The following is a 115,343-nucleotide window of genomic DNA, read 5'->3' on the forward strand; positions in this document are numbered from 1 at the left end:
AAAGTCGTCAACCAGCGCGAAGATTTTCTTCATAAATTGAGTACAGACATCATCAAAAATCACGATGTAATCTGTCTTGAGAAGTTGAATACCAAAGGTATGATGAAGAATCATAAGTTAGCGAAAAGTATTGCCGATGTATCATGGTCGAGCTTCGTTCAAAAGTTACAATACAAAGCCGATTGGTACGGCAAGACGATTGTACAAATTGATACATGGTTTCCTTCTAGTCAGCTCTGCTCGCATTGTGGGCAGAATGACGGAAAGAAAGGGCTTTCGATTCGACAATGGTCTTGTACGCATTGTGGTACACAGCATGACCGTGACATCAATGCGAGTATCAATATTCTTAATGAAGGATTACGACTTCATACGTTGGGCTAACAGCCTATACAAACCGTAGGAACTACGGGGTTAGCTCGGTCAAATAAGAGAAACCGCTGCAAGTAAAGAAATACACTTGCAAGTACGCTCTATTCCCAAGAAGCTCCCACTTCAAGCGTGAAGAACCGCAAGGTTTAGCTAAGTGGCGAGTAGTTCACGCGAGTCCGCAATTAGTAAATGGGAAAGCGGAAAAAGCTATCCTGACATCACGCTCGTTCCTGAAATTTGCAAGGCGTTGGACGTGTCCGAACATGAATTAATTCGCGGCGCAAATGATACTGAATTCCGCGAGATGAAAAAACACGCGACCTTACATCGAAAGGTGAGCGAAAGATTCTATTGGGGTTTCACAGGAACTTATATTTTAGCGCTAATCATTTGTCTCATTTGTGATATCGCCATTAATAAAGGGCTGACATTTTCACCAATCGTCTTCGGTGGCTTGCTGGTCGCATTCACATTCATCCCGACGGCAACTCGTTTTACAGAACAGCATAAATTAGCTGTCTTTACGCTATCGACTTTCGCTTCCATTAGTTTATTACTAGGTATTTGCTGCTTCATTTATGAGCAAAACTGGTGGGGCATCGCAACAATGGGTACATTACTCGGATACATCGTATTATTCTCGCCCTACTTACTTAAACGTTATGCTATTCGTAAATACAATGTAGCACTGTACTTCTTCATGACTTATAGCTCACTTTTCATTCTATTATTCATCATCGGCGTTACGAATGGCTATGATATGAAACCGGGCTATCTTATTACATTATTCACGATGATTCCATTCATCATTATGTCAATCATGCATATGACGTCCGTGAATGGATGGTTCAAAGCAAGTGTGAATACATTATTCATGTCGATTTCATTGTACTCAATTCAATACATCCTTACGCTTACGCTAGGTGAAAATGAAAACTCAAGCTACAAAGTGAATTTCTCTGATTGGCCGAATCATGTAAATGCCAATGTATTTTTACTCATACTGATCATCGGAATAATCCTATCAATCGTCTTCTTCATCGTAGGCATAAAGCAAAAACATCGACGTTAAAATCGATGTTTTTTTTCGTTCTTCAAACTAAAAAACCTCTCCTAAACATGTAGGAGAGGCTTCTTAATATCTAGATTATTTATTTAAGTTGTAGAAAGATTTGATGCCTTGGAATACAGCTGTTTTACCTAGTTCGTCTTCGATACGTAGTAATTGGTTGTATTTCGCAACGCGGTCTGTACGAGATGGAGCACCTGTTTTGATTTGACCAGCGTTTGTTGCAACTGCGATGTCAGCAATTGTCGTATCTTCTGATTCGCCTGAACGGTGAGAGATGATTGCTGTGTAACCAGCTCGTTTAGCCATTTCAATCGCATCTAAAGTTTCAGTTAAAGTACCGATTTGGTTCACTTTGATTAAGATTGAGTTGCCAACGCCTTCTTCAATACCGCGAGATAATTTTTCAGTGTTTGTTACGAATAAATCGTCACCTACTAATTGTACGCGATCGCCAATACGTTCTGTTAATAATTTGTGACCAACCCAGTCATTTTCGTCAAGGCCGTCTTCGATTGAGATGATTGGGTATTTAGAAGTCATTTCTTCGTACCAAGCGACCATTTCTTCTGAAGTTTTAACAACACCTTCACCATCTAAGTGGTATTTGCCATCTTCTTTTGAGTATAACTCAGAAGAAGCAACGTCCATTGCTAATTGAACTTCTTCGCCTGGTTTGTAACCAGCTCGTTCGATTGCAGTGATGATTGTAGAAAGAGCTTCTTCGTTAGAAGTTAAGTTTGGAGCGAAACCGCCTTCGTCACCTACAGCTGTATTGTGACCAGATTCTTTAAGAACCGCTTTTAGTGAGTGGAAGATTTCTGTACCCATTTGTAATGCTTGTTTGAAGCTTGTAGCGCCAACAGGCATAACCATGAATTCTTGAATATCAACGTTGTTATCAGCGTGTTCGCCACCGTTTAAGATGTTCATCATTGGTACTGGAAGTTGTTTTCCGTTTACGCCGCCGATGTATTTGTAAAGAGGTAGACCATGCGCTTCTGCTGCTGCACGAGCCACTGCTAAAGATACACCTAGAATAGCGTTTGCACCTAAGTTACCTTTGTTGTCAGTGCCGTCTAATTCGATCATTTTTTGGTCGATTTCAACTTGCTCAGTTACTGCATAGCTACCGATTAGAGCTGGAGCGATTACATTATTTACGTTATCTACAGCTTTTGTAACACCTTTACCAAGATAGCGGTCTTTGTCGCCGTCGCGTAATTCTACTGCTTCGTATTCACCAGTTGATGCGCCTGAAGGAACGATTGCGCGTCCGAAAGCACCTGATTCTGTTAAAACTTCTACTTCTACTGTTGGGTTACCACGTGAGTCTAGGACTTCGCGTGCATAAATATCTGTAATAATTGGCATTGTTAATAATCTCCCTACTGTTTTAAAATAATGGTTTGCCTGTCATTTCTGCAGGTTGTTCAACTTCTAATAATTTCAGCATAGTTGGTGCTAAATCACAAAGCTTGCCTGTCTTGTTCAATGTGATGCCTTGTTGCGTCACGATGACAGGAACTGGGTTCGTCGTATGTGCAGTCATTGGCTGACCGTTTAGCGTTACTACTTCATCTGAGTTACCGTGATCGGCTGTAATAATTGCTGCGCCACCTTTTGCAAGGATCGCATCGACTACTTCACCTAGACATTCATCAACCGCTTCAATCGCTTTAATCGTCGGTTCTAGCATACCGCTATGACCAACCATATCAGGATTCGCAAAGTTTAAAATAATGGCATCTGTTTTATCACCATTAATTTCAGCTACTAGCGCGTCCTTCACTTCATATGCACTCATCTCAGGTTGAAGATCATATGTCGCAACCTTCGGAGAGTTAATTAAAATGCGATTTTCACCTTCGAATGTTTCTTCACGACCGCCACTCATAAAGAAAGTGACGTGAGGGTATTTTTCAGTTTCGGCAATACGTAATTGACGAAGTCCATTTGTAGATAATACTTCCCCAATTGTATTTTTTAAATCGTCATCATTGAATGCGATGTCCCCGATTACTGTTTCACTATACTTCTTAAAGCTTACAAATTCAATATTCTTTGGATGTTTTTTACTAAGCTTAAAGCCATCGAATGCTGGATTTGTGATCGCTGTTGATAATTGAATGGCACGGTCAGGACGGAAATTGAAGAAAATAATTGCGTCATTGTCATCAATTGTTGCCACTGGTTTGCCGTCTTTTTCGATGACGAAAGGTTCTACGAATTCATCGAAAACTTTATTTGCGTAAGATGCTTCTACACCAGCGATTGCGCCTGATGCTGTTGGGCCTTCACCGTCGATGATGACATCGTAAGCTTTTTTCTCACGATCCCAACGTTTATCGCGGTCCATCGCAAAGTAACGGCCACTAATTGTCGCGAATTCACCTACGCCAATTTCTTTCATTTGGCGTTCAGTTTCGTTAATATATCCTGTCGCTGTTTTTGGACCTACGTCACGACCATCTAAGAAACCGTGTACGTAAACTTCTGAAAGACCATGTTCTTTCGCTAATTTTAATAGCGCAAAAAGATGCTCGTAATGACTGTGTACGCCGCCATCAGAAAGTAATCCAAGTAAATGTAATTTTGAGTTATTTTGTTTTGCATGGTTAATTGCTTTTAAAAGTGCTTCATTCGTGAAGAAATCACCATCTTTAATCGCTTTCCCAATACGTGTCAGACTTTGATAAACGACACGACCTGCGCCGATATTCAAATGTCCCACTTCTGAGTTCCCCATTTGACCTGCTGGCAATCCCACTTCTTCGCCTGAAGCTAAGATTTGAGTATGTGGAAATTGTGCAAAGTAACGGTCGAAATTCGGTTTATTTGCTTGTGCAACTGCGTTACCGAAAACTTCTTCTCGGCAACCGAAGCCATCAAGAATGATGAGGGCTACTGGTCTTTTAGGCATTTGCTCCCGCCTCCAATAATTGTAGGTATGATTCTGCGTCTAGACTTGCGCCTCCAACAAGAGCGCCGTCGATCTGCTCCATTGATAGAAGTTCTACGACATTCGCTGGTTTCACACTACCGCCGTACTGAATGCGAACTGCTTGTGCTACTTCTTCATTCACTGCTTGTGCAATGGCTGAACGGATTTCGCCGCAAGTTTCGTTCGCGTCAGCTGCTGTAGCTGTTTTGCCCGTGCCGATCGCCCAAATTGGTTCGTAAGCGATGACAGATGTCGCCACTTGCTCAGGCGTTAACCCTTTAATTGCTGCTGTAATTTGTGAAGATACTTTGGCAACTGTTTGACCAGCTTCACGTTCTTCAAGTGTTTCACCACAGCAAATGATTGGTGTTAAGCCATTTTCAAATGCAGCGATTGCTTTCTTGTTAACCGCTTCGTCTGTTTCGTTAAAATATTCACGACGTTCTGAATGTCCTAACACTACATATTGTACATCAATATCTGATAATTGTGACGGACTAACTTCTCCCGTATATGCTCCTTCAACTTCGAAATGCATATTTTGAGCACCGATTGCTAAATCCGTACCTTTCGCAGCTTCCACTAGTGAAGTTAAGAAAATTGATGGCGCACAAATAACTGCATCTACTTTTTCAGCTGATGGTACTTTATTCTTTAGCGCTTCGACAAATTGTGAAGCTTCTGATAATTTTTTATACATTTTCCAGTTTCCTGCGATGATTGGTTTACGCATGGTTATGCCTCCTTAAAATTGATTTATTTGTTGAAAAGACAGACGAGCGACAATGTGGAATGTTCCAGTCGCGCTGTCTGCCAAAAATGAATTACTTATCGTTTAGTGCGACTACTCCAGGAAGTTGCTTACCTTCCATGAATTCAAGTGAAGCACCGCCACCTGTAGAGATATGATTCATCTTGTCAGCCACATTGAATTTCTCAACTGCTGCAGCTGAATCTCCGCCACCGATGATTGTATAACCTTCAGTTGTTGCCATTGCATTTGCTACAGCTTTCGTACCGCCAGCAAATTTGTCCATTTCAAATACGCCCATAGGACCATTCCAAATGATTAATTTTGAATCTTTAATCGCATTTGCATAAAGTTCTGCAGTTTTCGGACCGATATCAAGACCCATCCAACCTTCCGTAATGCCATCGATGTCGACAGTTTTCGCATCTGCATCTTTAGAAAATTCAGAAGCGATCACTGTATCGATTGGCGTTAAGAAATTAACACCTTTATCTTTTGCTTTTTGCATAAATTCTTTTGCAAGCTCGATTTTATCTTCTTCAACAAGTGAATTACCTATTTCATGACCTTGTGCCTTTGCAAATGTGAAAGCAAGACCACCGCCGATAATTAAGTTGTCGACAAGATCTAATAAATGATCGATTACGCCGATTTTATCTTTTACTTTAGAACCACCGATTACAGCAGTGAATGGACGTTCTGGCGTTGAAAGAGCTTTACCTAAAACATCTAATTCCTTTTGTAAAAGTAGACCTGATACTGCTGGTAAATAAGCTGCGATTCCTGCTGTTGTCGCGTGCGCACGATGAGCCGCTCCAAATGCATCATTCACATAAACTTCAGCCAATTCTGCAAATTGTTTTGCTAATTCAGCATCATTTTTTTCTTCACCTTTATGGAAACGAACGTTTTCTAACAATACAACATCGCCATCATTCATCATTGATACGATTTTTTGTACTGTTTCGCCAACAGATTCGTCTAGTTTCATAACTGGTTTGCCTAATAATTCAGCAAGGCGAGTACCTACTGCTGTCAAACGCATTTCTTCAACAACTTCACCTTTTGGTCGACCTAAATGGCTCGCTAAAATTACTTTTGCGCCCTCATCAATTAAATGCTTGATTGTCGGAAGTGCTGCACGAATTCGAGTATCATCTGTAATGTTGCCGTCTTCCATTGGCACGTTAAAATCTACACGTACAAAAACGCGTTTACCATTCACTTCTACATCATTCATTGTTTTCTTCTCGTTCATTGAAGAAAGCCTCCTTAAAAAATTATATTCGCAAATTTCATAAAAAAAGGAGAAGTGTACAACTCCTCCTCTTTTTCCAAAATACATTATATACAATACAACACATAATGGCTAATCTTTTTTAATTATAAGCCTTGTTCCGCCATGTATTCAACTAAATCCACTACGCGAGTAGAATATCCTGCCTCATTGTCATACCATGCTAGTACTTTTACGAAGTTGCCGTCATTCACCATTGTTGAAAGCGCATCTACTGTAGAAGAAGCTTGGTTGCCATTGTAGTCGATTGATACAAGTGGTTTTTCTGTGTAGTATAGGAACCCTTTAAGTTCATTTTCTGAAGCTGCTTTTAAAGCTGCATTTACTGATTCTTTCGTAACATCTTCATTCAGCTCAACAACTAAGTCCACAAGTGACACGTTTGGAGTTGGTACTCGGATTGCCATACCGTCCAATTTGCCTTCAAGCTGTGGTAATACTTTTGATACTGCCGCTGCTGCACCAGTAGTTGTTGGAATCATCGACTCGGCAGCTGCACGCGCACGACGATAATCTGAATGTGGTAAGTCTAAGATTTTTTGGTCATTCGTATACGAGTGAATTGTTGTCATCATACCGCGTTTAATACCGAAGTTGTCGTCTAGCACTTTTGCCACTGGCGCAAGACAGTTCGTTGTACATGAAGCGTTCGATACGATGATATCTTTTGAAGCATCATAATCTGTATGGTTAACACCCATTACGAATGTTGACATATTTTTACCTGGTGCTGAAATAACGACACGTTTTGCACCTGCTGCAATATGTTTGCCTGCTGATTCAGGATCTTTGAAAATACCTGTAGATTCTACAACCACATCTACGCCAAGGTCACCCCATGGTAAGTTCGCTGGATCTTTTTCTGCATAGACACGCACTTTTTTGCCATCTACAACTAGGTAATCTCCTTCAGAAGTTACTTCATTCGGGATAATACCATGAACCGAATCATATTTTAGTAAATGTGCAAGCATTGCTGCGTCCGTTAAATCGTTTACTGCTACGAGTTCAATGTCTTTGCGTTCTAATGCGATACGAAATACTAAGCGTCCAATACGTCCAAAACCGTTAATTGCTAATTTGATTGTCATGATATTATTCCTCCAGTAAAATATGTGTTATTTTTGAATGATTTTAAACATTTGCTGCGCTGCTGCCATGTCCGTAATGAAAATGGTTTGCGAAGGCGCATTTTTGAAATATGAGAGAATCGCCTGTGCTTTGCGCGTTCCACCAGCAATCGCTAGCACAGCGGGACAGTTTTTGACCTGTTCAAGCTGTAATCCTACTGTCCGTATTCTTTGTACTGCTTTACCCTTTTCGTCAAAATAGTAACCAAATGCTTCACCAACTGCACCGAGTTCCGTTAAGCCTTGTCGCTCAGAAACGGTTGATTTTCTACGCTCTGACATCTCATCTGCCGAACCAATTCCATGGACGACAATTGATGTATTTTCGTACAGTGTCATCATCTCCTGCACGACTGGCTCTTCCTTCATCGCATTGTAGGCTGCTTCACCTAAATGCTCCGGTAAATACAGTGTGCGATATTCATTCCCCGAATTAACGGCGAAGTTAGAAGCGATTGTATTCGCCTGCATTTGAACATCGACACCCATGCCACCACGGGCTGCGATAAATGTGAGATCCTTCAATTTATTCGAAGGCTTCACTGCATTGGCAACCGCCGCGACTGTGCTACCACCTGTCACCGCTACAATATTCCCTTGATGCGCGAAATCCTCAAGCTCGATTGCGGCCTCTGCTCCCATTAATGCTTTTACGGATGGTTCTAAATCTAAGTTCCCATCGACAATAATGACTTTCTGAATGCCGAGAAGCTTTTGTAATTGAATTTCTAAATCTGAAATCCCCGACCATTCGTAAACGAGTGGCTTCAAGCGATCTAATACTTGAATACCTAAATCGGTAATCGACATACCTGAACGACTGACATCCATTAAGGATTGTTCACGTAACAAGTCGGTCTCTTTGCGGACTTCCCTTTCAGGTAGTGACAAACTATCTGCAAGGGATCTCCTCCCGATTGGCCCAAGCATTTGTACCATTTGAAGAATACGGTATCTAATTTGAAGTGATTCTGCCATTTCGGGTAGCATCTTCAATTGTGCTTCTGTTAAAGACAACATATCCATTCTCCTTATTGTAGGACTAAAAATATCCCATACATATAAATTATGTCCCACTTTGTTCAAAAAAATATTTCCTACACATATTATAACAATTGAGGGGGACTAATGCAATAACGGGCGAAATGTTATCCCACTCAATCTTTAGTAAGTTACTTTTCCAAGTCGCACCATTCACCCTTCTATTTCTTCAAGCAAGGTGATGTAATCGAGTAAGCCAGATTGAATGATCTGCCCGTTCTGTTCGACAACCGGAATTTTCATCATATACTTCTCATGAAGTTCATCATCATCTTCAATATTCACTTCTACGATATCAAATTCCTTATCTTCCTGGACGAGTAGTAAAAGGCTCATTCCCTCTTCACAAAGGCGGCAATTTGGTCGGCTATAATATGTAATCAATGCACTTCCTCCCTTCTCAAATTTATAATTGCTATTATTATAGAAGAAACTCCAATTTTTTTGAAATAATACGCATTAAAAAAGAGCCACATCCTTATAGATGTGACTCCATTTTAAACTACTATTCTTTTGTCTCTTCAACCGGTGCTTTTGTTGGCGGAACTTTGCGTCCAGTCACTTTTACACGTTTTAAGAAAAATGCTAGGAATAAAGCGAAGATTGTAATAAACATCGCGATTAAGAATGAGAAGTTAATCCCTTCAACCATTGCTTTATCAACAAGTGGTTTCGAAATTTGTGCTGCTAAATCTTTCGCGTATTTGACCATACTTGGATCTTCTGCTAATTGTTTCGCATAGTCAGCAAGCTCTTGTTTAGACATTGGCGATCCTGCTTGTGCTGCCTCTGTTGCTTTTTCAGCAACTTGATCCGAGATGCGGTCTTTCATTTTATCTGCTACTTGTGCTTTTACGTCATCTTCAATACCAGCTGATTCGCTCTTCGTACGGTTCGTCATGATTGTGATCATAACTGCCGAACCAATCGCACCCGCAATTTGTTGCAATGTATTGTTCATCGCAGTACCGTGTGGGTTCAGTTGTTGTGGTAATTGATTTAAACCGTTTGTCATGATTGGCATCATAACCATAGACATACCGAACATACGAATCGTATACGCGATCATTAAGTATGTGTAAGTAGTCGTTGTCGATAATTGTGATAGGTAGTAAGTCGAGATTGTGACGATTGTTAAACCTGTAATCGCTAAAATCTTCGGTCCAAACTTATCGAATAATTTACCAGTAATTGGCGACATGATCCCCATAAGGACTGCCCCCGGTAACATTAGTAAACCTGAATCAAGCGGCGTAAAGCCACGAATATTTTGTAAATAAACTGGTGTTAAGATCATACCAGAGAACATCGCCATTGATACGACGATTGAAATAACTGATGCTAAACCGAACATTGGGTATTTGTATACGCCGAAGTTTAACATTGGTTCTTTCATATTCAGCTGCATTGATACGAATGCGATTAATGCGATCGCACCAACTGTGATTGTACCCCATACGCCGATTGCATCCCAGCCGTCAGTACCAGCTGAACTGAATCCGTATAGTAAACCACCGAATCCGATTGTAGAAAGTGTGAGTGAGGTTATGCTCAGCTTCACTTTCTTCGTTGGCATAATATTTTCGAACTTGAAGAATGCTACGATTAATACGATGATTGCTAACGGTAGAATCATTTCGAATAATACATGCCATGTCCAAGTTTCAACAATCCAACCTGAAAGTGTTGGGCCAATTGCAGGTGCTGTGATCATTACTAGACCAAACACACCCATTACTGCTCCACGTTTTTCGATTGGGAATGAGATTAACATGATATTCATTAATAACGGTCCCATTACTGCTGAACCTACTGCTTGAATCATACGAGCAGTTAATAGTACGCCGAATGTTGGTGACCATACTGCTAGTGCAGTACCTAATGTGAAGATTGCTAATGATGTAATAAATAATGTTCTGTTTTTAATTCTTGTAATAAAAAATGCACTGGCAGGTACTAATACACCTGATACAAGCATATAACCTGTCGTTAGCCATTGCACTGTTGATGCTTCCACATCGAAGTCTTTCATAATAGAAGGAAGCGCCACATTTAATAATGTATTGTTAAGTAATGCTACAAAAGCACCGATGAACAATAGCACAATCATTGCATATGGCGGGTTCTTCTGCAATTTTTCAATATCCATTTGTCGATCCCTCTTCTGCGTTAAATATATTTCGTGTCTAAAAAAGATTACTTACAATATAATATACCGTGAGTCCAATTTTGGCAACAAAAAAATTTTATAATGCTAAAATCATTGCTATTAAAGCGTTTTCGTTTTAGAATAACGGTATAAAGACATTTCATTAAGGTGGGACTATGAACAATAGAAAAAGACAAGTGATCCTCGCATCACTCAAACTATTCGCTGACAAAGGCTTTAACAGCACGTCCATTCAGGAGATACTGGATGAGGCGCATATTTCAAAAGGGACATTTTATAATTACTTCTCTTCTAAAAAGGATTGTTTAATCGCCATTTTAGAAATTGGACGCTCTGATTCTACTTTGCGTAAAGCAGAGTTATTAATAGGAAAAGACTTAAACGACAAAAATGTACTGGCAGCCCAAATCTCCACAATCATGCAAGTGAATCGCGAAAGAAACTTGCTGCCGATTTTTGAATCAATACTGCATTCTGGGGACGCAGATTTAAAAAAAATTGTACAACAGTATCATTTGAAAGAAATGCAATGGTTGTCGAAGCGGTTAATTGATGTCTATGGCGAGAGCATCGTTCCCTATCGTTACGATGCTACAACGCTTCTTTTCGGTATGATTCATCAAACATTGCACATTGGCAATATGGTTCGTGATGAGATGATTGACCCGGTTGCTACAGTTAAATATGCGTTACGTCAACTCGACCTGATTGTTCCTTCGCTTATTAAGAATAACGACCTCTATCTAGGGCAGGATTTACAACGTTATATTTATGAAAATACAGAGCCTAAAGTTATTACATCTAATGAGGTTCTAGAACAGTTAGTCGGCTTTAAAGGAGCTCTCGAGTCTAATATACCCGCTCCTTGCATCGAGTACACTGAATGCCTAATTGAGGAGTTTTCTTCTGATACGCCACGTAACTATATTATTAATACGATTGCTTACCAATTCTACAATAGCTTCAGAAACTCAAAACATTCATTAGAATCAATCGAAATTGCCAACAATATTTGGCATTTTACTCGTGGTTTTAAAGAAGCAATTGAATCAAACTCAGCACAATAAAAAGTAGCTACACGAGTAAATTCGTGTAGCTACTTTTGGTTTATGAAATAATTTTTAGGGAAATCATTGTTTGAATCCCATTTTATATAATGCCCCAGGAGGGAATCGAACCCCCAGCCTAAGAACCGGAATCTTATGTTTTATCCATTAAACTACTGAGGCATATTCTTATTATACAAATATAAGAACTTAAACACAACACGATTTCCTATTACACACTAAACTTGCAACATTTAGTGTGATTTATTTGACCTTATTTGACTATGCAATTACAATAAAGGTAACGCTGATAAAGTCAGTAACAAGATTGAACGGAGGAGAATTAGATGAACTTAATTCCAACAGTAATCGAAACAACAAACCGCGGAGAGCGTGCTTACGACATTTACTCACGTCTTCTTAAAGACCGTATTATTATGCTAGGTAGTGCTATTGATGATAACGTAGCAAACGCGATCGTATCACAATTACTATTCTTAGAAGCTGAAGATCCAGAGAAAGATATTTTCCTATACATCAATTCTCCTGGTGGTAGCGTAACTGCTGGTATGGCAATTTACGATACAATGCAATTCATCAAACCAGATGTACAAACAATTTGTATTGGTATGGCCGCTTCAATGGGTTCATTCCTATTAACAGCTGGTGCAAAAGGTAAACGTTTTGCATTACCAAACTCAGAAATCATGATTCACCAACCACTTGGTGGCGCACAAGGTCAAGCGACTGAAATCGAAATCGCTGCTCGCCACATTTTAAAAACGCGTGAAAAATTAAACAAAATCCTTGCTGAGCGTACTGGCCAACCAGTTGAAGTGATCGAGAAAGATACAGATCGCGACAACTTTATGTCAGCTGAAGAAGCACTTGATTACGGTCTAATCGACAAAATCATGGTAAGCAACGATTCTAAATAATTCAGATGAAAAGCCATCCTTAAAGGGTGGCTTTTTTGTGTTTGTATATAGTTTTGGTTCTATTATATATTTTGGAATTTTAAAATAATTCACGTTGTAGCTTTCAGAAATAACGAATGCTTTCCGCCGACAAGTGCCGCACTATTTATTTCCACTCTGGGTGGAAATAAAGGATTGCTTCTCACTTGTTTTTCGGCAGGAGTCCTCGTTATTTCCTTCATTGATGATGCGTTCTAAAGCATACTTTAAAACGATGTGTTACCCTAGTTTATCTCTGTCTTTAGAACACAAAAAAGAGCCGCATAAGCGCGACTCTTAATTCAATATATTTATTAGCCTACTACATTTTTAAGTTCGTTCATTTCGTAGTATGATACGCCAGATTTAGAACCGATATTACCAGCTTTTAAAGCTTTACGGAAGATGATTTTTGGTGTTGTTTTTGCACCGTTTAATTCAGCAGTTGCAGTGAACACGTCCATATCTTCTGTTGGTGTTGGAGCTACATTTGTATAACCTAGTTTTCCTAGAATACTTTTAACTTGGAAATCGCGAGCAAGTTCGAAGTCGATTAGTTCTGAGATCGCTAAATCTACAATTTCCTCTTTTTGACCTTCTGTTTGCACATGCGCAATAATAGTAATTTCCATTATATATTCCTCCTAGACGGTATTTACTATTATTTTAGCACTCTGAAATTATTTATCAAAGTAAAAAAAACTTGAATTGTTTCTCATTTTGCGACAATTCAACATGGAATAGAATGATTTTATCGAAACTTAGCAGATAATTGTATAGATTTTCTCAGCAATTTACGTAGTGTAAAGCAAAAAAAATCGGTACTTCGTTTTTCAACGAGTACCGATTTCTTCTATTTATTAAGCGTGTTTACGACGGTTACGGATCACCATGAAAGCGCCTAATGCGATTACTAGTAAGCCACCTAGGCCGTATGCTAGAGAGTTTGATTCACCTGTTTGTGGTAATACGTTACCGTTTTTATCAACAATGATTGTTGTAATAACGTTTTTGTCTTTATCGACAACTTCGTATTTACCTGGTGGTAATTTTTCAATTACTACATTACCTTTACCATCTGTTTTACCTGAAGTTACTGGTTTTTTATTCTTATCAATCACTTCAACTTCAACGCCTGGTTTTTTCGTTGGTACTGTAACTGTTGGTTTTTCAACTTCTTCCGTTTCACCTTCAACTACTGGTGGAACTTTACCATTTGTAATTGTTAGTTCAGCTAGACATTCGTCTTTCTTCACTTCGAATTTCAATGGTGTTTTATTAAGTTTGTAGCCTTTCGGAGCTGTAGTTTGCGTGATTACGTATTTACCTGGGCGTAATTGATCAAGTACAATTTTGCCTTTGTTCGCTTTCACGTTTGCTACTACTGTTTTAGAACCGTCAGCATTGATTTTTTCAACTTTGTAAGTTGAGTTTTCAACGATTACGTTTCCTTTTTCATCTTTGTTAAATACTGTTACGTCACATTTGTTTGGTGTGTTGTCTACGTTTACTGAAATCGTACCGCCACATTGATCTGGAGAGATCACAAGCGTTGTTGATTTAGCAATTTTGTATCCTGGTACACCTTTCACTAACTCGATTGTGTAAGTGCCTGGACGTAATGGTTTCGTCGTAATTTTACCGTCTTTACCGAAAGTAAATTCGTTGCCTACTACTTTACCGTTTACATCTTTGATTACGAATTTAGCACCTTCAATACCTGCAGCTAGTTCTTTATCAACAAGAACGATTGTTGCTGGGCAGTAAGTCATGATGTTTTCAACTTCGAATGCTGGTGAACAATCTAATGCGTTCACTGTGAATTCTAGGTCTTTCGCTTTTTCGTAATTTTGTGGAGCTTTTGTTTGAACTAACACATAGTCGCCGCGCTCAAGAGCTGGTAATACGATCTTACCTGCTTCGTCAGCTTTAACGCCTTTAGAAACTTCAACTTTTGTGCCATCTTTATCTTTTTTATATAAAGTATACTCAGAACCAGATGTGATTACTTCTTTCGTGTCGCCATCTTTGTTGATGATTGTAACTTCACACTTGCCGAAGTCATTTACGATTGTTACTGTTGCACAATTGTCTTTTACTACGTCGAATGCTACTGGTTTATCATTTAAAACATAGTTGCCTTCGATTGATTTTTGAACTAATTCGTATTTACCTACTTCTAAAGCTGGAACTTTAACGCTACCGTCTTTAGCTGTAAGTGGATTTTCGTTTACTTTCACTTTCTTACCATCTACGATTTTGAATACATCGTAAGTTGAACCATTTTTGATTTGTTTACCATCAGTATCATTGTTGATTACTGTGATTTCACATTTCGCAATTTCGTTCACGACTGTTACTGTTGCTGAACAATCTTTTGGATCGATTGTGAATTTCACTGGTGTTGTATTTAATACATATTTGTCCGAAACTTTCGTTTGAACTAATGTGTAATCACCGTGTTTTAATGCTGGTAATACGATTTTGCCGTCTTTAGCTGTTGCTTTAGCGATCTCTTTGTCACCTTGCATTACTTTGTATTCTGAACCATCTGTGATTACTTGACCGTTGTTATCTTTATTAATAACTGTGATCTCACATTTCGCGAATTCGTTTGTAATATTGACAACTTTACAGTCATCTTTTACTACTTCGAACGCTACTGGTTTGTCATTTAATACGTAGATTGAATCTACTTTTGTTTGTACTAGCTCGTATTTACCTACTACTAATGCAGGTACTTTTACTTCGCCATCTTTTGAAACGATTGGTTCTTTATTTACTTTTACTTTTTCATCGCCGATGATTTGGTAAACGTCATATTCTGAACCATCTTTGATTTTACCGCCATCAACGTCTTTGTTGATTACTGTAATATCACATTTAGCTAAATCATTTTTAATCTCTACTACTGCGTTACATGTTTCTTTATCTACCGTGAATTTCACTGGTGTTGTGTTTAATACATATTTGTCCGAAACTTTCGTTTGAACAAGTTTATACGTACCATGTTTTAATGCTGGTAATTTGATTTCGCCATCTTTAGCTGTTGCTTTAGCGATCTCTTTGTCACCTTGCATTACTTTGTATTCTGAATCATCTGTAATTACTTCATCATTTTCATCTTTATTGATGACTGTGATCTCACATTTCGCGAATTCGTTTGTAATCTGAACAACTTTACAGTCATCTTTTACTACTTCGAATGCTACTGGTTTGTCATTTAATACGTAGATTGAATCTACTTTTGTTTGTACTAGCTCGTATTTACCTACTACTAATGCAGGTACTTTTACTTCGCCATCTTTAGAAACTAATGGTTCTTTGTTAACTTTTACTTTTTCATCACCGATGATTTGGTAAACGTCATACTCTGAACCGTCTTTGATCTTACCGCCATCAACGTCTTTGTTGATTACTGTAATATCACATTTAGCAATTTCGTTCTTAATTGTTACTGTTGCTGAACATTCATCTTTGTTGATTTTGAATTCAACTGGAGATGTATTTAATACATATTTGTCCGAAACATCTGTTTGAACAAGTTGATACGTACCGTGTTTTAATGCTGGTAATTTAATTTGACCGTCTACAGCTGTTACTGTTTCAACTACTTCTTCGTTACCTTGCATAACTTTGTAAGTTGAACCGTCAGTGATTACGTCACCGTTTTCGTCTTTGTTGATTACTGTAATTTCACATTTCGCGAATTCATTTGTAATAACAATTCCATCACAGTTTTTTGGATCTACTGTGAAATCAACGCCTGTTTCATTTAATACATACATGTCATCAGCCGTTACTTGAACTAATGTGTAATCGCCTGCTGGAAGTGGTTCAAGTGTTAATTTACCATCAACAGCTTTCACTTCTTTAACGATTACTTTGTCGCCTTGAACAACTTTGTAAGTTGAATCAGTTTTGATTACTTTTTTGTTTTCATCTTGGTTGATTACTGTAACTGCACATTTAGGAACTTCGTTTTCGAATTTCAGATCTGTAACACAGTTTTCAGCATCCACTTCGAATTCAAGTGGAGTTTCGTTTAATACATAACCTTCTGGAGCTTTAGTTTGTACTAATTCGTACTTACCGTTTTCTAGTTTACCTAGATCGATATTACCTTTGTCATCAGATTTAAATGTTTTCTCTAAATCTTTACCATCTTTAAGAACTTTGTATTCTGAGTTAGCTGTGATTTTATCACCAGTATCTTTATCTGTAGATAAGATTACTGTTTCACAAACCTTCACTAATTCAACTTCTACAGTTGTTACTTTACAGTCACCATCTGCATCTTCTTCAACTTTGATTTCAGTAAATTCATCCACCGGAGCGATTCCTTTAATGTCACCATCTTGTTTAATGAAGTAAGTGCCTGGTTTTAAGTTCACTTTAGCTTCGCCATCTTTGAACTCAACTTTTTGTTTTGTTTCTACTTTATCTTTCGTGAACACTGTGTAAGTGCCATCTTTTTCGATTTTCTCTTTATCTTTCGCATCAACGAATGATACTGTTACTTCACAAGCTTTACGCTCGTTTTTAATAACGAATGGCGTTGCTTCTTTTTGGTTTTCTAAAGCGAATTCAATTTGAACTTGGCTATCATCTTCAAGGTAGTTTTTAGGAGCTTTAGTTTCCTTAATTACATATGGAGATTTTCCGTCAGCTTTTAAACGAACGTTTTCGAATACTGCTTTTCCGTCTTTATCAGTTGTTGCTGTGCGGTAAACAGTTTCATAATCATCATATTTGTAAAGTTCGAATTCAGCACCTTCAAGAGCTTTACCTGTTGCTCCATCTACTTTTTTAATGTAGATATTTTTATACTCAACATCACCCCAGCCAAATGCTGTGCTGTTGTTATAGTAAGTTTTATCTACACTAGATGTTGTTTTAAAATCTTCAGTCATATCATCATAATTCAATTTAATTAAGTTACTTAATTCCGTACCTTTGTCACCTTCATAATAAACTTTGTAATCAAGTTTATATGATTTGTGAATTGATTTAGGGAAAATTATTTTGAATGATGTTTGATCTTCACTCACATATAGATAGTGTTTCCCATCTTCTGCTTCTTGGTTTGGATTATTTGTTTCTGTTAATTCGATATTTCCATTATCTAACTTGAATGAATTTGCAACAAATGTTCCATCAAACTTGTTTTTAGCAGTTAAACTATCTGTTACAGAAGCTTTTTTCAATACTGATTTAGATTGGTTAATATCTACAGAATAATCAAAGTGACGTGTTTGACGTAATTGTTTACCTTTTTTATCAATTAAAAGTCCACCATTTGGAACTTGTGTATGGGCAGTAAATGAACCTTCTTTACCGTCCTTACCAAAAATTGTAGATGTTGCTTTGTTTGTATAGTCTTTACTATAAACATTGTCAGTATCTTTTGTATCATATTGGATTACATATGCTTTACCTGCTGGAGTTCCATTAGGGAAAGTAACTACATAACCATTTTCATTTGTTTCTAATGTATAGTCTTTGAATTCAGTTGAAGTAACAACATTACCATGACCATTTTTATTATCTAATTCCATGATTTTGAAAGTATCTTCTTTCAATTTCATGTTTTTAGAAGTAAATTCATCGGTAATTTTAGCGCCTTGTGGAACACCTTGTAAATTAAGTCCGAATCCTACTTGCCATTTGAACGTGTATTCACCTGTTTCATTATTTAAATCTTTCGTTACGTTTTTGAAACCATTGTTTTTGATATTTGGTGTACGTTCGAATTGACTTGTTGTTTCAATTTTTTTACCGTTTTCAAACATTAATGTTGCTTTATTTTTATAAATATCCGTTGTCATTAAGTCTAGTGAAACATCAATTTTAATCGTTTGTTTTTTTGTAATATCTCCAAGGTTAAATAATAAGCCATCAGGACGTTGTTCAGGATCTTTTACTGATTTACCATTTACTGTAGCTGTACCAGGGATGTATTGCATATTTTCAGTCATGAATTTGTCTAATACATATGCATTTCTGATATTTTGATTATTTTTATTTACTGTAATTACCCAAGTAGCAGTACGCTTTTGGAAATCAAGCTTTTCGTAACCTTTTTCAAGACTTGTTTGTTTGTTCGTTACAGTAGCTGATGATTCTTGACCATCTGATGTTACTGTATTTTTAACTGTTTGATCATCTGTAACAACATGACCAGGATAAAGCTTAGTTGAGTAACTAATCATGTAACTTTTCGTTACATCTTTTTTAAATATGATATCGAAACTGTTTTCAGTACTTGATTTAGCAATATAGTACTCGTCTTTTGATAAAGGAGCATTGTCATAAACAATACTACCGTTAGTAGCTAATGTATAGCCGTAAATTGTGATTGAATCTTCATCTAAAATTTGTTCACCGTGAATTGCATCACGGATATATGCTTTACTTTGTGGAATAGTTGTTTGACCACGATTGTAATCAATAGTCCACTGAGCTCCTGTTGCAGTAGCTTCACCATATTTGTTTAGTAATTTAGCACGTTCGATATTAACTTGCTTCGTAGCAGATTTATCTAAGCCTGTAGCTTTTACGTTAGCTTTGTTTGTATACGTTGATACAGTTTCATCTAATACTTTTGTTACGTATGTGATTCTGTAAGCTTTGTTAGAACCTTCTTTAATTGACCATTCATTAGTGCCTTTTTTAGTGAAGTCACTCGTTACGTCTCCGCCTTCAGTAACATTACCTTTGCGATCAACTTTTAATTCGATTGCTTTGAATGTGCCTGGAACTAACTCTAATTTAGATGTATCAAATGTATCTTTGAATACACCATTTTTTAGCGTATTTTTCGTTTTGTTGAACTCTACAATCCATTGAATTGCATTTTGTTTAGAACCTACTTCTTTAAAAGTAGTTCCTTCAATAATTCCTGCTTTACCTTTTTTCGTTAAATCATCGTTTACGCCTTCTGGTGAGAAGTGAAGGTTATATGTTTCTTCACCTTTACTAGAGTTTACAGTAAAGCTTTGATCTAATGATGTTGTCTCTTGACTGATTACGTTAGCTTCTGCAACGAAACCTGCTGAGATAAAGCCAGGAGTTCCAGTAGAACCGTTATCATTTTCAATTTCTTTATTAAAAGTAAATGTTACAATGCCGTTATCAATTTTAAATGTACCTATTGATCCAAGTGGACCTGATTTTGGTGATGTGCCTTCCCAGTCAAAGTTACTTGGCAGTTTGTATGCAACTTGGTCACCATTTTTATAAGTCTCTACTGGAATCAAGAAATCATACTTAATTTTGAAATATGTTTGTTCTGTTACGTTTGTTACGTCGCCTGGTTTAACTGGCGTTGTTTTGTCGTTTAAATGAATTGTGATTTCTTTAATGATCGACTCTGGAGTGCCTTTTTCAGCTTTAGCTGTTTTTGCTTCTTTCTTAGAAAGTACTTTCTCCTCAGAAGTACTTTCTTCAGTTGTAGCTTCTTTATTTTCCTCCACTTCTGCTGCGTCATCGATTACTGCTTCTTGATGCCCAGCTTCTGCTTTGGAACTTGTATTTTTATCCTCTGTATTAACAACCTTGTCTGTTTTAGGGGCTTCTGCCTTATCTTTAACAGCAGGTTCATCTTTAATTAATTGATCTGATGTTTCATTTGTCGCATCAGTGTCAGATGAAACAGAAGAATTTTCAGCTACTGGTGCGTTTTCTGCTGCTATTGCATTAAGTGGCATCATAAATCCACTTGCCATTAATTGCATAACTAGCATCAAAGCCATAAGAGCTGCACTAATTTGTTTCTTCATAAATGTTCCTCCTCTTTGTAAAATTACATAAAAAATGCATCAAGAACTCTGATATGAATCAGTAACTATTGATGCTAATACATCATACCACCGCGCTTTAAAGGTGTATATCACACTTAATTATCATTTATGTAAAACGTCCTAAACCGTTGCTATATATACGTTTATAAGCGTTCACTCACTTTTTGGTAGTTAATTGCCTATATTTAACAGGTTCTTTCGGTAGAAAACGAGATTTTAAAAGTAAAATCATTTAAAAGGTCTTTAGTCATACTAGTGGTTCATTTGCTCTATATTGTTTGACAATTAACGACTGTTTTTAACAGAAAATTTTAATTTATGTAATAAAAAAATAGGTTAGTTACCCGCTTTCACGAGTGAACTAACCTACCTTATTTTACTAATTAGGTATGTTTAGATATTTATAAATCGTTATTTTCTACATATTACATCTTGAACAAACTACTTATAATATAGCTATTATCGTTTACCTATTTTAAGTGTCGTTATACTAGGAAATACCCTTGTAAACCTAATAGTTTTTTGAAGTTTGAATAAAAAAACGCAGCAACCAAGAATGGTTACTGCACTTCATCATCTATTACTTTAGTCTTCAGACTCGATCATCTTACGTAGACCTGCGATTGCTTCAGTCTCGTCTTTACCTTCAGCAAACAAGGTAATGTCAGTCCCATGGGCTACGGCTAAACTCATAATTCCCATAATACTTTTAGCATTCACCTTTCTCGTACCCTTTTGTAAAAACACGTCAGCTTGGTAACGGTTTGCTTCTTGTACAAAAAGTGCTGCTTGGCGTGCTTGAAGTCCTGATTTGAGTTTAACCTCAACCTGCTGTTCTAACATCTGCTGTTTCCCCCTTATATATTTGGCTATGTAGCCTCTTAAGATTTATGTTCTTCTACTATTATACATCATTTATCGTACTATTTAAGATTAACCTTTTCACCGGCACGTAAAGATTCGGCAATTTCATCGATTTTACGTAATCGATGGTTAATTCCCGACTTCGAAACGCTCGAAGACATCATCTCTCCTAGTTCTTTCAATGTAACATCTTGATAAGCTACTCGTAGTCTCGCGATTTCTTGTAATTTATCAGGAAGCTGTTCAATGCCAATTCGTTTATCAATATATTTAATATTTTCGACTTGGCGAATCGCCGCCCCAATTGTTTTATTCAAATTGGCTGTTTCACAATTTACAAGTCGGTTTACGCTATTACGCATATCACGGACAATACGGACATCTTCGAATTTTAGCATCGCTTGATAAGCGCCTACTAAACTAAGGAAATCCGAGATTTTCTCTGCCTCTTTCAAATACGTGACAAAGCCTTTTTTTCGTTCAATCGTTTTCGCATTAAGATCAAAGAGATTCATCAAGTTTTTCAATGCTGTGCCGTGTTCTTCATAAAGTGAATACACTTCTAAGTGATAGGCAGATGTTTCTGGATTATTGACCGAGCCGCCTGCTAAAAAAGCGCCGCGTAAATAGGCTTTACGTGATTCATCTGTTGCTAAAAGATTTTCCGAGATTTCGTGATTCATCAAGAAATTGCCTGATAAAATTTCCAAACTCTCCAGTAATTCTTTCGCACCGTCACGCACTCTACAAATGTAGACATTATTCTTTTTGAGTCTCATCTTTTTTCGGACAAGCAACTCGACTTTATAATCATACAATTTTTTCAAAATCGTATAGATTCTTCTCGCGATGGCCGCATTTTCGGTTTGCACATCTAAGCTCAGTTGACGATTAGCAAATGACAGTGAACCATTCATACGAATCATCGCTGATAGCTCAGATTTTAAACTTAAATCATCTGATTCCATCTGTGTTAATTCTTTTTTCATTTCAGAAGCAAATGACATATTCTCCGCCTCCTTTCTTAATGTGTATTCATATAATCAATGAGCCATTCTGCTACTTTTGTAGGCTGATGTCTCACAGTCCCTTTTTTACTTACATTGGCGATCGGTCTCTTCTCCACTTCAAGCCCCATTTGGACAAGTTGAGGTACATCGATTTTGACTGGTTCGGCATCTTCTTCTTCGTATGCGCGTTGCACATTCTCAGGTACTTCGGCATCATTATTAATGAGGATTGCATCGATAAAATCAGCACCAACATGGTCATGAATCGCTTGGACGTGATCGCTTGCAGTATAATTCGAAGTTTCACCATTTTGCGTCATCAAATTGCAAATATATACTTTTTTGCCTTGTGCATTCAAAACAGCATCTCGAATATCTTCTACGAGTAAATTCGGGATGATGCTCGTATATAAACTCCCCGGCCCAATTACGATAAGATCCGCATTTTTGATTGCTTGAATTGCTTCAGGTAGCGCACGGACGTGATCTGGCTTACAGAAGACTCGATTAATTCGCTTCTCATATGTAGGGATTTTAGATTCACCTTCTACGATGCGACCGTCTTCCAATTCCGCAAAAAGTGTTAATCTTTGATTGGCTGCAGGTAGAACGCGTCCATGCACATTCAATACGCGGCTCATCTCACGAATTGCGTGTGAGAAGTCACCTGTAATCTCCGTTAATGCCGTTAGCATGAGATTGCCTAGCGAATGACCGTTCAAATGTTCTTTGCCCTTTCCTTTAAATCGGTATTGGAACATCTCTTCTACTAATGGTTCAACTTCCGATAATGCAGCGATCACATTTCGCACATCTCCCGGTGGTGGGATTTGATAGTCATCACGTAATCTGCCAGAACTTCCGCCATCATCTGCGACTGTTACGATTGCAGTTAGTTCTGCATCGAATTTTTTTAGCCCTCGCAATAATGTCGATAAACCCGTTCCGCCTCCTACAATGACGATTTCTTTCTTTTTCGCCATAAGTTAGCCTTCTTTCCTTGAGATGTCGCGATGTGTCACGACAATAGGAGCTAAATTAGCAAGCGCTAGACCATAGTATTCTGCTAAAGTGACTGAGCGATGTTGACCACCTGTACATCCAAAGCCTATTACTAACTGTGTTTTTCCTTCTTCTTTATAGCGTGGCACCATAAATTCAAAGAGATCCGTTAGTTTATTAATTAAAGTTTGTGCATCATCTTGTTTCAACACGTAAGAAGACACTTCTTCATCTAGCCCTGTTTTTGGTCGTAATTCATCAATATAGTACGGATTCGGTAAAAAGCGCACATCAAAAATTAAATCCGCATCAATTGGTGTACCATGCTTGAATCCAAATGACATGACATTGATCGAGAATGAATTTTTCTTCTCGCCCGAATATCTTTCTAATAATGTATTTCGTAATTCTTTTGGCTTCATAATTGAAGTATTATAGATTTGATTCGCTCTGCCTTTCACTTCAGACAACATTTCTCTCTCTTTTTTAATCCCTTCAAGTGGACTACTTTCCGAAGCAAGTGGATGTGAACGACGTGTTTCTTTGAAACGGCGCACAAGCGTCTCATTATCTGCATCTAAGAAAATAATTTGCGGCTCAACTTCCGCATCACCTCTTAATTCATCAAGTGCATCAATTAGTGAAGCGAAGAAATCTCCACCACGTAAATCCATTACAGCAACTGTATGAGATAATTCCTTGTTCGAGTCTTTCATTAATTTAATGAAAGTCGATAGTAAAGCCGGTGGTAAATTGTCGATACAGTAGTAACCTAAATCTTCAAAAGCTCTCACTGCAACAGATTTCCCTGCTCCAGACATACCTGTAATAATGATGAGATCTTTACCTGAATCCGAATTAACCATCAAGATCTTCCCCCTCAAGTGAATGCTGAATTTTTTCGTCTAGTAATTGAAATTCTTCTGTATACGTAAACGTCCCGTATTGCATCCCTTTTTCATTAACTGCAAAAAGAAGATTCGTACGGTCTCCTTCTGCCATAGGTAATGTTTTTAATTCATCTACATGATGCCATTCTAAAATGCCTTCACGAGTTTCAGTAAAAGGTGTACCTTCTAAATCTTCCGCAAAAAACGTATAAAGCATCCATTCATTTACCATCTTCTCGCCATCCATAATGACCATTGTATAAATCCCTTTTAGATGTGGGTTCACGGCTTTCGTACCTGTCTCTTCAAAGTACTCTCTGCTCGCAGCTTCAAATATTGATTCGCCGCTTTCGATTTTCCCACCTGGTGCCACATACCAGCCACGTCTAGGCTTTTTCAGTAGTAACACTTCGTCACCTCTACGCACAATTAAATTCGCAATTCTTTGCATATGTGCCACCCCATTCTCTGTTCGTATAGTACTCAAAAAATCCTAACTTACATTATACACTGTTCCGGGTGTATCTTACAAATAACGCACGAAAAAAGGAAGAACTGTATGCGTTACAGTTCTTCCTCTGGGTCAACCAAATATTCTAAAATTTCAAAGGGTTATTACATCCTTTACTATACACTGTCAATATTTCACAAACATTACAGCAGTATGAAATTTAGATTATTTTGCTGCGATTTCTTCCATCAATGACTCAACATAATGTTGAACTGCTTGAGCAGCGATACTACCATCACCAGTTGCAGTTACGATTTGACGTAAAGTTTTTTCACGTACGTCGCCCGCTGCGTAAATACCTGGTACTGAAGTTTCCATTTCATTATTTGTAGGAATATAACCCGCTTCATTTAAAATACCTAATTCTTTAAATGGACCTGTTAATGGGTTCATACCGATGTAGATGAATACGCCATCTGCTTCCACTTCTGAAGTAGATCCGTCCACAGTGTTTGTAAGTGTTACGCTACCTACTTTACCGTTTTTCTCATTTATTTCAGTTACTGTGTTATTCCAGATGAAGTCGATTTTTTCGTTGGCAAATGCGCGATCTTGAAGAATTTTTTGAGCGCGTAATTTGTCACGACGGTGAACGATTGTTACTTTTTCAGCGAAGCGAGTTAAGTACATACCTTCCTCAACTGCTGAATCTCCACCACCAACAACGATTAAGTTTTTGTTTTTGAAGAATGCGCCATCACATACTGCACAGTAGCTGACACCACGGCCACCTAGTTCTGATTCGCCTGGGATGCCCATTTTTTTGTACTCAGCACCAGTTGTAATGATAATTGCACGAGTTTTGTATTCTTTCGAACCCGCTTTAATTGTTTTATATTCTTTGCCGTCGATTACTTCGGCAACGTCACCGTATGCATATTCTGCACCGAATTTTTTAGCGTGTTCAAACATTTTTGAAGATAGCTCAGGGCCTAAGATTGTGTCGAAACCTGGGTAGTTTTCAACTTCTTCCGTATTGGCCATTTGACCACCTGGAATCCCGCGTTCTAACATAAGAGTCGATAAATTTGCGCGTGATGTGTAAACTGCCGCTGTCATACCTGCAGGACCTGCTCCGATAATGACAACATCATAAATTTTTTCTTCTGACATAATTAACTCCTCCTAATACGATAACTTATACCCTCGTATGGTATATCATTTTGAACAACTTCATCAAGTTATTTGCCTATGAATCAAAGATTGGTAGAAATTGCATCAATTCGTCAATATATTTTGTTAAAGTTGGCGTCGAAATCTCATACAATTCCGCCACTTCTTTTTTCGTGATTTTCATGCGTGAAGATTTATACATGAACTCTACTGCCGCAGCTAGTGCGACTGGATTTTTGAATTTGTATCCTTTTTCAAAAGCGGCTTCACAAATCATGAACCACATTTGGAATTGGAATGTATCTTCAATTTCCATCGATTCTACTTGAATATAGAGTATTTCAGCAACTTCAATGGCACGTAGCATTGGTTGTAGTGATGCGTCATCTTCAAAGTCATGTCCAAGTGATAATGCTAAAAATATTTTCTCCATCGGTGAATAATCATCGACTGAAATGATCGCAGGGTTTGCTAGAATATCTTGTTTGAACGGTGTTTTCGTTAATAAATACAAGCCGAATAGTCGCTCCGAACGATATTCATGTTGCAACTTACCCACGATGTATTCTTCATCATTTAGTATCGTGTCATTTTCAAATTCTGCGTGCGTCCACGGTTCGAAACCTTCTTTAGTCGGATCAATCTCCAATAATAAGTTCCAAATCATGCGTGAAAACTTCTCATCGCCAGCGAAAAATGCTGAATGTGATAACCAGAAGTAGAAGCCTGCATCGCCTGAATAGCCTTTGACATACAGACTTTTCAGCCATTTAAACGCTTCTTCATAACATCCGATTAAAGCAAGTGTAGCACCAAGTTTGAAGCGATGCTCGAAATTGTAAGGATGTAATTTGACTAAAGTTTCTTCTAAAAGATCAAGTTCTTTCTCATCTTTTTCGTAATAAGCGATAATCGCCATATTGCAAAGCGCGTGGATATTCCCATAATTCCCTAGTAACACTTCATGTAATAGCGCTCTCGCTTGTTCATTCTCACCTTGATAGAAATAGGAAAGTGCTAAATTATTATATGCTGACCAAAAATTTGGATTTTCGGCAATGATATTTTCAAAGATTTCAATCGCTTGTTCGTGTTCGCCACTTTCCATTAACTGACGCGCGCGTTCTTGCTCACGTGACAGGACTTTATTACCTGCATCTTCAGTTCGTGGTAGTTTTCCTAGCATCGACGTCACAAAATCAATAATCTCATTGGCTTCATCAAAGTATTCGCCACTTTGATCGACCTCGATATATAGTTCCGCATAGTAAAGTGCTTCTTCTAACATACCTAAGCCTGCAGAAGTTTCCGCTAAAAACAGCAGTACTTCTGGATTATTCGCCTCTAGATCATTCGCGACTAATAGTAGTGATCTCGCATTTTCTGTATTCCCTAGTTCCAATTCGACAATGGCATATTGCAAGAAAATCATTGCGTCATCCGGGCTAAGTTCAACGGCTCTTTTTAAATATTTTGCTGCTTTTGGAAAATCACCACGGTCCATGCACGTTTGAGCTTTTGCATAATAAAAATCACCATTTGGCAAAAACGGTACGATATTCTGTTGTGGCTTGTAGTTGTCGTTGTTATTTTCCAAGTGTATTTTCCTCCGAAAAGCAAAAAGAACGCATACTCACGTTCTTTTGCATAATACGGTATATTATAACACAATTCATTATATGAAGTAGTCCAAATCTATTTTTCGTGACGTTTTTGTAGCACGCTAAGAACTTCATATAAATCAAGCTTTTGCTCTTGTAAAAGCACGAGTAAATGGTACATTAAATCGGCTGCTTCCCACTTCAATTCTTCAGCATCGCAGTTTTTTGCAGCGATGACTACTTCCGTCGCTTCTTCCCCGACTTTCTTGCCGATCTTGTCGATACCTTCCGTGAATAAGTACGTCGTATAAGCACCTTCTGGCATGTCGACTTCACGATTCGCAATGACTTCTTTTAGTGTCGATAAAATATCAAGTGAACCTATTGCCGAATCCTTCTCTTTGACGATTTCATGGAAGCAACTTTCTTCGCCTGTATGACAAGCTGGCCCATTCGGTAAAACTTCGACAACGAGTGCATCGCCATCACAGTCCAAACGCATCGCTACAACCTTTTGCGTATGACCGCTCGTCGCTCCTTTATGCCATAGCTCTTGGCGTGAACGAGAATAAAACCATGTTTCGCCCGTCTCCATTGTTTTCGTATAAGATTGTTCATTCATATAGGCAAGCGTCAGTACTTCCTTCGTTTGCGCATGTTGAACAATTGCTGGGATTAATCCTTGAGCATCAAATTTCATTGTCATCTGACTGCGACTCCTTTTGTTTTCAAATACGATTTAACCTGTTCGACACTCGTCTCCTTATAGTGGAAAATTGAAGCAGCAAGTGCCGCATCTGCATCGGCTTCTACGAGAATTTCACGGAAATGTTCTGCATTCCCTGCGCCACCGCTTGCAATAATCGGTACATTGACCACTTGTCGAATCGCTTGCATAAGTCGTTTGTCGAATCCTTTTTTCTCCCCATCACAATCCATCGATGTAATCAATAATTCTCCTGCTCCGAGCGACACCGCTTCCTTCGCCCATTCAATGGCATCTCGATCAAGTTCATTGCGTCCGCCATGCGTATAGACTTTCCATGATTGACTCGCTTCATGCCATTTCGCATCGATGGCAACTACGATGCACTGTGAACCGAAGTATGCAGCACCTTGTTGAATGATTTCTGGATTTTGTAAAGCCGCCGAGTTTAGCGATACCTTATCCGCCCCTGCGCGCAACATCTTCTTCATATCATCTAGCGTGCGAATACCACCGCCCACTGTAAAAGGAATGGACAAAGTGGAAGCCGTCTCTTTCACGACTTCAATCATCGTCTCTCGTCCTTCATGCGTAGCTGAAATATCAAGGAAGACAAGTTCATCCGCTCCTTGCTCATTATAAAATGTCGCCAGTTCAATCGGATCTCCCGCATCGCGTAAAGATACAAATTGAACACCTTTGACAACGCGCCCTTCCTTCACATCAAGGCATGGAATAATTCGTTTCGTCAGCATCTTATTCCGCCTCCTCTAACGCTTCTTCTAATGTAAATTGGTTCGTATACAACGCTTTCCCAATAATGACACCATTAATCGACGTATTTTGTGCAGCTTTTTTCACCGCTTGAATATCTTGCAAACTACTCATACCTCCCGATACAATGACTTGTGCATTCGTCTCATTTGCGAGTAGCTCATTCGCTTGAATATTCGGTCCTTGCAGCGTACCATCCGTCGCAATATCAGTAAAAATGAAATATTTCGCGCCATTTTCTACGAAGTATTTGCCCACGTCTACAGCACTTTGATCCGAAGTTTCCAACCAGCCATGTGTTGCGACCATACCATCTTTCGCATCTAAACCGATGACGATTTTCTCTGCGCCGAATTTAGCGATCATCGCCACGACTAATTCGGGTTCACGAATCGCAAGGCTTCCGATAATGACACGATCGACACCATTTTCTAAATAGTACGCAACATCTGCTTCACTTCGAATACCGCCACCAATTTGCACTTGAATCGGCAATTCTTTTGCGACACGAATAACGTCTGCCGCATGAACACGCGAGCCATCTTTCGCGCCATCTAAATCCACCATATGTACGAAAGTCGCCCCTGCATCAGCAAATGTTGTTGCCATATCAAAAGGTGACTCTCCATAAATCGTTTCCTGTGCATAATCCCCTTTATATAGACGGACGCACTTGCCCCCGCGCATATCGATTGCTGGGAAAATATTAAGCTTTGCCATATTTCGACTCCTCCTTCACTTCCGCTAACCATGCTTGTAAAAGTTGTTTGCCACATTGACCTGATTTTTCAGGGTGAAATTGCATCCCTGTCACAGAACCTTTTTTCACAATACCGGGTACTTGAATACCGTTATATTCCGCAAATGCAACCAATTGTTCAGGCGCTAATTCTGTGGCGTAATACGAGTGAACAAAGTAAACATAGCGATCTTGAATATCGTCAATCGCCAACCAATCCGGCGTATACGTAAACTGAAGTTCATTCCAGCCCATATGCGGCACGCGTACTTTTGCCTCATTAAATTTGCGCACCGTTCCTTTGAAAATACCTAATCCTTCAAATGCACCATTTTCCTCACTCGCTTGGAAAAGTAATTGCATCCCTAAACAAATGCCGAGCAATTTCTTCTGTTGTTGAACCGCTTTTAAAACGACTTCTTTCAATCCTGTATCTTCTAAACATTTAATCGCATCCTCAAATGCACCTACTCCAGGTAGAATAATGCCATCTGCTTGTAAAATCTCGGCTTCTTCCGCCGTGACAATCACTTCACAGCCCTGTCTTTTCACCGCTTGTTCGACACTGAATAAGTTCCCCATACCATAATCAATGATCGCTATTTTCATCCGAGTAACCCCTTCGTCGACGGTACACCCGTTACGCGTGGATCAAACTGGATGGCATCATCAATCGCTCGTGCTAATGCTTTGAAAATCGCCTCAATAATATGGTGTGTATTATGTCCATACGGCACGATTATGTGGACATTCATACGTGCCTCCAATGCAAACTTCCACAGAAACTCATGCACTAATTCCGTATCAAATGTGCCGACTTTTGCTGCGGGAATGTCCGCACGGAACTCAAGATGCGGTCGATCAGAACAGTCGATATACACTTGTGCCAATGCATCATCCATCGGTACGAATGCGTGGCCATAGCGTTTAATTCCCTTCTTATCGCCGAGCGCTTGGCGGATTGCTTGCCCAAGAACGATGCCTAAATCTTCCGTCGTATGGTGATCATCAATTTCGACATCACCTTTTGCGACAATTGAGCCATCATACAGCCCGTGCTTCATAAACAGATCCAACATATGATCCATAAAAGGTACGCCTGTTTCTACTTTTGAAGCGCCCGTGCCATCTAAATCTAATGAAATTTCAATTTGTGTTTCATTCGTTTGTCGTGAAATACTCGCTGTTCTATTTACCATCCTTATCCCATCCTCTCGATTCAACCGCTCGCGCGTGACCTTCCAAACCTTCAAGTCTTGCTAATCTCGCAATTTTCGGCGCATTTTCCTGCCATGTTTTTTCAGAATAATATACGACACTCGTCTTTTTCAAAAAATCATCCACATTTAAGCCTGAAGCAAATCTCGCCGTACTATTCGTCGGTAACACGTGATTCGTTCCTGCAAAGTAATCACCCACTGGTTCTGAACTGTAGCGACCAATGAAGATTGCGCCTGCATTTTTAATTTGTTCACTGACTGCTTCGGCGTTTTTTGTGACGATTTCTAAATGTTCGGGTGCTAATTGATTAATCGCTGTTACTGCTTCACTCATTGATTTTGCTATATAAATTCGTCCATAGTTTTCAATTGATTGTCGTGCGATGGATTGTCTCGGCAGTTGCTGTAATTGCTGTTCTATTTCCGCCGCCACTTCCTTCGCTAATCGCTCACTCGTAGTCACTAAAATCGCACAGGCTAACGCATCATGTTCCGCTTGTGAAAGAAGATCTGCTGCAATCTCATCTGCAAATGCTGAATCATCTGCCATGATGGCAATTTCACTCGGTCCAGCAATCATATCAATCGCCACTTCACCGAAGACTTCCTTTTTCGCTAAGGCGACAAATATATTCCCTGGCCCTGTGATTTTATCGACAGGTGAAATAGTTTCCGTACCATATGCGAGTGCGGCAATTGCTTGAGCGCCACCCATTTTATATATTTCTGAAATACCTAAAATTGAAGCAGCTACTAATACCGCATCTGGCAGTTTTCCGTCCTCACCACAAGGTGTTGCAATGACAATGCGTTCAACACCTGCAACAAGAGCTGGGATGACATTCATTAATACCGATGAAGGATACGCTGCCGAACCACCCGGCACATACAACCCAACTGCTTGAAGTGGTTGGACTTTCTGCGCTAACCACGAACCATCTTCTAAAGGTAATGTGAAGCCTTGTCGTTTTTGTTGTTCATGGTATTTCGTAATATTCGTTGCTGCTTCTTTTAAATCTTGCATAATTTGCGCATCCATTGCGTTGACGGCTTGTGCCATTTCGGCTTCCGTGACACGATTTGATGACAACTTAATGCCGTCCCATTTCTCTGTATATGTACGGACGGCTTCATCTCCGTTACTTCTCACTTGCGCGATGATTTCTCTTACTGCTTGTAACTGCACTTCATTGCCCGATTCGAGCGTTCTTTTTAATGAAAGATTTGTCGTCAAATTTAGAATTTCCATTCCATACACCTCCTTTAATTCACACAGTTTTTCAATCTTTTTACGAGATCAACAATTCGCTCATTTTTCATACGATAGCTTGCTGGATTGGCAATCAAACGAGATGAAACTTCCGTAATTTGTTCATATTCAACTAGGCCATTTTCTTTTAAAGTCTGTCCTGTTGATACAATATCGACAATGCGATCTGCAAGCCCAATCATCGGCGCTAACTCGATTGAACCATTCAGCCCGATAATTTCTACTTGTTCACCTTTTTCACGGTAATAAGCAGAAGCGACATTCGGATATTTCGTCGCAATTCTCGGTGCGATTTCATTTAATTCCGTATTCGGTAAACCTGCTGAAGCAATGCGGCATTTACTAATTTTCAAATCTAATAATTCATGCACTTTTCGATGTTGTTCTAACAAAGTGTCTTTACCCGCGATGCCAATATCCGCAACGCCATATTCCACATAGGTTGGCACATCCATCGGTTTCGATAAAATAATGCGCATATTTTCTTCTGGCATTTCCAACATTAATTTACGTGATACATCATCCATTTTCGTTGGTAAATTAAAGCCAGCTTTCAATAATAATTCATAGGCTTCATCAAAAATTCGCCCTTTTGGCATCGCAATTGTTAATGGACTACTCATATGAAGCACCTCCTTGACCGATTCGAATAACTTGTGAAAATTGCTTCTCATAGCTTGCCAAATCAGTGATTCCTTCGATTGACTGCATCGTCGTATAAATCCCTTGATTTCTTAATTTCGCCGTTTCTTTCAAAGCTTGCGCGAGTTGTGTAGACACATAGAGTACGAGTACTTTCGTTTTCTCCTCTGCATATGTCGGCATGGCTTCGAGTAATTCATCGATTTTCAATGCGAAGCCGACTGCACTCTCCGCTTGGCCAAAGTCCGCAAGTAACCCGTTGTAACGTCCACCATTGCCGATTGAATAACTACTATTTTCAGCAAATACTTCAAACAGCATGCCCGTGTAGTAATTCATATGGCTCGCCAACGTGAAATCGAATGCGATGTAATCTAATGCATTCGAAATCTCCAATACGGATGCAAGTTGTTCCATATAGATGTACGCTTTTTTGTCATATAAGTATTTTGAAATTTGGCGAATATTTTTTAGTTGCGTCGCTTCTTCCACGAATGACAGAAGTGTTGATTGTTGTTCAGTTGAAAGTTGAAAAGCGGTGACTGATTCTTCAAAACCAACATAGTTTCGATCGACTAATAGTTGATGCAATTGCTCAAACTGCTCATCTGTCGCAACATTTTTCCGAATAATCGCATCTAAAATCCCCGCATGTCCAATGGAAATTTTGAAATTTTCAATACCGATGTTTTTCAAGAAATCAATCGTCGTCAAAATGGCTTCCGCATCTGAATACACGGAATCATCGCCAATAATCTCAACACCCATTTGCTCAAATTCTGCGGGTCTACCGCCTTCTAATTCCTGCGAACGGAAGACATTTGAGTAATACGCAAGTCGCAGTGGCACTTTCTCTTTTAAAAGTTTTGAAGCGGCGATTCGGGCAATTGGTGTCGTCGCATCTGATCGCAGCACGAGCGTATTCCCTTGTGAATCGACGAGTTTGAATAACTTCGATTCTTTAATTGCGGATGATCTGCCGACTGTTTCGTAATATTCCAATGTCGGTGTTTGGATGAATTCAAATCCTCTTAAGGAGAAGAATTCCCTACCAAACTGTCGAATTGCTTCTTTCTTTTCGAATATTGCTGGCAATGTATCGCGCATGCCTAGTGGTTTTTCGAACGGTCGAATCATTGACATATGTACACTTCCTTCTACGCACTTTAATTCACTAGAGTGCTAATGTGATGATGTATAATATTTTAACTGAAAGTGAAGTTGTCGTCAAATTGCGAAAAAACAGAAAATAAAAAGCATGTTCGAAAAGTAGGTGATTTCAATCGAAATAACCGTATTTTTCTCGAACATGCTCAAATTATGATTTTTCAGTTAATTTTTGTTCTCTTTGTTCTTTCGTATAAATAATCTGCATTGGATTGCCACCGACCATTGCGCCTTCTGGTACATCACGGTGTACGAGCGTCATTGCTGAAACGACCGCATCATTGCCAATCGTCACACCTGGTAAGATTGTTGAATTTGCGCCAATCATGACGCGATCACCAATAATCACATCGCCAAGTCGGTATTCCTCGATTAAATATTCATGTGCTAAAATCGTCGTATTAAAACCGATGATCGAATCGTCACCAACTGTGATTCTTTCTGGAAACATTGTATCAGGTACGACTTTCAAAGCGAATGCTGTACGTTTTCCGACTTTCATATGAAGAAAAGTACGATACATCCAGTTTTTCACCGAGAGAAATGGCATGATTCTCGCCATCTCTATTACGATGAAACATTTTGCTACTTTCCAAAACGATACAGTTTTATAAATCTGCCATAATGAAGAAGATCCTTTCACCTTATATCGCTCTGTTTTACGCATGGGCAGGTACTCCGACAATACCGTATAAATCTTTCATCGTTTGCAGCATGAATGTTGGGTGATACGTTTCTAAAAATGCTGTGCCCTTAAGTGACCAAGCGACTCCAGCTGTATGTACACCTGCATTTTGTCCGCCCTCGATATCATGGTAGTTGTCACCAATCATAATCACTTCATTTTTCTCAAGCCCTAACCTGCTCAACGCTAGAAGCACTGGTTCAGGATGCGGCTTCGTATTTTTCACATCGTCATTGCCAATAATTGTGTCGAAAAGATCCGTAATGCCCATCAAGTTCATGCCACGTAATAATGCTTCCTGACGTTTCGTTGATACAATTGCTAATTTGATACCTGCTTTTTTCAAATCCGTTAATACTTCAACAACGAAATCGAATTCTCTTACAAGTTCATCATGGTGAAGTCTGTTCCAAGTAATATATTCATTCGTCAATTCTTCCACTCGATCTGGCGCAACCATTGTGAATGTATCACTTAAAGATGGGCCGATGAAATTCGCCATATCTTCTTTAGAATATTTCCCAGGAAATTTTGGTTCAATTACTTGATAGAAAGTTTCGATAATCAAGTTATTCGTATCTAATAGTGTGCCATCAAAGTCAAAAAGTAATCCTTTGTAATTCATAATCCATTTCCCCCTATAAAATTACCCGCATTACACAAAGTGCATTACGGGCAATGAGTCATTTATTCATCTTTATATCTTGGTAATTTCAATGATTTTCTACGACGGTAAATTAATACGATTGCAGCAACTACTAAAGCTACTAATGAAATGAGTTGAGCCATACGTAGTGGGCCGATGTATAAACTGTCTGTGCGTAAACCTTCTACGAAATAACGTCCGAATGAATACCACATAATATATACTAAGAAGATTTCGCCTCTTAATAAGTTTGCTTTACGTAATAGTAATAAGACGATTAATCCAACAACATTCCACAGTGATTCATATAGGAATGTTGGATGATGGTAAAAGCCGCCTACATTCATTTGTTCAATAATCCAGTCTGGAATATATAATGATTCCAAGAATGAGCGCTCTACGACACCGCCGTAAGCTTCTTGGTTCATAAAGTTACCCCAGCGACCAATAATTTGTCCAATAATAATAGATGGTGCTAAAATATCCGCTACTTTCCAGAAATTAACACCTCTACGTTTACAGAAGAAGTACACAGTCAATGCGCCACCAATTAATGCGCCATGGATCGCGATACCACCTTGCCAAATTTGTATAATTTGACCTGGATGCTCCTTGTAATAACCCCATTCAAAAATGACGTAGTAAATACGCGCGCAGATGATGGCGATTGGAACTGCCCAAATAAGAAGATCTGTTAAAAAATCTTCCTCGAAGCCACGTTTTTTCATCTCTCTTTGCCCGATTAAATAGGCGATAATAATACCACTGGCAATGATAATGCCGTACCAAGTGACTTTCAAAAATCCAATTTTTAATGCGATTGGATTAATATCTAATAGTAATAAATCCATATTGTTCCCCTTCCGAAGTAATTCGACTACTCAGATTTCCCTTGAATTACGTTGTCCAGTCGCTTCGTGAACTCCTCTGCTGAGTTGACACCAAGGTTTTTCAGACGGTGGTTCATCGCTGCTACTTCGATAATAACAGCTAAGTTTCGACCTGGGCGAACTGGGATCGTTAATTTTGTTAATTCCGAGTCTAAAATACTCATCATTTCTGTTTCGATACCAAGTCTATCATATGTTTTTTCAGAATCCCAAACCTCAAGGTCGACAACAAGCGAAATTCTTTTGTGACGACGAACTGCTGAAGCACCAAACATTGTCATAATGTCGATAATCCCGATTCCACGAATTTCCAACATATGAGCAATTAGTGGCGGGGCATTTCCTACTAATGTATTCTCACTCTCTTGGTAAATCTCAACACAGTCATCGGCAACTAAGCGGTGACCTTTTTTTACAAGTTCTAAAGCGGTCTCACTCTTACCGACACCACTATTTCCTGTAATAAGTACACCAATTCCATAAATATCAACGAGTACACCATGTACTGCTGTAGAGGGTGCTAGTCTGCTTTCAAGATAGTTCGTCAACTTACTTGAAAAACGAGTAGTTGATAAATTCGTCGTCAATACAGGCACATGATTTTCTTCTGATGCCATTTTCAATTCTTCTGGCACTTCCATATCATGCGAAATGATGACTGCTGGCGTATCTTCAGCACATAATTTCTTCATTCTTTCCGTTCTTTCATGTCTTGGAAGCATTAAGAAAAATGACAACTCCGTCTTTCCTAATAATTGAACACGTTCTGCAGGATAGTGAGTGAAGTAACCGGCCATCTCTAGTCCCGGTCTTGAAATATCACTCGTTAAAATATGGCGACCAATTCCTTCTTCGCCACAAACTAATTTCAATTTAAATTCTTCCATTACGTCTCTTGTACATACTTGATCCAACACGTTCACACCCTCTCATCGTAAGTTTATTTTACCATGTCGTACAAACGATTTCTTCAAAAAAATATTTCGCTGCAAATTTAATGAAAAGAAAAACAGAAACCGCTCGAAATTAGCGATTTCTGCCATAGTTCTTTATTTTTGTGTCGCTAGCCATTCAGCAACTGCTTTTGCTTCGTCACCTTTGACGATCCCAGGTGGCATACCGCCTTGACCGTCTTCAACGATTTTCAGAATTTCTTTTTCTGATTTGTCCGCACCTATTTTTGAAATATCAGGTGCATTCCCATTGTTCAATTGATCGCCGTGACAACTAATGCATTTTTGCATCGTCACTTTTTCTCCGTCTACTTGAGTTGAATCACCTGATCCAGACTCAGATTTATCTGATCCACACGCACCTAGAACAAGTGCTGAACCAAATAATACGGCTAAAAATGCCTTTTTCATGTAAATCTCCTCCTGTTGAAAAGATACTCATACTACTTCATTATACATCATTAGAAATATATAGAACTCACAAAATGGCACGAAATAAGGAACTTTTAATCCATACCCTTTTCAAAACTATACTAACTGTAAATTTGAAGTCCATTTATTTGCATTTTGAACAAATTCGAATAAATCCTCAGAAGAAAGGTCTAATTCACCTTTCAAACTTTCAACAGTTTCCCAATCTTGTTTTTCTAATGCAATTGTCATTTGTAAAATTGCCGATAATTCTGTTTTTGCTCCAGAAATTGTACCGACGATTTCATTTGAAAGTGGCAGCTGCGTTAAAATATCGTTCATTGGTTTTTCAAGTAATGCATCTATTAAAGAGAACATCCCGACTAAGAAATACTCTGAGTAGTTGCGATAACCAATGCGTTTCGCCATCAACTCACATAGTTTGGCACGACAAAGTGATGATTTCATCAATTCTTCGTAAACATCCATACCTTTTTTGCGGCCTGATTCTCTGTACGCAAGTATGTACACCCATTTTTGAAGATCCGTTAAGCCAAGTAATAGGATGGCTTGCTTAATTGAACGGATTTTTTTCTTTGTGCGTTTTGATGATGTATTAATTAATTTTAGCAATTTGAATGACAGTGCGACATCATGTTCGATTTGATTAACGAGTTCATCAATGTCTGGTTCTTCACTTTTAAGTAAAGCGATGACTTGATAGTATTGCATCAAGTTCGTTGGAATTTCAGTACCTTTAATGATTTGCGGTTGTTTGAAATAGTATCCTTGGAATAGTTGGTAACCGATAGATTTCGCTTCCATATATTGCGCTCTTGTCTCAACTTTTTCCGCCAAAAGCGTGATATGAGGATATTTAGTTAATACTTTTTGTTCAATTTCATTGCGCTCTGCTTCTGTTGAAAGCAGGAAATCTACTTTAATATAATTCATATATCTGAAAAGTCGATCATATAAATTCACATTGTCTTGAAGTACGAAGTCATCCAATGCAATTCGGAAGCCCATATTGCGAATTTCTTCAATTCTTCTTACAACTTTTTCTGTAATCGGAACATCTTCTAAAACTTCTACGACAATTTCCTTTGGTGACAAACTTTCAAAAATATCACTCATTAATAGTGTTTCTGTAAAGTTTATAAAACATGGTTTCCCACTAGCTAGTTCATCAAATCCTATCGAGAAAAAAGAGTTGATCAACACTTCAACAGTTGCCATGTCAGAGTCAACAGCAACAAATTCATTTTTTTCTGTGCCACTTCTATACAGCAGTTCATATGCGAATAGTTTTTCTTCCACATCAAAAATCGGCTGTCTACCGATGAATATTTCCATTACGTTACCCCTTCACTACAATTTGCCTTTTATTATATCATTCATCATGACTTTAGTCTGTATTGTTCTACTATTTTTTATAATAAACACTATGTAATTAGGTATTATTCTACTCATTAATTTGAATTTTTTTCATATTCCTCTGTTTTCCCCTTACTTCCATTGATACAAATTCAATTCTTTAGACCTATTTTGTGAAAAAATAAAAAAACTGACATGATTTTATAATCATGTCAGCTTTGGATTGGGCTTGAAATGGTTTTTGGGTCCTTCTCAGGTTTAGTGGTGTCTAGCAAATTCACGCTATATGCTATGGGATACTTCAGGTTTTCGGGTCCTTCTCGGGTTTTCGTGTCTAGCTTGTTCCACTACTCTCTTTGAGTCACTTCGAAAACTCGGGGAAAAGTGGTGGAGCTTTTACTTTTCCTTCGTTTCCTCCAGTGCTCTCGAGAGTCCCGAGTGGAAACGCTTTTCGTCTTTTACTTTCTCTTCAATCCTTGCAGTACCCTCGCATATGGGCTAGCGCGTTTTGCTTTTCGGTGTTCGACTCTTAACTAACCCTACTATTGCTGGGATCACCGATAATAGGATAATGATGATAAGTACTTTTGAGAAATTGTCGCGCACGATCGGGATGTTTCCGAAGAAGTGTCCTAGTAGTGTGCATGATAGTACCCATAGTGCTGCTCCGACCATATTGTAGAGTAGGAAGTAGCCGTATTTCATGCGACTTGCTCCTGCTACGAATGGGATGAATGTTCGGATGAATGGCATGAATCGTGCAATGACGATTGTTTTGCCGCCGTGTTTATTAAAGAACGCTTCTGCTTTGTCCATTTTTTCTTGGTTAATCATTTTTCCTAGTAGCGAGCCTGGTTTGATCGTCGTTCCTACTTTTTTACCGATTTCATAATTAAGGGAATCGCCTAAAACTGCTGCTACAAAGAATACAACGATTACTACTGTTAAGTTTAGTGGTGGTACGCCTGATGCGCCGCCAATTGCCGTAAATGTACCCGCTGCAAATAATAATGAGTCTCCTGGTAGGAATGGGAAAATAACTAATCCCGTCTCAATAAATACGATTGCGAATAAAATTCCATACGTCCAGTTTTTATAGTCTTTAATTATTTCCACTAGATGCTGGTCTATGTGGAGAATAAAACTAATGACATGTTCAATCATTGTAATCATCGTTTATTATTCACAATCCTTTTCTGGTTTCTGCTTACTATCATACTCTTTTTAAAGTAAAACTGTCATGTCAAAATAAACGAAAAATGGCTAAATTAGTTGCGTTTTCATCGAAATTTACAATTTCTTAACAAACCATGCTTCGATTTCTTCAAGTCTTTGCTGTCTAAGGTGTGGTAGCCCTGTTCGCGATAAGTCATGGTTCGCTTTCGGGAAACGAATAAACTCGACATCTTTCTTCTTCGCCTTCATCGCAATATACAATTGTTCAGCTTGTTCCATTGGACAGCGAATATCTTCTTCACTGTGCAAAATCATCAATGGTGTCTTCATGTCATCTACATATTTGAGCGGCGAATGCTTCCATAGTTTTTCAACGTCATCTAGATTGCCGTCAATTTGCCATTCCGTGAAATAGTAACCAATATCTGAAACGCCATACATACTAATCCAATTTGAAATTGAACGCTGTGTCAGTGCTGCTTTGAAACGATCTGTATGGCCAACAATCCAGTTCGTCATAAAGCCGCCGTAGCTACCACCCATAACACCTAATCTTGACGCATCAATCCATTTTTTTTCTTCTACAATCATATCGACTGCCGCCATTAAATCACGGTAATCTCCTCCGCCATAGTTACCTCTACAACCATTTACAAACGCTTGGCTGTAACTTTGACTACCTCTCGGATTCATATACAGCACGGCATATCCTTGAGCAGCAAGTGCCTGCATTTCATGGAAAAAAGTATTGGCATACATCATATGCGGGCCACCGTGAATGTATAAAATCATCGGATACTTTTCACCCTCCACATAATTCGTAGGTTTCATAAACCAGCCCCATACTAATTCACCTTCATTTTCAACTTGGACAATTTCTGGTTTTACAATGATATGTGTTTGTTCATATGCTTCATTGAAATGAGTCAGCTGTCTTCTCTCTCCAGTTGCAATTTCATGTAAATATAATTCACCAACTGAAGTCGTATTCGATACTGTAATTAATGCGTAAATGCCATCCTTCGTAATATCAAAGCCATAAATATGTTCTTCTTCCGGTGTTGCCACATAAATTGCACCTGATAAAGTCGCATAATACAAGCGTACATCGCCCATTGTAGACATTTGGAAGTAGAGATCATTATTTGCTGTCCATACTACTGATGGTGCTACTACTCCTTGTTGGATATCGCCTGAAGAATAATCGCCAACCGGTTGATCCATCATTTCTGTTAATGACCAAGTAAATTGTTGCTTCGTATCATAAACGTAGATTTCATTATGTGTCGCATTTTTATAGGGTTCATTCGGTGAAACTTCAAACGCCAGATATGCTTCATCTGGTGAATAAGTTGCGCCACTAATACTGCCGTCAAAGTCTAAAATCAATTGTTGTTCCTTTGTTTCTAAATCAATTGAACATAATTGCATAGAGAAATCATCGTCATCTTCTCGACTCCACTTCGTCACGATAACATGTGAGTTTTGCGCATTTGAAGTTTGAATTAAATAGTCGAAATCATCATGCGTTAAACGTTTGATTTCACCTGTCTCAAGTGAGAGAATTCCTACTTGTGCCGCCGTATCATTTGGCAATAGACCCACTCCATTTAACTGATAACGCATACCTTTTACATGATAGGCTTTTTCTCTTTTTTCTTCTTCTTCCTTCTCGCCAAATTCCATGCCTTTTTTCAATTTTGCAGAGAAAATAATGGCATCGCTTGTCGCATTCCATGTGTAGGTTTGGATTTCTCGTAATTCTGCTGAAGCTTCATATGCTTCGCCACCTGCAGTTGATAAAATATACAGCTTCGCAAAATCGTCTCGCTTCGCAATAAATGAGATTTTCTGTCCGTCTTTTGACCATTGAACACTTGAGATTCGTTCTTTGCCACGTGTCCACTGTGTCACGACTTCGGTCTCGATATTTACATGGAATAAGTGCGCGTAATATGTATTTTCTTCCTCATCCATAATTGTACGAGTGAAAACAGCTTCTTTACTATTTGGTGATAATATTGGATTTGCTACTGAGATGAGTTCAAATAAGTCTTCTTTTTTAATCAGTTCCGACATTTTAACAGCCCCTAATCGATTTTCCTCTAATTATAATATGAAATGTAAGCCTTGCCAAAAAATAGATTGAATACAGTGCATAAATGCCTTATAATACTTGTATTTTCTGAATAATTACTCAAGGATAGTATGTTTATATCAAGTAAATTGGAAAACTTTATGCTATGATAATTTAAGAAAACGAAATAAAATAACGAAGGAGTTGCAAAAATGAGCAAAAATCAACCAGAGTTACAACGAGGTTTACAATCAAGACATATCACATTAATGTCTTTAGGTGCAGCAATCGGTGTCGGTTTATTCTTAGGTTCAGCTGGCGCAATCAAAATTGCTGGTCCTGCTGTTTTACTCACTTACGCACTCGGAGGTATCGTGATTTTCTTCGTGATGCGCGCACTAGGCGAAATAGCAGTTGAACATCCAATTGCTGGTTCATTTAGTCGTTACGCCCAAGATTATTTAGGGCCACTTGCTGGTTTCATCACAGGATGGAACTATTGGTTTTTATGGATTGTAACTTGTATGGCAGAAATTACTGCAGTAGGGATTTACATGACACTATGGTTCCCAGATTCACCTAGATGGATATGGGCATTAGCTGCACTAGTGTTAATGACGTTAATCAATTTAATCGCAGCAAAAGTTTTCGGAGAATTCGAATTTTGGTTCGCATTCATTAAAGTATTTGCTATCATCGCCATGATCGTCATCGGTTTAGGTGTCATCCTATTCGGGATTGGTAATGCTGGTGAGGCGGTAGGTTTCTCTAATCTTTGGACAAATGGCGGATTCATGCCTCATGGTATATCCGGTGTCATCCAAGCGCTTCCGATTGTCATGTTCGCATACTTAGGAGTCGAAATGATCGGGGTTACAGCTGGTGAAGCGAAGGATCCGAAAAAAACGCTTCCGAAAGCAATCAATACTGTGTTACTCCGTGTATTAGTTTTCTACATAGGTGCCATTACAGTAATTCTTGCGATCTATCCTTGGGATGAAATGACTGAGGGTCAAAGTCCATTCGTTATGATGTTCGATAATGTCGGCATTCAATACGCAGCCGGGATCATTAACTTCGTCGTACTTACAGCCGCTCTTTCAAGTTGTAATAGTGGTATTTTCAGTACTGGTCGAATGATTTTCAACTTAGCAGCTCAAAAACAAGCACCGAAGATTTTCTACAATGTTGGTAAAACAGGTGTGCCAACTCTCGCCATTCTATTCTCTGCGGCAGTTTTATTAATTGGTGTATTACTGAACTATATTATTAAAGATGAACGCATATTCCTCTACATTACGAGTGTCTCCACATTCGGTGCAGTTTGGACATGGGTCATCATATTACTCGTACAAATTAAGTATCGAAAAACTTTATCTAAAGACGAAATCGGTAAATTAACATTTAAAAATATATTCCACCCGATTGGTTCTTATTTCTCTGTCGCATTCTTAGTGATGGTTGTTGTCCTAATGTTCTTCAATGATGGTACGCGTATCGCATTGATCGTCGGGCCATTATGGATCGCCATTCTAGTCGTGCTTTACTACACTGTTTATAAAAAACAATTGAAGAAAAACTAAAAAAAAAAAAATGAGGAGTGTGCCTATGATGGCACTACTCCTCATTTTTCTTATGTTCTGATTCTTGATATTTAATCTCTTGTTGTACTTTTTCTTTCGTCTGATTTAGTGGATTATGCCCATCCATGGAAGGTTTCGTACCCGTTGTAATTTCATCAAAAGGTGAATAAATATCTTCCGCTTGACGTTTTTTGAAAGCTGCTCTAAATAATACAAATAAAACGAATGCTAGAATGACGATAAAAATGATAACACCTATCATAACAATCACTCCAAATTATTTTTTATTTTTTAATAACCTCTTCATAATTTTCCCCGTTGAGTTCTTCGGTAACTGCTCCACAATCTGAATATGGGAAGGCACTTTATAATCGACCAAATTGGATTGACAATGTACAAACAATGATTGCACATCTACTTCTCCCTTTATCGTAACATACGCGACAACTCTTTCGCCATAATGAAGATCTTCTTCACCAACTACAGCTACTTCAACAATCGATCCGTGACGATACAATACCTCCTCCACCTCGCGTGGATAGACATTGTAACCACCAACAATACAAACATCTTTTTTCCGATCGACGATGAAAATATAGCCTTCTTCATCCATATAAGCTAAATCACCTGTATGTAACCAGCCGTTTTTCAAAACTTTCGCCGTTTCTTCTGCCATTTTATAATAACCACCCATAACATTCTTGCCCCGAACAACCAATTCACCGACTTCATGTACCGGCAATACGTCGCCATGATCATCAACAATACGATTTTCCACATGAATAATGCTCTGACCAATCGAACCCGCTTTTTGCTTACCAAATGGGTTGAAGCAAGTGACAGGAGAAGCTTCTGAAAGACCATAACCTTCTGAAATTTTCAGTTGGAATGTCTCTTCAAAATTTTGAAGCATCGCAGTTGGCAATGATGAACCACCCGAGATTGCTAAACGAATCGTTCCTAATGGTTGTGCATAATCTGTCGGTGTATGCAGTAAAAATGAATACATCGTTGGCACACCTGCAAATACAGTCGCTTGCTGTTCATTGGCTGCTCTAAACACTTCCTTCGGGCTAAAACTCTTTTGAAGAAGTAAAGTAGCTCCTTGGAAAAGAGGCGCGTTCACTGCAACAGTTAGTGCAAATACATGAAAAACAGGTAGTACCGTAATCATTCGATCCTCATGAAAAATCCCTAAAAAATCCGCAACATCTGATGCATTATGATAGAGATTGCCATGTGTCAGCATTGCACCTTTTGGATTTCCAGTCGTGCCGGAAGTATATAAAATAATTGCTAATTGTTCCAAAACCACTTCATTGTCGAAAGGTAAATCAATCTTCAGTTCAAAATCAATGGCGATTTCATTCGTATAATTGCCCCCCTGATTCGGATGCACAATCATTCCTTTCGAATCACTTTGTGCTAAAATATACGCGATTTCTCGCTCCGAATAATTCGGATTGATCGGTACAGCAGTTGCTCCAACTAACCAAATAGCATAGAGTGAAATGATAAATTCGGCTTCATTTCCCATGATGATGACGATTTGATCACCTTTATGAAATTCTTGGTCATGTAACTGTGCCGCAACTGACTCGACAGATTTTAATAATTGTTCATATGTATAGGTTCTTTGTTCTGTAATGATTGCAGGTTTTAAAGGATTTTTCTCGCTATTTTCATATAATGCGTGAATCAATGTCATCATAGCACCTCATAGTTGTTTTTTCTTGTAAAAAAAAGGAGGTTGGGACACAGGAATAAACTCTGTCCCAGCCTTGTTAAATTTTTAAATGCGCTAAATATCGCCAACGAATTAAGTAGAAGTAGAGCAATTGAGCCACCGTCAAAGCAATCATGACGAAGATAATTTCCCGCATAATTGATAAATCGGCAATTCCTCGCCAAAAGACTTGAAGCGATAAAAATGCGAAGGTACTATTCAACATAGCGATTCCCCACGGTAAAAAGAATTGTGGAATCAGCTGTCGATTGACGAGCTTTCGTAATTCCTTCTTTGTCACACCCATGCGATGCAATGTACTGTACTGCTTCTTCTCTTCGTCTAAATTCGTATACAATTTGAAGTAAATAAAACTACCTGCCGCTAAGAAAAATACCGCTGCCGCAAGTAAACCAATGAATAATAGTAATGCAAATGTCGAACGTATAAATGAATAATCGAGTCCTGTATTTTCAAAATAGAAAGGTAGACTACGCTCATTATCTGTAGCATATGCTGCATTCATAATGGCATCTAAATTATGCCCGATATATTTTGTTTCCTGCCATTTAGGTACATTGAAAATATATAAATGGCTTGAAGACGCAGCTCCCGCCATCCCTTGCATCGGCGCATAAATATGTGTGAAATCATCATCATCTACTATGATCTGATTCGTCCCTAATTTATCCGCCGCAAAAACGATTTTCGGATACGTTCGATCAATCGATAATTTCACATTGGATTCCTTCAAGACAGTATCCACTTTTTCTTTCGATAATTTCCGCAATGATTCTTCTGAATAGGCTAGGAACATCGCCTCTCCTCGTTTTAAGGAGATTAATGGATAGCCTAATGACATCGCTAAATTATTCAAATCCCTCTCGCTAATGATGCGTACAGTCGCTTCTGTATTCGTCGAAGTCTGTCGCTTCACAACGATGCGATCCAGTCGATAACTCAAGCCCGCATCCTGCAACTCTTCTTGCAGCTGCGTGATATGCTGACGCTCATATGGATTTTGCGATGAACTCGTATAGACGAGGCTCAAAGGATTCAATTGATGATATTTATGTGAAAAAGTCGATAATGAACTCAATGTGCCAATCGCCATAAATGCTAATACTGAAACCATTGAAGAAATGAAGAACATTCTCGCATTCGATTTCAGCATGGACGAAATTTCAGAAACGGACAGCAATCGATATTTATGCCAATAAATATTTTTATTCCGCTTAATTAATTTCAAAAATATTTGCACGGAATCGGTGAAAAACAAGTAAGTTCCGAGCGTTACAATCGGAGGCAATACACCTACTAATGTAATAAGATTCGTCTTCGTCGCATTCGCCGAAGCAAAGTAAGCAATCAGCAATAAGACGATGCCGAAAATCGCTCTAAACCAAGAGAATTTCACATCCTGCTGCGATTTTTGATACCCTTTGATCAACTTAATAATATTGTCATCTTTTATCGTAAAAATACTCACATAGGAAATGACGATGAATAATGTCGTGAATGTACCAATCGTCAATGCGAAAGGCTTCCATGAGAAATACAGCGAAAGCGATGTGATTTCAAGGATTTCTCTGACAATCATAAAGAAGAATTTTGAGAAGACGAAGCCAAATAAAATCCCTAAAATGATTGAAGTAAGCCCAATAATTAATATTTCAAATAGCACTAATTTATTTAATTGCTTCTTCTCCATACCGAGTTGAATCAGTATGCCGAACTCTTTTGACCGTGCTTCTAAAAATGCCCGCATTGAATAGAATAAGAAGAATAGCATGAATAATACTAAAATAACTTCAGCAATTAACATCCCTCTAAATGCAATTTCCGTCACGAACTCATTTTCAACTCTTGGGTGGAACATAAGCATTGAATAAATGAAGAACACCATGACAGAAGATACACTCGCCATGAAGAATGCTGCATATACTCGTCGATTCCGAATTACATTACGGAAGGCGAACTGACGTAAAGTCACCTACATTCCCCCCTAATAGGCTAAGTACATTTAATATACCTTGGAAGAAAGTCTGTCTTTGGTCATCTCGGTAAATTTCATTGAAGTACTCGCCATCTTTTATGAATAACACGCGATCACAAAAGCTCGCTGCGATCGGATCATGCGTCACCATAACGATTGTTGTATTCTCACGCTTATTAATTCGACCGAGTAATTCGAGAACATCCTTCGTCGATTTCGAATCCAAATTGCCCGTAGGTTCATCCGCTAAAATAAGTGATGGCTGGTGAATTAATGCACGACCAATCGCCGTTTTCTGCGCCTGACCACCAGAGATTTCATTCGGTCTTTTTTCTAAAATCCCTGTAATGCCAAGTTCTTTCGCAATATAATTCACACGTTTCTGCATTTCAGACACTTTCACATCTGCCAATGTTAGTGGTAGCACCATATTCTCTTCAACATTTAGCATCTGTAATAAGTTAAAATCTTGGAAAATGAAGCCGAGTTCCTTGCGACGAAAATACGCTAATTTTGTCTTATCCAATTCATGCGGATTAACACCATCCAACTCGATTGAGCCTGAAGTCGGTCGGTCAATTGTCGAAATGACATTTAATAAAGTTGTCTTTCCACTACCGGATGGCCCCATAATAGCGACAAATTCACCCTTCTCCACTTCTAAGCTAAATTGATTTAATGCGCGGTGTGTAACTTTTCCTTCATACACCTTCGTCAAATCTTCAATTTTCAATAAAGTCATTGTCATCCCTCTTTTAAGAATATTTGAAATGGATCGTCACAGTCGTCCCTTGATTCACTTCAGATTCGATTTCCATTTTATGCCCTAATTTCGCACAGATTTCTTTTGCTAAATACAGTCCCATACCTGTTGACTCTCCAGATTTACGACCGTTTTCTCCTGTGAAAAAGGCTTTTGTCACACGTTTTAAATCATTCGCTGGAATACCGATTCCTTCATCACGAATTTTCAGTGCGACACCATCATCCGATTTTTCAGCAGTCATATATACTTTTTTGCCATCATCAAATGTGTATTTCACAGCATTCGTTAAAAATTGGCCGATAATAAATTTAATCCATTTTAAGTCTGTTGGTACTTCAATCGATTCATCAACATCAATACTTGGGAATACATGATTGGAAATAAATAGCCTCTTATGTTGATTGACGACTTCAGTAATAATTTGTTTCAAAGGCATTTGCTCAATCTTCATATCTTCTTCGAAAGTATCAAGTCTAGCATTCATCAACACCATTTCTAAGCCGTGTTTTAAGCGCTCCATCTCTTCTCGCGTACTTTTCTTATCCAATGGTCCATCTTCTTGTAACATCATCTCCATGACAGATAATGGTGTCTTCATCTGATGCACCCATTGATTCATAAATTGTAAATGTCTATTTTGCTTCGCGTACAATTCCTGTGCTTCTAGCTGATAAATTCGATATAGCTCATGCATATACGTTTCTACGCGTTCATGCTCGGCTGTTTTCGCATTATTTTGAAGCGCATCATCCATCGATTTAGGTAATTGCGCGATTTTTTTGTAAAAAGATTGGCGCATGATATAACGCATGCATAAGAAGGTTAGCGTCAAAACGACCGTAATAATGAGTGTGTAAATCATCGTACTCGTATTTCGGAAGCCGTCTAACCAGTATAATAATAATATGAAACAAGCTACGAACAACTCGAAAAAGAAGAACATAACATGGTCTTTCACAAATAATTTGAATGCCTCCATGTTATACCTCCTCATCGCTTAATATAAAGCGGTAGCCTGCTCCTCGAACTGTCTCAATCGTAGACTTAATATGATAATCCGCTAATTTCTTTCGTACGCGTGTCATATTAACATTCAAAGTATTTTCATCCACAAATGCTTGATCATCCCAAAGTTCTTCCAATAAGCGTTCACGTGATACAACTTTCGGTGATTCACCCATTAATAGTTCAAGAATGACGCATTCCTTCTTCTGAAGTGGTAATGCATCTGTCTTCGTCTGTAATTCCATTCTTTCTAAATAGAGCTGCAATTGCCCTAATTTCACCGTTCTCTCCTCTTGTTTTGAGGCATATTCACCATATGTTCTTCTCAAGTGACTCTTAATTTTTGCTAAAACAATTTCATAATGGAAAGGCTTCGTAATGAAGTCATCGCCACCATTTTCAAGTGCAAAAATTTGATCCATCTCACCAGAGCGAGCAGAAATATATATGATTGGTACAGTGGTGAATTGTCGCAATTGACGACACCAGTAGTACCCATCATATGAAGGTAGATTTATGTCCAATAAAACAAGGTGAGGAGAGAAGGCATTGAATTCTTCAACAATTTGATCGAATGCCTCTACAGTTTTCACTTCATAATGATATTTACTAAGTGTATCTGCTAACATCGAAGCGATCTTCAAATCATCTTCCACAATTAGAATGCGGTGCTTATCCATTTCCTTCTCCTCCTGTTCCCTTGATTAATACATTAGTTGTACGAACTCATCCGTCGTCACGCCACCGAAGTATTTCGGTACATCAATTGTAGCGAGTGCTTCTTTGATTGCTTGTGCATCATAGCGTACACCTTTTAACGCAGACTCAACGTCTACCATATCACCTACACCGAAGAAATCCCCAAAGATATGGATATCTTCAATCATACCTTTTTTCACTTCTAAACGTAGGTCGATAAAGCCTGATTTGAATTTCTTCGAGCGCATCGTATTGAACTTAGGTGATTTACCGTAATTCCAATCCCATTGCTGGTAACGACTTTCAGAAATTTCATAGATTGCTTTCCAATCTTCATCTGTTAAGTCATAGTATTGAATATTTTCTTCGCCGCCGAAAATTGAATGAAGAATTTCTAAACGGAAATCTTCTACTGTTACAGTTTTATCTTCTAATAGTTCAATAATATTCGTCACACGTGAGCGTACTGATTTGATTCCTTTTGATTCGATTTTTTCTTTTTTAGGTCGTAAAGCATTTACAACTTCATTAATATTCGCATCAAACATCAGTGTACCATGGCTGAACATGCGACCTTTCGTAGAGAACATCGCGTTGCCAGAGAATTTCTTCCCTTCTGCAAGAATGTCGTTACGGCCTGATAATTCCGCATTCACACCCATATTGTTCAATGCATCTACTACAGGTTGAGTGAATTTCTTAAAGTTTTGGAAATTGTCTTCTTCATCCTTCGTTAAGAAGCTGAAGTTCAAGTTTCCTAAATCATGATACACCGCTCCACCACCTGAAAGACGGCGCACGACAATAATATCATTCGCTTCAACGTAGTCCGTATTAATTTCTTCTACGGTATTTTGGTTACGTCCAATAATGATTGAAGGCTGATTTATGTAAAAAAGTAATAACCCTTCTTCAACGTCTAAATGATTTAATGCATATTCCTCGATTGCTAAATTGATTCGAGGGTCTGTGATTCCTTTATTATCAATGAATAACATGGATCTTCCATCTCCTTTAAAAAGTTCTCTCTTATATTTTACTTTATTTTTCATGTTTTGTATTGACATTTCATTCTGTGTTATAATACAATACATATTAACAAATCAGTAATATAACAGATTGCTTAGGAGGCGAATTCAAATGTTAGAAAACGTTGTAGAATTTTTCAAGAACCTACCGGACAAACATTGTGCTACTTGCGGTGATAAGATCGAGGAACAAAGCGAGTGTTATTCAAACACTTGTGAGCATTGCGAATCACTTTAAACAATACTGTTGTGGCCTTGTACTAGGAATTCCCCAAAAATATTCCTAGCCAAACCACTCGTTCATATTCTATTTGAACTGTAGAATATGAACCTATATTAAGTCGCTTAACTGAATGTATATTTCGCTTCAAACTAAATATGCAAAAAACGCTTAGAGATTCTGAACCAATCTCTAAGCGTTTTTCTTTGTTTTAAGACAATAAAAATGGTGAGCGAAAAGGATTACTCCTCTTCACTCACCATTTATGCTTTACTCTTTTGCTTCTGCATCACGCGCTGCGTCACCTGAATGTCTTCTTTTGAACACAAGTTTGAAGTAACCGAATGTGATCAATGAACATACAACGATAATCGCAGTTAATATGCCGACGTTTTTCCAATAGAAGTTCATGTCGCCTGTAGAAATGGCCGCTTTGAATCCATTGATTGTATAAGTCATTGGCATGTATTGATTAATTGCTTGAAGCGGTTTTGGAATTAATTCTAGTGGGAATGTACCCGCACTCGAAGTTAATTGCATAACCATTAAAATTAAGACGATATAACGACCAACGTCATTGAAGATCGAAACGAACATTTGAATAATCGCAATGAATGTGAAACTTGCGATCAGAGCTAGGAAGAATACCGCCAGTAAATTCTCGACTTCTATTCCTAACATTAACTTAACTAAAGCGACAACGATAATCGATTGTAAGAAACCAATTACTGCTAATACACTTGTTTTACTGAAGTACCATGCTGTACCACTTGTTGGACGAGTTGCTGGATGAACGACAGAGAAAATAACTGTTAATACTAATCCACCAACTAGTAAGCCCATTGATAAGAAGTATGGCGCGAAACCTGTACCGTAGTTTTCTACTGGGTTCATCGCTTTTTTATCAACTTCAACTGGGTTACTAACCATATTATATGTTGCATTTGTTGCTTTTACTTCGCCTGCTTCATCTGAAGCGTCAGAAAGTTTGTTTTGTAATGTTTTCGTACCATCTTTCAAATCAACAGTACCATTTAACAATTTGCCAGAACCGTCAATTAACTTCACAGTACCTGTTAATAATGACTTCGTACCGTTCGATAATGTGCCTAGACCTAGAGATAAATCTTGTGAACCTGTCTCAAGTTTGCCCATACCGTTCGTTAATTTTGAAGCACCGTTTTCTAATGTACCTAGACCTGTTACAAGTTTAGAAGAACCACCTTGTAATTGTGCTAAACCTGAATCAAGTGAGCCGATCCCATTTTGCAATGCGCCAGCACCTTCATCTAATTTTTTCGCACCGGCAATTGAGTTACCCCAGTTACCTTCTAATTGATCTGTACCTGCGGCTAATTGCTTCGTACCTGGTTGTAATTCCTGTGTAACTTTTTGTTCCATTTGAGAAGCACCTGCTGCAACTTTTGCTGCACCCGCTTTTAACGTTGACAAGTCTTCTGTATTTGGTAATGCTACATTTGCTACTTTTTCATTTAGCTTCGCTGTGTTGGCACTTAATGATGCTGCACCTTCACTCGTTGCTTGCGCGCCAGCACTGATTTGTTGTGCTGATGCTAATAATGCTTGTTTTTGTTCTTCTGGAATTTCTAATCCTTCCAGTTGTTTCGCTAATGCTGCTGTTCCATTTGCTACATTTTGTGTTCCTTCAGCTACTTTACCTGCGCCGCCATTAATACCTGCAACACCTTCCTGTAGTTGAGAAACAGTTTGTGGCATAGAACCCATACCTTCTACAAGTTTAGAAACACCTGCAGAAACACTTTGAGATCCGTCTCTTAATGAACCTAGACCCGAACCAAGTGCTGATACACCGTTATTTACAGCTTGCGCACCATTGTTTAATGCTTGGATATTACCTGTATTCCCTTCAAGTCCTGAAACTAAAGTGGCTGTGCCATCTTTTAATTGTGTCGAACCTGATTGTAATTGACTTGAACCATCTTTCGCTGAAGAAATACCATTTGAAAGTTCTCCTGCGCCTGATTTAGCTGAAGTCGCACCTTCTGCTAATTGACTCGCACCACCAGCAGCTGACGTAATACCATCTGCTAATTTCACTGAACCTTCTTGTGCTGAATGCGCACCATCGTCTAACTTCGCTGTACCGTCTTTCGCTGTACCTAGACCGTCTTTCAAGTCTGTTACACCATTTTGTAATTTCTTAGAGCCGTCTTTTAATTTGCCTGCTCCATCTGCTGCTTCTCCAAAACCATCACCCATTTTAGCGATATTTTTGAATAATTGTTTTGCATAAGTTTTAGAAACTTCTGTATTTACTTCCTCACGAATTGTCTCAACAGCAGACTTACCAATTTGTCCACTTAAGAAGTTGATTCCTTCGTTCGGCGTGAATTTAATTTTCAATTTCTCTGGCTTATCTTCTAATAAAGTACCAGCATTTTTAGAGAAGTCTTTCGGAATTTTGATCGTCATATAATACTCGCGATTTTCCATCCCTTTCTTCGCTTCTTTCTCATCTACTACTACAAATTTCAACGCTTCTTTTTCGAGTAACTTATCGGTTAAGTCATCTCCAAGCGTTAATTTCTTACCATCTACTTTTGCACCAGTGTCTTGATTGACTACGGCTACTGGCATACGATCTAAGTGACCATATGGATCCCAGAATGACCATAGGAACATTCCAGCGTAAATGATTGGCACGAATAAAATCGCGATTAACGAAACTAACATCATGCGATTTTTAAATATTTTGGACCATTCGGCTTTAATCAACTTACTTCCTCCTCTAAATACGTTGTGACCATTTTTCCCACGCAGTCATTTTTGCGATTAAAAATACTCTAAGGTGTCAATCCACCAAAGAGAGTATTGTTAAATAGCTCAACGATAGCATTTTCATCTAATTCTTCATCATGTCTCTTAGGCCACTCTACTACAAATGCCAGATATGATTTGAACACTAAATAAGCGATATGTTGGGGGTTACATTGTTTAATTTCTTTTTTATCAATGGCAATTTGAATTTTGCTCGCAATATACGTCAAAACTTCATTCTCAATTTTGATGAGCATTTTCTCGACTTGAGGTGTGCGTAATGCATGACCTTCTTCAATTAATTTTGAGTAAAGCTTATGCATCTCTCTAAATTGCAAAAGATTCATTAATATTCTATGTGCATTCTCTAAAAAGCTTAACTCCGGATTGATTATTTGCTCTGTTTCATTCCTCATCTCGCAAATCATTGCTAGCACAATTTCTTCGAATAAAACGTCTTTATTATTAAAAAATGTATAAATCGTTCCTTTACCTACATTCGCCATTTGTGCAACTTGTTCCATCGTTGTCGCCTTGTAGCCGAATAAAGTAAATGACTGATTTGCCGCGACTAATATTTCATGTCGACGATCCATTCCCTCACTCCTCATTTTCTCGTGTTCGAATTTTTAATTTTAAAATGACTAGAAACCATTTTCGGTCATCTAGTCATTTATTCTATACCTACGCTAAACAAAAAGCAAATGATTTTTTACTCTTTTTTCACCTTTTTTAAATCCGGATTGCCTATGATGAACTGCTTCTTAGGCATTACATGCAGTCCCCGTGCCTCTGTATGCGCATACACATAGTACACACCTTCTTTTGCAATAGGAACAGCCGCTTCGTAAACTCCTTTACCTTTTAACTTGGCATCGTACTGTTTCCCCTGCTCTCGCTCACCCGAATTCCAAATTTCGAATTTCACAGACGTCGCATCATCCACATCTTCCTTGCCCTGTGTCACATGGACGCTTAAAGGAAGTTCTTTTTTGAAAGGTTGCTTCTCATCGACTAAATAGTCTACTTTCACTTCAATCATCGTAGAAGGTTCGGCTTGCACTTTTTCACCTTTGTCTGTACAGCCCGCTAATATAGTTGCTACTAAAAATAAAAGGATCGCCCATTTTTTCATCATTCATTCTCCTCTATTGTTGGAAAAGTTAATGTAATTACTGTGCCTTTATTTAGTTCACTTTCAATATTTAAATGTCCTGCGTGTGCCTGTACTAGTTGATTGACAATTGATAGTCCTAAACCGCTTCCGCCGTCCACACGACTTCGTGCTTTGTTCACGCGGTAGAAACGCTCTGTGACATGTGTTAAGTCTTCTTTTGGTATTCCGATTCCATGATCTTCTACTATTATATATGCCTTTTCATCTAATTGCTTACAATGAATATGAATCGCTGTATCTTTTTCTGAATAGCGAATCGCATTTTCCAATAGATTGATGAGAATTTGCTTCATCTTCACTTCATTCGCATTGATGATCACTTCATCATCCAATGTCACTGCGAGGTCAATGGAAGCTTCCTCCGCGCGTTGTGTCATCATACCGACGACATCACGAATCGTTTCAGCTAATGGTAGTGGATACAATTGAATCGGCTCTTGCTGTTCCTTCGTACGAGAAAGTTGTAATAATTCATTCGTTAATTTTTCCATGCGACCTGCTTCACGAACAATTAACTGAATCTTATCTGCCTTCTCTTCTTCTTTGATCATATTTGATAAAATCGCCTCACCATAGCCTTTAATATAACTAATTGGTGTGCGTAATTCATGTGACACATTCTCTAAAAACTGTCGCTGCTGTTGATCTTCTTGTTCAATTGATTTCGCCATCTCATTGAAAGTAGCGCCGAGTTGACCAATTTCATCTTTCGAATGGGTTTCTACGCGCGTACTATAATCCCCTTTTGCCATCTTCTGTGCCGCATTTTGTAGCTCTCTCAAAGGTTTCATAATAAAGCCGATCCCTTTGAAAATAATGAAGCCGATTATAATTAAGAAGACGATTGCGGAAATTAAGAGGAATATGACTTCTTTCGAAGCGAGTTCCGTTATTTTCTCCAATGGGAAGTAGAGATACAATATGCCTTCCAGCCTTTTTTCATCTACTAAAGGAATGACGACTGAAATGACTTGGCGATCAAAACGCTTTTCATAGCCTTGTTTTGAAATAATATTCCCTTTGATCAATTGTTGGCGTTCTTCAGGGCCGATTAATGTGTCGTAATCAATATCGAACGGCACACAGGCGCTAAGTTCTCGCGGATTTCGAACGGCAAATACATTGATATTTGAATATGAATTATATCGGTCGACATCAGCAACGAGCTTATCCGTCACCTTGCCACCTTCATACATATGCGCGAGTTTGCCGCCGATTTCTACCATCGAATTTTTAGAATCTTGAACATATAATCGTTCATATAAGTAATTCGTCATACTGTACATGAATAGCACTGTGACAGCAATTGTTGCGAGTACGAACAACCAAATTTTCGTGGAAATCCTCATTTGAGATCCTCAAATCTGTAGCCAATCCCCCAAACAGTTTGAATGATTTTGCTAAAGTCCTTCCCTAATTTCAAACGTAGGGTTTTTATATGTGTATCGACAGTTCGAGTACCTCCAGCGTAATCAAGTGACCATATCTTCTCCAATAGTTGTTCACGTGTATAAACGATATTCGGTTGCTTCATAAATAAATGCAATAGATCGAATTCCTTCAATGTAAGCGGGATTTCTTTATTCGAAACTGTGACACGACGTGCGATTTCATCAAGTGTTACTTCACCACGAATGATTAGTTGTTGCACTGGTACATTTTTAGAAGGATTGTACCGTCGTAATACCGCTTGAATTCGTGCGATTAATTCCGTCGAGCTAAATGGTTTCACGATATAATCATCGCCACCGAGTGTCAGTCCTCGTACTTTATCCTCATTGGCATCTTTTGCTGTGAGGAAGATAATTGGTAAGTCGGATGCGCGGCGAATATTCTCGCATACTGTAAAGCCATCCTCGCCCGGCATCATGACATCTAATAGGACGAGGTCGATTGGGTGTTGCTGCAAAGTACGATAAGCATCTCGCCCATTCGCTGCTTCGAAAATCTTATAATTCTCTTGTTGCAACATGAGAGCGATTAAATCTCTCATTTGTTGTTCATCATCAACGATTAAAATATTCATCTTTCTCTCTCCCTTACTAACAATTGAAATGGGCCTTTGCCTACTTTTGTTTTTTTGACGATTTTTCTATTTTCAATCCAATAAAGTGTTCGGTCATCATAGCCACCTACAATAATTTTGCCATCAAATGCTGTGATCGCAAATGGATTTGATCCGACTTCTTTTTGCCATTTTACTTTATTATTTTGAATTTCATATAAAGTACTTTCGCCATGGCTTAATACAAATTCACTTTGATGCAATTTCGCAAAGGCAATCGGCATGATTGGTAAGTCCAACTTTCCAATTGTTTCACTAGTTTTTGGATCGATTCTTAAAACAGTGGAATTTGGTTTTTCACCGTCACCATGACCACCTAGCCATAATTCTTCATTGATGAAATCCATTCCATGCGATGATTTCGGGATGGGTACTTTTTTCTCTAGCTTCAATGTTTTTTCATTGAATACTGACATGAATTTGTCTTTGAAATTCACGACAAATAGCTGGTTGTCATGCGTCAACATTGCATATGGATACAATCCTGCTTTAGCTTTGCCATTTACTTCGCCATCACTTGTATACGCAGTGACTTCGTTAAATTCACCATTTGCGATGAAAAATTGTTTCGAATCTTTCGCGTAGTAAGCGAATGTCGCACCTTTTTCCACATCGATTTTCTTCTCTACTTTACCCGTAGCCAAATTAACTAAATCCGCGTGTTTCAATTGGTTGCCATACAGTAGCATTTTTTCATCGCCTACTAATGTTGCGCCCGTGTAGGCTTCATCCAATTCCCATGTCGCGATTTTCTCTCCATTTGAACGGAAGAAATCAATGGATGGTTGCAATGTATTTACTGATGCGATAAAGTTCTCATCATCGTCGATTTTTTCATAAGTTGTTTGTCCGCATGCAGTGAGTACTGTCATAACGAGAACAATCAACGTAAGGAATATTTTCTTCATAACAGCCTCCATTTCTTCATTCTATTATACGTTCATTTTAATGTGCAATTGTGAAAAAAATATGAAGTTGCGGAAAGCTATAGTTATTTCTAGGATCAAGGAATAAAGGATAAGGGCAAGGAAAAAAGCTGAAATCAAATGATTTCAGCTTTTTGTGTGGGTTATTTGCGAGAAGGGCTTTCTGCTCGGGTTAGTTTTGTCTAGCTCCAAACGCTATATGCTTTCAGCTCTTCAAATTCTCCGGGGAAAGTGGTGGAGCTTTTACTTTTCCTTCGAATTTTCCAGATCTTCCGCATATGTTCGAGCGTTTTCCGCTTTTCGTTCTTTGTCTAGCTCCAAACGCTATATGCTTTCAGCTCTTCAAATTCTCCGGGGAAAGTGGTGGAGCTTTTACTTTTCCTTCGAATTCTCCAGATCTTCCGCATATGTTCGAGCGTTTTCCGCTTTTCGTTCTTTGTCTAGCTCCAAACGCTATATGCTTTCAGCTCTTCAAATTCTCCGGGAAAAGTGGTGGTGCGCTTACTTTTCCTTCGAATTTTCCAGATCTTCCGCATATGTTCGAGCGTTTTCCGCTTTTCGTTCTTTGTCTAGTTACAAACGCTATATACTATGGGATACTTCAGGTTTTCGGACGAAAGTGATGGAGCTTTTACTTTCGTTTCAAACCTTGCAGTACCCTCGTATATGAACGAGCGTTTTTCACTTTTCGCGCTTACTTTCGTTTCGTTTTCTGCAGTGCTCTCGAGATAAACGAGCCACCTCCACTTTTCTTTCTCTGTCTAGCAAATTCACGCTATATGCTATGGGATACTTCAGGTTTTCGGGAGAAAGTGGTGGTGCGTTTACTTTCTCTTCAAACCTTGCAGTACCCTCGCATATGGGCGAGCGTGATTTGCTTTTCATTATTCCATTTCTTTCAGTAGTTCTTCTGCACTGATTTGTGCTTGTGCGATGCATTTGGGTAAGCTAATGCCGTCATATGAATTTCCGGCTAGTCGAATCGTCGGATAGTGTTCATGAAGTTTTCGTTTTACATTTTCTACACTTTTCGTATGTCCAACAATGTATTGTGGCATCGATTTTTTATGGCGCGAAATGATGACCTTTTCAGGCATTCCTTTCAAGCCGATTAATTTATGCAAATCTTGTAAGACTACTTTTTCAATATCTCGATCCGATAATTCAACGATTGCTTCATCACCTGTTCGACCGATATATACTTTAATTAATTCTTTATCTTTTGGCGTAATATGTTCCCATTTACGGCTCATAAAAGTAGCTGAAGTAATCGATACATCACTATTTCTTGAGATGTAGAAATCCGTTCCTTTAAAATCAGGTGAAATTTGATTTACATCAAAAATCATCGAAATCGTCGCAACCGTGTTTAGTGGCATCGATTGAAGATCTTCGAAAATCTCTTTTTCAAGGAAGAATGTTTCCGCAATTTTATGCGAAGCAGCGATCATTACACCATCTACTTTTATGGAAGATTGATTATTGAGTGACAGCATGAGTTGGTCGTCCATCTTTTTAATAGAAGAAACTCTCACACCATTTTTAAGCTTAATATCTGATAATTGCTGAATAAGTGCATCTACTAAAGTACTCAAACCCCCTAAGAAAGAGAAGCTTTGTAAATAGTTATTCACAAAATCAGGTGCCCGGGTATAGGCTCTTACGCTTGACATCAAACCTTTAGAATTCGTTTTGTATTCAGGCAAAAATGGTAACACTGCTTCTAAACTAAGTTGATCAATGTCGCCATTATAAATCCCTGAAAGTAGTGGTTCTGCTATATTTTCTACAACTTCTCCACCTAATCTTTTACGCATCCAAATCCCTAAAGACTGATCGCCTTCAAGTTTCCCTTGCGGAAGTAAGAAATCGAGTGTAGCTCGTGCTTTACCGCTCCATGACACCAAGTCCGATGTCATAAAGGGTGTAATCTCTGTTGGAATACCGAATTGTACACCTTTTGGTACCGCATATAAATCTTCATTCACCGCAACATACTTACGATCGTCACGACTTTTTACAAGTTGTTCCGCTAATCCGAGTTCACTTGCTAATTGTGCAATTGTTCCCTTATGGTCCGTAAATGAATCCGGGCCTTTTTCAATTTGGTAACCATTTTCATTAACGGTTTGAATATATCCTCCAAATCGATGAGAAGCTTCTATGATGACAATTTCTATTTGCAGCCCTTGTCGTTCCACTTGTTGTTGAAGATGATATGCAGCTGCCAGTCCAGTTATTCCACCGCCGATGATTGCAACCCTACGCTTATTATCTGTCACTTAAAATCATCACTTTCTCTTAAACTTTTGCTAAAGTCTTTGTTACCACGTCTGCAAGCGCATCAATGAATAATGGATTTGCATTTGGCATTTTCGGTCTACGATAGTTCACTTGTAACTCATCGCAAACTGTTTTACATTCGAAATCATTATCATACAGAACTTCTAAATGTTCTGCAACGAAACCAACTGGTGTATATACGAATGAACGGTAACCTTTTTCATTGTATAGATCTCTCGTAAGATCTTGAACATCTGGTGCTAACCAAGGATCCTTCGTTTGACCAGCTGATTGCCAACCAAATTCGACATTTTTAACACCCGTACGTTGTTGTAAAATATCCTTCGTTTCGAAAAGTTGATCGCGGTATGGGTCGCCCATTGCGATAATTTTCTCTGGAAGTGAGTGTGCGCAAACGATTAGACATGCTGTTTCGCGTTCTTCTTCCGTCATATCAGCAAATGCTTCGTTAATTTTCTCTGTCCAGTATTGTAAGAATTTCTCCTCTTTATACCAGCTGTCGATCGTATGAATTGTTAAGTTGCTTTGTAATTCTTTTGCTTTTTCAATCGCACGAGAATGATATGCCTTCGTAGAGAATGATGAGAAATGAGGTGCTAAGACGATTGAAACTGCTTCTTCAATACCGTCATTCACCATTGCTTCTACAGCATCTTCAATGAAAGGCGCGATATGTTTTAAACCGATATATAATTTATATTCCACTTCATCTTGAATCTCATTTAATCGTGCTTCAAGCGCTTCACCTTGCTCAACAGTTGTTTTTGCAAGTGGTGAAATACCACCGATTGCTTGGTAGCGACTGCGTAAATCTTCAATTTGTTCATCTGAAGGACGATGCCCGCGACGAATATGTGTGTAATAAGGAATTAAGTCTTCTTCTTTTTGTGGTGTACCATAAGCCATCACAAGTAAGCCAATTTGTTTTTTCATGATTATCACCTCTGCGTAATTTTAAAAACGATTGCTAATTTTAGATGCACTGTATTCATGTACGAAAGCTGTTAGACGTTTTAATACATCTGGATCAACTGACGGGAATACACCATGACCTAAGTTGAAAATATGACCTGGAATTTCTAATCCTTGATCGATAATATCTTTTGCTCGTGCTTCAATTACTGACCAATCTGCTAATAAAAGCGTTGGGTCTAAGTTACCTTGAACTGGTTTTGTTACACCCATTTGACGCGCTTGCTTAATTGGTAATCGCCAATCCAAGCCAACAACATCTACAGGTAACTCATGCCAATCCATTACTAAATGAGATGCGCCTACACCGAAAATAATTGACGGTACATTTTCATCTTTTAATTCTGTAAAAATACGTGTCATCACTGGTTTAATGAAAATTTGATAATCTTCGTGGCTTAATGCGCCAACCCAAGAGTCAAAAATTTGGTAAGCCTTCGCACCAGCTTTAATTTGTGCTTTTAAATCAACGACGATCATATCCGCTAATTTATCCATCAATTTAAACCATGCTTGTGGCTCTGATACCATAAACGACTTCGTTTTCGCATAATTTTTTGAAGGTCCACCTTCAATTATGTAACTCGCTAATGTGAATGGCGCTCCTGCAAAACCAATTAGAGGTACATCCAATTGCTCTTCCGTTAATAATTTAATCGTATCTAACACGAAAGGCACATGTTCTTCTGGATTGAAAATTCGCAGCTTGTCTACGTCTGCCGCAGAACGAATTGGATTTGAAATAACTGGCCCAATACCCGCTTCAATTTTCACATCAATGCCCATTCCTGGTAGTGGTGTTACGATGTCTTTATACAAAATCGCTGCATCTACACCGTAGTTTTGTACTGGTAAATGTGTTACATACGCACATAATTCCGGTTGATGTGTAATTTCCTCTAATGAATATTTCTCTTTGATTTTACGGTATTCAGGTTGCGAACGTCCCGCTTGGCGCATATACCACACTGGTGTATGATCAACTGCCTCACCCTTCGCTGCTCTTAAAAGTGTATCGTTAAAATTTTTCAATTAACTTACCTACCCTTCCTTCAATACGTCACAGTAATTTTACTCATTCACATATAGAATCTGTTCTACTATATGTCTGCATTGCTATCCATTTCACTATAGACTTTTCCATTGTTATTGTATAGTTTACAGACATTTTTCAATAAATATTTCGTCAATTCGTGTCATTTTTTTGACAACATCTTCCGAACTCTCACTTCTACGATTCAAAAAGCTTGACCTTCTTGAAAAGTATTTATGATTCGTGCAACTTTTTAGGGGAAAGTTTATACTATTAGTAATAAATAATTGTTAGGAGGCTTTTCAAATGTATGTTTATTTAGCTACGGGGACTTCCGATTTCATGGAATTACTTCAAAAGAAATATAAAAAAGAAAATATGACGGTACTTTACGGAGGCCAACAATCTCTGCTCATGCATGTTACAGAGGGTAAAACTAAATTTGCGACGCCACAATCTTTTGAAGTGGTCGATGCTGTAGGCGAATTCCAAGAGAGTGGATACTACACGATTACTTTTATCGATATTTTCGATGATAGTCACGAGTCATTTTTAGGTCGCATCAAAAGTAAGGATCTTGCTTTTACACATGAGCCTGGTTTCATCGCTTACAAATTACTTCGCCCATTAAAATCTACCGTATGTGCCATCATTCAGCAATGGACTGGTGCGAATTCTTACCAAGCGTGGAAAAACTCATCTGCGTATTTAGCCGATTTTGATTTCATGGACGAAAACAATACAACTATTCGTAAACCTGCGACTTTAGCAGTTGAACCATATACGAAGGAATACGCGACTGCTCCTGTTGAAGTGGATGAGGAAGATGACGACCGTATTTAAGAAAAGGGGATATAACACATGGGGATTCAAGAAATTTGGGAGAAATTAGAGAGTCGATTTTCAGAAATGCAATCGATTAGACGTTATTTGCATATGCATCCAGAAGTTTCATATAAAGAATTTGAAACGGCTAAATACATTGCTGATTTTTATGAAGAAATCGGTATGCCCTACGAGAAAAACGTCGGTGGTAATGGCGTTGTCGCAACATTGACATGCGGCTTACCGGGCAAAACTGTCGCACTACGAGCCGATTTTGATGCCCTGCCAATCCAAGAAGAAACAGGTGTTAGCTACCAATCAACCGTACCCAATGTAAGCCACGCTTGTGGTCATGATGGTCATACAGCGATCTTATTAACGATTGCGAAAACACTTTTTGAACATCGCGAGCAGTTACACGGGACATTTGTATTCCTGCATCAACATGCCGAAGAAGTAACGCCCGGTGGTGCAATTGAAATGGTTGAAGCGGGTTGCCTAGATGGTGTCGATGCAGTATTCGGTACACATCTTTGGTCACCATATGAAAGTGGCTCAATCCATACATGCCCTGGCCCGATGATGGCTGGAGCCGACAGTTTCGAATTGACGATTACAGGTTCTGGCGGACATGGCGCGATGCCACATACAACTGTTGATGCTGTAGCACTTGGCGCTCAAATTGTGTCGACGCTGCAACAAGTTGTATCTCGTCGCATCAACCCGACAAGTTCCGCTGTCTTAACTGTTGGTTCATTCCATGCAGGTGATGCTTTTAATATTATTGCTGGTTCGGCAAAAATGAATGGAACCGTGCGAACTTTTGATACGGTCATTCGAGAACAGATTATTTTTGAAATGGAGCGCATCATTAAAGGGCTTTGCGATGCAGCTGGTGCAACTTTCCAACTTGATTATACGAGAGGTCATCCTCCTGTTATTAATGATGATGAAATGGCGCAATTTGTTTTGGATACAATGGAAGAAATCGACGGCATTGATTCAGCGCATATAATGGAAGCAAATATGGTCGGTGAAGATTTCTCTTATTATCTTCAAAAACGTCCTGGTACATATTTCTTCACTGGTGCTAAACCACTTGAAGGTACTGCCTATCCACATCATCATCCGAAATTTAATTTTGATGAGCAGGCGATGGTTACCGCTGCAAAAGCTTTAGCTACAGTCGGTATTCAATTTAATAAACAATAAAAAAGATAGGAGGTACTCGTCAGTTTCGGCGAATACCTCCTATTTTCTATTTATTAAAAGCGCTCATAATGATTTCATATGATTTTTGTCGTGCTTCTGGATCATAAATATGAGATGTAATCATGATTTCATCCACTTTCGTCATCTCTACGAATGCCTTCATTTGTTTCTCAACTTTTTCAGGCCCACCAATGAATGTATAACGCATACTTGCCATAACAGCACTGCGCTCATCCATCGTCCAAATATCCTTCATAGAATCGACAGGTGGTTTTAGTTTACTCGGTTTCCCTTTTACAATACCTAAGAAATATTGGTATAAACTCGTCACCATTTTTTCTGCTTCTTCATCTGTATCAGCAGCCATACCGTTCACACAAGCGATTGTGTAAGGCTCAGCTAAATATTGTGATGGTTGGAATCGTTGATGATAAATTTGTAATGCTTGTTCTAAGTAATTCGGAGCGAAATGACTTGCAAATGCATATGGTAAGCCTAGTTGTGCCGCTAGTTCTGCACTATAAAGACTTGATCCTAAAATATAGACAGGTACATTCGTATTCTCGCCTGGGAATGCGTGTACTTCTGCACCAAGATTTTCTCCTAAATACGTTAATACTTCGTCAATTTGATCAGGGAATTCTGACGGCGGAGCAAATGGATTACGCCCCAAAGCTTGCGCGGTGACGCCATCTGTTCCTGGTGCGCGACCTACACCTAAGTCAATACGATCTGGATACATTGTTTCCAATGTGCCAAACTGCTCCGCTACGATTAGAGGCTTGTGATTCGGTAACATAATTCCACCAGAACCTACGCGGATTTTCTCGGTATTTTCTGCAATTCTTCCGATTAAAATCGTCGTCGCTGAACTTGCGATACTCGCGCTATTATGATGCTCGGCGAACCAATATCTTTCATATCCTAAAGATTCTACTTTTTGCGCAAGTTTCACGCTATTTTCAATGGCTTGTTTCGCAGTATAACCTTCGCCAACTGCTACTAAATCCAAAACAGATAATTTCGTTTTCATCATAACCTACCTCTTTTCTACTTTCAGACTAACAAATCGAATGAAAAAAATGAAGTTTCCTCACTCGGCGAGCGAAAAAACTTCATCATTTTTATTTTGACATTCTTAAAGTTAGTTCTCCAACGATTAAAACAATCAAGCCATGAATGTAGAAATACGGTTGGCCAATGCCTGCAAGCGTCACAATGATTGCTTGTAAAATCAGTGTGTATCGAGCAATTTTGATAGCCGCTGCTGGACGAGCGCCTTCTTTGATTGGATATAGTAGACTCATCGTGAAATCCGATGATTTACTTAATGCTTGTTTTAATTGAATAGCTGTCGCAAATGATAGTGCCGCAGCGACTACACCCACAATGATTGGCATATTCGCAAATGCTGCAACTAATGCTGTAATTACAGTTAATCGTAACCATAAGTAGAAATGGTCATCCGTACGAAGGAAACTTCTTAATAAATAGTACTCAAATGTCGTTTTCTTCGATTTCGGGATAATTTTTAATACAAAATCTAAATATGCTCGTCTTTTAATACTGCCGTGAATCGCAGGAACATCTGTAAAATAGTTAGCAAATCGATAAATACCTAGCATACGATTTTCTTCTAATTTTACGAACGGCTCATATGGGAATGGCTGCTCCATCGTTTTCTTCTTACATATAACAGGATAAAGCGCTAGTAGGAAGATGACGATGATTGCCAAGAAACTTTCATGATGTAGCAGGCAGAATAAGAATGTACCTGATAAAATCGCGCGTCCAATGCGGTCCAACCAGACAAATCTACCTTTCGTAGCCCAGCGGAACATGAATTCCACGTGAACATTCCACCATTTTAATAAAATTGTAAAAGCTAAGCCGATTAAAATGCCGGTTACTTCAATTTCACCAACTTGTCGCATCATTGGCCACATAACGATGTAGACGACTACAGCGACAAGCATTTGACTCATCGTCGTATAGTTTAATACTTTATTGAAATACGTATTCATTTTTGATTCAAGTGGTAGTAAATACACTTCATCAGGTTTTTTGATCAATGTGACTGGTTTACTAAAAGTAAGAACAATCCCCATTATTATAGAAACAACCCAAATTGTCGGGAAGTCTTTCGGAGCATCTTTTAGCCATTCACTATATTGGTAACCGCCCGCTCCGAGTAAGAAGACGATGACGATTGCCATATGCCCTGTGAAAATATAGCGCATATATTTTTGAAGCTCATTAATATAATGTGTAAACCTTTTACGCCAAACATCATTTAAGTTATTCATGTTCTTCTTCCTTTGTCATAGCGATGTAGATGTCGTCTAGCGTTGCATCCGGCATATTGAATGACTGGCGTAGATCATCCATCGTACCAAATGCACGTACATATCCGTTATGAAGTAGAAGAATTTTATCACAATGTTTTTCCGCTGTTGCGAGAACATGTGTCGACATTAGGATTGCTGCGCCCTCTTTCTTCTTCTCATCCATTTGTTCTAATAGGAGAGAAATTGCCAGTGGATCCAATCCTAAAAACGGTTCATCAATAATATAAAGCGATGGTTCAACTAAGAACGCACACATAATCATAACCTTTTGACGCATCCCTTTTGAAAAGTGAGCAGGGAACCAATTCAGTCTTTTCTCCATTCGAAACTCTCTAAGTAGAGGTGCTGTACGCTCACGCATCGTTTGAAGATCAATTCCGTAAGCCATCGCAGTTAATTCCAAATGTTCCTTCAATGTTAATTCATCATATAAAACCGGCGTTTCTGGAATATATGAAAATGATGAGCGGTATGCATCCATATCTTCTTGCATCGTTTTGCCGTTAATACGAATCTCACCTTTTTGCTCTTGCATGATTCCGATAATATGTTTAATTGCTGTACTTTTACCAGCTCCATTTAATCCGACAAGACCTACGAGTTCCCCCGCCTCTAATTTAAAATTCAAATCATGGATTACGGGTTTTCGCGTATATCCCCCAGTAACTCCTGACAGTTCTAATATTGACATAGTTATCACTCCATTCTCAGACTTATGCCTGAACAATCCTTTTATCGTGTTTTATTATATATAGTTTATCAAAAATTCAATTATATAGCAGTTATCATATGGTAAAATGAAAGGAAAAGTATGAAAGGTGTGTGAATTAGAATGACAGATTGTTTATTTTGTAAAATTGTAGACGGCACGATCCCAAGTAAAAAGGTGTATGAGGATGACAATGTTTTTGCATTCATGGATGTTAGCCCATTATCAAAAGGCCATACATTACTTGTACCAAAGGAACATGTTGCCAATGTATTGGAGATGTCTTCTGAAACAGCAGCAAATCTATTTTCAGTAGCACCTCAAATTGCCAATGCGATCCAACGTGCATTTGAACCAGCTGGCATTAACTTATTAAATAATAATGGTGCAGCAGCAAACCAAAGCGTATTCCACTTCCACTTACATTTCATCCCTCGTTACGATGAAAATGATGGTTACCGCCCAATTTGGAATACGAAAGAATCAGAATTCACTTCTGATGTTTTAGAACAATTTTCAGCAAAAATTATCGGTGAACTGAATAAATAGTCAGATAATTCACTTAGTCGCACTTGATTTTAAAGTACGGACACTATAAAATTACGATAAGTTTCGCTAATGCTCATAGGAGACATTAGGAGACGACAAAAAATTAGATGAGCTTAGGAGAGATGAGAAATGAAAACAAAAAACTTAGTATTAATGGCGCTACTTGTAGCAGTAGGTGCAGCACTGTATTTGGTGATTCCAGGAATTAACGGAGGGATGAAGCCCGACTTCATGCTTACAATGATGTTCATCGGTATTCTATTATTCCCTAATTCAAGAGATGCCTTCTTACTAGCTGTCACTACAGGTATTTTATCAGGCTTATTTTCTACATTCCCAGGAGGATTTGTTCCAAACATTATTGATAAATTCATCGCGGCTTACTTATTCTTAATCGCAGTGAAATTATTAAAAAGCTACGCGAACAACACAGTTTCGGCTGCTGTTCTTGTAGGTTTAGGGACGCTCGTATCTGGTACCGTATTTTTAAGCGCAGCCATCCTTGTTGTAGGAGCAGAAATTCCGTTTTTACTTCTATTCACAACGGTTGTATTACCTGCCATTGCAATTAATATCGTCGCATTTGTCGTGATGTATCCAATCATCACAACACTTGTGAAACGTTCTAAGTTCGATACTTCATTATCACATGCTTAGTTAGAAAATCGGTTGTCTCTTAGTTATATCAAAATTCTTTTATAATTCCTTTTTATAAATTGAATAGATGTTGACTGTGAGGCAACCGCTTTTATTTTACTTAAATTATGTTTTAGAATAATAAAAGAAGGAAATATTATATTAAGAAAGGAGCTATTCCATTATGAATGTTAAAACATTAATTATTGGTCTTGGCACTGGGTTAGCGGTAGGAGCTGGAGCGGTACTATTTACAACTCCGAAATCAGGTAAGGAATTACAACAATCAATTAAGGATCAACAACTTTCATCGAACGAATTGAAGGAAGAGTTTAAAGCTCGTTTCCAAACAATTAAAGAGTCGATTGATACGATAAAAACTGAAGTAAAAGTAAATCTTCCAAAAACGATTGAGAGCATTAAAGGTTCTGTCGCTCAATTCCAAGAAGATTCTGCGCCAAATCAAGAGAAATTACAGACGCATATTGCAGATTTACAGCAAACTGTTGAAACAATTTCTCAAGAGATTGATTCTTTCCAAAATCGTAAAGACCCTGCTCAATAATACTTTTTCAGCATAACAGAGTGAAATTTTTAAAAATTCTATCATTTTATACATTTTCCGTTGTATATTTTTGGGAAATAATGATATAATGTAAAAAAATGCGAAAGTGGTGGTAGCATGTCTGAAGATTTATATTCGGTGAAAGAAGCCATGATTTATTCACAGCGAATTGCCCATTTATCCAAAGCGCTTTGGAAAGCCGTTGAAAAAGACTGGCAAGCCTGGATTAAACCATATGACCTTAACATCAATGAGCATCACGTACTTTGCATCGCTTCAAATTTACAAGGAGCTTCGATCTCCGATATCGCTAAATTTGGTGTGATGCACGTTTCAACAGCTTTCAACTTCTCTAAAAACTTAGAGGAGCGCGGATTACTCTCGTTTTCAAAACGTAATGATGATAAGCGTAATACATACGTGGAGATTACTGAGAAAGGGAACTTGTTGTTAAAAGATTTAAACGACAACTACGAGAAAACACAGCACACAGTTGTGGACGGTTCACTTCCGCTTAAAGAAATGTACGGGAAGTTTCCTCAATACCTTGAATTACTTGCTGTCATCCGCAATATTTACGGTGACGATTTCATGGATATTTTTGAAGAATCATTCCGCAACATGGAAAAACAACTTTAATGATCAAACGTGAATTTCTTAACGAGATTCACGTTTTTTCTATTTTCATTCATTCTCTCCTAATATTGTCCTCTCAACAATGGAAGCGTTCTCTAAAATTACGTCGAAAAATACTTCTTGCTTTTGTTATTAAAAAGCCTTATGTTATGTATCGATGAAATTATTATAGATTGGAGATGAACGTAATGCATTGTTGGAAAACATTAAATGTACAAAAACAATATGGTCATGATCGCATTTTTATTTTTTCTATTCTTTTCGTATTTGCCGTGTTTTCTTTGGTTTATATTTCGCTAAATGCATTTCGACATGAGCCTATTTCGGATAACTTATTTTCATTATTCGTTCTGGTGCTAGTATTGACTTACCCGATACACAAGCTGATTCATTTCATCCCAATAGCACGTTATCGAAAGAACATCCGTTTTTCAGTTGAAAGAAAAGCAGGTATCCTCCCTGTATTAAATATGCAAATTCGCGAACCAATCGTTAAATTCAGATATATGGTTTCTCTTGTATCACCTTTTATCGTGATTAATAGTATTTTCATTATCGGAGCAATTTCATTCCCAAGCTTCCGCCACTATTTCACTTTTTTACTCGCTTATCATAGCGGCCTTTGTTTAATCGATTTACTATATGCGAAACATTTATTCAAAACACCGAAACAAGCTTTAATAGAAGAAACAGAAAAAGGCTTCCAAATATTAATTCCTTATACAAAAGCGAGTACAGACTTGTCAGCATAAGTCCCCTTTTGATATGCTATAGAGGTATGATAGGAAGGAGGAACAGACTTGATTATTGCTACAGCCATTTTGTTTGCGGTATTTTATTTATATCAAATAAACCGTATGACATTTGCTTTATGCGAACGCAAGGAAATTCCAGAAGAGAAGCAACCTAAAGTTTACCGCACGATTAATATATTGATTACCATCCTATTGGTATCATTCTATGTGAAAATTTTATACGCAGTCTAAACCTTGTTTCTATCTCTAAAAGAATTTGCAACTATGAAAACAAAACGCATCCAATTCGATGCGTTTTTTTAAACCTAAAATCACAAACATCCTTTTTTTCGTCGAATTCCCAATTTTGTGTACAATTATTTAGGCAACCTTTTTATTTTTTTTTCGTTCTATGGTATAGTTACAAAAGTAATCGACATACTTTAAATTGAATATAATTCTGGTTGGGAGAGAAAATTAATAATGAAAAAAACAGCTCTAACTTTAACAATTGCAGCATCAGTTCTTGCACTATCTGCTTGTGGCAATTCTGGTGATGAAAAGGTATTAACTTCAAAAGTTGGTGACGTAACGAAAGATCAACTTTACTCTGAGTTAAAATCAACTGCAGGTGAGCAAGCTTTACAATTAATGATGATTGAAAAAGTACTTGAAGATAAATATAAAGTTTCTGAAAAAGAAGTAAAAGCTAAATTTGACGAGCAAAAAGCTCAAATTACAGCTGGCGGTCAAGATTTCAAAACTGCTCTTGCTTCTCAAGGGATGAATGAAGATACTTTCAAACGCTACACTAAATTGAACTTACTACAAGAAAAAGCTCAAACTGATGGCGTTAAAATTTCTGATGAAGAAATCAAAAAGAACTATGACCGTCAAAAAACTAGCCTAAAAGCTAGCCATATCCTAGTTGCAGATGAAGCTGCTGCTAAGAAAATTGAAAAACAACTAAAAGAAGATCCTAAAAAATTCGCAGCAATCGCGAAAAAAGAATCTACTGACCAAGCATCAGCTTCTAAAGGTGGAGAACTTGGTTGGTTCGGTCCAAACGAAATGGTTGAAGAATTCACTAATGCCGCTTACGACATGAAAAAAGGTGAAATTTCTAAACCAATCAAATCAAGCTTCGGTTACCACATCATTAAATTAGAAGATACTAAAAAAGTTGATGTTAAAAAATCATTCGAAGACTCTAAAGAATCAATCAAAAACGACCTACTTGTGAAAAAAGCTAAAACTGATGATCCTAACGGAGCTAAAGTTCAAGAAAAAGTAGCGAAGTTAATGAAAGATGCTAAAATCGAGATCAAAGATAAAGATTTAAAATCAGCATTAGATAGCTTCCTGAAAAAAACTGAAAGTAAGTAATAGTAAAAGCGAGTAACACTTTAAAAGTGTTACTCGCTTTTTTGGGTTCTATTACTAGAATTTATTATTCAATTGTAGGTTTATAAAATGAGCGATTATCCAGTGCAAATAGTCGTTCTGTAAATTCACCTGGCTCAGTTTTCGACAATGCTCGTTTTAATGTATTCATTTTCGCATCAATATTATCAATATAATGTAAAATCTCTGCTTCTTGAATTAATGGTTTTTTCGGACTGCCCCATTCTTCCTTACCATGATGAGATAAAACCATATGTTGTAGTAACATAACTTCTTCACAGTCTAAATCGAGCTCAGTGGCAGCTAATTCGATTTCTGAAACCATAATTGAAATATGGCCTAATAAATTCCCTTTAACTGTATAAACAGTAGATACAGGTCCTGAAAGCTCAATTACTTTACCGATATCATGGAGAATAATACCCGCATACAATAAATCACTATTTAAGGTTGGATAAAGTGTCGCAATTGATTTGCCAAGTCGTAACATAGACGTGACATGATCAATCAAACCCGATGCGTATTCATGATGATTTTTCGTCGCAGCTGGGAATGTAATAAATGCATCCTCATGTTTTTTCACAATATGACGCGTAATTCTTTGAATAGCTGGATTTCTCAATTCAAATAAATAAGATTGAAGTTCTTCATATAGTTCTTCTTTTGGTGTTTCAGAAGATTGAACTAAATCCGATACTTGAATAGTCTCATCATCACGAACTGGTCTAATCTGTTTAATACGCAACTGCATTTTCCCGCGATAGTCTTGAATTTCTCCACCGATGTAAACGATGCTACCTGCAGGATATAATTGAACTTGCTCATCACCCGCATCCCATAATTTCGCCTCAATACTCCCGCTCTTATCTTGGAAAATTAGCGTTAGGAATGGTTTACCTGCTGTTGTTACCCCTTTTACTGCCTGTTTAATTAATAAATATTGTTCGACTGTTTCTCCAACTTTTAATGTTGCGATTCCTTCCATTTGGAGATCAATCCCCTTTCGTCTGAAGTGCTTCCACTTCGATTATATTTTTCACTTCAAATGCCTGCTTCATTCTTTCCTGACAAGTGAAGAAAATTATTTGATGATTCGTTTGAAGCTTCCTTAATAATTGTACCACTTTGGCAGTTCTTAGAGTATCAAAATGAACAAAAGGATCATCCATTAATAATGGGAATGGCGCATTCACTTTTTTCTCGACAGCTAATGCGAATCGTAAAGATAAATATGCCTGTTCTCTCGTAGCCTGTGATAACTCACCAATTTTGAATTGCTGCTGCATGCTTGTTTGCGCATAAAAACCTTCTTCATCTAATGCAATTTTCTCATATCTGTCCCCTGTTAAATACTGAAAGAATTCTGTCGTTAAATCCATGACTTTCGGAAGTTTATCTTCTTTCAAATCATTTAATGTTTGCTGAATTGCCTCCTCGACTAACCGTAGTCGCATCCAATCCTTCGTTAAATCAGCCAATTCACTCTTGCGTTGCTCCTGCGCTTGAAGCATTTCGCTATATCGCTCATCCGTTACGAGATGATTCATTTCAGCATGCAGTTTCGAATGAGCTGCTTGCAATGCTTTTTGACTGGCGATTAACTGCTCTAACGCCAAAGTATTTTGTTGTAAATGGAATTCCGTATATTCAACTTCATCATTAAAATCATGCAATGTTAATTGTAGATCACTCAATCGATTTTGTAGACGAACCTTTTCCTCAAAGAAATTCGCCATTTCATAATAAGGTTCCAAATCCTCAACATTCGCTGCATTATACAATGCGACAATTTCCTGCTGTAATTCATTCAGTTCATCTGTTAATGGCATGAGCTGCTCTTCGTTAACACGTAGCTGTTCTTGAACTTGTTGCATTGAATTAAGTAACAACGTTTGATCTTGTAAATACTGTTGAATCGCCGCTGATAAATTTGATTCTGCCACTTGATGAGGTAGTAGCATCGTACCTTCTTCATAACGCTCTGCAATCCGTTGCTGTATAGAATCTAATTGTTGATCAAGCTGGCGTTGTTCAATGACATACTGTTGCAGCTCCCTCACTTGAGAAAAAACTTCCGTATACATCTCCGGCTCAATATCATTCGTAATCCCCATACGATGAAACTGTTCATTGATTTCTGTTAATTGAGCTTCGTATTGAGCTTTTAATTGTCTCAATTGACGTTTCGGACTTTCGCCATTGTTCAAATTACTCGTCGAATCATTTTTGTTTTTCTTATTGAGGATTAGAACGAGCGCAAGCATCGCGATGATCGCAAGTGCAACTCCCCATTGTTTGAAAACTAATGCTCCAATGACTGCGATTACTCCAATTATAATTATGAGTAATTCATTCGAAATGCCTTTGTTTTTCTGCACTCTACTTTTGCGATTTTCTTCATTTGTAGCTTCATTTGAAACAAGGATTTGTAAATGCTCAATTTTTTGTTTTGAAAAGTTCGCTTCATCGAGTTGTTTTCTTAATTGAGCTTCGTTTGCGATGGTACTATCCACCTTTAATGCGGAACGACTCAGCCCAAGCAACTGCTCCTTCATAGCAATTTTTGATTCAAGTGATTGTTGAGATGCTAGCATTCTCTCTCTTTGCGCTCGCCACTCTCTCCACTCCTCATCTCGCCCAATCCAGTTTTGCAATTGCTGAAGTTCCTCTTTTGAAACGGCCTCCTTCAATTGTAATTGAAGTTCTTCCCCTCGCTTGGATACTCTTTCTACTTCACGCTCGACTTGTTTAAAACGAGTGGATGCTTGCTCAATTCGTTGAATACCTTTCGCAGGAAATTGAACTTCCTCAAGCTCTTGTAAACGAGATTTAATACTACTCAACTCATTCAATAATGGTCGATTTTTTATCGATTGTTCGATTTGAACATTGTTATGATTCGCTTTTTCTAATTGTTTTTGAACGCTAATTAACTCTTGTTCAATTTGAAGTAACTCTTGTTTTTTCGGTTCATATTTAGAAAGCTTTTCACGCTCTACCTTTAATGCTAATTCTTCTTTTTGAATGTCTTTTATCATTTTATTAATGATTGGATTTTGCCCGGACTTTTTGAAAAGTGCATTCGATTCTTTCAGCAACTGTTTTTCGATCAGCGTTAATTGATCGACTCCCGTAGTCCCTGACGCAAGCAATGTTCGATTCAATTCATCTTCATTCATTTTCTCAAGTGCCTGTAATTGATGCATCGAAAAAGCAAAGATAGCTTCTAAATCCGCACGACCGTATCCGTGAAGTAGTTTTTTCAGCAGTTCTTCTTCCCCAGACTCGCCTCGATCCAACTGAACACGTACGTTTCCGCCAGCTTTTCCACCGACACGCTCAACTGTATACGCTCCGAATTCTTCATCAAAAATAGACAGCATTCCCCCATAATTACCGCCGTTTTTCGGTTCATAACTTCTTAGTAAATGATTCTTTTGAGGAAAGCCGAATAATATTTGCAGAATACATTCATAAATCGTCGTCTTTCCTGCCTCATTGTTACCAAAAAGAATATTCATTCCTTTCGAGAAATCAATGACTTCGTCGCGATGTTTCCCAAAACCATAAATCTGTAGCTTTTGAAATTGCATACTATCGCACCTTCCCCGTCAATAACCTTTGCAATTGCAGGCTTGCATCAATCTTCAATTCCTGCCAATGTTGTTCATTCATCGGTTCAATCAATTGCATATACTTCGGTTGTTTGATCAAATCTGCTGTTATCTCTTTTAATTGTTTTGAATCAAAAGCATCAATTTTCTCGATGATCGACTGCATTAATTCATGATCCTCAAACTGCAAACGATCTTGTAAAACTTGGACTTTGCTTAACCAGATAAAAGGCTCGAAAGCAGATTGTTGCTCTCGAATGATCGATTCCCATTCTTGTAGCGGTGTTTCGTGAAAATATTGAATGAACTCATGTGTACAGTTAACTAAAGTTAATTCAACCATCGTAGCACCTATTTGCTCTCGCATTGATTCGAAATGATGATCGATTAATTTCAGTAGTGCCATCGCATCTTCAACTTGCGCACAATCTAGTTGAATCGATTCGTATCGAATAACCGACGTTTTCTCAAATTCAAAAGTCGTACCGTCTGGAGCAATCGTGACATCGTAAAACCCTTTCTCCCCTTGTTCATTTTTATGCCTACCTTGAATATTCCCTGAATAAATGACGGGTGGCTGTTCATTCAAAACTTGATGTTTATGAATATGTCCTAAAGCCCAGTAATCGTACTGCTTCTTCAATAGTTGCTGTACGGTAAAAGGCGCGTACACCGCATGTTCTAAATCCGTATCGACACTACCATGCAATGTACCAATATGAATGGATTCATCATTCTTCACAGGGTAGTCTTCAATTTTAGGCTCCGAAATATGTCGTTTTTCATAACTAAAGCCATGTATTACGACTTCCTGCCCTCGGATCATTATTGACTTACTACTCACATCTTTTGAAAATTCATATACATTTTTCGGTAACGGCAATCGACTCCACGTACCGCTCAAATGATCGTGATTTCCATAACTCATAAAAACAGGGATGTCCGCATCATTTAATCGCTCCAATTGCTGAATGAACTTATATTGCGCCGTTAACGACCGATTCTCCCCATCATATAAATCTCCTACTATTAATAGGAAGTCTGGCTTTTCTTGCACTGCATATGTGACAAGCGCCTCAAACGCTTGGAAAGTACTCTCTCTTAATTGTTGTACAACATGATGCGGCAAATGATAGCTTCCTTTGAAAGGACTATCTAAATGCAAATCAGCCGTATGGAAAAAACGAACTGTCATCTTGTCACTCCTCACACGAATATTTGTTCTTATTTTAACATATTTCTCCAATCGACTATAGTTATTTCTATGAATGTACCTCGTATTCATATTATAATGAATGAAGATTCAGTAAATTATTAAAAAGGGGAGATTTTTAATGGCAGAATTCAGATTCACAGCTTTTAAAGCTACTGGGGAAGTAATCAAAGATGAAGATTGGACTTTTGCAACTGAACAAGAAGCAAAAACTAAGGGGCAACAACAAGTAGAGGAACTCGAATTAGCTGAAACTACGCATCGCTTAGTCAACTCTACTGGTAAATTAATTTTATTCCACATTTAAAGAGGTGTTGCCAAATGGCAACACCCCTTTTCTTATTTCCCTTCAAATACAGGCTTTCTCTTTTCAACGAATGCATGAATTCCTTCTTGATGATCTTTTGTTTCACGCATTTTCGGTTGTGTCGCTGTTTCTTCAGCTAAAATGCGATTCAATGTTTCTAATTTCGTACTGTGGATAATCTCCTTCGTCGCAATCATTGATTTTGTTGGTGAACTCAATACCGTTCCGACTAATTTCTTAACCGCTTCTTCCACTAATCCTTCTGCGACTATATGGTCGATTAACCCTACCTTTTCAGCTGTCGTCCCCGTCATCACTTCTCCTTGCCAGATCATTTGCTTCGCTTTTACTGATCCAACTCTCTCTTGCATAAAGAAGTGACCACCTCCATCCGGTACTAAACCGATGCCAATGAAGTTCATGGCAATTTTAGATGTTTCCTCCGCAATAACGATGTCGCAAGCTAGCGCTGTACTCAAACCTAAACCTGCTGCTGCACCATGCACTTGCGCAATTGTAATTTTCGGTAATGTATATAATAAACGTATATAGGAAGAAACTAATGTCATCGCTTCATCCATATCCAAACTTCCTTGAATCATGCCTTTAATATCTCCGCCGGAAGAAAACGCCTTACCAGCACCTTTAAAAATAACTACTTGCGTTGTTTCATCTTGATGTAACTGTTCCAAACATTGTCCAAGTTCTTTCATCATCACTAAATCAATCGCATTCATGGAATTAGGTCGATTAAATGTAATCGTCGCTAATCGATTTTCTTTTTCAAAAATAATCGTTTCGTATGTCATTTCGTACCCCTCCAATAATGAATAGTCATTCATTAGTTATATTCTATAAAAAAGTTTCAAACCCTCTTTTTTAGTCGTTACGAACATTTCTCCAAACAATTGTTTAACCCTCTATCACTTTACCTCGCTAATGTAACAGTAATTTTCCTTTTATAGAAAATGATTTTCCATTGGTACTATCAACTTGTAAGCGTTTTACAAAACTGATTCCTTTAATCTTAAAACACCATAATGTCTTCTCTGAAAGGACGTACATTAAATAAATAATAAGATTAAAACGTTCGTTTTTCATAAGAATACCGTGACTCAAACCAACTAATATTAATCTTTTTTAAAAATATCATTGACTTTCCTTAACATTCACTATAATATTGATTTAAATTCAAATAACGAAAAAATATTACGACGAAGACATACTTATGAATTTTGAAAACCCCACAGCGAGCTGGTATTTGGTGAGAATCAGCGGTTTCATGCATAAGTTCCACTTCCGAATAGGTATTCTGAACATCCAAAAGTAGGTTTACCCGGCACATGCACGTTACGCATATTGATAAGACTGTCCTCTTTGAGTGTACAGTAAATTAGGGTGGTACCGCGTTACTAAATACATACATTTAGCCTTTCGTCCCTTGCAGTTTTACTGCGAGGAATGGAAGGCTTTTTATTTTTTCAAAAACGAGAGGGGAAATTAATTATGTTAACAGACTATCAATTATTACGAATTCCAGGACCAACACCGATTCCACCGAGTGTAGAAAGAGCAATGACTAAACCGATGATCGGACATCGTGGCAACGAAACTAGTCAGATGATTCAAAATATTAAACCTAGACTGAAAAAGGTTTTTGGTACAGAACAAGATGTCATGATGATCACAGGCAGTGGTACATCAGGACTTGAGGCAGCAATTATTAATGTCGTACACCCAGGCGATAAAGTATTAGTCGTGGCAACTGGCGTATTCGGAAATCGTTTTACCAAAATTTGTGAAGCTTATGATATCAATGTTGAAGAATTCCATGTTGAATGGGGTACAGCTCTTGATCCACAAGCTGTAAAAGCTCATGTACAAGCCAATCCAGATATTAAAGCCGTATTCTCTACTTACTGCGAAACTTCTACGGGTGTTATTAACCCAGTTGGTGATTTAGCGAAAGCTGTTCACGAAGTATCTGAAGCACTTGTCATCATTGATGGTGTATCTTGCATGGGTGGCGTTGAAACGAAGATGGATGAATGGGGCTTAGATGTAGTCGTTACAGGTTCTCAAAAAGCTCTTATGCTTCCAGCTGGTTTAAACTTCATCGCTGCAAGTGAACGCGCTTGGAAAGTAATCGAAGCCAACCCGCAAAAAGGTTTCTACTTAAACTTAACGAAATACCGCGACAATATCGCAAAAGATACAACACCTTTCACACCTGCTCTTTCTTTACTATTCGGACTTGAGCAAGTACTTGAAAACCTTGAAACGGAAGGCCTTGAAAATGTTTACGCTCGTCACCAATTAATGCGTGATATGACTCGTGCAGCATTCAAAGCACTAGACCTTCCTTTATTCACTACTGATCAAGACGGTTCTCCAACTGTAACATCTGTTAAACCAACTGATTTTGATGCAGAAGCATTCCGTAAAGAAATCAAAGGCAGCTTCAACCTATCTGTAGCTGGTGGTCAAGCTGAAATGAAAGGCAAGATTTTCCGTGTCGGTCATATGGGTTACTGTGCACCAACAGACGTACTGCAATATTTAGCAGCGATGGAAATCGCATTAGTAAAAGTCGGCAAAAAAATTCAACTTGGCGCTGGTGTAGCTGCAGCTCAACAAGTTTACTTAGAAGGAGCTAAATAATCATGACTATTAATATTTTAATTAGTGATCCATTAAGCGAAGATGGCATTTACCCACTTCGCCAAGAGAAGGAATTAGACTTAAATATCGTTAGTAATACTGGCTTATCTCCTGCTGAATTAAAAGGCATCATCAAAGATTTCGACGTACTTCTAGTTCGTTCTCAAACGAAAGTAACTCGCGAAATTATTGAAGCTGCTGATAATTTAAAATTAATCGGCCGTGCTGGTGTTGGTGTTGATAACATCGATTTAGAAGCCGCTACTGAAAAAGGTATTATCGTAGTCAATGCGCCAGACGGTAACACGAACTCTGCAGCAGAACATACGACAGCGATGATTATGGCTCTAGCTCGCCATATCCCACACGCTCATATGTCTTTACAAGAAGGCCGCTGGGATCGTAAAAAATTCGTCGGTGTTGAATTAAAAAATAAAACACTTGGCGTTGTAGGTTTCGGCCGTATCGGTCAAGAAGTGGCGCATCGTGCGAAAGGTAATCGTATGAACGTCATCGCATACGACCCATTCCTAACTGCTGAGAAAGCTGAAAAAGCAGGTGTTGCCTATGGTTCTGTAGAAGATGTTGCGAAAGTTGCTGATTTCATCACAGTTCACACACCTTTATTAGACTCAACTCGACATATGATTAACGAAGATATTTTCAAAATCATGAAAGACGATGTTCGCATCATCAACTGCGCACGTGGCGGAATCATCGACGAAGATGCTTTATACGCTGCAATCGAATCAGGAAAAGTGGCAGGCGCTGCATTAGACGTAATGGAAGAAGAACCTTTCGTAGGTCATAAATTACTTGATTTACCTCAAGTAATCGCAACTCCTCACTTAGGTGCATCTACAATTGAAGCACAGGAATCAGTGGCAGTAGATGTTAGTAATGATATTTTAAGCTACTTCAAATTCGGATCAGTTCTAAATCCAGTCAATATGCCTTCTGTTCCTAAAGATATGGTCGCAAAAGTTGAGCCATTCTTCGATTTAGGCTATAAAATCGGTAATTTAGTTTCTCACCTAACGGACGAAGCGATTAACGAAATTAATATTTACTACTCTGGCGACCTAGCTAATTTCGATGTTCGTCCTTTAACGAACAACACGGTTAAAGGGATCCTTACGCGCAACTTAGGGAATCATGTCAATAATGTCAACGCTCGCTACCTTGCTGAGCGCAATGACATTAAAGTAAATGAGCATAAATCAACTCGTGCAAAAGCATTCTTAAACTCAATCACAGTTGAATTAGTGACGGATCATACAACTCATAAAATCAAAGGAACATTACTTGCAGGGCTTGGCGCTCGTATCGTTCAAGTAAATGACTATGTTGTCGACATCGTTCCAGACGGTCATATCTTAATGATTCGTCATACAGATAAGCCTGGAGCAATCGGCCTTGTCGGTACACTTTTAGCTGACCAAAATATTAATATCGCAACTATGCAAGTTGGACGTACTTCTGAGGGTGGGGATGCCATCATGGTACTTTCAGTTGACTACGCTGTTGAAAACGTAGACTTCTTGAAACAACAAAAAAATATTTTCGATGTAAAAGCAATTAACTTATAATCATTTTCACAAAGGAAAAAGGAGAACCGCATTTCAAATGCGATTCTCCTTTTTATTAGTTTTGCTTCATTTTATATATGACAACAGCTGCCGTTAATAATAACGATACAAACACTGTTCTTTTCTTTTTTGTTGTTTTTTTCATATGATTTCCTCCCTGAATATAGAACGTAGGAAGAATTTAAAAAGTTGCTAAATTGACTCTACGATACTCTTAATTTCACGTAAGTTTTGAATTTCATAAGTTGGAATGACTGTATCAGAAGGCTTTTTATCTTCACGATTGATCCAAATATTTTTCATATTAATTCTTGAAGAACCTAGAATATCCGTCATTAAATTATCGCCAACCATAATTCCTTGATCCGCAGTAATACTCGCTTTTTCTAATACATATTCAAAAATTGATGCATCTGGCTTCCCTTTTCCAAAATCACCTGAAATAATAATATGTTCGAAATAAGGTACAAGCTCTGGTGTGATTTCAAGTTTCGTATTTTGTAAACTTGGCGCACCATTCGTTAATAGAACGAGTTGGAATTCCCCTTTTAATTGGTCGAGCACTTCAAATGTTTCTTCATAAACGAATGGACTTGCTTTACGTGCTTGAATAAAGAATTCAGCTAAGTACGCTCCTAACTCCTCATCTTCAACACCTTCTAATTTCAAAGCATTTGTCCAAGCATTTTTGCGATATGAAGGCATAATCTCTTTCATTTCTTGGAATTGTGGCGTTGGATCATCAAATGTTCCCCAAATCCCTTCAAAAGGGTTAATGCCGATCATTTGTGTATAGTCATAAACTGGATAACCTTCATAAAGTGATCTCGCAGCCATGCGTACTGATTGCTCTAGCTGCACTGCATTCAAATTAGCTGATGATTTTCGAGTCGCTTCTTCGCAAGTAAGTCTGAATGCTTCAGAAATACTTTTATTGTCCCATAAAAGTGTGTCATCTAAGTCGAAAATTATTGTTGTAATTGGCATTATTCCGCTCCTATGTAGAAAATATTTACTCTCTTTATTGTACTATATTTCACTACACTAATGAGTTGAATTTCGAAAATTCGGATAAAATGAAGAAAAAAAGAGGTTGGGAAATCCCAACCTCCTTCAGTCATTATTTCGATAATTCTACTTGTTTTAAGTTAATCACACCAAGTCCATTTGGCGCCATATTTTTCACATGATCTTTTACTACCCAAATATTTGTGTAGTAGTAAATCGGTGCTACTGGATACTGCTCCATTAAGATTTTTTGGCCATCTTTAAACAATTGAAGACGCTTCGCTTCATCTAGCTCTTTCACTGATTGCTTCATTAATTCCGTATATTTCGGATCTTCCCAACCAGTGTCATTATTGCCGTTATTCGCAGCATCATAGCGCTCAAGGAATGTGTACGCGTCATTATAATCCGCTACCCAACCTAGTCGACCAACATCGTATTGAAGTGCAGTCATCTTATCTAAGAATACTTGCCATTCAGAGTTGTCGATTTTCACTTTAATGCCAAGCTCTTTCTCCCAGCCCGCTTGAATGTATTGAGCGATTGCGGCATGCGCTTCTGAAGTATTAATAGAAATACCTAGCTCGATATCAGAAGCTTTCGAAATGCCAAGCTCCTTCATACCTTCCTCTAATGCTTTCTTCGCTTCTTCTACATCATGATCCTTAATATAGGCTTCATTTTCGAATCCTTTAACCGCACTTGGCACCATTGCTAAAGCTGGCTTTTGCTCACCTTTGACAACGTTGTCGATTAAACCTTGACGATCAATCGCTAAAGTAAGTGCTTTACGGATATTTTCATTTTTCGTATATTTACCTTTCGTATTCATTTTGTACTCATAAATCGCTGCATAATCTTCTACATTTAATGATTTATCCTTTTTGTAGCCCGGTAATGCATCTAGTGGAACTGATTGGAATGGCGCGCCTAGGAAGTCTAAATCGCCATTTGTAAACATACGATTTGCTGTCGCTTCCGATTCAACCATTTTCACAGAAATAGCATCTAAACCAACACTACCTTTATCCCAATATGAATCACTCTTCTTCATCGTGATTGCAGCTGAGTGCTTCCATTCAGATAAAGTGAATGGACCATTCGTTACGTAGCCCTCTCCGCCTTCAGCATTCCATTTAGGGTTTTCCTTCGCTACCTTTTCATTGACAGGTAAGTACGTCATAAACGCCGTTAATTCCGTGAAATAAGGTGTAGGGTTTTCTAAAGTTACGATTAAAGTTTTATCGTCTTTTGCTTCAATCGCAATATCTTCTTCCTTTCCTTTTCCAGTATGGAACGCTTCTGCCCCTTTAATCGGGTATAGAATTGTCGCATATTCAGATGCTGTTTTTGGATTTAATCCATAAATCCAAGCATGTTTAAAGTCGTTTGCTGTTACGGTATCGCCGTTCGACCATTTCGTATCTTTTAAAGTGAATGTGTAAGTTAACTTATCTTTACTAATATCGATTTTTTCAGCGACTGCATTTTGAACCTTCCCATCATCGTCAACTCTCGTTAAGCCTTCAAATAATGAATTCAATAATGCACCCGATGTCGTATCATTCGCTTTTTGTGGATTCAAACTAGGTGGTTCAGACATAATCGCAAGTTTTAGGAGCTTCTCTTCCTTAACATCTTTGCCATTGCCCTTCTTACCTTCCTCAGATCCTGAATTCCCACAAGCGCTAAGAGCCAATGCCGCACTCGCTACCAATGTAACTGCTAACTTACCATATTTCATAAAAAATCCCCCTTTAAAAGATAGTTCACATCATAAAGCAGAAAATAAATCCTATCTATAATATACCAAATATTCTTAAAATTACAAACTGATAACAATAATAGAACCAAAAAAAGCCACCGTCCAAAGACGATGACTTCATTCTTAATCTAAAATATGGCCTTCTTTCGTATCGGCATGCCAACGCTTCACTTGTTCATCTGAACCGAAAACGAAGTGACCTTGTATCACTTCATGTACAGTTTGCTCTTCCTTCACTTCTTCAGGAACGTAAGGAATTCGTGTGCGCTTCGCTTCTGAAATTGGATCAGGTAGCGGAATAGCTGATAGTAAAGATTTCGTATAAGGGTGTACGGGGTGATGATAAATCATATCCGCAGTTCCTAATTCTACAATTTTGCCGTGATGCATTACTGCAATTCGATCACTAATATATTTAACCATCGATAAATCATGTGCGATGAATAAAAATGTTAGATTGCGTTCACGTTGTAGTTCTTTCAGTAAGTTTACAACTTGCGCTTGAATCGATACATCAAGTGCTGAAATCGGCTCATCCGCAATAATAAAGCTTGGATTCAAACTTAATGCGCGGGCAATCCCAATACGCTGACGTTGACCACCTGAGAACTCATGGGCATAACGGTTTGCGTGTTCACGGTTTAGTCCTACCGCTTCCAGTAGCTTGCCAATAATATCTTTTCGTTTCTTTTTATCTTTATGAAGACCATGAATATCAAATCCTTCTGCAATTACTTCGCCCGCAGTCATTCTTGGGTTAAGTGATGCGTAAGGATCTTGGAAGATCATTTGCATTTCACGATTGAACTTCATTTGTTCTGCTTTTGATTTCTTATTATGAACATCTTCGCCTTTATAAAGAACTTGGCCATCCGTAATATCGTAAAGACGGATAATCGAACGTCCAGTTGTTGATTTACCTGAACCTGATTCTCCAACGAGCCCTAGCGTTTCACCTTCGAAAACATCAAAACTAATGCCGTCTACCGCGCGAATTGAGCCAAAATGCTGATGTAGATTCTTTACTTCAAGAATTTTATTCTGCATCTGTATTTTCCCCCTTCGCTAAGTAACCATCGATTCGTTTTTGAACTTCTTCAGGTACATCAATTTTCGGTGCATCTGGATGTAATAACCATGTTTTCGCCGAGTGTGTTGGCGATATTTCAAACATTGGCGGCTCTTGTTCATAATCGATTTGCATGGCGAACTCATTACGAGCTGCGAATGCGTCCCCTTTTGGTGGGTGAATTAAATCTGGTGGTGAACCTGGAATCGTACGTAATAACTCATCTGATTTATTTTCTAAATCAGGCATTGAACCTAGTAATCCCCATGTATACGGATGTTTCGGATTATAGAAAACTTCATTTACAGAACCGTATTCAACGATTTGCCCTGCGTACATTACAGCAACATAGTCTGCCACGTTTGCTACAACACCTAAATCATGCGTAATGAAAATAATCGACGTATTACTATTACGTTGGATTTCCTTCATTAATTCGATAATTTGTGCTTGGATTGTTACGTCTAGTGCTGTTGTTGGCTCATCGGCGATTAATAGTTTTGGATCAGCTGCTAATGCAATCGCAATAACAACACGCTGTCTCATACCACCTGAAAATTCATGTGGATATTGTCCGAAACGCTTTTCAGGATATGGAATCCCAACTTGATCAAGCAATTCAATTGCACGTTTTTTCGCCATATCTTTTGTCGTACCTTTTTTATGCTTCAAGATTACTTCCATAATCTGTTTACCGATTTTCATCGTTGGATTTAGAGCTGTCATTGGATCTTGGAATATCATTGCGATTTCATTTCCTCGAACTTTCGTCATCTCTTTTTCAGTATATTTTACTAAATCTCTTCCTTCGAAAAGGATTTGACCGTCTGCGTAAATGCCAGGTGGTTGTGGAATAAGCTTCATTAAAGCATTACTCGTAACCGATTTACCCGAACCTGATTCCCCTACAATCGCAAGTGTCTTCCCTTTTTCAAGTGTGAAGTTCACTCCACGAACTGCTTGAACCGTTCCTGCATACGTTTTAAAGTTAATTTTTAAATTTTTTACTTCTAAAATTGTTTCAGCCATTTTTTCCACACCTCCTATTTACGTAATTTTGGATCTAATGCATCGCGTAAACCATCGCCTACTGCGTTAAATGCGAAAATTGTTAATGAAATAAAGATCGCTGGGAATATTAAACGCCAAGGAGCCGTGTCGAGCGCATTATTACCGTCAGATGCCATCGTACCCCAAGAAGCTTTTGGTTGTGGAACACCTAAACCGATATAACTTAAGAAAGACTCTGTGAAAATTGCGCTTGGAATTGTTAATGTCATCGTTACGATGATTGCGCCTAATGCGTTTGGAACTAAGTGACGCATAATTAGGTGACCTGTTCTAGCGCCTAGTGTACGGGCTGCTAAGACATATTCCTGATTCTTAATTGTTAATACTTCACCACGCACAATACGTGCCATGTTTACCCAACCTGTGATTGAAAGAGCGATAATCATTGGGACTAAACCTGGTTGTAAAACAACAAGTAGGATGATTACTACTAATAAATACGGTACTGCCGTAAGTACGTCAGCAATACGCATCATAATATCGTCTACTTTACCGCCTGAAAGACCTGCGATTGAGCCCCATGCTACACCGATAATTAAATCGATGAAAGCGGCTGCTAGACCGATGAATAATGAAATACGTGCACCGTACCAAACACGTGTGAATACGTCACGACCTAAATCATCTGTACCGAACCAGTTACTGCCGTTTGGCGCTTCATTGAAACGACCTAAAATTTCATCATATTTATATGGAGATAACCAAGGAACGAATATTGCCATTAAAGCGACAATGCCAATGATAATCATACCGACAACGGCAAGCTTATTATGAGAGAAGCGAACCCATACTTCCTTCCAGAAGGATACGGATTTATCGGCAAGTTGGTCGTTTTTATTGTCATCAACACCAACCACTGTAAATTTCTCAGGTGAGATTTTTTTGATGTCTGCCATTATTTTTTCGCTCCTTTCAACTTAATACGCGGATCAATGAATCCGTATAAAATATCTACAATCAGTACCCCGAAAAGTAAGATGATTGAATAGAATACTGTTGTCCCCATGATTACTGTATAATCACGGTTCGTAATTGATGTAACAAAATACTTACCTAGTCCTGGAATTGCGAAGATTTGTTCCACGATGAAACTACCTGTGATAACACCCGCAAATAATGGTCCTAAATAAGTTACTACTGGTAGAAGTGCGTTACGAAGGGTATGTTTGAAGACGGTTGTCCATTTCCCAATCCCTTTGGCTCTTGCCATTTTCACATATTCAGAATGATTTTGCTCAAGCATACTTGAACGTGTCAGTTTTGCGATGAATCCCATATGTGTTAATGCAATTGCAAGTGCTGGCATTATACTGTAGGCAAAGCCGTCCCAACCACTGATTGGTAACCAACCTGCTTGTAAACCTACGAAATATTGCAATAATCCCGCCAAAATAAAGGATGGTACGGATATACCTAATACTGCGAAGGTTGTCCCGAGATAATCTGGGAATTTGTTGTGATAAAGTGCAGTGACTACCCCGATTAATACACCGAAGCCTACTGCTAATAACATCGCTTCAATACCAAGTGTTAATGACACTGGGAAACTTTCTGCGATCATGTCGTTCGTTGAGCGGTCTTTATATTTCATTGATTGACCGAAATCAAATTGTGCTGTTGAAACTAAGTAATCTTTGTATTGGATATACCATGGATTATCCAACCCATATTCTGCATTCATTGCAGCTTCAATTTCTGGTGGTAAGTTTTTCTCACTAGCAAACGGACTACCTGGTGCGATACGCATCAAGAAGAACGTGATTGTTACGATCACAAATAATGCAACTAAAATATATGCAAGCCTTTTTAAAATATACTTAATCATTACATTACCTCCCTTATTATTATTCCAAAATAAAAGGCTACACTTATTCGATCTCTCGACTAAGTGTAGCCCTATTTTTAGTAGCTAATAGAGTTAGACGAAATGTCTAAAATGCTATTATTTTTCTAGTTTTACGTCTTTCAGGCTGATTTCACCAAGGCGACTTGGAGCCATGTTTTTAACGTAATCTTTTTCTACCCACAGGTTAGTGTAGTAGTAAACTGGAGCTACTGGGAATTCAGTCATAAGGATTTTTTCTGCATCTTTAAGGTGTTGTTCACGCTTAGCTGCATCAGTTTCTTTTACAACTTTCTCCATTAGAGCTTTGTATTCTTTGCTTTCCCAACCAGTGTCGTTGTTACCGTTCTTAGCAGTGTCATAACGCTCTAAGAATGTGTAAGCATCGTTGTAGTCAGCGATCCAACCCATACGGCCGATATCGTAATCAAGAGAAGTCATTTTGTCTAAGAATACTTGCCACTCAGAGTTATCAATTTTAACGTTGATTCCTAAGTTTTTGCTCCATCCTTCTTGGATGTATTGAGCGATTGCAGCATGTGCTTCAGATGTGTTGATTGAGATCCCTACAGAGATATCTTTCGCATCTTTAATTCCTAATTCTTTCATACCAGCTTCTAGAGCTTTTTTAGCTTCGTCGATATCGTTATCTTTCATGTAACCGCGGTCATCTTCGAATCCTGCGATTGCTTTAGGAACCATACCTACAGCTGGAGTTTGTTGACCTTTTGTAACGTTGTCAATTAGACCTTGACGGTTAATTGATAATGCTAAAGCTTTACGGATGTTAGCATTTTTCGTGAATTTACCAGTTGTGTTGAACTTGTACTCGTAAATTGCAGCGTAATCTTGAATGTTTAGAGATTTATCTTTTTTGTAACCATCGATTGCATCAAGTGGAACTGTTTGGAATGGAGAACCTAGGAAATCAATGTCACCGTTTTTGAACATACGGTTTGCAGTTGCTTCTGATTCAACCATTTGGATTTTAACAGTGTTAAGTGAAACATTGTCTTTATCCCAATATTGATCGTTCTTTTTAAGTGTAAGTGAAGCTGAGTGCTTCCACTCTGAAAGTGTGAATGGTCCGTTTGATACGTAACCTTCGCCGCCTTCAGCAGACCATTTTTTGTTTTCCTTAGCTACTTTAGCGTTTACTGGCATAGAAGTGTAGAATGCAGTAATTTCTGTGAAGTAAGGTGTTGGGTTTTCTAAGTTTACTACTAATGTTTTGTCATCTTTAACTTCGATACCTACTTCATCAACTTTAACTTTACCTTCGTTAAATGCTTGAGCATTTTTGATTGGGTATAGAATTGAAGCATATTCAGAAGCGTTTTTAGGATCTAAAGCATAAGTCCAAGCGTATTTGAAATCTTCCGCAGTTACAGCATCACCATTTGACCACTTAGAGTCACGTAGTTTGAATGTGTAAGTTTTTTGGTCTTCGCTAACATCGATTTTTTCAGCTACTGCTGGTTGTACTTTACCATCTTTATCAATGCGAGTTAAACCTTCGAAAGCTGAACGTAAAATAGCACCTGATGTACTATCTGTAGCTTTTTGTGGATTTAAGCTAGGTGGCTCTGATGGAATTACTAAATTTAAATCTTGTTTCGAATCTTTACCTTTTTCTCCGCCTTTGTCTTCTTCTTTATCTTTACCCCCGAAGCCGCAAGCTGCTAGTACTACCATAAGTGCAGAAATTAGTACTAACAAGAATGATTTTTTCTTCATGAAAATCCCCCTCTTTGAAATTATTCTTCTAAATAGAAAAACAGCTACATGTAATAGCTATTAATATAATATCAAAATGTACTGAAAATTTGAAACATTATTTTTAAATTTTTTAGAAAATTTTATATAATCATAACTTTCTGTCGTGAACGAGAGGTTTTCTACATAAAATGGTAATTTTTTATTAATGAAAACGATTCTATTTTTCGGTCTTTTCTTCCAAATACGAACAATTTTTCATAAAACACGTAACTTTAGTTTGCTAATGTAATAAATTTATCCCATTTTCCACCATTTAATCTACTAAAAAATCCTTAGATATCTAAAATTAGATACTAAGGATTTATTATTTTCGCAGTATTCTCATTTAATAATATAATTGAGAATCTACTATTTAAATATGGATAATTATGGACGCCATACTTTTACTTGCTCATCTGTACCATAAACGAAGTGTCCTGGGAATACTTCATGTGTTTTCCCGTTCTCCCCTGTTTCATCATGTACATACGGAATACGCACGCGGTTTGCTTCCGTTTTAGGATCTGGAAGCGGAATTGCAGATAGTAATGATTTTGTATAAGGATGCACTGGGTGATAGTAAATATCTTCAGCTGTACCTAACTCCAAAATCTTCCCTCTACGCATAACTGCAATACGATCACTAATGTATTTAACCATTGATAGGTCATGCGCGATGAATAAGAAAGTTAAATCACGTTCTTTTTGAATTTGCTTCAGTAGGTTTACTACTTGCGCTTGAATCGATACATCAAGTGCAGAGATTGGCTCATCCGCAATGATAAAGCTTGGATCTAAACTTAATGCACGGGCAATACCGATACGCTGACGTTGACCACCAGAGAACTCATGAGCATAACGGTTCGCGTGTTCACGGTTTAAACCTACCGCTTCTAGTAGCTGACCAATTACTTCTTTACGAGCTTTTTTATCTTTGTGCATGCCATGGATATCAAAACCTTCAGCGATAATCTCGCCAGCTGTCATACGAGGGTTTAATGATGCATATGGATCTTGGAAGATCATTTGCATCTCTTTATTAAACTCTTTTAATTCCGCTTTTGATTTCTTACCATGGATGTCTTTCCCTTTGAACTTAACTTCCCCGCCAGAAATGTCATAAAGGCGAATAATTGAACGTCCAGTTGTCGATTTACCGCAACCAGATTCTCCAACTAAACCTAATGTTTCACCTTTATACACATCAAAACTAATACCGTCGACAGCTTTGATTGAACCAAAATGCTGTTGTAGATTTTTAACTTCTAAAATTTTCTCAGACATTTTGAACTTCCTCCTTCGCTAAATAACCTTCGATTCGTTTTGCAACTGCTTCTGGAAGTGGAACTTCAGGTGCATCTGGGTGTAATAACCATGTTTTTGCGAAGTGAGATGGTGATACTTCAAACATCGGTGGCTCTTGTTCATAATCGATTTGCATGGCGAACTCATTACGAGCTGCGAATGCATCCCCTTTTGGTGGGTGAATTAAATCTGGTGGTGAACCTGGAATCGTACGTAAAAGTTCATCCGTTTTGTTTTCTAAATCAGGCATTGAGCCTAGTAATCCCCATGTGTATGGGTGTTTTGGATTGTAGAAGATTTCATTTACATCTCCGTACTCAACGATTTGGCCAGCATACATTACCGCTACACGGTCAGCAATATTTGCTACTACTCCTAAATCGTGGGTAATGAAGATAATCGAAGTATTACGTTCTTTTTGAATTTTCTTCATTAGCTCAATGATTTGCGCTTGGATTGTTACGTCCAGCGCTGTTGTTGGCTCATCGGCGATTAATAATTTTGGTTCTGCTGCTAATGCAATCGCAATAACAACGCGCTGTCTCATACCACCTGAGAATTCATGTGGATATTGAGAAAATCTTTTTTCTGGATATGGAATACCTACTTCATCTAACAGCTCAATCGCACGCTTTTTAGCTGCTGCTTTTGGCGTACCTTTTTGGTGTTTTAAAATTACTTCTGTAATCTGTTTACCGATTTTCATCGTCGGGTTTAAAGCTGTCATTGGATCTTGGAAGATCATCGCAATGTCATTGCCGCGAAGTTTCGTCATTTCCTTCTCAGTTAGAGGGATTAAATCGCGCCCTTCGAAAAGAATTTGACCGCCTGCATAAATACCAGGTGGTTGTGGAATAAGCTTCATTAAAGCATTACTCGTTACTGATTTACCTGAACCTGATTCACCTACAATCGCAAGTGTTTCCCCTTGTTTTAAATCGAAGTTCACACCTCGAACTGCGTGTACTACACCCGCATACGTTTTGAAATTAATCTGTAAGTCTTTTACTTCTAATATTGTTTCAGCCATCTTTTCCACACCTCCTATTTACGTAATTTTGGATCTAACGCATCGCGTAAGCCATCGCCTACCGCATTGAATGCGAAGATTGTTAATGAAATGAAGATTGCCGGGAAGATTAGTCGCCACGGCGCTGTATCTAAAGCGTTATTACCGTCAGATGCCATCGTACCCCAAGAAGCTTGTGGTTGTGGTACCCCTAAACCGATATAACTTAAGAATGACTCTGTGAAAATTGCACTTGGAATTGTTAATGTCATCGTTACAATGATTGCACCTAATGCGTTAGGTACTAAGTGGCGCATAATTAAGTGACCTGTTCTAGCACCTAATGTACGAGCTGCTAAGACATATTCTTGGTTCTTAATCGTTAATACTTCACCACGAACGATACGTGCCATGTTTACCCAACCTGTGATCGAAAGCGCGATGATCATTGGGATTAAACCTGGTTGTAAAACTACTAGTAAAATGATTACTACTAATAAGTATGGTACTGCAGTCAGTACGTCAGCGATACGCATCATAATATCATCTACTTTACCGCCAGCTAATCCAGCGATTGAACCCCATGCAACACCGATAATTAAATCAATGAATGCCGCAGCAAGTCCGATGAATAATGAAATACGTGCGCCGTACCAAACACGTGTGAATACGTCACGACCTAAGTCATCTGTACCGAACCAGTTACTGCCGTTAGGAGCTTCGTTGAAACGTCCTAAAATTTCATCGTATCTGTAAGGTGATAAAAATGGTACGAAGATCGCCATTAAAGCAACAAGTCCGATAACGATCATACCGATTACAGCTAATTTATTATGAGAGAAGCGAACCCATACTTCCTTCCAGAAGGATACGGATTTATCAGCAAGTTGGTCGTTTTTACTATCGTCGATTCCAACTACCTTAAATTTTTCAGGTGAGATTTTTTTGATGTCTGCCATTATTTTTTCGCTCCTTTCAACTTAATACGCGGATCAATGAATCCGTATAAAATATCTACAATTAATACTCCGAAAAGTAAAATGATTGAGTAGAATACCGTTGTACCCATGATTACTGTGTAGTCACGGTTCGTAATTGATGTTACAAAATACTTACCTAGACCTGGAATTGCGAAGATTTGTTCCACGATGAAACTACCTGTGATGACACCCGCAAATAAAGGTCCTAAATAAGTTACTACTGGTAGAAGTGCGTTACGAAGGGTATGTTTGAAGACGGTTGTCCATTTACCAATCCCTTTAGCGCGCGCCATTTTCACATATTCAGAATGATTTTGCTCAAGCATACTTGAACGTGTAAGTTTTGCAATGAAGCCCATATGTGTTAATGCAATCGCGAGTGCTGGCATTATACTGTAAGCGAAGCCGTCCCAACCACTGATTGGTAACCAACCTGCTTGTAATCCTACGAAATACTGTAGTAGCCCTGCCAATATAAAGGATGGAACAGATATACCTAATACTGCGAAGGTTGTCCCGAGATAATCTGGGAATTTATTATGATACAGTGCAGTGACTACTCCGATTAAAACCCCGAAGCCTACTGCTAATAACATTGCTTCAATACCAAGTGTTAATGACACTGGGAAACTTTCTGCGATCATGTCGTTCGTTGAGCGGTCTTTATATTTCATTGATTGACCGAAATCAAATTGTGCTGTTGAAATTAAATAATCTTTATATTGGATGTACCATGGATTGTCTAATCCATATTCTGCATTCATTGCAGCTTCAATCTCTGGCGGTAAGTTTTTCTCACTCGCAAATGGACTACCCGGTGCAATGCGCATCAAGAAGAACGTGATTGTTACGATAACAAATAATGCAATTAAAATATATCCAAGTCTTTTTAAAATGTACTTTAACATATTAATAGCCCCCTTATCCCTTTATGAAAAGATGGGCTGCCAATAAACCCTTTATGAACAAAGGATTTAAGCAGCCCCAATGTATTACTTACCGGAAGGCTAGTAGTACATCAAATTTAATTAGTTATTTGTCAATTTTGACCGCTTTAAGATTAATGTTACTTAATAAATCAGGTGCCATATTCTTAACATGATCTTTACTCACAAATAATGTTGTGTAATCGTAAATCGGTGCAGCTGGGAATTCAGACATTGCTACTGCTTCAGCAGATTGAAGAAGTTTGATACGTTTGTCAGCATCAGCTTCTTTGTTAGCTTTTGCCATGAATTCAGTGTATTTAGGATTTGACCAACCTGTGTGGTTATTACCATTTTCAGCAGATGAGTACATATCTAAGAATGTGTTGGCATCGTTATAGTCACCAGTCCATCCCATACGCCCTACTTGGTAATCAAATGTAGTCATTTTAGTTAAGAATACTTGCCATTCAGCGTTATCAATTGCAACGTTGATGCCTAAGTTTTTCTTCCATCCTTCTTGAATGAATTGAGCGATTGCCGCGTGTGATTCATCCGTATTAATTGATACTTTGATTGTTAAATCTTTCGCATCTTTAATACCTAATTCTTTCATACCTGCTTCAAGTGCTTTTTTCGCACCTTCTACATCGTTATCTTTATAGAATGTTTCTTGACCTTCCCAGCCATTAATAGCTGAAGGAACTAAGCCTTTTGCAGGTTTTTGCTCTGCTTTTAATACGTTTTTGATTAAGCTTTCACGATCGATTGCTAATGTTAATGCTTTACGAATGTTAGCATTTTTCATTACGTCATCTTTCGTATTGAATTTATAAAGATAAATTGCAGCAGTATCTTTAATGTTTAATTGTTTGCTTTCTTTATATGCATTTACAGCATCTAAAGGAACTGATTGGAAAGGAGCGCCAAGGAAATCAAGGTCACCTTTTTGGAACATACGGTTAGCAGTTGCATTTGATTCAACCATTGAAATATCAATCGTATCTACATCAACATTTGCTTTATCCCAGTAGCTATCTGATTTAGCTAAAACTACTGAATCGTTATGTTTCCATTCTTTTAATGTGAATGGACCGTTTGTTACGTATTGATCTGTAGCATCAGCAGCCCATTTTTTGTTTGCTTCAGCAACTTTTTGATTAACTGGCATGAATGTGTAGAATGCAGTTAGTTGAGTGAAGTAAGGTGTTGGGTTCGTAAGTGTTACAACTAATGTTTCATCATTAGTAGTTTTAATACCTACGCCTTCAACTTTACCTTTGCTCAAGTTGTAAGCTTCTGCGCCTTTAATAGGATAAAGAATTGAAGCATACTGAGATGCATTTTTAGGGTTTAACGCCCATTTCCATGCATATTCGAAGTCTCCAGCGACAACTTTGTCACCGTTTGACCATTTTGCGTCACGTAATGTGAATGTGTAAGTTAATTGATCTTTGCTTACTTTGATGTCTTTAGCCATCGCGTTTTCAACTTTACCTTTTGCGTCAACGCGAGTTAATCCTTCAAATAAACCATTTAAGATTGAACCTGATTGAGTATCTGTTGAAAGCTGTGGATTAAGTGTTGGTGGTTCTGAAGCAATCGCTAATTTAAGCGTTTTGCCATCTTTTGATGAATCATCTTTAGAAGAATCTCCACCAAAACCACAAGCACCTAATACTAAAGTTAAAGCAGCAAGGATTGTTAACCATAAAAAGTTCTTTTTCATGTGTAAACCTCCAAGGTGTAATAAATAGTAGCTATTCCATATAGCATGTTATTACTATATCAAAACAATTTTAAGAAAAAAAGAAATTGAAAGAATATTTTTAACTTGCACACAATTAAAGCTATTCAAAATCTACATACTTATTTATCCAATTCAAAATCGCTTTGTATTTTTATTAGAAAAAAGAGTTCAAAATCGTCTAATAAATAATATTTATACTACTTTTAGTTTTATTATACAAAACAGACTATTCAATCTATTTTTGTTAGTTCAAAAAATAGTTCGTACGCTAATGTACTAAAGTGTCGCATAAAACGTGTAATTTGTGTCTTTTGAATCAAAAATAAACTATCTCAATATTTTCAATCTTTTTATTATTGTAATTATTTGATTTTTACGTATAATCATTGTTTTTTCATGTTTTCGAGATATTTTATGTATTTTCGAAGATATTTAGTATTTCACAATATAATCCCTCTATTTATAACGACTTCCGAAATAGAAAAAGGCTTCCTACATATAGCAGGAAGCCTTTAGATTTTATCACGCTAAAGTTTTGTCAGACAATTTTTCACTTCAGTGAACAAAAGTGGATTCGTCTTCTCCAAGTCCATCTTCACGTACATCGTCATTAAGAGTTGTTTACAGTTTTTATACAAATTCCAGTATTGAAAAGGGTTCAACTTCTCCTTTTGTTTCTCTAAAAATGCTGGTACTCTCGCAAAGAAATCAATAAGTTTCTTTTCAGAGAATCCCTTCTTCAAAAGCTCCTGAATCGCATCAACAGTATGTTCCTCCTCATCAAATTGATATTGATTTTGAAAAGTGAACATTTTATTTACGAGTATTTGGAACATCTCCGTATGCAGATTCGGATCTAATCTTGTATTTTTAATCATTTCATGAATAGCGTCAATCGAGTAAGTAATGCTATTAACCCAACCTAGCTCTACATTATAGCTGCGATAATCTTGTTCGAGGTCTATGTATAAAAGCACCTCTTTTCGCACACGATCAAAAGTAAGGTTCGACATGAAGACATCATTCACATCTCTCTTGAGTAATTCTTTAAGAATTAGCATCGAAAAAGCTCTCGTAATTTTATTACTCGATTCGGTATCTCCTATATCACTATATAAATGATCTTCTTTCATACATCGTAATGCGAGGGCTTCTAATGAATCTTCATCCATCTGTTTATGGATAATATCTAAAAGAATTGGGATGACCGTTTTTTCACGTTCGGACACTTCGATCGTTTGAATGTTGTTGATTATTGAATCGACCAATTGATCTACATTCACTTCATCCCATTCGAGTTCCTCTACGTTTAATTGACGTAGTAAGTCAATTAACTTTTCTTCCGACATTTAATCCCCTCCTCATCCGACAGTCCTATTAATGCTTATACCTTTTTCGGAATTGGATTAAACGTCCACTTTTACTGTAACTTGGAATCTATTAATTGGTTTAGTAAAGAATATGAAAAAAAAATTCATTTATTGATTATTCTTCTTTATTGCGAGCTAATCCGTTCTGCATAAACTTTAATCAATATAACCTCTAGCTCACTTTCAATACATTGTAAAACAAGGTTTATTCTTTAAAAAAAGAAACCTACTTTAATAGTAAGTTTCTCTTAAACTCTATTACGATTTATACAATTTATTCAATAACTCGATTTTTTTCTCAATCGAATCTGCATACGTCATAATATATGCGGCAGGTTCTTTCGGATTATGGAATTGTTCAATTTTCCCTGTAGCTGCATCTACAAATTTACTTGATGCGCCACAGCCCAAACCGATAATAGTTTGAACCTCTTCCATAATGGCTATATTATAAATACTTTCTTCTCCTACTTTTGAATAACCGATATTCTCCAAATTACCTACAATATTTTTCTGTCTATACAGGTAATATGGAACATAATCATTTGCTTCCGTCCACTCTTTCGCACGATTCATCATCGCTTCAGCAGTTGGACGATCCGCAACTTTGTATTTATCACGGTTATGCGTCATTTCAGAAGCACGTTTGAATGAAAGTGTATGAACAGTCAGTGATTCCGGCTGCATTTTTTCAGTTTCTTGGATCGAATGCTCGAATTCTTCAATTCCTTCATTCGGTAAACCGATAATTAAATCCATATTAATATTATTCATACCTTCTTCACGCGCTAACCAAAACTTATCAATGGTCTCTTGAACCGTGTGATGGCGGCCAATCGCTTTCAGTGTTTCATCTGTATAAGATTGCGGATTCACACTAATTCGATCAATGCCCCATTTACGTAATACAGCTAGTTTTTCAGATGTAATTGTATCTGGACGACCTGCTTCTACTGTTATTTCACGAATTTCATGCGGGTTCGGGAAGAATTTATACATTGTTTCATAAAGGGCATCCATTTCTTCCGCTTCAATTGAAGTCGGTGTACCGCCACCCCAATAAACAGAAGTAATTTTCATATTATTTTCGGCAAGCCAGTTACCCATTTTCTCAATTTCGATATGAAGTCCATCGATGAATGTAGCTACTCGCCCTTTTTTACGATTACTTTGAATGGCATAAGCCGGGAATGTACAGTACGCACATTTCGTCGGACAGAATGGAATACCGATATAAATACTCACTTCTTCACCAATCGTATCTAAATCAGGAATTGTTACTAATTGTCTTTCAACGATTTTCTCCATTAAATCGATTTTTTCGTCTGAAAGTCTAAATTCCTTAATTAATTTTTCTCGAATCGCTTCAGCTGTCATGCCTGCTTGACGGTATTTATGATACAGCTTTGTCGGACGAATTCCCGTTAGAATCCCCCATTTTTGATGAAGATCTGTCAGTTGTTCTAACGTATCAAGTAATACATGAGAAATCGCTCGTTTCAAACGGATATTTGCTTCACGCTCTGTGCCTTCATCTTCATATGGTTGAATAAATTCGCTTGTAAAAGTTTGATTTCCTTCCACTAATACAGCAGTTGTTTTTACTGTGAAGTCAGGCTCAACTTCATATGTAAATGTTACATCTAAATCAGCAACCATCGTCTTTCTAGCTACTTTTGAATCTTCAAAAAACAAATTACAAATATGCGTAATTACGCGAATCCAGTCTTGTGGATATTGACGATCTAAACCGATTAATTTCATTAAAAAACTGCACTTCTTTCTACTATATATTTAAAATAATTTTCATTTAATGTATACACATGAATGAATTAGGAGATGACATCTAATGGCACTTTTCGCAAAAAAAAATGACGTACATTTTGAATCACTAGACAATTCGCTATTACATGAGATGAACCAAGTATCCATTTCTGACGCACTTAGCCACTCTATAAAAACGCAAATGCAGATGATTCAATTAACGACAGATGACCTCGCTATTTTACGTGTAATGAAACCTCTTTTACAAGAGAATATTGATTCTATTGTAGCAAACTTTTATAAAAATCTCGAAAAAGAGCCTTCTTTAGGAAAAATCATTCAAGATAATAGTAGTGTAGCAAGACTTCAACAAACTTTGAAGAAGCATATTAGTGAAATGTTCGACGGCATTATTGATGAATCATTTTTGCAAAAACGCCATCGAATTGCGGCTGTACATGCGCATATCGGACTTGCGCCAAAATGGTATATGTCTGCCTTCCAAGATTTAATGAATTATTTCTTTCAAATTGTACAAATGACGAATTTCCTCCCAAGTGACCAATTCAAAATCGTTGCAGCTATTTCAAAAATCCTCAATTTTGAACAACAAATCGTTTTAGAATCCTACGAAGTTCAACATCAAGAGGAACTAACGAAAGAAATGGATCGCCAATCAAAAATGATCGTATCCATTCGCGAAAATTCAGCTTCACTTAGCGAAATTACAAATGAAACGAATAATGACATTATCGAGATGATGTCCGTTCTAGGCAATTTAGAACATCTGTCTAGTGACAATAATTCATTAACGGAAGAAGTACGAGAAGCGTCCGTTCAAGAACAGGATTCATTAAAAATGACGGAGCAGAACTCTGAAAAACTGCAACAAACGATGTACGAAATTAAAAACAGCGTTTCTGAATTACACACTTTGAATGAGAAGATTACTTCGATTGCTCAAATCATTACACAAATCGCCAATCAAACGAATTTGCTCGCGCTGAATGCCTCTATTGAAGCAGCTAGAGCTGGTGATCACGGTCGAGGATTTGCTGTTGTAGCCGAAGAAGTACGAAAACTTGCGGAAAGTACGAAAGCATCGCTTGAAGAAGTCGATTTAGTGTTGGCAGAATCGCATCAGAAAACGCAAGGAATTGCACAAACTTCTGACACACTGCAACAATTGGTCGATGAATCGAGTAATCAGGTAATCGCGACGGGCAATTCATTCGCCAATATCGTGGAACATATGCACAAACTATCCGAGAGAAATGACTCACTTTTCAAAGGGGTTTCGGACCTAACAGATAGTGTGAAATCCATTCAGCAAAGTTCCGAAAAAATTAATATCGCTTCGGAACAACTGAACACCGCTTCTCATAATTGAGCGTAAACAAAAAGCAGAAACCACATTTGAACTGTGATTTCTGCTTTTTCATGTAAAATTATTTTGTTTCTTGGATGCCGTCATATAGAGATTGAACTGGTTTGATTAGAACACGGTTCACTTCTTCAATAATGCCGCTTAATGCCATTTCAGATAATAACATTGCATTGATTTTTTCATTTTGTTGCGCAAGTTGAGCTGTTTTTTGAGCATATTGAAGTTCGTCTTCATTTAACTCTTCGCCATTTGCTTGTTTTTCTTGTAATGTCATTTGCATTTTACGGAAGTTAGAGAAAAGTGCTACTGCGCTCTCGTCTTTTTTCACTTCTTCAATTGCGATTTCTAGTGCTTTGTATTGCTCCGTTTCACGGAAAGTTGCCTCTAATTTGTTTAAATCGTCATAAATATTAATCACTATAAAAAACTCCCTTATATTAAAGTAAGATTGCTACAAAACCTTGTAGTAACCCGATGATTCCACCTAAGACAAACCCTAGAACAGTAATCATTTTGAATTCCCTTTTCGAAATACCAAGTACTAAATCTTCTAATGTCTCAACTGGGAATTTATCAACCTGCTCTTTTACAACAGTTTCTAAATCCATTCGTTTAAGAACATCTTCTAATTTTTTCTCACCTTGATCAAATGCAGTATCGATTAGTTTCGGGAATGCATTCTCCTCTAACCATTTTGCCCCATCTGGTAGGTAATGTACAAGTGGTAAGTCTAAACGATCGCGAATTGCTAATTGTTCTTTCGCATATTTTTGGACACGCAATGTTGTTGATTCAAAATCCAATTCTCCGACTAATTGTGGAATTGTTTGAACTTGAATTTTACGCCATTCCTTGTCGATCATATTGTTCAACATCGCGAAAGTTTGATCCGAAGTTAAAAATTTCTTAATTTCACGTTGGAACATTGGGATTAATGATGTGCCATCCCCAATGAACATTTGCACCATACCGCCAAACGTTCCTTTTGAAGTAAGGAATCCATCGATTAAACCTTTAATTGTTTGAACGCCTTCTGGTGATTCAAAATAACCATCACCTTTATTCAAAATATAACGAGAAATTTCCGGAATTTTGATATCAGCTTTTGCTTTCCAACTCTCCGGTAATAATTGCTCGACTGTTTGAGTTGCTAATACATTTTGGAAATTACCAATCTGTTGTTGGATTAATAAATCTACTTTTTCTTCAATTACTTGAGGTGCATGTGATAGTCCTGCTTGATCTAACCATTGCTGTAATGTTTTATCTTGTGAGAAAACAACCTCTTGTGTTTTGTCATTTAACCATTTCGAAGCTTTTCCCTTCATTGTCGCATTAAAGAATTTCGAACGGAATGTTTCAGGTGTTAGTAAATAATTAACGACAGTCTTCCCTAATTGCTTCGCAAGTTCATCACGTCTTCTTGGAATTAAACCTGGTGTAAATGGTAATCTTTTGCCCCATAAGTAAACTGGATTATGCGGACGAAATAGCATCTTAATTGCTATATGGTTAGTAGCTCCACCGATTAAAGCGCCTACAACTACCATAAATAGGATTGTCAAAAAAGTACTCATGTAATTTCTCCCTTTTTTATAAACTAGTGCTATTATAACAGAGCCTCACATATATGAAAACGAAAGGTATCGTTATTCTTCTATACAAGACTTCGTATATAATAATACGAAAGGGGTGAGTAAAATGATTCAACATTTTAAATTTAAAAGGCTTTATGCTGGTGAATTACCAGGATGGCGCATTTCATTTTATGATCGACAACAAAAAGTTGAAGCGTTATACCATGGGGATGGATCGATTGAAGTAGAATCACCAAAAGATTATGCGCTGAATGAACAACAATTAAAGGATATTCATGAACTTATGTTATTCCATATATATGATTAGCAAAATCAAGAGGTGGCTCGTTTCTAACGACGCCCCCTCTTTTACTATTTCCCAGGAAATGATGATTTGAACTTTCTAATCTAAAAAAAAAGTGAATGAAATTGAAAATCCAATTCCACTCACCGAAATGATTATGATTTAATACCTGATTGTAGTTTATACATTTGATTGTATCTTCCGCCAAGTGCGAGTAATTCATCATGTGAACCCTGCTCTACAATCTCACCTGCATCTAACACTAAGATCTTATCTGCATTTTTAATAGTAGATAATCTGTGGGCAATGATGAAAGTTGTACGTCCCTGCTTCAATACATCCATCGCATGTTGAATGATTTCTTCTGTTTCCGAGTCAATATTCGACGTCGCTTCATCTAATATTAGAATGGCTGGATCGAATGCTAATGCTCTTGCGAATGAAATCAATTGTCTCTGACCAGCTGACAATGTACTACCTCTCTCCAGTACTGGTTCATCCAGTCCTTTCGCAAGGTTTTTCAAGACACGCTCTCCGCCTACTGCCGCTAATGCATTTTCAACATCTTTTCGTGAAATATCCGGGTGATTCAAACTTACATTCGATTCAATCGTTCCCGTGAATAAATACGGATCTTGTAAAACAATGCCCATATGTTGGCGAATTGTTTGACGAGATTCAGATTGAATATTCATGCCATCAATTTTAATCTCACCTTTTGACACATCATAATATCTAAAGAGTAAGTTCATAATAGAAGATTTACCTGAACCAGTATGACCGACTAATGCAACGGTCTCACCTGGTTTCGCCTCGATATTAATGTTTTTCAAGACATATTCATCTTCATTATAAGCAAACCAAACATCTTCAAATTGAACATGACCTTCGTATCGCGGGATTTCTTCTTTTACGACATCTTCCCCTTCAACTTCCATCAGTTCAAATACACGTTCCGCTGCGACATTTGCTCTTTCTAAACGTGAGAACTGGTCGACAATTTGCATAATCGGGTTCATCGTACGTGTAATATATTCGACGAACGCATATAGAACACCGACTGATACTGCTAATTCACCAGAGATTTCCTGTGAACCAAAATACCAGATGAAGACAATGAAAATCAACATTCTTACGACACCGACTAAGTTATGTGAAGTCGCTGAGTCTAAGAATAATAATTTATTATTGTATTTAAAATGCTCATTGTTAATATCTTGGAATTCTTTATTCATATGCTTTTCTTGTCCATAAGCTTGAATAATTGTCATGCCGTTGATTGATTCATTCAACATCCCGTTCAAATCAGATAGTTTTGAACGAATGACATGATTATATTTACTTGCGTATTTTCTGTAAACAATAGACCAAACAATTAAGATTGGAATAATAATTAATGCGAATGCCCCCATGCGCCAATCCAATGCGAACATAATAATGAAAATCCCAACCAATGTCATGAAGCTAGATGCGAAGTTCGCTACAACTGTAACGAATAACTCGCGGATTGCTTCTGTATCATTTGTAATTCTTGATACAACTTTACCAGCAGGTAATCGGTCAAAATAGTTAATCGACAATTTCTGCAAATGTCCGTAAACATCTTTTCTCATCTTCTGTACAATTCGGTTTGAGCCGAGTTGTAACATATAGTATTGGTAATACCTAAAGATTGCATAAACAACAGTACTTAGTAAATAAACACCTAACATTAAATACAGTGGTTTTACTTGAAGTTCATTATTTTGCATAGTCGCTACATAGTGATCCAAAATATATTTGATAATTAATGGACCAGCTAAGTCAGCTCCTACTGAAATGGCTAATAGAATCAAACCAATGATCATTGGTTTCTTAAATTGAAGGGCGTACTGCCATAGTTTTTTTCCTACTGACATTATTGTTGTCCCCCTTCTACTTGCTGTAAATCAAACTGTTCTTTATACCAACCGCCTTTTTCCAGCAGTTGTTCATGCGTACCTTCTTCGATAATTTTGCCATCATCAACCACGATAATCTTCTCCGCATGCGCAATCGCTGACAGTCTATGCGTGACGATAATCGTTGTTTTATCTTTACGCTGATTTTGAATATTTGTAACAATCGCACTTTCAGTTTTAGCATCTACTGCCGAAAGTGAATCATCTAAAATTAATATTTCTGGCTTGCGGATAAATGCGCGAGCGATTGAAATTCTCTGTTTCTGACCACCTGATAGAGATACACCTTTCTCACCGACAAGTGTTTCTAAACCATTCGGAAGTCGCTCTAAATCTTTTTCAAAGTTAGCCATACGAATCGCTTCAGCAATTTCTTCTTCTGTCGCATCTGGCTTACCGAATTTAATATTTTCACGAATTGTACGTGAGAATAGAATATGACTTTGTGGAACATAGCCAATCCAATTCAATACATTTTCCTTCGTTTGAAGATCGATTGGTGTATCACCGATTGATAATTCACCTTCACCTTGTGGATATTCTTTTAGCAATTGCTTCACGATCGTCGTCTTACCACTACCTGTCTTCCCGGCGATTCCTAAAGTTTCCCCACGTTTCAAGTCGATTTCAACATCGCTTAAATTAATTCCTTCAGAAAGTGGATATTGGAAATTCACGTTTTTGAAAGATATATTCGATGGTGTTTGTACGATTACTGCTTTGTCAGGATCTGGTACATCTTCCTTGTCATTCAACACTTCCTGCACTCGGTCTAAAGAGGCATTCCCTTGCTGCATAACGTTGATTAGCTCACCAATCGCCATCATCGGCCAAACGACCATCCCTAAGTAAATATTGAATGTTACGAGATCACCAACTGTAATCTCATTCACCGATACTAAATACGCACCATATCCTAATCCAATCACATAACTAAATGCTGTAATTACTTTACTAAGTGGTCCGAATAATCCAATCATCCACACTACTTTTAAGTTTTTCTGAACAACTTCTTCAGTCTTTTCTGCGAATTGCTTTTCCATCTCAGCTTCTTGCACATATGCTCTTACGACACGCACACCTTCAACCGCTTCTAATACGCTATCGTTTAAATCACCGAAAGCCGCTTGAGAAACTGTGTAACGCTCATGAATTTTCTTGCCTATTATTTGTAGAACCCATGCTAATAAAGGCAGTGGAATGATTGCTGCTAATGTCAGCTTCCAAGAAATTGTCACACCCATCATAATTAAGATCGTCGCTAAATAAAGCGTTGAGTCTAACAATGTCATGATGCCGAATCCCGCTGTTTCAGCAACTGCTTGTAAATCATTTGTCGAACGCGCCATTAAGTCGCCTGTTCGATTTCTTTCGTAAAATGGAGGTCTCATTTTCAAGAATTTCCCCATTAACTTTTGGCGTAAATCTTTTTGTAAAACGTTTGAGCCACCAAATAATTGATATTGCCAAATAAAATTCGTTATATAGGCAAGTACGAGTATGATGATCAAAATAATTAAATAATTCCAAAGTAATTCACTCGTTATATTTTGTTTATGAATTGCATCAATCGTATTACCGATTAATTTTGGAGGTATTACTTCAAGTATATTTGCAATTGTTAGCAATACGAGCGCAACTGCATACCGTTTCCAGTTCTCTTTGAAGAACCAGCCCAGCTTGTAAAATACTGAAAACATTCTCTCTACCTTCTTCCTTTTGTAAATCAATCCCTACTAAAAAACGACAAAAAGACGCACACTCTCTAGAGAGCATGCGCCTTCATTAGAGTATTGGTGACATACCAATACATTTAGACAAAATAAAAAAATCGTGCTAGAAGTCTTTTAGTAGAGGCATGTTATTATATAAAATTGAGTTTGGTTTTTGAGCCATTACAGCTACTGTCATTACTAATTTCATCGTTCATACCTCCATTTCCTAATTATTCACGTAATGTGTTTCTAAATAATAACATTTCGGCTTCCGAACTGTCAATAATATTTTGAAAAGAAAGATAATTTAAAAGTTGTATGAAATGTTCATTTTTGCGTTTTTTTCTGCCTTATTGTAGGCTCTCTTCTTATATATAAGATTGATGATTTGAATTTTAGTGCTAACTACTCTATTATTATATTACTTAACATTTTTTTAAAATCACAGGAGGTGTACACTTTACTCTCCCCCTCATTCGGGCTAGGAGTAAAGGAATTCTTTGGAAATTGCCATACGGTTGACAGCATTCGCTGTCTTGATCGCATGTTCTGCATATTTTGTAGCGACAGAGTTCTCGATCGTTAAAGTCAGAACAACAAAAATTGATCAGCTCATTGCTGAAGGTAACAAAAAAGCTTTAAAAGCAAAAAAAGTAGTATCTAGCTTAGATGAATATTTATCTGCATGTCAACTTGGTATTACGATTACTTCATTAGGTCTTGGTTGGTTAGGTGAAGGAACAATTAGTATGATACTTAAGCCATTATTCGATTTAATTGGCTTAGAAAGTAATATTACGACTGTTATTTCATTCATTGTGTCATTCTCGATTGTGACATTCATTCATGTAGTAGTTGGTGAACTTGCACCAAAAACTTTAGCCATTCAAAAAGCAGAGTCAGTTGCTATGGCATCTGCACCATTTTTAATCGCATTCCATAATGTCATGTATCCATTCATTAAGTTGTTAAATTCTTCAGCAAATGGACTAGCTGCATTATTTGGTGTTCGTAACTCGAATAACTCTGAGGTCGCAATGACTGAAGAAGAATTGAAGATTATTCTGTCCGATAGTTTAAAAGGCGGAGAAATTAATCAATCTGAATACAAATATGTAGATAATATTTTCGCATTCGATGATCGTCTTGCAAAAGAGGTCATGGTACCTCGTACTGAGATTGTCGGAATCGAAAAAGATTTAACTTTAAAAGAAGTATTCGAAGTAATGGGTGTTGAGCAATACACTCGCTACCCAATCATTGATGGCGATAAAGACCATGTACTTGGCTTGGTGAATATGAAGCATTTATTAACTGCTTATATTCGTAATCCAGAAGTGAACGGCGCTAAACCAGTCACTTCATTCATGCGACCTGTCATTCGTGTTTTTGAAACGATTCCGATTAGTGATTTATTATTAAAAATCCAACGTGAACGTATTCATATGGCGATTTTAATGGACGAATATGGCGGTACATCTGGACTCGTAACAATTGAGGATATTATCGAAGAAATCGTCGGTGATATTCGCGATGAATTTGATACAGATGAAATTGCTGAAGTTCGTAAAATCGCTGAAGGACATTTCATTGTCGATGCAAAAGTACTGCTACAACAAGTAAATGATATTTTAAATATCGAAATTGAAGATGATGACATCGATACAATCGGTGGTTGGTTCATGACACAGCATTTTGAAGCAAAACAAGGTGAGCGTGTTTCGGAGCAAGGCTTTGATTTTATCGTAAAAGAACTTGATGGCCATCACTTAATTTACTTAGAAATAATAAAAACACCAGAAAATGAAGATTCTAAATCTGATTTAGTAATTGGTGAAGCATAGTAGAGCGACGTTATATCTTAATGATATAGCGTCGTTTTCATGTATGAAGCATATTTTTCGGGAGGGAAACAATTTGAACCCATATGAAAACTTTCGCAAAGGAGAAAAAGGTGCTTGGATTAGTATAATCGCCTATATAATCCTGAGCTTTGCAAAACTCTTAATTGGCTATTTAGGCGCTTCGACTGCTCTCCAGGCAGATGGTTTGAACAATACAACGGATATTGTTGCTTCAATAGCAGTATTAATTGGCTTACGTATTTCTCAAAAGCCACCAGATGATGATCACGCTTATGGGCATATGCGTGCGGAAACAATCGCTTCGCTCGTCGCATCATTCATCATGGCAGCTGTCGGTATTCAAGTATTAGTCACAGCAATCAAAAACTTTTTCAATGGCCATCACTTAACGCCTTCCCCACTAACAGCAGTTGTTGCAATCGTTGCGGGGATCATTATGTGGGGCGTCTATATGTACAATTTAAAATTATCTAAAGAAATCAAAAGTAATGCTGTTAAAGCTGCTGCTTATGATAATCGCTCAGATGCAATCGTCAGTTTCGGAACTGCTATCGGTATTGGAGCTGCCATTCTAGGTTTTCCAATCATCGACTCTATTACAGCTGTTATCATCGGCGTCATTATTCTTAAGACTGCCTATGAAATATTTGCCGAAAGTGTTCTTATGTTGACGGACGGCTTTGATCAATCGGAAATCGAAGAACTATCCATTGTCGTCAAACAAGTAGATGGTGTCATCGAACTGCGTGATATGAAAGGGAGATATCATAGTAGTATGGCGCTAATCGATCTAACGGTTACCGTCAATCCTGAACTGAATGTGTGGGATAGCCACCGGATTACAGAGGAAATCGAACGCGCCATTCATGAGCAGTTACCAACAGCGCTCGTACTTGTCCACATAGAACCAGAAGGAATGTATGAAAAATAGTTTGACAATTCACAAATTCAGATGTTAATATGTGAATAACTTGAAGGAAAAGGTAGGTGAAGTATTATGATGACTATTCAAATGAACGCGATTGCGTCTAACCCGCATTTATTTGGTTTGCCAACAGTACTTCCCTGCCTAGCTATGTAAAAATAGCCTTCTTTATTGTGCGGTAGAGGTTTGTTGCATCCATTTAGGTGCAGCAAACCTTTTTTTAATACCATAATATTGGAGGAATTTTACTTGAACTTACAACAATACGGATTACAAAACTTTTTTGAACAACAAATTGATGACTCGAACAAATATATTTTAGGTCGTGTCACTTTAGAACATAAACACTCTTACCGCATCGTCACTGAACAAAATGAATGGCTTGGCACGATTTCAGGGAAGATGGCGTTTGAATCATTTGCCCGCAAAGACTATCCAGCAGTTGGTGATTGGGTGTTAGTAGAACAAATGCCAGGCGAAGAAAAATGCCTGATTCACAAAATTCTCGAAAGAAAATCAGTCTTTTCTAGGAAAATGGCTGGTCTTGAACTCGATGAACAAATTGTCGCAGTAAATGTGGATATCATTATGATCGTCACGAGCTTGAACGATGATTTCAATGAACGCCGTTTAGAACGCTATTTAACAGCCGCTTGGAATTCTGGTGCTACACCAATCATCATCCTTACAAAAGCAGACCTATGTGAAAATGTGGATGAATATGTGGAGAAAGTCCAAAACGTTGCTTTCGGAGTTGATGTTTATCCTGTTAGCACATTTACTGGAGATGGTTTATCCACAGTGAAGGAATTATTCCGACCGAATAAATCAATCGCCTTAATGGGTTCTTCAGGTGTTGGGAAATCGACTTTGACGAATGCACTAATCGAAGAAGAAAAAATGGTCGTCCATACGATTCGAGCAGATGATGCAAAAGGCCGCCATACAACGACTCACCGAGAACTTTTTGCGCTTGAAGGTGGCGGCGTTATTATCGATACACCTGGGATGAGAGAACTTCAACTTTGGTCGACTGATTCTGCCCTTGATACTAGCTTCTCGGATATTCAAGCATTACTATTACAATGTAAATTTCGCAATTGCAGCCATAAAAAAGAACCAGGTTGCGCTGTTCAAAATGCAATTGCTTGTGGCGATTTAGAACAGCAACGCTATGATAGTTATATTAAATTACAGCGTGAGATTGCTTATCTGAACCGCAAAGCAGACCTGCAAGCGACTCTTATAGAAAACCGCAAAAACAAAAAACTGTCGAAGCAAAATCGTAAATAACAATAAAAAAGGAATCCTAATGGATTCCTTTTTTAGATTGAGTCTTCTGTTAACCCATATTTTACTGCATATAGCGCCGCCTGTGTACGATCCTGTACTTCTAATTTAGAGAAAATATTCGAAATATGTGTTTTCACAGTTTTTTCTGTTACGAAAAGTGAAGATGCGATTTCTTTATTACTTTTCCCTTTTGTTAATTCAGCTAGCACATCTTTTTCTCGACGTGTTAACGGTTTTAGCATATGAGGTAGCTGACTTGAAGCTTCTTGATTCCGTTTCAATTCAGTCGTTACTTGTGGATGAAGACTACTCTCCCCCGCTATAATTTTACGAATTGTCTCCACTAACTCATCTGGTTCAATATCTTTCAATTGATATCCTGCTGCTCCCGCTTCCATCGCTGGTAAAATATGATCGCGATCAGAAAAACTTGTTAACATTAAAATATGGATATGTGGATAGACTGATTTAATTCTACGCGTTGCCTCAATGCCATCCATTTCAGGCATCACTAAGTCCATCAACACGATATCTGGTTGAAGCTTAGCTGTTAAATCTACCGCTTCTTTTCCATTACTCGCTTCTCCAATTACTTCAAAATCCTTCTGTGTTTTCAGAAAGAATAATAATCCTCTTCTAACAACATGATGATCATCTGCAATAATTACTTTAATCATTTATATTCACCTCATTAATATGGCATTCGAATTAAAATTTCCGTTCCTTTACCTATATCACTCACCCAATCAATTTTACCACCGAGCGCTTCTGTACGATCTCGCATACTTTGTAACCCCATAGAAGGTAATGCGATTGCTGGATCAAATGAAAAGCCACGTCCTTCATCCTTTATGACGAGCAGTATATCACTCTGTGTCACACGCAAAATCATTTGTGCATCTTTCGTTCCTGAGTGCTTACGTATATTATTCAATGCTTCTTGCGCAATTCGGAATAAACTCTCCTCAATTTTTGAGGAAAACTGGAGAACACCTGATACTTTCAAATCTAAATGAAGCCCTAACATATCTGCATAGCCTTTGATTGCTTCCAGTAAGCCCGACTCCAAACCTTTCGGGCGAAGTTGCCAAATGAGCGCACGCATCTCAGTTAATGCTTCCTGCGTTAAAGATTGAATTTCTGTAAAAGTTTCTTTGATTAATGGTTCATCAGACATCTCAGCACCCGCTCTTGATGTTAAAGTGACCGAGAATAGTAGCTGGTTCACTGAATCATGTAAATCTCTCGCTAGCCGATTTCGTTCTTGCACAAGCGCCATTTCCTGCTCCTGCTTCGTTAATAAAATTCGTTTGATTGCTGAACCAAGTTGGAATGCGACCGATTCTAAAAGGGCTAAATCATCATCAGAAAATCGGACAGTATTCGGCGATGCCACATTCAATAAGCCGAATTTTTCATCGCCTGATTGAAGTGGAACTGTCGCATGATGTGTAATATTTGAAATTTGTTGTTCCAAATTTTTATTTGCTAGATCAATTCTTTGGCATTCAATTATATTAGAAGCTTTTTCCAATTCATTATTGTGATATTTTGAAAGACACCAACATCCACCCTTACATAAATATCTACATGAATCTTGCGCCAATGTGTCTGGTAAATTTTCGTGCGCGATTAATTCGTGACGGCGACGGTCCTTAATAAAAAAGATCCAGCCCGTTTCAAAATTTGTACCGTCCAAAAGCTTTTTCATCGCCAATTGCAACATCGGTTTCACTTCTGTTTCTTCATTCAATAATTCGGCAATTTCTTTTAATAATGAGATATCCGAGTGATCTGTCTCCTTCAAAATCCCGCCTCCTTCACATACTTTCTTCTATTGTACCTTTATTCTACAAAAACACCTATGCGTTTACACTCATACTTTTGAATGGTGTTTATCCTCTTTAATTCCGAGTAGTTTACTTATGATAAAGTTAAATAATGTTTACAACGTAGTTAAAAGCTATTATACTCAAGAAGGAAAATACTCTAAAATTAGGAGACTTTTAATGTCAAAAAAAGTAGAATATAGTTTATTATTTATGTGGATTGTTTCTCTATTCGCTACACTTGGATCACTGTACTTTTCTGAAGTAATGAAATATGAACCCTGTACATTTTGTTGGTATCAACGAATTCTAATGTACCCTCTTGTTTTAATAATCGGTATTGCATACATACAACGTAATGCAAAAATCGCAGCAACAACTCTAGTCTTTTCAATCATTGGCGCATGTACTGCTCTGTATCACTACGGAATGCAAAAAGTGCCATTCTTACACGATAATGCAGCAGCATGTGGTCGCGTACCATGTACTGGTGAATACATGAACTGGTTCGGTTTTGTAACAATTCCATTCTTATCACTAGTCGCTTTCATATTAATTTTAGGAACTAGCATCTATATTTTAAAAGCATCAAAAAAGGAGAATAACTAATGGCTAACAAACAAAAGAAAAAAAGTAATGCTGGCGTATTAATCATTATCGCAGTTGTAATCGTCGCGATTTTCGGCGCACTATGGTTCATCAATAACTCTTCAAACGATAAAAAAGAAGAAAGTTCTTCACTTTACGGAGATCATAAAATCAAAACTCAATCAACAATTGATCAATTAAAAGATCCGAACTACCAAAGTATCATTCTTCCAAAAGATTTAAAGAAAGAAATCGATAGCGGTAAAGGAACATTCGCATACTTCTTCTCACCTGAATGTGTTCATTGCCAACAAGTAACACCGAAATTAATGCCGATCGCTAAAGATGCGGATGTTAAAATCAATCAATACAATATGTTAGAATTCACTGATGGTTGGACAGATTACAATATCGAAGCAACACCTACTCTTGCTTACTTCAAAGATGGTAAGGAAGTCGGTCGTATTGTCGGAGATCAACCAGATGAGAACTTCACAAAATTCTTAGATGAAATGAAGAATAAGTAATTTCTTGAGAGGGAATCGCGCTAACTGCTCGATTTCTCTTTTTTTTATTTTGAAGGGGTGTTTTTATGACAGGAACAATTTTCAATTGCGTCATGATTATTATTGGCAGCACGGTCGGCAGTTTGATGAATAAAGGATTGAAAGAACGTTATCAAAATATTTTAATGCAAGCAATGGGATTTGCAGCAATTGCGCTTGGCCTAAATGCAGTCGTTCAATTTATGCCGAAAAGTAATGAACCTGTATTATTCATCGTCAGTCTGGCAATCGGTGCCGTCATCGGTGAAAAATTAGATGTCGAAAAAAACTTCAATTCCTTCGTTGGTCGTTTTTCAAAAGGCCCATTAGCAAAAGGGTTATCAACAGCCATTCTACTATTTTGCATCGGTACATTATCCATTCTCGGCCCAATCAATAGTGCATTGCAAGGTGACTATACATACCTAATAACAAATGGTATTTTAGATGGCGTTACTTCCATGGTACTTGCTTCTACTTTTGGCTTCGGTATCGCACTATCAGCAGTCGCAGTATTTCTATGGCAAGGTCTTTTCTATGTACTCGCATTGTTTTTGAACGATTTTATGACAGCTGAATTACTCACTGAAATCTCGATAATCGGTGGCATTCTCATTTTCGCGACTGGCCTTAGTATTTTAGGGATTAAAAATATTAAAGGATTAAATATGCTCCCAGCATTATTAATTCCACCGCTTTATTTCATCATCAAAAGTTTCTTTTAAATAGGAAAAAGGGTAAGGGAAATTAGATTGATTCCCCTTACCCTTTTTCAATTAATCGAACTTAAATGTATCTGGATGTTTCCCGTAACGCTCATCTCTGTGTAATGCCGAAATCAATTGCAGATCTTCCTCTGAAAGCTCAAAATCAAATACTTGTGCATTTTCAGCAATTCTTGAAGGTGTCACAGATTTCGGAATGACTACAATATCATTTTGTAAATGCCAGCGAATAATAATCTGTGCCGCTGATTTATTATATTTTCTCGCAACATCATTAATGACCGCATCTTCCAGCACACGCCCTCTACCTAATGGAGACCAAGCCGTAATTGCGATCTTATGTTTCTGCGCAAATTCTCGATTCTCAAGCTGCGTTAAGTATGGATGCAATTCAATTTGATTGACCATTGGTTTAATATTCGCGGTCGCCATTAATGCTTCTAAATGATGTGGCTCATGATTTGAAACGCCTGTTGCACGAATTAACTTCTCATCATATAATCGCTCAATTGCACGATACGTATCCTTAAACTTATCGACAACCGGCCAATGTGTTAAATATAAATCGATATAATCCATATTTAATTTCGTTAACGATTTTTCAAAAGCGCGCAATGTTTCATCATAACCTTGATCTGTATTCCAAACCTTCGTCGTAATGAATAATTCTTCACGACTTACAGAGGCGTTTTTAACCGCTTCACCTACTTGTTCTTCATTATTATATAAGGAAGCTGTATCAATCGCTTTATAGCCGACTTGAATTGCTTTTTCCATCGCCCCGTAAGCTTCCTCTGGTTCCGTCATCTTGTACACACCTAAACCAAGGCGGGGCATCTCAATTCCATTATCTAATTTCTTCGTTGAATTTAAAGTTAGCACGACAATCACTCCTTTTCTTCAGTATAATCATATTTTCTAATTATTTCGAGAAGTATTACTTTTTCAATTTCAGTTGATTTTTCGGTTTTCAACGAATATTATAGACTTTGTCCAAAAAAATGTTCGGCTTTAAGGAGAGAATACAATGTTTCAATTAAAAGAAAATGGAACGACTGTTAGAACCGAGTTAGTTGCCGGTCTAACAACATTCCTGACTATGGTATATATTATTATCGTCAATCCGTCGATTTTAAAAAGCGCGGGTGTTCCACCGGAGCAAGTGTTCATGGCAACAATTATAGCTACTGTTATCGCTACTTTATGGATGGCGCTTGTTGCAAACTATCCAATCGCAGTAGCTCCAGGTATGGGGTTAAATGCATTTTTCACTTATTCAGTCGTTTTAGCATCTAAAGGTGAAATTCACTATATGACTGCTTTCGCTTCTGTATTTGTTGCTGGTATTATTTTTATTATTTTATCTTTAACACCGCTTCGAGCGAAGTTAATTTCTGCTATACCAAATAATTTAAAATTAGCGATTACA

104 protein-coding genes and 1 tRNA gene (1 of these 105 running past the window's edge) are annotated in these 115,343 nt (G+C 37.9%); 27 read left to right on the forward strand and 78 right to left on the reverse strand.

The features are described 5' to 3' along the window. Together DF281_RS00995 and DF281_RS01000 are read left to right on the forward strand one after the other, a co-directional pair. Positions 1 to 384, forward strand: a 384-nt coding sequence (locus DF281_RS00995) for an RNA-guided endonuclease TnpB family protein (protein ID WP_146191505.1), incomplete at its 5' end; no start/stop codon positions are given. Positions 385 to 526: 142 nt separating this feature from the next. Further along, on the forward strand, positions 527 to 1,444 hold the full coding sequence (locus DF281_RS01000; protein WP_109348396.1) for a helix-turn-helix domain-containing protein: 918 nt from the start codon (positions 527 to 529) through the stop codon (positions 1,442 to 1,444). Between the two features lie 75 nt (positions 1,445 to 1,519). Here the strand turns inward: DF281_RS01000 and eno are convergent, their stop codons facing one another. The 8 genes from eno to DF281_RS01040 all read right to left on the reverse strand — a co-directional run bounded on the left by eno (position 1,520) and on the right by DF281_RS01040 (position 10,753). Beyond that, positions 1,520 to 2,815, reverse strand: a complete 1,296-nt coding sequence (gene eno, locus DF281_RS01005; RefSeq protein ID WP_109348397.1) for a phosphopyruvate hydratase — start codon at positions 2,813 to 2,815, stop codon at positions 1,520 to 1,522. 22 nt (positions 2,816 to 2,837) lie between these two features. Continuing rightward, positions 2,838 to 4,364 carry a 2,3-bisphosphoglycerate-independent phosphoglycerate mutase gene (gene gpmI, locus DF281_RS01010; protein WP_109348398.1) on the reverse strand — a complete coding sequence of 509 codons (1,527 nt, stop codon included), beginning with the start codon at positions 4,362 to 4,364 and terminating at the stop codon, positions 2,838 to 2,840. Further along, positions 4,357 to 5,118: a triose-phosphate isomerase gene (gene tpiA / locus DF281_RS01015; RefSeq protein ID WP_109348399.1), complete on the reverse strand. Its 762-nt coding sequence runs from the start codon at positions 5,116 to 5,118 to the stop codon at positions 4,357 to 4,359. The genes gpmI and tpiA overlap by 8 nt, the downstream gene beginning before the upstream one ends. A gap of 91 nt (positions 5,119 to 5,209) precedes the next feature. After that, the gene (locus tag DF281_RS01020; RefSeq protein ID WP_109348400.1) at positions 5,210 to 6,394 is read right to left on the reverse strand and encodes a phosphoglycerate kinase; all 1,185 of its coding nucleotides are present in this window, start codon (positions 6,392 to 6,394) and stop codon (positions 5,210 to 5,212) included. Between the two features lie 125 nt (positions 6,395 to 6,519). Beyond that, positions 6,520 to 7,524: a type I glyceraldehyde-3-phosphate dehydrogenase gene (gene gap / locus DF281_RS01025; RefSeq protein WP_109348401.1), complete on the reverse strand. Its 1,005-nt coding sequence runs from the start codon at positions 7,522 to 7,524 to the stop codon at positions 6,520 to 6,522. Positions 7,525 to 7,551: 27 nt separating this feature from the next. After that, on the reverse strand, positions 7,552 to 8,583 hold the full coding sequence (locus DF281_RS01030; RefSeq protein ID WP_109348402.1) for a sugar-binding transcriptional regulator: 1,032 nt from the start codon (positions 8,581 to 8,583) through the stop codon (positions 7,552 to 7,554). A gap of 174 nt (positions 8,584 to 8,757) precedes the next feature. Further along, on the reverse strand, positions 8,758 to 8,988 hold the full coding sequence (locus tag DF281_RS01035) for a glutaredoxin family protein (protein WP_109348403.1): 231 nt from the start codon (positions 8,986 to 8,988) through the stop codon (positions 8,758 to 8,760). Positions 8,989 to 9,109: 121 nt separating this feature from the next. Next, a complete protein-coding gene (locus tag DF281_RS01040; protein WP_109348404.1) occupies positions 9,110 to 10,753 on the reverse strand; it encodes a DHA2 family efflux MFS transporter permease subunit in 1,644 nt (547 codons plus the stop codon). A gap of 176 nt (positions 10,754 to 10,929) precedes the next feature. Here DF281_RS01040 and DF281_RS01045 point away from each other — a divergent pair, with 176 nt between their 5' ends. Then, on the forward strand, positions 10,930 to 11,841 hold the full coding sequence (locus DF281_RS01045) for a TetR/AcrR family transcriptional regulator (protein ID WP_109348405.1): 912 nt from the start codon (positions 10,930 to 10,932) through the stop codon (positions 11,839 to 11,841). 90 nt (positions 11,842 to 11,931) lie between these two features. Here DF281_RS01045 and DF281_RS01050 read toward each other — a convergent pair. After that, a tRNA-Arg gene (locus DF281_RS01050) sits at positions 11,932 to 12,003 on the reverse strand. 164 nt (positions 12,004 to 12,167) lie between these two features. Between DF281_RS01050 and clpP the strand changes: the two genes are divergently transcribed. Then, a complete protein-coding gene (gene clpP, locus DF281_RS01055) occupies positions 12,168 to 12,758 on the forward strand; it encodes an ATP-dependent Clp endopeptidase proteolytic subunit ClpP (RefSeq protein ID WP_109348406.1) in 591 nt (196 codons plus the stop codon). A 332-nt stretch (positions 12,759 to 13,090) separates the two neighbouring features. Here clpP and DF281_RS01060 read toward each other — a convergent pair whose 3' ends face one another. From DF281_RS01060 to DF281_RS01180, 25 genes are all read right to left on the reverse strand, one after another. Continuing rightward, the gene (locus DF281_RS01060; protein WP_109348407.1) at positions 13,091 to 13,408 is read right to left on the reverse strand and encodes a hypothetical protein; all 318 of its coding nucleotides are present in this window, start codon (positions 13,406 to 13,408) and stop codon (positions 13,091 to 13,093) included. 228 nt (positions 13,409 to 13,636) lie between these two features. Next, the gene (locus DF281_RS01065; RefSeq protein WP_109348408.1) at positions 13,637 to 20,557 is read right to left on the reverse strand and encodes a SpaA isopeptide-forming pilin-related protein; all 6,921 of its coding nucleotides are present in this window, start codon (positions 20,555 to 20,557) and stop codon (positions 13,637 to 13,639) included. Between the two features lie 606 nt (positions 20,558 to 21,163). Further along, the gene (locus DF281_RS01070; RefSeq protein WP_109348409.1) at positions 21,164 to 21,421 is read right to left on the reverse strand and encodes an HPr family phosphocarrier protein; all 258 of its coding nucleotides are present in this window, start codon (positions 21,419 to 21,421) and stop codon (positions 21,164 to 21,166) included. Between the two features lie 80 nt (positions 21,422 to 21,501). Further along, on the reverse strand, positions 21,502 to 22,449 hold the full coding sequence (gene whiA / locus DF281_RS01075) for a DNA-binding protein WhiA (protein WP_109348410.1): 948 nt from the start codon (positions 22,447 to 22,449) through the stop codon (positions 21,502 to 21,504). A 17-nt stretch (positions 22,450 to 22,466) separates the two neighbouring features. Further along, positions 22,467 to 23,435 (reverse strand): gluconeogenesis factor YvcK family protein, encoded by a 969-nt coding sequence (locus tag DF281_RS01080; protein ID WP_109348411.1) that lies wholly within the window; start codon positions 23,433 to 23,435, stop codon positions 22,467 to 22,469. A 3-nt stretch (positions 23,436 to 23,438) separates the two neighbouring features. Beyond that, positions 23,439 to 24,320 (reverse strand): RNase adapter RapZ, encoded by an 882-nt coding sequence (gene rapZ / locus DF281_RS01085; protein WP_109348412.1) that lies wholly within the window; start codon positions 24,318 to 24,320, stop codon positions 23,439 to 23,441. After that, entirely contained in the window at positions 24,313 to 24,795 is a 483-nt protein-coding gene (locus DF281_RS01090; RefSeq protein WP_109348413.1) for an NUDIX domain-containing protein, read from the reverse strand. Before DF281_RS01090 ends, rapZ begins: the two co-directional genes overlap by 8 nt. A 225-nt stretch (positions 24,796 to 25,020) precedes the next feature. Further along, positions 25,021 to 25,968: a thioredoxin-disulfide reductase gene (trxB, locus tag DF281_RS01095; RefSeq protein WP_109348414.1), complete on the reverse strand. Its 948-nt coding sequence runs from the start codon at positions 25,966 to 25,968 to the stop codon at positions 25,021 to 25,023. 76 nt (positions 25,969 to 26,044) lie between these two features. After that, positions 26,045 to 27,565: a tetratricopeptide repeat protein gene (locus tag DF281_RS01100; protein ID WP_240605496.1), complete on the reverse strand. Its 1,521-nt coding sequence runs from the start codon at positions 27,563 to 27,565 to the stop codon at positions 26,045 to 26,047. Positions 27,566 to 27,663: 98 nt separating this feature from the next. After that, positions 27,664 to 28,275, reverse strand: a complete 612-nt coding sequence (hisIE, locus tag DF281_RS01105; protein WP_109348415.1) for a bifunctional phosphoribosyl-AMP cyclohydrolase/phosphoribosyl-ATP diphosphatase HisIE — start codon at positions 28,273 to 28,275, stop codon at positions 27,664 to 27,666. After that, positions 28,272 to 29,030 (reverse strand): imidazole glycerol phosphate synthase subunit HisF, encoded by a 759-nt coding sequence (hisF, locus tag DF281_RS01110; protein WP_109348416.1) that lies wholly within the window; start codon positions 29,028 to 29,030, stop codon positions 28,272 to 28,274. The genes hisIE and hisF overlap by 4 nt, the downstream gene beginning before the upstream one ends. Before the next feature lies 1 nt (position 29,031). After that, positions 29,032 to 29,769 (reverse strand): 1-(5-phosphoribosyl)-5-[(5-phosphoribosylamino)methylideneamino]imidazole-4-carboxamide isomerase, encoded by a 738-nt coding sequence (gene hisA / locus DF281_RS01115; protein WP_109348417.1) that lies wholly within the window; start codon positions 29,767 to 29,769, stop codon positions 29,032 to 29,034. Next, entirely contained in the window at positions 29,756 to 30,397 is a 642-nt protein-coding gene (hisH, locus tag DF281_RS01120) for an imidazole glycerol phosphate synthase subunit HisH (protein WP_109348418.1), read from the reverse strand. The genes hisA and hisH overlap by 14 nt, the downstream gene beginning before the upstream one ends. Beyond that, on the reverse strand, positions 30,394 to 30,987 hold the full coding sequence (gene hisB, locus DF281_RS01125) for an imidazoleglycerol-phosphate dehydratase HisB (protein WP_109348419.1): 594 nt from the start codon (positions 30,985 to 30,987) through the stop codon (positions 30,394 to 30,396). Before hisB ends, hisH begins: the two co-directional genes overlap by 4 nt. Next, a complete protein-coding gene (gene hisD / locus DF281_RS01130; RefSeq protein WP_109348420.1) occupies positions 30,977 to 32,257 on the reverse strand; it encodes a histidinol dehydrogenase in 1,281 nt (426 codons plus the stop codon). Before hisD ends, hisB begins: the two co-directional genes overlap by 11 nt. 14 nt (positions 32,258 to 32,271) lie before the next feature. Next, on the reverse strand, positions 32,272 to 32,901 hold the full coding sequence (gene hisG / locus DF281_RS01135; RefSeq protein WP_109348421.1) for an ATP phosphoribosyltransferase: 630 nt from the start codon (positions 32,899 to 32,901) through the stop codon (positions 32,272 to 32,274). Then, on the reverse strand, positions 32,894 to 34,063 hold the full coding sequence (locus DF281_RS01140; protein WP_109348422.1) for an ATP phosphoribosyltransferase regulatory subunit: 1,170 nt from the start codon (positions 34,061 to 34,063) through the stop codon (positions 32,894 to 32,896). Before DF281_RS01140 ends, hisG begins: the two co-directional genes overlap by 8 nt. A 175-nt stretch (positions 34,064 to 34,238) precedes the next feature. Continuing rightward, on the reverse strand, positions 34,239 to 34,754 hold the full coding sequence (locus DF281_RS01145; protein ID WP_109348423.1) for an acyltransferase: 516 nt from the start codon (positions 34,752 to 34,754) through the stop codon (positions 34,239 to 34,241). Next, positions 34,747 to 35,397, reverse strand: coding sequence for a pyrophosphatase PpaX (gene ppaX, locus DF281_RS01150; RefSeq protein ID WP_109348424.1), 651 nt, complete (start codon positions 35,395 to 35,397; stop codon positions 34,747 to 34,749). Before ppaX ends, DF281_RS01145 begins: the two co-directional genes overlap by 8 nt. A 62-nt stretch (positions 35,398 to 35,459) precedes the next feature. After that, positions 35,460 to 36,269, reverse strand: coding sequence for a prolipoprotein diacylglyceryl transferase (gene lgt, locus DF281_RS01155; protein WP_109348425.1), 810 nt, complete (start codon positions 36,267 to 36,269; stop codon positions 35,460 to 35,462). 26 nt (positions 36,270 to 36,295) lie between these two features. Further along, positions 36,296 to 37,222, reverse strand: a complete 927-nt coding sequence (hprK, locus tag DF281_RS01160) for an HPr(Ser) kinase/phosphatase (RefSeq protein WP_109348426.1) — start codon at positions 37,220 to 37,222, stop codon at positions 36,296 to 36,298. Between the two features lie 135 nt (positions 37,223 to 37,357). After that, on the reverse strand, positions 37,358 to 37,672 hold the full coding sequence (gene cccB / locus DF281_RS01165; protein WP_109348427.1) for a cytochrome c551: 315 nt from the start codon (positions 37,670 to 37,672) through the stop codon (positions 37,358 to 37,360). Positions 37,673 to 37,789: 117 nt separating this feature from the next. Continuing rightward, positions 37,790 to 39,028, reverse strand: coding sequence for an EAL and HDOD domain-containing protein (locus DF281_RS01170; RefSeq protein ID WP_109348428.1), 1,239 nt, complete (start codon positions 39,026 to 39,028; stop codon positions 37,790 to 37,792). A gap of 519 nt (positions 39,029 to 39,547) precedes the next feature. After that, positions 39,548 to 40,213, reverse strand: coding sequence for a VTT domain-containing protein (locus tag DF281_RS01175; protein WP_370447853.1), 666 nt, complete (start codon positions 40,211 to 40,213; stop codon positions 39,548 to 39,550). 126 nt (positions 40,214 to 40,339) lie between these two features. Beyond that, a complete protein-coding gene (locus DF281_RS01180) occupies positions 40,340 to 42,304 on the reverse strand; it encodes a S9 family peptidase (protein ID WP_109348430.1) in 1,965 nt (654 codons plus the stop codon). 210 nt (positions 42,305 to 42,514) lie between these two features. On the opposite strand from DF281_RS01180, the gene DF281_RS01185 reads away from it, so the two are divergent. After that, positions 42,515 to 43,885 (forward strand): amino acid permease, encoded by a 1,371-nt coding sequence (locus DF281_RS01185; RefSeq protein ID WP_109348431.1) that lies wholly within the window; start codon positions 42,515 to 42,517, stop codon positions 43,883 to 43,885. Between the two features lie 34 nt (positions 43,886 to 43,919). On the opposite strand, the gene DF281_RS01190 is transcribed toward DF281_RS01185, so the two are convergent. The 7 genes from DF281_RS01190 to DF281_RS01220 all read right to left on the reverse strand — a co-directional run bounded on the left by DF281_RS01190 (position 43,920) and on the right by DF281_RS01220 (position 51,075). Then, entirely contained in the window at positions 43,920 to 44,147 is a 228-nt protein-coding gene (locus DF281_RS01190; RefSeq protein WP_109348432.1) for a hypothetical protein, read from the reverse strand. A gap of 15 nt (positions 44,148 to 44,162) precedes the next feature. Next, positions 44,163 to 45,593, reverse strand: a complete 1,431-nt coding sequence (locus DF281_RS01195) for an AMP-binding protein (protein ID WP_109348433.1) — start codon at positions 45,591 to 45,593, stop codon at positions 44,163 to 44,165. Between the two features lie 76 nt (positions 45,594 to 45,669). Further along, positions 45,670 to 47,604 (reverse strand): FtsX-like permease family protein, encoded by a 1,935-nt coding sequence (locus tag DF281_RS01200; protein ID WP_109348434.1) that lies wholly within the window; start codon positions 47,602 to 47,604, stop codon positions 45,670 to 45,672. Continuing rightward, on the reverse strand, positions 47,576 to 48,349 hold the full coding sequence (locus DF281_RS01205) for an ABC transporter ATP-binding protein (RefSeq protein ID WP_109348435.1): 774 nt from the start codon (positions 48,347 to 48,349) through the stop codon (positions 47,576 to 47,578). Before DF281_RS01205 ends, DF281_RS01200 begins: the two co-directional genes overlap by 29 nt. Before the next feature lie 13 nt (positions 48,350 to 48,362). Further along, positions 48,363 to 49,352 carry a sensor histidine kinase gene (locus DF281_RS01210; protein ID WP_109348436.1) on the reverse strand — a complete coding sequence of 330 codons (990 nt, stop codon included), beginning with the start codon at positions 49,350 to 49,352 and terminating at the stop codon, positions 48,363 to 48,365. Position 49,353: 1 nt separating this feature from the next. Further along, entirely contained in the window at positions 49,354 to 50,058 is a 705-nt protein-coding gene (locus tag DF281_RS01215) for a response regulator transcription factor (protein ID WP_109348437.1), read from the reverse strand. Positions 50,059 to 50,082: 24 nt separating this feature from the next. Then, positions 50,083 to 51,075, reverse strand: a complete 993-nt coding sequence (locus tag DF281_RS01220) for a lipoate--protein ligase (RefSeq protein ID WP_109348438.1) — start codon at positions 51,073 to 51,075, stop codon at positions 50,083 to 50,085. 142 nt (positions 51,076 to 51,217) lie between these two features. On the opposite strand from DF281_RS01220, the gene yhfH reads away from it, so the two are divergent. Then, entirely contained in the window at positions 51,218 to 51,343 is a 126-nt protein-coding gene (gene yhfH / locus DF281_RS01225) for a protein YhfH (protein WP_109348439.1), read from the forward strand. A 252-nt stretch (positions 51,344 to 51,595) separates the two neighbouring features. Here yhfH and DF281_RS01230 read toward each other — a convergent pair whose 3' ends face one another. From DF281_RS01230 to hemE, 9 genes are all read right to left on the reverse strand, one after another. After that, positions 51,596 to 54,082, reverse strand: a complete 2,487-nt coding sequence (locus tag DF281_RS01230) for a YhgE/Pip family protein (RefSeq protein WP_109348440.1) — start codon at positions 54,080 to 54,082, stop codon at positions 51,596 to 51,598. A gap of 68 nt (positions 54,083 to 54,150) precedes the next feature. Then, entirely contained in the window at positions 54,151 to 54,720 is a 570-nt protein-coding gene (locus tag DF281_RS01235; protein WP_109348441.1) for a TetR/AcrR family transcriptional regulator, read from the reverse strand. Between the two features lie 116 nt (positions 54,721 to 54,836). Next, positions 54,837 to 55,262: a FixH family protein gene (locus tag DF281_RS01240; RefSeq protein WP_109348442.1), complete on the reverse strand. Its 426-nt coding sequence runs from the start codon at positions 55,260 to 55,262 to the stop codon at positions 54,837 to 54,839. Further along, the gene (locus tag DF281_RS01245; protein ID WP_109348443.1) at positions 55,259 to 56,650 is read right to left on the reverse strand and encodes a sensor histidine kinase; all 1,392 of its coding nucleotides are present in this window, start codon (positions 56,648 to 56,650) and stop codon (positions 55,259 to 55,261) included. The genes DF281_RS01240 and DF281_RS01245 overlap by 4 nt, the downstream gene beginning before the upstream one ends. After that, positions 56,647 to 57,327, reverse strand: a complete 681-nt coding sequence (locus DF281_RS01250; RefSeq protein WP_109348444.1) for a response regulator transcription factor — start codon at positions 57,325 to 57,327, stop codon at positions 56,647 to 56,649. Before DF281_RS01250 ends, DF281_RS01245 begins: the two co-directional genes overlap by 4 nt. After that, positions 57,324 to 58,274, reverse strand: coding sequence for a YncE family protein (locus DF281_RS01255; protein WP_109348445.1), 951 nt, complete (start codon positions 58,272 to 58,274; stop codon positions 57,324 to 57,326). The genes DF281_RS01250 and DF281_RS01255 overlap by 4 nt, the downstream gene beginning before the upstream one ends. 902 nt (positions 58,275 to 59,176) lie before the next feature. Then, positions 59,177 to 60,574, reverse strand: coding sequence for a protoporphyrinogen oxidase (hemG, locus tag DF281_RS01260; protein ID WP_109348446.1), 1,398 nt, complete (start codon positions 60,572 to 60,574; stop codon positions 59,177 to 59,179). Between the two features lie 19 nt (positions 60,575 to 60,593). After that, positions 60,594 to 61,529, reverse strand: coding sequence for a ferrochelatase (gene hemH / locus DF281_RS01265; RefSeq protein WP_109348447.1), 936 nt, complete (start codon positions 61,527 to 61,529; stop codon positions 60,594 to 60,596). Between the two features lie 21 nt (positions 61,530 to 61,550). Beyond that, entirely contained in the window at positions 61,551 to 62,600 is a 1,050-nt protein-coding gene (hemE, locus tag DF281_RS01270; RefSeq protein ID WP_109348448.1) for a uroporphyrinogen decarboxylase, read from the reverse strand. A gap of 307 nt (positions 62,601 to 62,907) precedes the next feature. Here hemE and DF281_RS01275 point away from each other — a divergent pair, with 307 nt between their 5' ends. Both DF281_RS01275 and DF281_RS01280 read left to right on the forward strand, forming a co-directional pair. Further along, on the forward strand, positions 62,908 to 63,444 hold the full coding sequence (locus DF281_RS01275) for an antibiotic biosynthesis monooxygenase (RefSeq protein ID WP_109348449.1): 537 nt from the start codon (positions 62,908 to 62,910) through the stop codon (positions 63,442 to 63,444). Between the two features lie 18 nt (positions 63,445 to 63,462). Continuing rightward, positions 63,463 to 64,638, forward strand: coding sequence for a M20 metallopeptidase family protein (locus tag DF281_RS01280; RefSeq protein ID WP_172461971.1), 1,176 nt, complete (start codon positions 63,463 to 63,465; stop codon positions 64,636 to 64,638). 46 nt (positions 64,639 to 64,684) lie between these two features. On the opposite strand, the gene DF281_RS01285 is transcribed toward DF281_RS01280, so the two are convergent. The 3 genes from DF281_RS01285 to DF281_RS01295 all read right to left on the reverse strand — a co-directional run bounded on the left by DF281_RS01285 (position 64,685) and on the right by DF281_RS01295 (position 67,677). Next, complete coding sequence (locus DF281_RS01285) at positions 64,685 to 65,674, reverse strand: LLM class flavin-dependent oxidoreductase (protein ID WP_109348450.1); 990 nt, start codon at positions 65,672 to 65,674, stop codon at positions 64,685 to 64,687. An 88-nt stretch (positions 65,675 to 65,762) separates the two neighbouring features. Further along, entirely contained in the window at positions 65,763 to 66,944 is a 1,182-nt protein-coding gene (locus DF281_RS01290) for an ABC transporter permease (RefSeq protein ID WP_109348451.1), read from the reverse strand. Next, on the reverse strand, positions 66,937 to 67,677 hold the full coding sequence (locus tag DF281_RS01295) for an ABC transporter ATP-binding protein (protein ID WP_109348452.1): 741 nt from the start codon (positions 67,675 to 67,677) through the stop codon (positions 66,937 to 66,939). Before DF281_RS01295 ends, DF281_RS01290 begins: the two co-directional genes overlap by 8 nt. Positions 67,678 to 67,818: 141 nt before the next feature. Between DF281_RS01295 and DF281_RS01300 the strand changes: the two genes are divergently transcribed. The 7 genes from DF281_RS01300 (at position 67,819) to DF281_RS01330 (ending at position 72,201) form a co-directional block, all read left to right on the forward strand. Then, positions 67,819 to 68,244, forward strand: coding sequence for an HIT family protein (locus tag DF281_RS01300; protein WP_109348453.1), 426 nt, complete (start codon positions 67,819 to 67,821; stop codon positions 68,242 to 68,244). Positions 68,245 to 68,373: 129 nt separating this feature from the next. Next, positions 68,374 to 68,901 carry a tryptophan transporter gene (locus tag DF281_RS01305; protein ID WP_109348454.1) on the forward strand — a complete coding sequence of 176 codons (528 nt, stop codon included), beginning with the start codon at positions 68,374 to 68,376 and terminating at the stop codon, positions 68,899 to 68,901. Positions 68,902 to 69,064: 163 nt separating this feature from the next. Further along, positions 69,065 to 69,445, forward strand: coding sequence for a YtxH domain-containing protein (locus DF281_RS01310; RefSeq protein ID WP_109348455.1), 381 nt, complete (start codon positions 69,065 to 69,067; stop codon positions 69,443 to 69,445). A gap of 117 nt (positions 69,446 to 69,562) precedes the next feature. Then, on the forward strand, positions 69,563 to 70,084 hold the full coding sequence (locus DF281_RS01315; protein WP_109348456.1) for an HTH-type transcriptional regulator Hpr: 522 nt from the start codon (positions 69,563 to 69,565) through the stop codon (positions 70,082 to 70,084). Positions 70,085 to 70,269: 185 nt separating this feature from the next. Next, positions 70,270 to 70,833: a DUF3267 domain-containing protein gene (locus DF281_RS01320; protein WP_109348457.1), complete on the forward strand. Its 564-nt coding sequence runs from the start codon at positions 70,270 to 70,272 to the stop codon at positions 70,831 to 70,833. Positions 70,834 to 70,881: 48 nt separating this feature from the next. Then, positions 70,882 to 71,067, forward strand: coding sequence for a hypothetical protein (locus tag DF281_RS01325; protein ID WP_109348458.1), 186 nt, complete (start codon positions 70,882 to 70,884; stop codon positions 71,065 to 71,067). 231 nt (positions 71,068 to 71,298) lie between these two features. Further along, positions 71,299 to 72,201, forward strand: a complete 903-nt coding sequence (locus DF281_RS01330; protein ID WP_109348459.1) for a peptidylprolyl isomerase — start codon at positions 71,299 to 71,301, stop codon at positions 72,199 to 72,201. A 64-nt stretch (positions 72,202 to 72,265) separates the two neighbouring features. Here DF281_RS01330 and yhaM read toward each other — a convergent pair whose 3' ends face one another. From yhaM to DF281_RS01345, 3 genes are read right to left on the reverse strand one after another with little or no spacing between them, the layout of a single operon-like run. After that, the gene (gene yhaM, locus DF281_RS01335; RefSeq protein WP_109348460.1) at positions 72,266 to 73,204 is read right to left on the reverse strand and encodes a 3'-5' exoribonuclease YhaM; all 939 of its coding nucleotides are present in this window, start codon (positions 73,202 to 73,204) and stop codon (positions 72,266 to 72,268) included. 7 nt (positions 73,205 to 73,211) lie between these two features. Further along, complete coding sequence (locus tag DF281_RS01340) at positions 73,212 to 75,812, reverse strand: ATP-binding protein (RefSeq protein ID WP_109348461.1); 2,601 nt, start codon at positions 75,810 to 75,812, stop codon at positions 73,212 to 73,214. Between the two features lies 1 nt (position 75,813). Continuing rightward, positions 75,814 to 77,028 carry a metallophosphoesterase family protein gene (locus tag DF281_RS01345; protein ID WP_166636046.1) on the reverse strand — a complete coding sequence of 405 codons (1,215 nt, stop codon included), beginning with the start codon at positions 77,026 to 77,028 and terminating at the stop codon, positions 75,814 to 75,816. 139 nt (positions 77,029 to 77,167) lie between these two features. Here DF281_RS01345 and DF281_RS01350 point away from each other — a divergent pair, with 139 nt between their 5' ends. Continuing rightward, a complete protein-coding gene (locus DF281_RS01350; protein WP_109348463.1) occupies positions 77,168 to 77,353 on the forward strand; it encodes a YhzD family protein in 186 nt (61 codons plus the stop codon). A 32-nt stretch (positions 77,354 to 77,385) separates the two neighbouring features. Here DF281_RS01350 and DF281_RS01355 read toward each other — a convergent pair whose 3' ends face one another. Continuing rightward, positions 77,386 to 78,162: an enoyl-CoA hydratase gene (locus tag DF281_RS01355; RefSeq protein WP_109348464.1), complete on the reverse strand. Its 777-nt coding sequence runs from the start codon at positions 78,160 to 78,162 to the stop codon at positions 77,386 to 77,388. A 697-nt stretch (positions 78,163 to 78,859) separates the two neighbouring features. Between DF281_RS01355 and DF281_RS01360 the strand changes: the two genes are divergently transcribed. Then, on the forward strand, positions 78,860 to 80,014 hold the full coding sequence (locus DF281_RS01360; RefSeq protein WP_109348465.1) for a pyridoxal-phosphate-dependent aminotransferase family protein: 1,155 nt from the start codon (positions 78,860 to 78,862) through the stop codon (positions 80,012 to 80,014). Positions 80,015 to 80,016: 2 nt separating this feature from the next. Beyond that, positions 80,017 to 81,603: a phosphoglycerate dehydrogenase gene (gene serA, locus DF281_RS01365; RefSeq protein WP_109348466.1), complete on the forward strand. Its 1,587-nt coding sequence runs from the start codon at positions 80,017 to 80,019 to the stop codon at positions 81,601 to 81,603. A gap of 192 nt (positions 81,604 to 81,795) precedes the next feature. On the opposite strand, the gene DF281_RS01370 is transcribed toward serA, so the two are convergent. The 14 genes from DF281_RS01370 to DF281_RS01435 all read right to left on the reverse strand — a co-directional run bounded on the left by DF281_RS01370 (position 81,796) and on the right by DF281_RS01435 (position 99,221). Beyond that, positions 81,796 to 82,590, reverse strand: a complete 795-nt coding sequence (locus tag DF281_RS01370) for an HAD family hydrolase (RefSeq protein WP_109348467.1) — start codon at positions 82,588 to 82,590, stop codon at positions 81,796 to 81,798. Between the two features lie 133 nt (positions 82,591 to 82,723). Then, positions 82,724 to 84,355 carry a peptide ABC transporter substrate-binding protein gene (locus DF281_RS01375; RefSeq protein WP_109348468.1) on the reverse strand — a complete coding sequence of 544 codons (1,632 nt, stop codon included), beginning with the start codon at positions 84,353 to 84,355 and terminating at the stop codon, positions 82,724 to 82,726. Positions 84,356 to 84,499: 144 nt separating this feature from the next. Further along, entirely contained in the window at positions 84,500 to 85,423 is a 924-nt protein-coding gene (locus DF281_RS01380) for an ABC transporter ATP-binding protein (RefSeq protein WP_109348469.1), read from the reverse strand. After that, positions 85,413 to 86,474 (reverse strand): ABC transporter ATP-binding protein, encoded by a 1,062-nt coding sequence (locus tag DF281_RS01385; protein WP_109348470.1) that lies wholly within the window; start codon positions 86,472 to 86,474, stop codon positions 85,413 to 85,415. The genes DF281_RS01380 and DF281_RS01385 overlap by 11 nt, the downstream gene beginning before the upstream one ends. A 14-nt stretch (positions 86,475 to 86,488) precedes the next feature. After that, a complete protein-coding gene (locus DF281_RS01390) occupies positions 86,489 to 87,412 on the reverse strand; it encodes an ABC transporter permease (RefSeq protein WP_109348471.1) in 924 nt (307 codons plus the stop codon). After that, entirely contained in the window at positions 87,412 to 88,341 is a 930-nt protein-coding gene (locus DF281_RS01395) for an ABC transporter permease (RefSeq protein WP_109348472.1), read from the reverse strand. Before DF281_RS01395 ends, DF281_RS01390 begins: the two co-directional genes overlap by 1 nt. A gap of 117 nt (positions 88,342 to 88,458) precedes the next feature. Beyond that, entirely contained in the window at positions 88,459 to 90,096 is a 1,638-nt protein-coding gene (locus tag DF281_RS01400; protein ID WP_109348473.1) for a peptide ABC transporter substrate-binding protein, read from the reverse strand. A gap of 408 nt (positions 90,097 to 90,504) precedes the next feature. Beyond that, positions 90,505 to 91,401 carry an ABC transporter ATP-binding protein gene (locus tag DF281_RS01405; RefSeq protein WP_109348474.1) on the reverse strand — a complete coding sequence of 299 codons (897 nt, stop codon included), beginning with the start codon at positions 91,399 to 91,401 and terminating at the stop codon, positions 90,505 to 90,507. Continuing rightward, complete coding sequence (locus DF281_RS01410) at positions 91,394 to 92,452, reverse strand: ABC transporter ATP-binding protein (RefSeq protein ID WP_109348475.1); 1,059 nt, start codon at positions 92,450 to 92,452, stop codon at positions 91,394 to 91,396. The genes DF281_RS01405 and DF281_RS01410 overlap by 8 nt, the downstream gene beginning before the upstream one ends. 14 nt (positions 92,453 to 92,466) lie before the next feature. Further along, positions 92,467 to 93,390, reverse strand: coding sequence for an ABC transporter permease (locus DF281_RS01415; protein WP_109348476.1), 924 nt, complete (start codon positions 93,388 to 93,390; stop codon positions 92,467 to 92,469). Continuing rightward, complete coding sequence (locus DF281_RS01420) at positions 93,390 to 94,319, reverse strand: ABC transporter permease (RefSeq protein WP_109348477.1); 930 nt, start codon at positions 94,317 to 94,319, stop codon at positions 93,390 to 93,392. Before DF281_RS01420 ends, DF281_RS01415 begins: the two co-directional genes overlap by 1 nt. A gap of 124 nt (positions 94,320 to 94,443) precedes the next feature. Then, complete coding sequence (locus DF281_RS01425) at positions 94,444 to 96,066, reverse strand: peptide ABC transporter substrate-binding protein (protein WP_109348478.1); 1,623 nt, start codon at positions 96,064 to 96,066, stop codon at positions 94,444 to 94,446. 548 nt (positions 96,067 to 96,614) lie between these two features. Then, a complete protein-coding gene (locus tag DF281_RS01430; RefSeq protein WP_109348479.1) occupies positions 96,615 to 97,436 on the reverse strand; it encodes a DUF2785 domain-containing protein in 822 nt (273 codons plus the stop codon). Between the two features lie 279 nt (positions 97,437 to 97,715). Next, a complete protein-coding gene (locus tag DF281_RS01435) occupies positions 97,716 to 99,221 on the reverse strand; it encodes a coproporphyrinogen III oxidase (RefSeq protein ID WP_109348480.1) in 1,506 nt (501 codons plus the stop codon). 85 nt (positions 99,222 to 99,306) lie between these two features. Here DF281_RS01435 and DF281_RS01440 point away from each other — a divergent pair, with 85 nt between their 5' ends. Continuing rightward, positions 99,307 to 100,611: a globin-coupled sensor protein gene (locus tag DF281_RS01440; protein ID WP_109348481.1), complete on the forward strand. Its 1,305-nt coding sequence runs from the start codon at positions 99,307 to 99,309 to the stop codon at positions 100,609 to 100,611. A gap of 58 nt (positions 100,612 to 100,669) precedes the next feature. Here DF281_RS01440 and DF281_RS01445 read toward each other — a convergent pair whose 3' ends face one another. Both DF281_RS01445 and DF281_RS01450 read right to left on the reverse strand, forming a co-directional pair. Continuing rightward, a complete protein-coding gene (locus DF281_RS01445) occupies positions 100,670 to 101,026 on the reverse strand; it encodes a YlbF family regulator (RefSeq protein ID WP_172461972.1) in 357 nt (118 codons plus the stop codon). Between the two features lie 19 nt (positions 101,027 to 101,045). Then, positions 101,046 to 102,185: a DUF445 domain-containing protein gene (locus DF281_RS01450; protein ID WP_109348483.1), complete on the reverse strand. Its 1,140-nt coding sequence runs from the start codon at positions 102,183 to 102,185 to the stop codon at positions 101,046 to 101,048. 124 nt (positions 102,186 to 102,309) lie between these two features. Here DF281_RS01450 and DF281_RS01455 point away from each other — a divergent pair, with 124 nt between their 5' ends. Beyond that, the gene (locus DF281_RS01455) at positions 102,310 to 102,513 is read left to right on the forward strand and encodes a DUF5342 family protein (protein ID WP_109348484.1); all 204 of its coding nucleotides are present in this window, start codon (positions 102,310 to 102,312) and stop codon (positions 102,511 to 102,513) included. Between the two features lie 131 nt (positions 102,514 to 102,644). Here the strand turns inward: DF281_RS01455 and DF281_RS01460 are convergent, their stop codons facing one another. After that, positions 102,645 to 104,387, reverse strand: a complete 1,743-nt coding sequence (locus DF281_RS01460) for an ABC transporter ATP-binding protein (protein WP_109348485.1) — start codon at positions 104,385 to 104,387, stop codon at positions 102,645 to 102,647. Then, positions 104,387 to 106,129 carry an ABC transporter ATP-binding protein gene (locus DF281_RS01465; protein ID WP_109348486.1) on the reverse strand — a complete coding sequence of 581 codons (1,743 nt, stop codon included), beginning with the start codon at positions 106,127 to 106,129 and terminating at the stop codon, positions 104,387 to 104,389. The genes DF281_RS01460 and DF281_RS01465 overlap by 1 nt, the downstream gene beginning before the upstream one ends. A 515-nt stretch (positions 106,130 to 106,644) precedes the next feature. On the opposite strand from DF281_RS01465, the gene DF281_RS01470 reads away from it, so the two are divergent. The 3 genes from DF281_RS01470 to rsgA all read left to right on the forward strand — a co-directional run bounded on the left by DF281_RS01470 (position 106,645) and on the right by rsgA (position 110,227). Beyond that, complete coding sequence (locus tag DF281_RS01470) at positions 106,645 to 107,988, forward strand: hemolysin family protein (protein WP_240605497.1); 1,344 nt, start codon at positions 106,645 to 106,647, stop codon at positions 107,986 to 107,988. 73 nt (positions 107,989 to 108,061) lie between these two features. Beyond that, a complete protein-coding gene (locus DF281_RS01475) occupies positions 108,062 to 108,940 on the forward strand; it encodes a cation diffusion facilitator family transporter (protein WP_109348487.1) in 879 nt (292 codons plus the stop codon). Positions 108,941 to 109,183: 243 nt separating this feature from the next. Then, on the forward strand, positions 109,184 to 110,227 hold the full coding sequence (gene rsgA / locus DF281_RS01480) for a ribosome small subunit-dependent GTPase A (RefSeq protein WP_166636047.1): 1,044 nt from the start codon (positions 109,184 to 109,186) through the stop codon (positions 110,225 to 110,227). A gap of 32 nt (positions 110,228 to 110,259) precedes the next feature. On the opposite strand, the gene DF281_RS01485 is transcribed toward rsgA, so the two are convergent. After that, positions 110,260 to 110,904, reverse strand: a complete 645-nt coding sequence (locus DF281_RS01485; protein WP_109348488.1) for a response regulator transcription factor — start codon at positions 110,902 to 110,904, stop codon at positions 110,260 to 110,262. A gap of 14 nt (positions 110,905 to 110,918) precedes the next feature. Next, on the reverse strand, positions 110,919 to 112,034 hold the full coding sequence (locus tag DF281_RS01490) for a GAF domain-containing sensor histidine kinase (protein ID WP_109348489.1): 1,116 nt from the start codon (positions 112,032 to 112,034) through the stop codon (positions 110,919 to 110,921). Between the two features lie 202 nt (positions 112,035 to 112,236). Here DF281_RS01490 and DF281_RS01495 point away from each other — a divergent pair, with 202 nt between their 5' ends. From DF281_RS01495 to DF281_RS01505, 3 genes are all read left to right on the forward strand, one after another. Continuing rightward, a complete protein-coding gene (locus tag DF281_RS01495) occupies positions 112,237 to 112,665 on the forward strand; it encodes a disulfide oxidoreductase (protein ID WP_109348490.1) in 429 nt (142 codons plus the stop codon). Further along, a complete protein-coding gene (locus DF281_RS01500) occupies positions 112,665 to 113,171 on the forward strand; it encodes a thioredoxin family protein (RefSeq protein WP_109348491.1) in 507 nt (168 codons plus the stop codon). Before DF281_RS01495 ends, DF281_RS01500 begins: the two co-directional genes overlap by 1 nt. Before the next feature lie 65 nt (positions 113,172 to 113,236). Beyond that, positions 113,237 to 113,914 carry a DUF554 domain-containing protein gene (locus DF281_RS01505; RefSeq protein WP_109348492.1) on the forward strand — a complete coding sequence of 226 codons (678 nt, stop codon included), beginning with the start codon at positions 113,237 to 113,239 and terminating at the stop codon, positions 113,912 to 113,914. A 51-nt stretch (positions 113,915 to 113,965) separates the two neighbouring features. Here DF281_RS01505 and DF281_RS01510 read toward each other — a convergent pair whose 3' ends face one another. Next, entirely contained in the window at positions 113,966 to 114,751 is a 786-nt protein-coding gene (locus tag DF281_RS01510) for an aldo/keto reductase (protein WP_109348506.1), read from the reverse strand. Between the two features lie 190 nt (positions 114,752 to 114,941). Here DF281_RS01510 and DF281_RS01515 point away from each other — a divergent pair, with 190 nt between their 5' ends. Then, positions 114,942 to 115,343, forward strand: the beginning of a protein-coding gene (locus DF281_RS01515; RefSeq protein ID WP_109348493.1) for an NCS2 family permease. Its footprint extends 900 nt past the window's final position; only the first 402 of its 1,302 coding nucleotides appear in the window; the start codon lies at positions 114,942 to 114,944; its stop codon lies beyond the right edge, outside the window.

This window comes from Kurthia zopfii (assembly GCF_003143955.1).
Classification (GTDB): Bacteria; Bacillota; Bacilli; order Bacillales_A; family Planococcaceae; genus Kurthia; species Kurthia zopfii.

Excerpts from the sequence above, each read along its gene's own strand:
- eno (WP_109348397.1), bottom strand. The coding sequence starts at position 2,815 with ATGCCAATTATTACAGATATTTATGCACGCGAAGTCCTAGACTCACGT.
- gpmI (WP_109348398.1), bottom strand. The coding sequence starts at position 4,364 with ATGCCTAAAAGACCAGTAGCCCTCATCATTCTTGATGGCTTCGGTTGC.
- tpiA (WP_109348399.1), bottom strand. The coding sequence starts at position 5,118 with ATGCGTAAACCAATCATCGCAGGAAACTGGAAAATGTATAAAAAATTA.
- DF281_RS01020 (WP_109348400.1), bottom strand. The coding sequence starts at position 6,394 with ATGAACGAGAAGAAAACAATGAATGATGTAGAAGTGAATGGTAAACGC.
- gap (WP_109348401.1), bottom strand. The coding sequence starts at position 7,524 with ATGACAATCAAATTAGCAATTAACGGTTTTGGACGTATTGGACGCTTA.
- DF281_RS01030 (WP_109348402.1), bottom strand. The coding sequence starts at position 8,583 with ATGTTGTCTTTAACAGAAGCACAATTGAAGATGCTACCCGAAATGGCA.
- DF281_RS01040 (WP_109348404.1), bottom strand. The coding sequence starts at position 10,753 with ATGGATATTGAAAAATTGCAGAAGAACCCGCCATATGCAATGATTGTG.
- DF281_RS01045 (WP_109348405.1), top strand. The coding sequence starts at position 10,930 with ATGAACAATAGAAAAAGACAAGTGATCCTCGCATCACTCAAACTATTC.
- clpP (WP_109348406.1), top strand. The coding sequence starts at position 12,168 with ATGAACTTAATTCCAACAGTAATCGAAACAACAAACCGCGGAGAGCGT.
- DF281_RS01060 (WP_109348407.1), bottom strand. The coding sequence starts at position 13,408 with ATGGAAATTACTATTATTGCGCATGTGCAAACAGAAGGTCAAAAAGAG.
- DF281_RS01065 (WP_109348408.1), bottom strand. The coding sequence starts at position 20,557 with ATGAAGAAACAAATTAGTGCAGCTCTTATGGCTTTGATGCTAGTTATG.
- DF281_RS01070 (WP_109348409.1), bottom strand. The coding sequence starts at position 21,421 with ATGTTAGAACAGCAGGTTGAGGTTAAACTCAAATCAGGACTTCAAGCA.
- whiA (WP_109348410.1), bottom strand. The coding sequence starts at position 22,449 with ATGTCATTTGCTTCTGAAATGAAAAAAGAATTAACACAGATGGAATCA.
- DF281_RS01080 (WP_109348411.1), bottom strand. The coding sequence starts at position 23,435 with ATGGCGAAAAAGAAAGAAATCGTCATTGTAGGAGGCGGAACGGGTTTA.
- rapZ (WP_109348412.1), bottom strand. The coding sequence starts at position 24,320 with ATGGTTAATTCGGATTCAGGTAAAGATCTCATCATTATTACAGGTATG.
- DF281_RS01090 (WP_109348413.1), bottom strand. The coding sequence starts at position 24,795 with ATGCAAAGAATTGCGAATTTAATTGTGCGTAGAGGTGACGAAGTGTTA.
- trxB (WP_109348414.1), bottom strand. The coding sequence starts at position 25,968 with ATGTCAGAAGAAAAAATTTATGATGTTGTCATTATCGGAGCAGGTCCT.
- hisIE (WP_109348415.1), bottom strand. The coding sequence starts at position 28,275 with ATGACAATGAAATTTGATGCTCAAGGATTAATCCCAGCAATTGTTCAA.
- hisF (WP_109348416.1), bottom strand. The coding sequence starts at position 29,030 with ATGCTGACGAAACGAATTATTCCATGCCTTGATGTGAAGGAAGGGCGC.
- hisA (WP_109348417.1), bottom strand. The coding sequence starts at position 29,769 with ATGGCAAAGCTTAATATTTTCCCAGCAATCGATATGCGCGGGGGCAAG.
- hisH (WP_109348418.1), bottom strand. The coding sequence starts at position 30,397 with ATGAAAATAGCGATCATTGATTATGGTATGGGGAACTTATTCAGTGTC.
- hisB (WP_109348419.1), bottom strand. The coding sequence starts at position 30,987 with ATGGTAAATAGAACAGCGAGTATTTCACGACAAACGAATGAAACACAA.
- hisD (WP_109348420.1), bottom strand. The coding sequence starts at position 32,257 with ATGGAAATTCTAAATTTGACGACAAATCTTTCATTAAAAAGAACGCTC.
- hisG (WP_109348421.1), bottom strand. The coding sequence starts at position 32,901 with ATGAGTAGTCCATTAACAATTGCGATGCCAAAAGGGCGAATTTTTGAT.
- DF281_RS01140 (WP_109348422.1), bottom strand. The coding sequence starts at position 34,063 with ATGTCAATGATTCGACCGTTCGAAAAACCACTAGGCATGCGCGATACA.
- DF281_RS01145 (WP_109348423.1), bottom strand. The coding sequence starts at position 34,754 with ATGCGTAAAACAGAGCGATATAAGGTGAAAGGATCTTCTTCATTATGG.
- ppaX (WP_109348424.1), bottom strand. The coding sequence starts at position 35,397 with ATGAATTACAAAGGATTACTTTTTGACTTTGATGGCACACTATTAGAT.
- lgt (WP_109348425.1), bottom strand. The coding sequence starts at position 36,269 with ATGGATTTATTACTATTAGATATTAATCCAATCGCATTAAAAATTGGA.
- cccB (WP_109348427.1), bottom strand. The coding sequence starts at position 37,672 with ATGAAAAAGGCATTTTTAGCCGTATTATTTGGTTCAGCACTTGTTCTA.
- DF281_RS01170 (WP_109348428.1), bottom strand. The coding sequence starts at position 39,028 with ATGGAAATATTCATCGGTAGACAGCCGATTTTTGATGTGGAAGAAAAA.
- DF281_RS01175 (WP_370447853.1), bottom strand. The coding sequence starts at position 40,213 with ATGATTGAACATGTCATTAGTTTTATTCTCCACATAGACCAGCATCTA.
- DF281_RS01180 (WP_109348430.1), bottom strand. The coding sequence starts at position 42,304 with ATGTCGGAACTGATTAAAAAAGAAGACTTATTTGAACTCATCTCAGTA.
- DF281_RS01185 (WP_109348431.1), top strand. The coding sequence starts at position 42,515 with ATGAGCAAAAATCAACCAGAGTTACAACGAGGTTTACAATCAAGACAT.
- DF281_RS01190 (WP_109348432.1), bottom strand. The coding sequence starts at position 44,147 with ATGATAGGTGTTATCATTTTTATCGTCATTCTAGCATTCGTTTTATTT.
- DF281_RS01195 (WP_109348433.1), bottom strand. The coding sequence starts at position 45,593 with ATGACATTGATTCACGCATTATATGAAAATAGCGAGAAAAATCCTTTA.
- DF281_RS01205 (WP_109348435.1), bottom strand. The coding sequence starts at position 48,349 with ATGACTTTATTGAAAATTGAAGATTTGACGAAGGTGTATGAAGGAAAA.
- DF281_RS01210 (WP_109348436.1), bottom strand. The coding sequence starts at position 49,352 with ATGGAGGCATTCAAATTATTTGTGAAAGACCATGTTATGTTCTTCTTT.
- DF281_RS01215 (WP_109348437.1), bottom strand. The coding sequence starts at position 50,058 with ATGGATAAGCACCGCATTCTAATTGTGGAAGATGATTTGAAGATCGCT.
- DF281_RS01220 (WP_109348438.1), bottom strand. The coding sequence starts at position 51,075 with ATGTTATTCATTGATAATAAAGGAATCACAGACCCTCGAATCAATTTA.
- yhfH (WP_109348439.1), top strand. The coding sequence starts at position 51,218 with ATGTTAGAAAACGTTGTAGAATTTTTCAAGAACCTACCGGACAAACAT.
- DF281_RS01235 (WP_109348441.1), bottom strand. The coding sequence starts at position 54,720 with ATGGATCGTCGACATGAAATATTAGTCGCGGCAAATCAGTCATTTACT.
- DF281_RS01240 (WP_109348442.1), bottom strand. The coding sequence starts at position 55,262 with ATGATGAAAAAATGGGCGATCCTTTTATTTTTAGTAGCAACTATATTA.
- DF281_RS01245 (WP_109348443.1), bottom strand. The coding sequence starts at position 56,650 with ATGAGGATTTCCACGAAAATTTGGTTGTTCGTACTCGCAACAATTGCT.
- DF281_RS01250 (WP_109348444.1), bottom strand. The coding sequence starts at position 57,327 with ATGAATATTTTAATCGTTGATGATGAACAACAAATGAGAGATTTAATC.
- DF281_RS01255 (WP_109348445.1), bottom strand. The coding sequence starts at position 58,274 with ATGAAGAAAATATTCCTTACGTTGATTGTTCTCGTTATGACAGTACTC.
- hemH (WP_109348447.1), bottom strand. The coding sequence starts at position 61,529 with ATGAAAAAACAAATTGGCTTACTTGTGATGGCTTATGGTACACCACAA.
- DF281_RS01275 (WP_109348449.1), top strand. The coding sequence starts at position 62,908 with ATGTATGTTTATTTAGCTACGGGGACTTCCGATTTCATGGAATTACTT.
- DF281_RS01280 (WP_172461971.1), top strand. The coding sequence starts at position 63,463 with ATGGGGATTCAAGAAATTTGGGAGAAATTAGAGAGTCGATTTTCAGAA.
- DF281_RS01285 (WP_109348450.1), bottom strand. The coding sequence starts at position 65,674 with ATGATGAAAACGAAATTATCTGTTTTGGATTTAGTAGCAGTTGGCGAA.
- DF281_RS01290 (WP_109348451.1), bottom strand. The coding sequence starts at position 66,944 with ATGAATAACTTAAATGATGTTTGGCGTAAAAGGTTTACACATTATATT.
- DF281_RS01295 (WP_109348452.1), bottom strand. The coding sequence starts at position 67,677 with ATGTCAATATTAGAACTGTCAGGAGTTACTGGGGGATATACGCGAAAA.
- DF281_RS01300 (WP_109348453.1), top strand. The coding sequence starts at position 67,819 with ATGACAGATTGTTTATTTTGTAAAATTGTAGACGGCACGATCCCAAGT.
- DF281_RS01305 (WP_109348454.1), top strand. The coding sequence starts at position 68,374 with ATGAAAACAAAAAACTTAGTATTAATGGCGCTACTTGTAGCAGTAGGT.
- DF281_RS01310 (WP_109348455.1), top strand. The coding sequence starts at position 69,065 with ATGAATGTTAAAACATTAATTATTGGTCTTGGCACTGGGTTAGCGGTA.
- DF281_RS01315 (WP_109348456.1), top strand. The coding sequence starts at position 69,563 with ATGTCTGAAGATTTATATTCGGTGAAAGAAGCCATGATTTATTCACAG.
- DF281_RS01320 (WP_109348457.1), top strand. The coding sequence starts at position 70,270 with ATGCATTGTTGGAAAACATTAAATGTACAAAAACAATATGGTCATGAT.
- DF281_RS01330 (WP_109348459.1), top strand. The coding sequence starts at position 71,299 with ATGAAAAAAACAGCTCTAACTTTAACAATTGCAGCATCAGTTCTTGCA.
- yhaM (WP_109348460.1), bottom strand. The coding sequence starts at position 73,204 with ATGGAAGGAATCGCAACATTAAAAGTTGGAGAAACAGTCGAACAATAT.
- DF281_RS01340 (WP_109348461.1), bottom strand. The coding sequence starts at position 75,812 with ATGCAATTTCAAAAGCTACAGATTTATGGTTTTGGGAAACATCGCGAC.
- DF281_RS01345 (WP_166636046.1), bottom strand. The coding sequence starts at position 77,028 with ATGACAGTTCGTTTTTTCCATACGGCTGATTTGCATTTAGATAGTCCT.
- DF281_RS01350 (WP_109348463.1), top strand. The coding sequence starts at position 77,168 with ATGGCAGAATTCAGATTCACAGCTTTTAAAGCTACTGGGGAAGTAATC.
- DF281_RS01355 (WP_109348464.1), bottom strand. The coding sequence starts at position 78,162 with ATGACATACGAAACGATTATTTTTGAAAAAGAAAATCGATTAGCGACG.
- DF281_RS01360 (WP_109348465.1), top strand. The coding sequence starts at position 78,860 with ATGTTAACAGACTATCAATTATTACGAATTCCAGGACCAACACCGATT.
- serA (WP_109348466.1), top strand. The coding sequence starts at position 80,017 with ATGACTATTAATATTTTAATTAGTGATCCATTAAGCGAAGATGGCATT.
- DF281_RS01370 (WP_109348467.1), bottom strand. The coding sequence starts at position 82,590 with ATGCCAATTACAACAATAATTTTCGACTTAGATGACACACTTTTATGG.
- DF281_RS01375 (WP_109348468.1), bottom strand. The coding sequence starts at position 84,355 with ATGAAATATGGTAAGTTAGCAGTTACATTGGTAGCGAGTGCGGCATTG.
- DF281_RS01380 (WP_109348469.1), bottom strand. The coding sequence starts at position 85,423 with ATGCAGAATAAAATTCTTGAAGTAAAGAATCTACATCAGCATTTTGGC.
- DF281_RS01385 (WP_109348470.1), bottom strand. The coding sequence starts at position 86,474 with ATGGCTGAAACAATTTTAGAAGTAAAAAATTTAAAAATTAACTTTAAA.
- DF281_RS01390 (WP_109348471.1), bottom strand. The coding sequence starts at position 87,412 with ATGGCAGACATCAAAAAAATCTCACCTGAGAAATTTACAGTGGTTGGT.
- DF281_RS01395 (WP_109348472.1), bottom strand. The coding sequence starts at position 88,341 with ATGATTAAGTATATTTTAAAAAGGCTTGCATATATTTTAGTTGCATTA.
- DF281_RS01400 (WP_109348473.1), bottom strand. The coding sequence starts at position 90,096 with ATGAAGAAAAAATCATTCTTGTTAGTACTAATTTCTGCACTTATGGTA.
- DF281_RS01405 (WP_109348474.1), bottom strand. The coding sequence starts at position 91,401 with ATGTCTGAGAAAATTTTAGAAGTTAAAAATCTACAACAGCATTTTGGT.
- DF281_RS01410 (WP_109348475.1), bottom strand. The coding sequence starts at position 92,452 with ATGGCTGAAACAATATTAGAAGTAAAAGACTTACAGATTAATTTCAAA.
- DF281_RS01415 (WP_109348476.1), bottom strand. The coding sequence starts at position 93,390 with ATGGCAGACATCAAAAAAATCTCACCTGAAAAATTTAAGGTAGTTGGA.
- DF281_RS01420 (WP_109348477.1), bottom strand. The coding sequence starts at position 94,319 with ATGTTAAAGTACATTTTAAAAAGACTTGGATATATTTTAATTGCATTA.
- DF281_RS01425 (WP_109348478.1), bottom strand. The coding sequence starts at position 96,066 with ATGAAAAAGAACTTTTTATGGTTAACAATCCTTGCTGCTTTAACTTTA.
- DF281_RS01430 (WP_109348479.1), bottom strand. The coding sequence starts at position 97,436 with ATGTCGGAAGAAAAGTTAATTGACTTACTACGTCAATTAAACGTAGAG.
- DF281_RS01435 (WP_109348480.1), bottom strand. The coding sequence starts at position 99,221 with ATGAAATTAATCGGTTTAGATCGTCAATATCCACAAGACTGGATTCGC.
- DF281_RS01440 (WP_109348481.1), top strand. The coding sequence starts at position 99,307 with ATGGCACTTTTCGCAAAAAAAAATGACGTACATTTTGAATCACTAGAC.
- DF281_RS01450 (WP_109348483.1), bottom strand. The coding sequence starts at position 102,185 with ATGAGTACTTTTTTGACAATCCTATTTATGGTAGTTGTAGGCGCTTTA.
- DF281_RS01455 (WP_109348484.1), top strand. The coding sequence starts at position 102,310 with ATGATTCAACATTTTAAATTTAAAAGGCTTTATGCTGGTGAATTACCA.
- DF281_RS01460 (WP_109348485.1), bottom strand. The coding sequence starts at position 104,387 with ATGTCAGTAGGAAAAAAACTATGGCAGTACGCCCTTCAATTTAAGAAA.
- DF281_RS01465 (WP_109348486.1), bottom strand. The coding sequence starts at position 106,129 with ATGTTTTCAGTATTTTACAAGCTGGGCTGGTTCTTCAAAGAGAACTGG.
- DF281_RS01485 (WP_109348488.1), bottom strand. The coding sequence starts at position 110,904 with ATGATTAAAGTAATTATTGCAGATGATCATCATGTTGTTAGAAGAGGA.
- DF281_RS01495 (WP_109348490.1), top strand. The coding sequence starts at position 112,237 with ATGTCAAAAAAAGTAGAATATAGTTTATTATTTATGTGGATTGTTTCT.
- DF281_RS01500 (WP_109348491.1), top strand. The coding sequence starts at position 112,665 with ATGGCTAACAAACAAAAGAAAAAAAGTAATGCTGGCGTATTAATCATT.
- DF281_RS01505 (WP_109348492.1), top strand. The coding sequence starts at position 113,237 with ATGACAGGAACAATTTTCAATTGCGTCATGATTATTATTGGCAGCACG.
- DF281_RS01510 (WP_109348506.1), bottom strand. The coding sequence starts at position 114,751 with ATGCCCCGCCTTGGTTTAGGTGTGTACAAGATGACGGAACCAGAGGAA.